The following is a 94,187-nucleotide window of genomic DNA, read 5'->3' on the forward strand; positions in this document are numbered from 1 at the left end:
CCCTCGGTGAGGTGTCGATGGCATCCAAGCGATCGGCTACCCGATGAGGCATCGCCCCGAGGTATCGCAAAGGGTGTTCGGTCGGACGCCCTGCGTGCTCGATGTCCTCTGTGTCGCTCAGAGTGACTCGTCGTCGGGGACGACGTGCATCGCCGCTTCCTCAGCAGACGCGGCGGCGCCGTCGATGCCCACGTCCCATGCCAGGAGATCCTTCTCCGCGTCCTCGTGTGCGCCCTCGTCGGGGGCCACGAGACGGCCGGCGCGCACGTCCCCCACCTCGTTGTCGAGGGCCTCGCCGTCGGTGTCGGACGTGTCCCCGATCCCGTCGCCCTCCCACGCGTTGGGGCCGGCTTCCGGCACCTCCTCCGCGAGCCTCTGGTCCAGCGTCTCGCCCTCGTGCTGCTCACGGGCGGTGGTGCCGCTGCGCTCGACGCCGAGCGGGCGTTCGGGCGGGGACCAGCCCTCGTCGTACGGGTCCACACCACGGTCGAGCAGGGTGTCCTCGGGGTCGAGCAGGCCCTCGTCCTCGGGCACCTCGTTGTCGTCGGGCGACCCGGGCTGATAGACCTCGTCGCCCATGGCGTCCTCGGACATGTCCTTGCCGACCATGGTTGCGCCTTCCTTCAGCAGTGCCCCGGCGGGGCGGGGGCAGGTGGGACGGGCCTCTGCTCCCATCGTCCACTGGATGGAGGCGGAGCGCACCCGACACTTCCGCCCCGGTTCTTCTGCATGGCCCGCGGTACGGGGGGTGTGGGGCGCTCATCCGTGCCGCGGGCCGTTTCGGCTGACTTATCCGGCCAGCTGCGCGCTGATGTCCTCGTGGAGCGGCAGCGGCAGTGCGATGTTCCATCGTTGCACCGCCTCGCCGGCGAGATCCCGCGTCCACTGCCAACTGCGTCGGGCGGCGGCACGTACGGCCGGGTCCAGTGCGTTGGAGGTGGTCGCCGTGTAGCGCTCGCGGTCGTGGGCGGGGAGATCCTTCTCCAGGGCCCGGCTCGGGGTGAGCCAATGGGTGGTGGAACCCCGCAGCAGCCGGCACAGTTGGAGTTGCTGCGGGGCGATGACGGTGTGGAGGAGGGCGTGCGCCCGGGCCGTCTCACCGCGGGCCAGTACATGGGCCAGCATCAGGGTCCAGTTGGCCAGTTCGTTCGTCAACTGCTGCGCTGTGGAGATCGGTTCGGGTGGCTCGCAATCGGCGAGCACCCGAGCCGCCGCCGTGAGCCGTCCGGTGCGATCGAGGAGCACCGCGCCGCCGGGGTCGGGGAGGTGCACGGACCCGCGCCAGGACGCCATCTCGGCGATGCCCTCTCCCGCCGCTTCGACGTGGAACTCCCCGCGCATCAGATCGTCGAACACGACGGCCAGGATGCCGTACATGTTGGTGTAGGCCATTTTGAGCGGGGCGAGTTGTTCGACGAAGGCACGTCCGTCGAAGGCTTCGATGTCGGCATCGTTCACGAACAGATAGGCGTCGAGGTCCGAGTGGGCGTCCGCCTCGCCCAAGGTCCACGAGCCGTACAGCAACACCCCCTCCAGCCGTCGGTCGGCATGAGCCGTCGCGCGGAGCAGCCGGATGCGTTTGTCCAAGGCGGGTGCAGTTGAGGGATCGGGCATGAAGACGCTCTTTCCTGAGGTCGTACGAGGGCAAGGTGACAAACCCGGCGACCGGCCGGGCATCGATCTCGGACCGAAGTCATCTGCTCAGGAAGCGCCCATGCTCAGCATCATAGGGGAGGTGTGTGGGAGCGCGGAGTCGCTGAGGGAGGGGTGTCGGATCAGGGTTTGCGGGCGCTACAGGCCGGGGCCGTTGTGCTCCTGTTTCCCGGCCGGCCTTACGAGTCACGGGTGGTGGCCGTGACCGCGCGGGTGAACGGGTCGGGCGCCTGACCGGTCCAGCGGTACAGCTCCGCCCGTCCGGTTTGGCGGCTCTCCGTGCCCGTACCGACCGTGCCGGCCCGCGCCACGTAGAAGCGGCCGTCGTCCAGCGAGACCAACCCGTACTGCCCGCGGGCACGAAATCCGTACTGGCCAGTCCCCTCGTCGTGGATGCCCTGGGGGAGGAGCGAGAGGAGGCGACCCACCTCGGAGCGGGGCTGGCCCTGCACCGTTGACCAGGACGGCGCCTTCGAGCCGTCGATGACGAAGAGGGAGTGATTGGGGAACGCCGGCTTCTTGCCCCGGTACACCGCCATGATCCAGTTGCCGCTGTGAGCGTCGTATTCGAGGTTCTGCACGCCGTAGGTGGTGTTGCCGGTGTGGACGAAGAACTTGCCCTCCGGCGCGACGGGCCCACTGGTGTGCGGCGCGCTCTCCAACAGGGGCTTCTCATACTTCCGCCATGCCCGGACGTCGTACTGCAAGAGCACCTGGTGGTCGTTGTCGATGCGTCCGGTGTGGGAGTAGATCCCGTACGCGACGGTGAGCTTCACCCGGTCCTTGCGCTCCATGGACGGACCGAACGCCACGCCGTCGATGCCGCTGCAACCGTATCGGTGGTCCGCGGTGTCAGCGGTGTCGCCGGCGAACACGCCGTCGTGGTCGAGGTCGGCCGTGTAGTCCTCGGTCACTTCCCTGAGGTGGACGGTGGAGACGACGCCGGTGGACTGGGCGTCCATGTTCATCCGGGTGATGCGGCTGCCGTCGAAGATCGCGATGTAGAAGGCGGGTGCGTCCTTGTACTCCAGCGAGCCGTAGACGCGGCCGTCGTCCGGATTGAAGTCCAGATCTCCGAGGTGTCCGGTGAATCCGGTCACCGAACCGACGGGACGTCCGTTCAGATCGGTCCGCACCAGGAGGTTGGTGAACGAGAAGTACAAGAACCCCCCGGAGCGGTCGATGGCCATGCCCTGGAGATGGCCCGACTGCCAGGTACCGCCGTCGATGCCCAGGGGCAGGGCGGGCGCCCGCTGCTCCGCCCGGACCGTACCGTCCGCGGTGGGTGTGCTCCCCTGGGCTGGCCCTGCGCCGATCAGGGTGAACGATGTGAGGAGGACCGTGGTGAGCAGGGTGCCGATGCGCGCGCGAACGTGTCTTCGCATGTGTCCTCCGGGATGCCGACGCCGGGGTTCCGTGGATTCCCGACCCGCGCCGGCCACTCCCCTTCGTACCGGTTCTCGTGTACTACAGGCCCTCACATCGTGCCTGTTACGCGGGTGCGGCGCCTGTGGGGAACGGGCCGTCGAGGCAACCGCGAGCGGTTCCTCGTGCCGGGCGTACGGACGCGGTCCCAGGGGGCATATCCGCAGGTCTTCGACGGTTTACGGGAAGCGGAGGACAGCCGTGTGCGGTCCGGGTGGAAAACCGGAGACCGACTCCTCCGTTCGGGGCGCCTCGCCGGTCCGAGGCACCCCGAACGGTCGGGAAACCCTCAGGGCCCTTCTTTCGGATCTCGCTGGGCTCGCGTGCCCTGGTGCCGCGCTCCCCCTGTGCCTAGCGGCACGGGAGGTACCCCCACGCCGCGTTGTCGTCAATCACCAATGGCCCCCTGTGCCTGGCGGCACGGGAGGTGCCCCCACCGCAGTGATTCATTCCTCCGCCTTGCGATCCACGGCACCAGACCCCGCTCCCTGATCCAGCCTGATCCAAAAGAAAGACCCTAGTCGGGCAGCAGTGCGGTCAGCGCCTTCTTGTCCATTTTCCCCAGCGGTGTGAGCGGCATCGTGTCCAGGATCGTCACCCGGTCCGGGATCTTGTACGTGGCGATCCCCCGGTCCTTGAGGAAGGTCGACAGGTCCGCGCGGGTCGGGGCCGGGCTGCCCTGCGAGACGACCACGAAGGCGACGGAGGATTCTCCGAGGTCCTCGTCGGGGCAGGCGACCAGGGCGACGGAACGGATGGCGGGATGGGCGAGGAGATGCCCCTCGACCTCGGTGGCGGCGATCTTCTCGCCGCCCCGGTTGATCTGGTCCTTGACCCGTCCGACGACACTGAGATGACCGGTGGGAGTGCGGCGCACCAGATCGCCGGTGCGGTAGAAGCCGTCACCGGTGAAGCTCTCGGTGTTGTGCTCGTCGGCGCGGTAGTAGCCGCGCAGGGTGTACGGGCCGCGGGTGAGGAGTTCGCCGGCCTCCCCCTCGGGCACCTCCTCGTCGGTGCCCGAGACGATCCGCACCTCATCGGCGGATGAGATCGGTTTGCCCTGGGTGGTGGTGAGGACGGCGGGCGGGTCGTCCAGCCGGGTGAGGCAGAGCAGCCCTTCGGCCATGCCGAACACCTGCTGGAGCGTGGCGCCGAAGCCGTCGACGACCTGGCGGGCGGTGTCGTCGGCGAGTCGGGCGCTGCCGATCTGGAGCACGCGCAGACTGGACAGGTCCACCGAGGTGGCTTCGGCCTCGTCCAGCCAGACCGGTGCGAGTTGGGGGTTGATCGCGGTGATGGTGACCCCGTGGCGCTCGACCAGGTCGAAGCAGTACGAGGGGTCCGGGTTGCTCGCCAGCACGACGGTGCCGCCGACGCCCAGCGCGCCGAGGACACCGGGGCAGTTCCAGGTGTAGTTGAAGGCGATGGGCAGCGCGGCCAGATAGACCGTGTCCGGCCCGAGGTGACAGACATCGGCCGCTGCCCGTGCGTTGTACTGGTAGTCGTCGTGTGTCCGGGGGATCAGTTTGGGGAGTCCGGTCGTGCCTCCCGACAGGAGGAGGACCGCGATGTCTCCCGCGGTCGCCGTGGACGTGACGGGCGCGTCGTCCGGCGGGGAGTCCTCCAGTTCGGCGAAGCGGACGAAGTCGGTGTGCTTTCCGGGCTCACCGACCACGATGATGTGCCGGAGCGACGGTGATTCGGCACGCACCGCGGCGGCCAGTTCCCGGTGGTCGAACTGGGCGTGTTCCTCGGGTATCACATAGGCGGTCGCCTCGGAGAGGGCGGCCAGGTGGGTCATCTCGCTCCGGCGGTGGCCCGGCTGGGTGTGCACGGGGACGGCGCCCAGGGTGATGAGCGCGAACCAGACGATCACGAACTCGGCACGGTTGGGCAGTTGGAGGAGGACCCGGTCGCCGTCGGCGATGCCGAGGCTGCGCAGTCCTCGTGCCACGGCACGGGAGCGGTCGGCGAGTTCGGCGTAGGTGAGCCGGGTGCGATCGTCGATCACGGCGGTGCGCGGGCCGAAGTCCCGCACCAGGGTCGCCAGGAGTTCCGGGTAGGAATGGCCCTGCCATAAACCTTCCTTGCGATAGGAATCCGCGGCTTCGGAAGGCCACTCGGTCAGGTCGATCGGCATCGTCAAGGCTCCTCATCTCACCGCGGTGTTGGCGCCGCGGCAGTCCGGATGGGCTCTTGAAAGGTAAGGCTAACCTAACTTACGGTGCTCTCACATGCATGTAGTCGAGGTCTTGATGGAGTGCTTGTGGACAGTTCATGCCCCAGCCTTGAAGAGATCCGAGGATTAGCCGCCCAGGCGCTGCGGCTCGATCCGCAGTCGGTGGCCTTCGATGACAACCTGGTCGAACGAGGACTCGATTCGATCCGGATGATCAAATTGGCGGCGCGCTGGCGACGCACCGGTGCCGATGTCACCTTCGCCGACCTCGCACTGAAACCCACCGTGCGGTCCTGGTACGCGCTGCTGGCCGCGGGCGGTGCCGCGCCGAGGCCGGACACGACCGCTCGACCCCGGGCGGACGAGGGAGAGCCGTTCGGCCTCGCGGTCATGCAACACGGCTACTGGATCGGACGCGGTGACGACCAGGCGCTCGGGGGTGTGGCCGCCCATCTCTACGCCGAGTTCGACGGCCATGACATCGACCCCGAGCGGATGGAGCGGGCGGTGCACCGACTCGTGCGCCGTCACGGGATGTTGCGCAGTCAGTTCCTCGGCGACGGAACCCAACGCGTACTCGGTCGACCCGGTCTGCCGGTGTGGGAGTTGACCGATCTGCGGACGGCCGACGCCGCTCTGGTGGCCGACCGGCTCGCCGAGATCCGGGAACACAAGACGCACCAGCGGATGCCGGCCGAACTCGGCAAGGTCCTCGACATCTCCCTGACCCTGCTTCCCGAGGGACGCACCCGACTCCACGTCGACGTGGACATGCTCGCGGCGGACGCCCTGAGCTACCGCATCTTCCTCGCCGACCTGGCCCGGTTCTATCAGCGCGACAGCGAGGACACCGCCCCGCTCGCCTACGCCTATCAGCACTACCTCAGCGACTACGCCGCCCTGAACGCGAGCGCAGTGGAGCGCGAACGCACCTGGTGGGAGGAGCGGGTGCCCACCCTCCCCGATGCCCCTGCGCTCCCCCTCGTACCGGAATCGGAGCGGGCGGACCCGTTGCGGACCGTCCGCTACGAGCACTGGCTGGACCCCGAGCAGAAGAAGCGGCTCATCGACCGTGCCCATGCGCACCGGGTGACCCCGGCCATGGTCCTCGCATCCGTCTTCGCCGAGATCGTCGGACACTGGTCGAGCCGGCAGCGCTTCCTGCTCAATCTGCCGCTATTCAACCGCGAACCCACCCACGGCGACGTCGAGCAGATGGTCGGGGACTTCAGCAGTTCGGTCCTCCTCGACGTCGACCTGACCGCCCCCGCCACCTTGACCGAACGTGCCCGCTCCCTCCAACAGAGCCTGCACACCAGTGCCTCGCACGCCGCCTACCCCGGTCTCGACGTCCTGCGGGACCTCGGACGCCACCGCGGGGAGCCGGTACTCGCATCGGTCGTCTACACCAGCGGCCTCAACCTCGGCGAACTCTTCGCGGACGAAGTCCTCACCACCCTGGGCGAGCCGGTGTGGATCATCTCCCAGGGCCCGCAGGTGGTCCTGGACGCCCAGGTCGTGGAGTTGCGGGGAGGTCTACTGCTCAACTGGGACGTCCGTGCGGAGGCGTTCCCGGACGGAATGATGGACGCGATGTTCGCCTGGCACCGCGACACGATCGAAGCCCTGTTGGCCGACGAGGCGAGCTGGGACCGACCGGTCATCGACGCCCTGCCGGCCGGACAGGCGGAGGCCCGCCGCAAGGCCAACGACACCGCGCGCCCGGTGTCCGGACGCACCCTGCACGAAGGGTTCTTCACCCATGCTGCAACCGCTCCCGCTGCCGTGGCGGTCCTCGGCAGCGGGGCAGAGAGCCTCACCTACGGCACATTGCGCGAGCGCGCGCTGAAGGTGGCCGGAGCACTCGCCGCCGAGGGAGTGCGCGCCGGTGACACGGTCTCGATCCAACTGCCCAAGGGACCGGACCAGATCGTCGCCGCACTGGGCGTCCTGACGGCCGGTGCGGCGTACGTCCCCATCGGCGCCGACCAGCCCGACGCGCGACGCGAGCGCATCCAGGACATCGGAGCCGTCGACTTCGCGCTCACGGCGGAGCCCGCCGCACAGACCGGGCCGCGCTCACTGTCCCTCGCCGAGGCCGAGCACCGGGGAAGCCCCCTCGACCAGCCCGTGCCGGTCGATCCGGAACGGATCGCCTATGTCCTGTTCACCTCGGGTTCCACTGGTGAGCCCAAGGGCGTGGAGGTGACCCACGCGGCAGCCATGAACACCATCGACTGCCTCAACGAACGGTTCGGCATCGGTCCGCAGGACCGTTCCCTCGGACTGTCCGCCCTGGAGTTCGACCTCTCCGTCTACGACGTCTTCGGGCTGCTCTCGGAGGGCGGCAGCGTGATCGCCGTCGACGACGCGACCCGCCGCGACGCCGATGCCACCGCGGCACTGGTGCGCAGCCACCGTCCGACGGTGCTCAACTGCGTGCCGTCACTCCTCGACATGCTCCTGGAAGCGGGCGCCACCCCCGAGGGCCTCACCGATGCGCTCAGGGTGGTGCTGGTCGGCGGTGACTGGGTCGGTGCGGACCTGCCGGGCAGGCTCAAGGCACTGGTCCCGGGAGCGCGGTTCGCGGCCCTCGGGGGCACCACCGAGACGGCCATCCACTCCACCGTCTGCGAAGTCGAGGGGCCGGCACCGACGCACTGGCGGAGCGTGCCCTACGGGGTGCCCTTGGGTAACGTCGCCTGTCGGGTGGTCAACGAACGCGGCCTCGACTGCCCGGACTGGGTGGGCGGTGAACTGTGGATCGGCGGGCGCGGCGTGGCCCGTGGATACCGCGGCGCCCCGGCGCGTACCGCTGATCGTTTCGTCGACCACCAGGACGGACGCTGGTACCGCACCGGGGACCTCGCCCGCTACTGGCCCGACGGCAGCCTGGAGTTCCTCGGCAGGCGCGACGAGCAGGTGAAGATCCGTGGCTATCGGATCGAACTCGGCGAAGTCGAATCGGCCCTTCGAGCGGTCGACGGGGTGCGCCAGGCGATCGTCGAACGCATCGACGCCACCGTACCCAGCCTCGCCGCCGTGGTGAGCCTGGAGGCACCGATCGGGTCCGCGGCGCAGGAGGACCCGCCCGAGACATCCGACGCGGCATCCGACGAGGCGTCCGGAGCACGGCAGAGCGCCATCCGCGCGGCTCTGGCCGAGCAACTGCCGCCCTACATGGTGCCGGACCGGATCGACATCGTGGACACGATCCCGTTGACGCCCAACGGCAAGATCGACCGCCGGGCCGTACGGCGGAGGCTGACGGACGGAGCCACCCGCACGAGCGCCTACCGTGCTCCGCAGACCCCGCTCGAAGGAGCCCTCGCGCATATCCTCGCCGACGTCCTGCGGGTCGACCGCCTAGGCGCCGAGGACGACTTCTTCGCCAGCGGCGGTGACTCCGTGCTCGCCACCGGGGCGATCGCCCGGGTCCGCGAGTGGTTGGACACCACCGAAGCGGCGGTATCGGACCTGATGGCCGCTCGTACCGTGGAGGCACTGGCCACGCGCCTCGCCGAGCGACAAACGACCCCTGGCCGGCTGGAACAGGTGGCCGAGGTCTATCTTGACGTCGCAGCGCTCACCGACGACGAGGTCACCGACGAGGTGGCGAACTGATGCCGGAAGTCCTGCTGAAGGACGGCCCCGTCGAGTACCTCCGGATCGAGGGCGACCCCGACCTGCCGGCCCTGGTGCTGCTCCACGAAGGGCTCGGGTGTGCCGCCCGCTGGCGCAGGTTCCCCGCACAACTCGCCCGTACCACCGGTCGAACCGTCGTCACCTTCTCCCGGCACGGCTACGGCGGGTCCTGGCCCTTCGACGGGCCGTTCCCGGTGAGCTACCTCCACGACCAGGCCCGCGGCGCGCTCCCCGAGCTGCTGGACGCGCTCGCCCTCACCTCGCCCATACTGGTTGGCCACAGCGACGGCGCATCGATCGCCCTGGTGCACGCCGCCGAACAGCCCGTCTCCGGGCTGGTCCTGATGGCGCCCCACGTCGTGGTGGAACCACGGACACGGGAAGGCATACGCGCCACCGTCGAGGAGTTCGCATCCGGCTCACTCGCGGCGCAGCTCGCCGTCTTCCACGACGATCCCACCACGGTGTTCGAGCGGTGGAGCACGGTATGGCTGTCCGAGGGGTTCCGCACCTGGTCGGTCACCGATCTGCTCCCCCTGGTGGACTGCCCGGTCCTCCTGGTGCAGGGCGAAGATGACCCGTACGGCACCGGGCTGCAACTCGACGCGGTGGTCGAGGGGGTGAGCGGTCCGGTGCGTCGACTGGATCTGGCCGGCTGCGGTCACGAGCCGCACCGGGAGCGGACGGACGAGGTCCTGGCGGCGATCGTCGAGACGCTGCCGTCGTTCGCCGTCGCAGCCCACGGGGGAGTGGACCGGTGACGGGAGGCTCCTGGCTGCAAGCGCTGCGGCCGGCGGGTGGCGAGACGGCCGAACCCCGCGCGCGGCTCGTGTGCTGGCCGCACGCCGGCGGCTCGGCCACGGCCTTCCACCCCCTGGCCACCGCCCTCACACAAGTGGACGTGCAGGCCGTGCAACCACCGGGCCGGGGGACCCGGCTGTCCGATGCGCCCGTCCTCGAACCCGCGCGGGCGCTCGCCGAAGTGCTTCGAGCGCTCGCCGGGCTGCCGCCCGTCGACGGACCGTTGGTGCTGCTGGGCCACAGCATGGGCGCGGCACTGGCCCATGCGCTGGCCGCGCGCACCGACCCCGACCTGTTGGTGCTCTCCGCGTGGCCCGCCACCGACGGCGGAGCGCCTCGCCCCGGCCGAACCCCGTCGGAGCTCGTGGACTTCGTCCGTCTTCTCGACAGTCCCGGGACCGACGACCTGGAGGAGTCCGACGTGATCGACCATCTGCTCCCACCGCTACGGGCGGACCTGCGCCTGGGCGACGCACTGGAGCCGCCGCGCACGGTTCCCCCGGTGAAGGCACCGACCCTGCTGGTGTACGCCGACGACGACCCGGCGGTCCCCCCGTCCGAAGTCCTCGCCTGGTCCGACGTCGTGGACGTCCACGGGCGGTTGCGCCTCACCGGAGGCCACTTCGCCTTCTTCCAGCAGACGCACACCGTCGCCGCGGCGATCGACGGTCTGCTGAGCGAGGCACGGTCGTCCCGGGCGGGTGGCCGGTGAGCACCTCACGGCAGGACACGGCCCGGCAGGAGATCCTGCGCCGGCGGCTGCAAGCCCTCAAGCTCGCCGACGACACCGCGTCGAGCAGGACGATCCGCCCGCGTGACGATCCGCACCGGGCGCCCCTGTCCTTCGCCCAGCGGCGCATGTGGCTGCACCAGCAGATCAATCCCCACAGCAGCGCCTACAACGTCAGCATCCTGCTCACCCTGGAGGGCGCACTAGACCGCCGCGCGCTCAAGGCCGCGCTCGCAGGTGTCGTACAGCGCCAGGAACTGTTGCGCACCACTTACCACATCGACGAGGAAGGCCGTCCCCACCAGCGCATCCACGCCTCGCTCCCACCGCCCGTACGGTGGGCGGAGGCCACGAGCGAGGAAGCCGACGAACTCGCCACCGCGGAAGCCGCCGCCCCCTTCGACCTCGCACAGGGCGGCCCCATCAGATTCTTGCTGATCCGGGCCGCGGACGAGCTCTTCCACCTCGTCGTGACGGTGCATCACATCATCTGGGACGGACTGTCCTTCTCGGCCCTGAGTTCCGACCTCACCGCCCTGTACGAGCAGGCCCTCAACGGCAGCCAACCGAACCTGCACCCACTGCCCGTGCAGTACGCCGACTTCGCCGTCTGGGAACAGCGCAACTGGTCACAGGACGCACACCGGGAGACGTTGACCCACTGGCGCCGCCGCTTCACTCCGCTCCCGGCCAGACCACCCCTGCTGGCGGGACGGCCGGGAGGTGACGGGGAGCGGGCCGGGCGGGTGGACCGCCGGATGCCCGCCGGTGCCGCCCACGGTCTGCGCGGACTCGCCACCGAGCACGCCACCACCGTCTTCACGGTCTATGTCGCCTGCCAACTACTGGTCCTGCACCGCTACACCGGGGCCACCGACCTCACCTTGGGCACCACGGCGATGAACCGGGACACCTCGGGCGTGGAGGGTCTCGTCGGGAACTTCGGCAACACCCTGGCACTGCGCTTCGACCTCTCGGGAGACCCCGACTTCGGTGCGCTGCTCGGTCGGGTGCGACACACCTGCGAAACCGCCTACCAGCACCAGGGCTACCCGTACGACCTCCTGGTCGAACGGCTGCGTCCACCGGGCGAGCCGGATCGGCCCGTACTCTTCGACGCCCTCGCCCTCTTCCTCTCCCAAGAGGTGAGCGGCCCCCGGCTGCCCGGTACCAAGGCCCGCTGGCGGACCGTCTTCACCGGCGCGACCGCCTTTCCCCTGGCGATCCAGGGTTTCCTGACCGACGAGGGCCTGGACGTCGAGGCGACCTACGCCGAAGCCCTGTTCGACCACGGGACCGTCTCCGCCATGGTCGACCTCCTGGGCGAGACGATCACCAGGGCCGCCGCGCACCCCGGCGCACGGCTGAGCACGCTCATCGACCCGACCGATGCCGAGCGTGCCCTCCTGCTGGCCCGCGGCACCGGCGAACGGACGGAACCACCCCCGGCCCTGCTGGAGGACTTCGTTCGGTGCACCGATCGGAGCCCCGATGCCATCGCCCTGATCTGCGGTGACCGACGGTACGACCACCGCTGGCTCAGGGACCGGGCCCGTACGCTGACCGCGCGTCTCAGGGCCCTGGGTACGGGCCCGGAGAGCACGGTCGCCCTCCTGCTGCCGCGCTCCCCGGACATGGTCGCGGCCGTGCTCGCGGTGCTGGGCGCAGGCGCCACATTCGTCCCCGTCGATCCCGCCTACCCGGCCGACCGGGTCCGGTTCATGCTCAGCGACAGCGCCCCCACTGCGGTTCTCACCACGGCCCGGCTCGCCGCCGATCTCCCGGACGGCACCGCACCCCTGCTGCTCCTCGACGAAGCCGTAGAGCGCGAAGCAGACACGACCGCACCGGAGGAGACCTGGCCCCTTCCGAGCCCGCCGCAGGCCGGCGCCTGGGTCGGATACACCTCCGGCTCGACCGGACGCCCCAAGGCGGTCGTGGTGTCCCGCGAGGCGTTGGCCAGCAGAATCCAGTGGGCCGGCCACCTCTGGCCGCTCGACGAAGGAGAGGCACGGCTCGCCAAGAGCTCGCTGACCTTCATCGACGGCACCACGGAGATCCTGGAGACCCTGTCCGCGGGCGGCACCCTGGTGCTGGCCGACGACGGGGAGAGCCGGGACGGACAGTCCCTCACCCGGCTGATCGCCGCCCACGGAGTACGCCACATGATGGCCGTCCCCAGCCTGTTGCGGGCCATCGCCGGCACCCCCGGGGCCTTCAACGGGATGACCCGGCTCATCTCCACGGGGGAACCGCTGTCCAGCAAGCTCGCCGCAGAACTGAGTGCGGAGGTTGCGTCCGGGGCACTCGCCAACTCCTACGGCTGCTCGGAACTCGCCGGCGATGTGATCGCGGGCCCGGTATCCGGCGCGCCGGACACGGCCGTGCCCATCGGTGCACCGGCCCCGAACACCACCGCCTTCGTCCTCGACGATCGCTTGCGACTCGCCCCCGACGGGGTCGTCGGAGAGCTCTACATCGGCGGTGCCCAACTCGCCCGCGGATATCGCGGCCAACCCGTCCTGACCGCCGAACGCTTCGTCGCCCACCCCTTCGCCGCGGGCGAGCGCCTCTACCGAACCGGCGACCTCGCCCGATGGCGCGGCACCGAGTTGGAACTACTCGGCCGCCGGGACGACCAGGTCAAGATCCGTGGGCAGCGGGTGGAACTCGGTGAACTGGCCGCGGTGGCGCGTGCCGCGCCCGGAGTGGGCGACGCCTTCGCCGTCACCCGACCGGGCCCGGGTGACTCGCTCCAACTCCTCCTCTACATCACCCCTCAGCCGTCCGAGGCCCCGCCCCCGGACGGCGAGTCCTCGCTACCGGCCCTGCGCACCCATCTGGAGCGTGCCCTACCCGCAGCCCTGGTGCCGTCGACGATCGTCCCGCTCACCGACTTCCCCCTCCTGCCCAACGGCAAGGTCAACCGGCTGGCACTCCCCGCTCCGGCCTCTCCGGCCCCCACCGCCCAACGGGCCCCCAGCACCCTGGCGGAGCGCGCCCTGTGCGCCGTCGTCGCCGAAGTGCTCGAACGGGACGGCGATGCCTACGGACCGGACGACGACTTCTTCGCCCAGGGCGGCGACAGCATCACCGCCATCTCCCTCGTCGCCAAGGCCACTCGCGCCGGCTTCCCCTTCTCCGTACCGGACGTCTTCGAGCACCGGACGGTCGCCGGGCTCCTCGCCGTCGCCCACTCCGGCACCGCGGCCACCGCCACACCGGTTCCGCTGCCGATCGCCGCACATCGGTTGCGACGCTCCGGAACGACCGCGAAGGAGTACGTCACGTCCTGCTGGTGGCGGCCGGAATCCGATGTCGCCCTGCCCGACCTCGAACGCGCACTGCGCACCGCGACCACCCGACACGAAGCGCTCCGGCTGGTCGTCGACACCCGACGCAAAACCCTGTGGCGGGCGTCGGTCCAGCCGTCGCCGAACGAAGGACCGCTGGCCAGCGTGGTGCCGGGCGCCCTCGACGAAGCGGTGGCCACAGCACGCGCCCATGTGGACGTGACCCGCGGGCAGGTACTGCACGCGGTCCTTGCCCCCGGTCCGACGATCGTCCTCGCGGCCCATGCACTGGCCGTCGACGACACCTCACTCGATCTGCTGCGGTGGGAGATCACCGCCCTCCTGGCGGGGGAAGCACCGAAAGGAGAGGGCACGCACTGGCCCCAACCGCCCGAGGCGACACCCGGACCCTGGGCCGAGCCCCTGCGCCAGGCCGCCGCATTGTGGCCCCCACCGGGGGAACCGGGCACCGAACGCACCCGTCGATGGGTGCGAACACGGTCGTCGTCCGACGAGCACGAGACCGTGGGTGCCTGGCTCTACGCCCTGCGCCGCTGGCAGGACACGGAGATCGCCGTGACCGATCGACTGCTGCGCGCGGGGCCGGCCGAAGCGATCGGGCCCTGCTCCCGGCGCCATCCCGTACACGCCACAGCGGGAGACTCCGTGACGGCCCTCGCCGACCGGGACCGCGCTCTGGCGGCGACCGGCGGGGGATACGAGCCCTACCGCTACGCCACCACCGCGGGCCGGCGCGCCTTCACCGGGCTGCCGGAGGCGAACACGCTGATCAGACCCGGCAGCGCACCCGCCGAAGGCGAACGGTTCACCGACACCGTGCGCGGCCTGGAGCGCTTCTACTCGTTCGTCGCGACCTTCGACGGTCTCGGCGGGGTGGGGCTTGCGGCGGACCCCTCGGCCTCCGCGGCGGCAGACGCGCTCCTCCAGGACTGGGTGGCCGCCCTGGGAGGTTGAGGGCTTCCCAACGGGTCGGGCCCAGGCGCCAGCAGTTCCGGTGCGCCGGCTCGGGTCCGGACGATGTGTCCGGGCCCGAGCCGGGGCAGGAGGCGCAGGGGGCGCCCCGACGCATGACGACCGCGGTCGGTACCAACCGACCGCGGTCGCGTGCTGTGCCGGACCCGTCAGAGACTGCTCGCCCCGCTGGTCAACCGCCAGCCAGCGGCCTCCTCATGGCTGCGCCACAGGTCCTGGTACTTCGTGCACCTCCCCAGCAGCTCCGGATGGGTGCCGCGGTCGAGGATCCGACCCGAGTCCATGACCACGATCTGGTCCGCCCCGACGACGGTGTGCAGCCGGTGGGCGACCATCAGCAGGGTGCGCCGACCGGCGAGTGCGCGCATCCAACGGCGCACCACCAACTCGTTCATGGGGTCCAGGGCGGCCGTGGCCTCGTCGAGCAGGACCACCGGGGCGTCCTGGAGGGCCACCCGGGCCAGGGAGACCCGCTGGCGCTCGCCACCGGAGAGCCCGGAGCTGCCCGCACCGACCGGGGTCTCCCACCCCCAGGGCAGCCGGTCGACGATCTCGTCCACGCCGGCGACACGAGCCGCTGCCAACAACTCCTCCTCGCTGGCCCCTGGGCGTCCGAGCAACACGTTCTCGCGGATCGTGCCCTCCAACAGCACCACGTCCTGGAGGACGACCCCCAGATTGCGGTAGAGGTCGTCGGCGGAGAGTTCGCGCACGTCGACCCCTCCGAGCAGCACCCGACCGTCATCCGGGTCGACGAAGCGGGCAGCCAGCCGCAGCAGCGAACTCTTGCCCGCACCGGACGCACCCACCAGGGCCGTCGTACTGCCCGGGGGCAGCTGCAACTCGATGTCGTGCAGGGCCCAGTCGGAGTCCGGATACGACAGCCGTACCCGCTGGAGGGACAGTTCGAGTCCTCCGTCGGCGTGCGGCTGCGGTACCGGTGTGGGGTTGGACGACATCGTCAGGGGTTCGGCGGCGAGGATGTCGGCGGCGCGGCGTATCGATGCGGCGCACAACCGCATCCCGCGGGCGAGTTCGGCGACCGCACCGATTGGTTCGGTGAACCGGAGGACCAGGATCAGCAGGGCGATCAGCAGGGCGACGTGTGCGTCGTCGTGGAGCAGCAGCCAACCGACGACCGCGGCCAGGGCCGCCACCGCGAGATGGATCGAGGTGCCGAAGCCGGCACGGGCCAACAGCTCCCGTCCCACTCCGGTCCGCATCACCTGTTCCCGCTCGTCGAGCGCGTCCGCGAGCAGCCGATGCCCCAACCCCAGCTGACCGCTGGCCCGCAGCGTCGCCTGGGCCTCGGCGAACTCGACGATCCGGGCCGTCGCCTCGGACTGTGCCCGGTGGGTGCGCTCCTCGCTGCGGTCGATCACGGCGCTGCTGCGCCGGTGCACCAGCCACAACAGCGGGCCGGCCGCCAGCATGACCAGGGCGGGTCGCCAATCCACGGTCGCCGTGACCACGACGATGACCGCCGGTGTGATCACGCCCCGCAGCATCGGGGCCATGGCCAGCAGTACGGTCTTCGTCACGTCCACGGCACCCGGCCAGATCGCCCGGATCAGGCTGCCGGTGTGGGCGGGGGAGAACCAGCCGACGGGCAGGGTGGCCAAGTGGTGGGCGATGCGCCGGTGGAGTGCGTTGATGGCGGCGATGGTCGTTTGCAGGGCGATGTCGGTCTGCCAGGCGCGCATGGCCAACGTGGCGGCGACCGCGACGGCGAGTGCCGTGAACCAGGCCCAGGTGTGGGGACCGTCGTCGAGCACGGAGGTGAGCGTCGGCAGGGTCAGACCGAACGCGACACCCTCCAGGAGGGCGTAGCAGGCCGCGAGCCACAGTTGACGTCGGTAGGCACGGGCGGTCACGGGGTCGAACAGGCCCAGAAGTGTGCGCAACATCAGGCGACCTGCTCCTTGCTCCGGTAGGCGTTCCACAGTTGCCGGTACACGCCCGCCACTTGGATGAGTTCCTCGTGCCGTCCGACCTGTGCGACACGGCCGTGGTCGAGCACCACGATCTGGTCCACCCCGGTGACCGTGGTGGGGCGGTGGGCGATGACCAACACGGTCCGGCCCTCGGCCAGGACGGCGAGAGCCGATTGCACCTCAGCCTCGGTCTCCGGGTCGATGCCGGCCGTCGCCTCGTCGAGGACGAGCACGTCCGGGTCGGCGAGGAGCACACGGGCGATGGCGATGCGCTGCCGCTCCCCTCCGGAGAGCGCGATGTCCTGCACGGCGATCGTGTCGTACCCCTGGGGCAGCGCTTCGATCCGGTCGTGGATGCGGGCGGCCTTGGCCGCCGCGATGACCTCGGTGTCGGCTGCGTCGGGGCGTGCTAGACGGATGTTGTCACGGAGTGAGGTGCGGATCAGCTGGGCCTCCTGGAGGACGAAGCCCACATGCCGGTAGAGGGTGCTGGTCGTCATCTCCCGCACGTCCACGCCGCCGATCAGCACCTGACCCTCGTCGGTGTCGTAGAAGCGGGCGAGCAGTGCGGCGACGGTGGACTTGCCCGAGCCGGAAGGGCCCACGAGCGCGGTGATCGTGCCGGGTCGCAGTTCCAGGTTCACCTGGTGGAGTACGGGCTCGTCGGGCTGGTAGCCGAAGGTGACGTCCCGGAGCACCACGTCCCGGCCGGCCGGGTGCCGGTCGATTTCGGGTTCGGGCAGCGCGGGGGTGGCCAGCAGTCGACCGATGCGTTCGGCGGCGAGATGGGCGGTGCGCATCCCGGCCAGGGCCGTGGCGATGTCCTGGAGCGGGCTGGACACGGCCACGGCGACCAGGGCGAACGGCAGCAGGTCCGGTGCCGGGAGCCAACCCGCAGCGACCATGGCACCGCCGGCGCCGATCACAAGCGCCATGGTCGTCACGGGGTCGACCAGGGCTCCGTTGCGTACGGTGCGTCGGTTCTCGCGTACGTACGCCGAGGTCTGGGCGGCCCGGAAGCGGTCGCTCGCGGCGACCATGGTGCCGGCGCCGTCACCCCGGCGCACCACGCGCAGGGTGGGCAGGTCGCGGACGAGTTGGGTGATCGAGTCCACCAGCGAGGACAGGGCGACCATCACCCCGCGCTGTCGCTCGCCGGCACCGGCCAGGAGGCGGCGCTGTTGGATATGGACCACGGTGCTGGGGAGCACCACGAGCAGGGTCAGGCGCCAGTCGACGGTGATGAGCCAGCCCACGGCGACGGTCGGGGTCACCACGGCGGCGACCACTTCCATTCGACCGTGTGCCACCGCCGCATGGAGTTCCTCCACATCGCCTTGGAGGGTTTCCAGTGTGCGTCCGCTCGATCCGGCAGTGAACCATCCGAGCGGCAGCCGGGACAGGTGCGCCGCCACTCGATTGCGGACCGAACGCTGCACTCGCAGATCGGCCCGATGGCTCAGCGCGTAGGCGCTGAGCCGGAGCAGGAGAGCCGCAACGGCGGAGCCCGCGATGAGCACGACGCCCCACACGACGGGCTCGGTGCGCCCCGATCCCAGTGCTTCGTCCGCGATCAGCCACAGCCCGACGTAGGGCAGCAGAGAGAGGAGGGCGGAGAGCGCCTGGAGGGACAGCGCACCGCGAAGTAACCCGCGGGAATCCGCGGTGAGTTCATGAAAGACACGTGAATCGACCCGTGGTGGCTTCGAACGGTTTCGGCGGTCGGTCACGCGAAATGCTCCTTGGCGAGGAAAAGCGATGGTCGGGTGGCGAATACCCCCCCGACCCTATCCAGTCATTAGGCAAGCCAAACCTAAGTATGAACACCCTTGGGGGGTTGACGGTTCATTCGCTCACTCCTTTGAATAGGTAAGCCTTACCTAACTTTTTAGGGAGTTGCGGCTGTGGGGAACGAGCGTCTTCTGCGCCAGTCAGAGATCCACGCGATGGTCGCCCGGCAATTGGGCGTGCCCAGCGGTGAAGTGGACATCGATGACAACCTGGTTGAACTGGGCATGCATTCGCTGGGCATGATCAAGTTGGCGGCTGCCTGGCGGCGCGCCGGTCACGACGTCAACTTCGGCGATCTGGCGCTCAACCCGACCCTCAGGCACTGGGGAGAGCTCCTCGCCGAACGCTCCACCGAGAGCCCACCCCCCACGGAAACCGGGCCCCCGCGCCCCACCGGGACCTCGTCGCCACCCTCGGTGGACGACACCTTCGGACTCGCCACCATGCAACACGCCTACTGGGTCGGCCGGTCGGACGAACAGGCTCTCGGAGGCGTCGCCGCACACCTCTACGCCGAGTTCGACGGACGGGACGTCGACCCGAAGCGCCTCTCCCGCGCGGTGGACGCCCTGGTGCGCCGGCATCCCATGTTGCGTTGCCAGTTCCTCGACCACGGCCGCCAACAGGTCCTCGACCAGACCAAGTTATCCGTCTTCCGACACGTCGACCTACGGGCACTGTCCGACGACGAGGTGTCCGAGCAGCTCGCCCAGACGCGTCACGCCCTGACCCACCAGCGGATGCCCGCAGCGGACGGCAAGGTCTTCGACGTCGTCCTCACCGAACTCCCCGACGGTCGCACCCGGCTCCACGTCGACGTCGACATGCTCGCGGCCGACGCGCTCAGCTATCGACTGCTCATGGCGGACCTGGCCGAGCTCTACACCCACGGCGACGGCTCGATCGACCCCATCGACTACACCTACCGCGACTACCTCGCCGAACCCTCCCGGGCCCGTCCGGCCGAACGCGAACGCGCCTGGTGGCACGAGCAACTGCCCGAGCTGCCCGATCCGCCACGACTTCCGCTGGTCCCCGAAGCCGACCGTCCCGATCCGCACCTGACCGTCCGCTACGACCACTGGATCGACGCCGCGAGCAAGGAACGGCTGATCGACCGCTCGCGCCGAGCCGGCATCACCCCCGCGACCGTACTCGCCGCGGTCTTCGCCGAAGTGGTGGGGCGATGGTCCAGCGAACAGCGCTTCCTGCTCAACCTCCCGCTGTTCAACCGGGAGCCCACCCATCCGGACGTCGAACGGGTCGTCGGCGACTTCAGCAACTCCGTCATGCTCGCCATGGAGTGCTCCGACAGCGCCAGCATCCTGGACCGCACCCGCGACCTGCAACGTCGGCTCCACGACGGGGTCTCCCACGCCGCGTACCCCGGCCTCGACGTCCTGCGCGACCTCGGACGGTACCGAGGGGAGCCACTGCTCGCGCCCGTGGTGTACACCAGCGGACTGAACCTGGGCGAACTCTTCCGCGACGAGGTGCGCGACACCTTCGGCGAGCCCGTGTGGATCGTCTCGCAGGGTCCACAGGTCGTACTGGACGCCCAGGTCGTCGAGTTGCGAGGCGGTCTCCTGCTCAACTGGGACGTGCGCGAACACGCCTTCCCGCCCGGTTTGATGGCCCAGATGTTCGGACGCCATCGCGAGATCATCGAAGAACTGCTCGCCGACGACGCGGACTGGACCCGGCCGCTCGGCTCCCACCTACCCCCCGCACAACAGGACGTCCGGCGCCGACTGAACGCCGGCACCGCCCCCCGTTCCGGCCGGTGCCTCCACGACGGGTTCTTCGCCGCGGCACTCGACACCCCGGAGCGCACCGCACTGGTGTGGGGAGAGGGCAGGTCGCTCGACTTCGCGGCCCTGCGGGACAGGACACTGCGCGTCGCCGCCGCCCTGCGGGACCGCGGCATCGGCCCGGGGCAGGCCGTCTCCATCCAACTGCCCAAGGGTGTCGACCAGGTCATCGCGGCGATCGGCGTGTTGGCCGCCGGCGCCACCTACGTCCCCATCGGCAACGACCAGCCCCCGGCGCGCCGCGACCGCATCCAGCAGATCGGCGAGGTCGTCCTCGGGATCGTTCCGCCCTCGGCGACCGGAGAGCAAACCGACCACTCCGTACCGGTGTTGACCGTGGACGAGGCGGCTGCGTTCCCCGAACCGCTCTCCACTCCCGTACCCGTGGACGACGACACCATCGCGTACGTCCTGTTCACCTCGGGCTCCACCGGTGAACCCAAGGGCGTGGAAGTGCCGCACTCCGCCGCCGTGAACACCATCGAACGCTGCATCGAGATCTTCGACATCACCCGTGACGACCGCAGCCTCGCCCTGTCACCGCTGGAGTTCGACCTCTCCGTACAGGACGTCTTCGGGCTCCTCTCCGTCGGCGGCAGCGTGGTGGTGGCCGACGAGGCGACCCGCCGCGACGGACACCGCGCCGCCGAACTCGTCCGGCACCACCGCGTCACCCAGCTCTACTGTGTGCCCGCGCTCCTCGACATGATCCTCAGCGCCGCCGCTGCCGACGGACTCGGCGACCGACTGCGCACGGTGCTCGTCGGCGGTGACTGGGTCGGGGTCGACCTACCGCGCCGACTGCATGAACTGCTCCCCGACTGCCGGTTCGCCGGACTGGGCGGTGCCACCGAGACCGCGATCCACCACACGGTGTGCGAGGTCACAGGGCCCCTGCCCGACGACTGCACCGCCGTCCCGTTCGGAGTGCCCCTGGACAACGTCCGCTGTCGCGTGGTCAACGAACGCGGCCTGGACTGCCCGGACTGGGTGGCCGGAGAGCTCTGGGTCGGCGGCAGCGGCCTCGCCCGCGGATATCGCGGCGACCCCGCCCGCACCGCCGAACGGTTCGTCGACCACGCCGGCGAGCGCTGGTACCGGACGGGCGACACCGCCCGCTACCGACCCGAGGGCACCATCGAGTTCCTCGGGCGCCGAGACCTCCAGGTGAAGATCCGCGGATACCGGATCGAGCTGGGGGAGGTCGAAGCCGCACTGCGGTCCCTGCCCGGAGTCCAACGCGCCGTGGTCGAAGCCGTCGGCACCCACACCCGTGCACTCGCGGCGGCCGTGGTAGGCGCTGCCACCCTCGACCCCGACCAGTTGCGTGAGGACGTCGGCACCCTGCTGGCGCCCTACATGGTGCCCGAACGGATCGAGTTGCTCGAAGCCCTGCCGCTGACCGGCAGCGGCAAGATCGACCGCAGGGCCCTGCGCTCCCGGCTCGCCGCGGGCGGCGAGGAACGGCGGTACACCCCACCCGGGAACGACCTCGAAGACGCCCTCGCACGCATCATCGCCGACGTCCTCTCCGCCGAACGGATCGGTGCCGAATCCGACTTCTTCACCCTCGGCGGCGACTCGGTCCTCGCGACCGTCGCCGTCGCCAGGATCAGGGAGTGGCTCGACACGTCCGACGTCTCCGTCGCCGACCTCTACGCAGGCCGTAACGTGCGCGGACTCGCGGTGCGACTCGCCGACCGGCAGCGCACACCGGGCCGTCTGGAAAAGGTGGCCGCCCTCTATCTGGAACTGCTGGCCGACGACGGCACCGGTGCCGGACGGGACGACGGATGACCTCCCCCGCACCCCGCGAGACCAGCGCGCAGCGCCGCAGGGAACTGGTCGCCCGCAGGCTGAAGGCAGCCGGCATCAACGATGCCCTGAGCAAGCCGGACGCCGCGATACCCCGGCGCAGCGATCCCCGAAGGGCCCCGCTCTCCTTCGCCCAACACCACGCTTGGCGCTACCAACAGGCCCGTCCCGACAGTGTCGCCAACAACCTCTGCCTGGTCCTGACCGCCACCGGTACTTTGGACCTCGAAGCCCTCGGCACCGCGTTCGCGACCGTGGTGGAACGCCACGAGGTGTTGCGCACGACCTACCACGCCGACCTCGGCGGGGAACCGTACCAGTACGTCCACCCGACGATGCCACCCCCGATCGTTCGGATCGACCTCGGCGCCCTCTCCGCACGGGAGCGGCAGCAGCGGGTCGACGCCCTCGTCGCGGAGGCCGTGGCGGAGCCGTTCGACCTGGCCAAGGAAGGCCCGCTACGGCTGCGGTTCCTACGGCACTCCCGGGACTCCCACACCATCGTGCTGCTCATCCAACACATCGTGTGGGACGGGATGACCCTGGCCGCCATCTCCCAGGACCTGCGCAACGCCTACGAACTCCTCCTCCAGGGCGAGACTCCCGACGGCACCCCCGTGCACCCCCAGTACGCCGACTACGCCGAGTGGGAGCAACGCACCTGGCGGACGCGACCGTCCACCGCCGACGACCACGCCTACTGGCGCCGACGACTGACACCGCCCGCCGCGCCACTGGCCCTGCCGTACCGCGCAGGAGCACCGACCGCCCCGGGCGACCAGGGCGCCCGCGAGGACCGCAGACTCACCGGGACCACCCCGTCCCAACTGCGCGAACTGGCCCGCGCTTGGGCGACGACCCCCTTCGTCGTCTTCCTCGCCTGCTACGCGGACGTGCTCCGCAGCCGGTCGAACGCCACGGACATCGCCCTGGGCACCCTCGCCGTGGACCGGGACCACCCGGGCACCGATCGGCTCGTCGGGAACTTCAGCAACCCGGTGGTCCTCCGCTTCGACCTCGCCGGGGCCACGGACTTCGCAGATCTGGTGCGCCGCGTCCAAGACGGCTACGAGCCGGGCTTCGCCCACCGCGGCTATCCGTTCCTGCCCCTCGCGACCGAACTCACCGGCCACGACGGCACCGGCCTGGTGCCGTTCTTCGACTCCCTGGTCGTCTTCGTCGCCCAGGACATCGAAGGCCCGGACCTGCCCGGCGTACGGATGACGTGGGAGCGCGCCGACAGCGGTGCGGCGCAGTTCCCCCTGGTCCCGCTCGGCCTGGAGGTCTTCGTCCGCGAGGCGGGCATCGACGTCCAGTTCACCTACAGCACGGACATGTTCGACCGAGACACGGTACGCACGCTCCTGGACGACCTCGAAAGCGCACTGCGCCGCGCGAGCAGTGCACCGCGATAGCTCCCGGGCCACGGCATGTCGCTCACTGAACAGGAGGAAGACGATCATGCGATCTGGAGCTGTCCACGGTCCGTGGACGACGGGCCGCGCACGACCTCGTGGCGCTCCCCCCGCGATGGTCCTCGCACGGTCGGGCACGCCCCACCGCACCCGAGCGCCCCGACCCGCACGGACGGCACCGCAGTGGGACGCCCGGCCACTCACCCAGGGGCCCCGGTGCTCCGTCGACGCAGGAGACCCGTCCCCGTACACAAGGGCGTCCCCGTACACAAGGGCGAAGCAGCCCCTCGCCCCGTATCACCGGGACGGGGCGATCACCCCGATGGCGCAGGAGCAGGAGACCTCGTGACCGCTCGTGAACAGCAGCGACGCTTGCAGCAGATGCTTTCCCGGGCCGGCTTGCTCGACTCGCCCGAATCACTCGCCCTCGGTCGGGTCAGGGCGGGCACCGACAACGGCCCGGCTCCCCTGTCGCCCTCGCAAGCACGCATGTGGTACCACCAGCAACTCGACGAGACCAGCGCGGCGTACAACATCTGCCTGAAACTCCACCCCGAGGGGACCCTTTCGGTGGAGGAGCTCACCAAGGCGCTCGCCCACGCGGTGGACCGACACGCGATCCTGCGCACCACCTACCACCTGGGTGAGGACGGCGAGCCCTACCAGGTGATCCATGACGAGCACCCCGCGCGGATCATCTCGGCCGAACTCGACCCGTCGTCAGCAGACCGCGCCGCCGACATCGACGTACTGGCCCGCAGGGTCCAGGCCGAACCCTTCGACCTGGCCGTCGACAGCCCCTTGCGGGTGCTCCTCGTGCAGCAGACCGGGGAACTGGTGGCCGTGGTGCTGACCCTGCCGCACATCGCGGGCGACGGAGGCTCCCTGCCCACCGTCCTCACCGAGATCGAGCGGAGCTTCAGGGGCGACACGGCGGAACCCGAGGCAGCATCCGCCATCCGTTACATCGACTACGTGCGCTGGCAGACCGGACACCTCGGCGGCCCCGACGATCCCGAGAGCCTGCACAGCACCCAACTCGACTACTGGGAAAGGGAATTATCCGGACTGGACGCCGAGATTCCCCTTCCCCTGGACCGTCCGCGCGGCAGGAAGGCCACCTTCGCGGGAGCACAACACCGGAGGTGGCTGGCCCCCGAACTCTCCGACGCCCTGGTGGCACTGGCCCGCCGCCACCAGATCAGCCCCCTGGTCCTCCTCCAAGCAGCGGTGGCGGCGGCCCTGAGCCAGAGCGGATGCGGTTCCGACGTCCCCCTGGGCACTCCCGTGGACCTCCGCGCGGACTCCGCCCTCACAGACGTGGTCGGCTTCTTCAGCAACACCGTCGTCCTGCGCACCGACCTGACCGACGACCCGAGTTTCAACGAACTCCTCCAACGCGCACAACGCTCCATGGTCGGCGCACTGGAACACCGAGACATCCCCTTCGAACGGGTCGTCGAACGGCTCAATCCGCCGCGCTCGCCCGCGCGCAACCCACTGTTCCAGGTGATGATCGCCGCCACCCGTCCCTGGCCGCGCCTCCACCTGGGCGAAGTCGGCGTCGACGTGGTCGAACCCACGCACACACAGGCCAAACTCGATCTGACCTTCGCCATCCACGAGCGGCCCGAGGGCCCCCTGGGCGTCTCCGTCCTCTACTCCCTCGACCTGTTCGACGGCGACACGGCCCGCGGACTGCTGGAGACGGTCATCGGCGTCCTCGGCCAGGCCGCCTTCCACCCCGGGCTCCGCCTCTCCCAACTGGCGCGCTTCACCCACCGGGAGCTCACCCCCCGCGCATCCGAGATCGCCACCGCGCTGGCCCACTCCGACGACGGGCCGACCCGTCATCCGGCGGACACCACGTCGCGCACCGTACGCCTGCGGCCTGGCACGCCCCCCGAATTGGTCGCCGCGGCGGTGTATGCCCTGCTCGCCGGACACGACGCCCTGTGCCTCAGCGACGAGGCCGGACCGTGGCGGATCCGGGACGCGGCAGAGGTGCTGGACCGGCCCGCACTGACCGAGACCGCCGACGACCGGCGGTTCAGCGCCCGGCTCCGGGGAGCGGGCGGCCCCGCGCCCACCGTCACCCTCACGGCCCCCACGACCTGGGTGGACGAGGAATCGTGGCGGGTGCTCCTCGCCGCGTTCGACACCGTCCGGGAACCACGGCCCGCCCAGGACACCGAGGGCCCCGATACCCCGGAGACTTCCGCGGCCCATCCGCTCGCGACGGCTGCGGGGAGTTATCTCGACTACCTCGACCGCACCGCGGAACTCGCCGATGACTTGGATCTTGCCGACCGCGCCGAAGCATGGCTCGACCTCCTCGAAGAAGCCGCCGCCCACCCGCAGCCCCTCGTGCCACCCGGCACCACACCGCTGGCGCGCACCGTCGAACTACCCCCCTCGGCCGCCGTGCTCGGCGGCAGCGCACTCCGTGACGCGGCCCTCGCCGCCCTGCGCCACGCCCTGCGCCCGCCAGCCACTGCACTCATCGAGGTCGACGAGCCGGACCGGGACGGGTATCCCACCGTCGGTGCCGGACGGTGCCGACGGACCTTCCCCGTACTCCTGCCGGGATACGACGAGGGCGAGCGGACACCGGACGGCGAACGCCTCCTCGCGGCCATCACACCCGTCGATCCCGTCAACGCCACCAGCTACCGGTTGATCCGCGACATCAGCCCGCACACCGCCGGAGCCCTCGACGAAGCACCGGAGCCGGACCTCCGCCTCACCGTCACCCTCACCGATCCGGGCGACGAAGCCGACACCCCCACCGGGCACCCGCTGCCGTCGAACGGCCCCGACCCGTCCGTGCGCTGGGAGTTCGGTGGGGGAGCGCGCCGTGCGGTGCTCACCGTCACCGCGGAGGCCGAAGAGTCCGGCAGCGCGTTCCTCGACCGTTGGGCCGACGCACTCCTCGCGTGCGTGCTCGCCACCCCCACCCCGTCCGACCACCAGTCCCCCCTGGTGCCCCTCACCACGGTCGAACGCCGCACGCTGGAAGACACATTCGGCCCGCTCCGCGACGTCCTCCCCCTGTCGCCCCTCCAAGAGGGGCTGCTGTTCCATCTGCTGAGCGCGCAGGACAAGGCGGATGACGTCTACACCTCCCAGACCACCCTGGAGCTGACCGGTCCGCTCGATGCGGACCGATTGCACCGGGCCGTCGTCGAGGCACTCGAACGCTGCCCGACCATCGGCGCCGGCTACGCCGATCTGGGCGGGCGACTCGTCCAGGTCGTCCCGGAACGGATCGACCTCCCCTGGCGCCACCTCGACCTCCGCGACGCGGACGACCCCACCACCGAGCGCGCGGCCCGGCGCTTCGCCGACGAGGAGTACCACGCCGACTTCGACCCGGCCCGCCCGCCCATGGCCCGGTTCGGCCTGGTGTCCTTCGCGCCCGACCGGCACCGACTGCTGTTCACGGCCCACCACGTCCTTGTCGACGGCTGGTCCATTCGGCTCCTGCTCAACCTGGTGCTCAGGCTCTACACCGACCCCGCCGAAGCCACCCGCCCACGGCCCTTCCGCGACTTCCTCAGCTGGCTCGGCCAGCAGGACGTCGACACGGCCGAGGAAGCCTGGCGCGGACTGCTCGCGGATGCGCAACCGACCCTGCTGGCCAGGGACGCCCCGGGAGTCGACGCCACCGCCGACCACACCGGCGAACAGAGCCGTCAGCTCCCCCCACAGCTCATCGAACAGGTGGCCGCACTCGCCCGGACCACGGGAACCACCGTCAGCACGGTCCTGGAACTGGCCTGGGCCGGCTTGCTGATGCGGATGAGCGGCTCGTCCGACGTGGTGTTCGGCAGTGTTGTCTCCGGACGCCCGCCCGAGCTCGACGGCATCGAAACCATGGTGGGCCTCCTGTTCAACACGGTGCCCACCCGGGTCGCCGCCAGGCCGGGCACCTCCGTCCGCGACGCGCTGGCCGGACTGCACCGCCAGAAGTCCCTCCAACTGCGCCACTCGCACCCCAGTCTGTCCCGGCTCCAACAACTCGCCGGCCACAACCCGTTGTTCGACACCCTCTTCGTGGTGCAGAACCTGCCGAAGCAGTCACCCGACGAACGCTTCGGGCCGGACGCAGACCTGCGGCGCACCGGCGCCTCGGTGCGCGATGCCACGCACTATCCCCTCAGCATGGCCGTCACCCCCGAGTCCGACGCGATCGCCCTGCGCCTGATGTACCGCACCGACGCGTACGACGACACCGCGGCAGCCACCCTGTTCGACCGGTACGTCCACTGTCTGGAACTGCTCACCGCCGCACCCGACCTACCGCTCCACTCGCTCGATCTGCTCTCCGCAGCCGATCGCCGACAACTGCTCGAAACCAACAACGCCACCCGGGCCGAGATCTCCGACCTGTCGGTGAGCGACCTGCTGACCCAACAGGCCGAACGCACACCACGGGCCCGCGCCCTCGTCGCCGGTGACACCACCCTGTCCTTCGCCGAACTCGCCGCCGCGGCCCATCGCATCGGGCGCCTCCTCCTCTCGTACGGCATCGGCCCCGAGCACCGGGTGGCGCTGCTGCTGCCCCGCGCCGAGTCGATGGTCGAAGCCCTGTTCGGCGTCTTCGCGGCCCACGCCGCCTACGTCCCCATCGACCAGGAGACCCCGACCGGGCGGATGCGTTCCATGCTGGAGCAGGCGCAGCCCTCCGCGGTCCTCACCACCCGGGCCCTCGCCGATTCGCTGCCCAAGGAATGCGCGGTGGACTTCCGGACGATCGTCCTGGACGACCCCGAGGTCCGCGCCGAACTGGCCGCGCAAGCGGCGACCGCACCACTGCCGGCCCGGCCCTACGGCCTCGACCACCTGGCGTACGTCATCTTCACCTCGGGTTCGACCGGAGCGCCCAAGGGCGTTGCGGTGCCCTACCGAGGGCTGACCAACATGTTCCACAACCACCAGGACAAGATCTTCCGCCCGGTGCTGGAGACGCAAGGAGGACGCCGGCTGCGCATCGCCCACACCACGTCCTTCTCCTTCGACGCCTCCTGGGAACAACTCCTGTGGCTGCTGGCCGGGCACGAGGTGCACGTCCTCGACGACGATCTGCGGCGCGACCCCGACGGTCTCATCGACTACTTCGACCGCCATCTCATCGACGCCTTCGACGTCACCCCCACCTACGGCCAGTACCTCGTGGACCACGGTCTGTTGGAGCGCCCCCGACCGCGCGGTGAGGGGGAGGGGGCCGGCGTGGTGTTCGTCTCGCTGGGCGGCGAAGCGGTCGGCGACGCGCTGTGGACCAGTCTGCGCGAGGCCCCGGGGGTCGGTGGCTACAACCTGTACGGTCCGACCGAGTACACCATCAACGCCCTGGGCGCCGACGTCACCGACAGCACCACACCGAGCGTCGGCCGTCCCATCTCCAACACCCGGGCGTACATCCTCGGCGACGGCCTGCTGCCCACTCCCGTCGGAGTCGTCGGTGAGCTGTACCTCGCCGGAGTGGGCCTGGCCCGCGGTTACGTCGGGCGGTCCGCCCTCACCGCCGAACGGTTCGTCGCCGACCCGTTCGGCGGCCCGGGGGAACGGATGTACCGCACCGGGGACCTGGCTCGATGGCGACCCGACGGAGGCATCGACTTCCTGGGCCGCTCGGACACCCAGTTGAAGATCCGCGGCTATCGGGTGGAGCTCTCGGAGATCGAGAACGCGCTGGTCGCCCACCCCTCCGTCGCCCAGGCCGCGGTCGTCCCCACCCGCGGGGACGACGGCCGGACGACCGAGCGCCTCGCCGGGTACCTCGTACCCACCGCGGCCGGAGCGCCGGATGCGCTGGACGCCGCAGCACTGCGCGAGCACCTCGCGGACCTGCTCCCCCCGTACATGGTCCCCGCCACCCTCACACCGGTGGCGCGGTTGCCCCTGACGACCAACGGCAAGCTCGACGTGGCAGCGCTGCCCGAACCGGCCGCCACCGCCCCGGTCGAACGCAGCCTCCCGCGAACCCCCGCCGAAACGGCCGTGGCCGGGGTCTTCGCGGACCTGCTGGCCGGCGGCCCGGTCGGTCGTGACGACGACTTCTTCGCACTCGGCGGCCACTCCCTGCTGGTGGTCCGCCTGGTCGGCCGGTTGCGCGAGGCCCTGGGGACGGCGGTGTCGGTGCGCCAGGTCTATGACGGGCCGACGCCCGCACTCCTCGCGGCACTCCTCGGCGGCGAGGGTTCCGCCACGCCGAACGAACGAACGCCCCGGCCCGACCACACCGCATCCGTCCTCGTCGCCGACGCCGTGCTGGACGAGTCGATCACTGGCGTCGGTCTCCCCGCCGCGGCCAAGGGTTGGGGCACCGTACTGCTGACCGGTGCGTCCGGATTCCTCGGCTCCTTCCTCATCGCCGAACTCCTCCAACAGACCTCCGCACACCTCCTGTGCCTGGTGCGGGCCGAGAACGAGGAGGCGGCTGCCCGACGCATCCGCAGCGCGATGGAGAGCTACGACATCTGGGAGGACCACTACGCCGAACGGATCGAGGCGATACCCGGAGACATAGCGCAACCCCGACTCGGCGTCACACCCCAGTGGTACGAACGCATCTGCGCCGAGACCCGGACGATCCTGCACAACGGCGCGGCGGTCAACGACGTCGAACCGTACGACACGGTCAAGCAGACCAATGTGCACGGCGCCCGGGAGGTCCTGCGGATCGCCTCGACCGGCACGGTGAAACACGTGCACTTCGTCTCCACCGTTTCGGTCGCGGTCCGTGCCGGCGCCAATCCGCCCGTCATCGCCGAAGACACCAGGCTCCGCGCCGACGAGGTGCTGACCAACGGTTACGTGAGCAGCAAATGGGTGGCCGAGGAGTTCATGCGGGCCGCCGCCGAACGATCCATCCCGACCACCATCCACCGACCCGGCCGGATCAGCGGCCACAGCGCCACGGGAACGTGCAGCGCCGGCAACGGCTTCTGGTACTTCATCCGGGCCATGGTGCTACTCCGTCAGGCGCCCCGGCTGGAACGCGATCGCATCACCATGGCGCCCGTGGACTACGTGGCAGGCGCCCTCGTGCGGCTCGCCACCGTCGAAGACGCCCCCGGCAGCACCTACCACCTGGTCAACGACCAGCCGATCGCCATAGCCGACATCCTCGACGCACTGCGCGCGGCAGGATACGAACTGCCCGTCGTGCCCTTCCCCCAATGGCGGGACCGGCTCGACCGCGAGGCCATCGAACGGGCCGAGCAGGGCGACGACTCGCTCGCCCAGGCCGTGCTGCTGGCCGAGCACCACGCCAAGTACGACGGCGACCACACCGAATCCCGCGTCGGCCAGGAACGGGCCCTGGCCCACCTCGCGCCTTCGGGGTTCAACTGCCCGCCGGTGACCACCGAGGTGCTCGCGCGCTACGTACGGCACTTCATGGCCGCGGGCTTCTTCCCCCCGCCCACCGCCGTACCACCGCTGGACACCATCGATGACGAGGCCGTTCGCGACAGCGGCGACCCGAGCGAAGGACGGCGCTCGTGACGACCGCGTTCATCAACGGGCGGCGACTGCACTACACCGAGCACGGCTCGGGTCGCCCCGCCCTGCTCGTCATGGGCACCGGCAGCCCCGGGCGCGTCTGGCAACTGCACCAGGTCCCGGCACTCGTCGGGGCCGGCTACCGCGCGATCACCCTGGACAACCGCGGCATCGATCCCGACGGAGGACCGCCGCCCGCCACCGACAGCCACGACTTCACCCTCACCGACATGGTCCAGGACGTGGTGGGCCTCATCGCCCACCTCGGCGACGGTCCCGCCGTCATCATCGGCACCTCCCTGGGCGCCCGGATCGCGCAGGAAGTCGCACTCGCCCGACCCGACCTGGTCTCCCACCTGGTCGCGATGGGCGCCTACGCCAGGCCGGAGCCCGTCCAGGACCTGCTGACCGCGGGACAGTGCGCCCTCCACGACCAGAAGGTGATCCTCCCGCCCGCCTTCCACGCGGCCATCACCGCACTCCAGAACCTCTCACCCACGACACTGCGCGACGCCCTGGCCGTACGCGACTGGCTCGATGTCTTCGAGGCGTCCGGCTCCGCGATCACCGATGGGGTCCGCGCCCAACACGCCGTCCAACTCGCCGACTCCCACGACCGACGCAGTGCGTACGGCCGGATCGAGGTCCCGACCCTGGTGATCGGCTTCGCGGACGATCTGATGGTTCCGCCCTGGCTGAGCCGTGAGGTCGCCGACGTCGTACCCGGCGCGCAGTACGCGGAGATCGCCGACTGCGGGCACTTCGGGTATCTGGAGCGCCCCGACGCGGTCAACGCGACCATCCTGCGGTTCCTCGCCGAACGACAGCAGACAGCAGGACCGGAAGCCACCGAAGGAGGACGGGTGGGAACGCGGTGAACCGCAACCGACGGCACGACGGCACCCCGCACCGATCCGCCACACCCACCACACCGCCGGTACCGACCCGCCTCGACGGGTTGCTCGCCGCAAGCGCCCGACGCACCCCCGACGCCCAGGCACTCGGTGACATCGACGGGACGCTCAGCTACGGCGGGCTCGAAGCCGCGGTCACCACCCTGGCCGCCCGATTACACGACCTCGGGGTACGCCCGGGACACCGGGTCGGTGTCCTCGTGCCCAAGGGAAACAGTGCCGTCACCGCCCTCTACGCCGTGCTGCGCGCCCGGGCGGTGGCCGCGCCGCTGGACTGCTCCGACCCTGCGGAGCGCGTCACACGAGCAGCCCACAACGCCGGACTGGACTTTCTGATCGCCGCACCGGGGCCGGGCGCGCGGGCCTGTGAACAACTCGTCAACAGACCCGGGACCCCGCACCACGAACTGCCCCACGGGCTCACCCTCCACCCCCTCGCCCCACAGGACCGTACGGCGACGGACGACGCCTACATCCTGTTCACCTCCGGCAGCACGGGCTGGCCCAAGGGCGTCCTGCTGACCCACGACAACGTGCTCCACTTCGTCCGTTGGGCCGTCCGGACCCTCGGAATCGAACCTGGGGACCGGATCGGCTCCCAAGCCTCGCTCACCTTCGACCTCTCCACCTTCGACCTGTTCGGTGCCGCACTGGTCGGCGCGTGCGCGGTGATCCTCCCCGAAGAACACAAGGCATTCCCCCGGGACGTACTGAACTGGCTGATCGACCAGCGCATCACCGTGCTCTACGCCGTGCCCACCCTCTACCGCGCCCTCTGGGAACGAGCGGGCATCAACGCCGCCGAAGTCCCCGGGCTCAGGGTGCTCGCCTTCGCCGGCGAACCCTTCCCACCGAAGACCCTGAGCCACTACACGGCCGAATTTACCGCCTCCACCTGGTGGAACCTCTACGGCCCCACCGAAACCAACGTCTGTACCTACACGGCCATACCACCGGATTGGAGCGTCGAAGACGGAGTCTCCATCGGCCGGGCCATCGACGGCGTCCATGTGGACCTCGCGACCGACGACGGCACACCCGGACAGGAGGGCGAGATCGTGGTGGCCGGCCCCACCGTGTTCCGCGGGTACCTCATCGACGGCGAACTGCACGACGCCACCGAGCCGTTCGCCTTCGCCGACGGTGTCACCCGCCGCGCCTACCGCACGGGCGACCTCGCCCACCGCGACGACCAGGGCCGACTCTGGCTGCACGGCCGGCGCGACCACCAGGTGAAGGTGCGCGGCAACCGGATCGACCTGGGCGACGTCGAGAGCGCAGCGGTGGCCGTGCCCGCCGTCCGGGCCTGCGCCGCCGTCCTCGGCCCGGAAGGCCCGGACGGTGCGCGGCTCCTGCTGTACGCCGTGACCGACGACCTCGACGACCAACGGCTCAGATCCGCACTGGCCTCGGCACTACCACGCCGCATGATGCCGCACGAGGTGCGCGTCGTGTCCGAACTACCGCTCAACAACCGCGGAAAGGTGGACCGACCGGCACTCGCCGCCCGGCCCTGAACGAACCACGAGCGAGGAGAAACCCATGAACGACGCCACCGCCGAAGAAGCGTACGCCGCCAGCGTCGAAGGCGTATGCGCACTGGTTGACCACGTCCTGCGGGAGGCGACCGGCGAGACCCCGCCCGACACCGCACCCGACACGGAACTCCTGCTGTCCGGCCTGCTCGACTCCCTCACCATCATGAAGATCGTCGCCGTCGTCGAGAGCGCCTACGGCGTAGCACTCGCCGAGCGGGCCATCGTCGCGGCTAACTTCCGGACCCCGCAGGCACTGTGGCGGGCGATCCACACCGCGGCGGGCAGTGCGGGCAGTGCGGACGGCCCCGTCGGCTTCGTCGGGGGGCGCGGATGAGCACCCTGGGACTCGACGGGCCCCGCGCCGAGCGGGTGCGAGCCACACAACGCAGGGTCGAAGGGATCACCGACGCCCTGACCGGTGCCGACTTCCGCACCCAGTGGAAGACACTCGCCGACCTGGGACTGCTCGCCACCCCCATGGATACCACCGCCACGGACCCCATGGTGTCCACCGTCGCCGACATCGAAGGGCTCGGTAGGGCCGGTGTGGCCCCGGGCATCTGTTACGCGGTCACCTCGCAGATCTTCGGTATCCAACTCCCCCTGCGCGCCGTGCTCGACGACGTGGCCTGGAAGCGCCTCGGCGGGGCACTCACCGGCGATGTGGTGTTGTGCCACGCACTCACCGAGGACGGCGGCGGCAGCGACCCCCTGTCGATGACGACGCGTGCCGTGCGCGGAGCCGACGGCAACTACCGCATCACCGGACGCAAGGCGTTCATCACCGCCGCACCCGTCGCCGACCGCGCCCTGGTCTTCGCCCGCACCGACGAGGGCCGCCACCCCTTCGCCCTGACCCCCTTCCTGGTGGACCTCCACGCCGAGGGCATCACGCGCAGCACCCCGTTCGCCAAGCTGCCCCTCCCCGACGTACCCATGGGCGCGATCGACTTCGACGACGTCCTCGTACCCGGCGACCAGCGCGTCGGTGAGGAGGGATCCGGCCTTGCCCTGCTCTCCACCACCACCGCATGGGAGCGCGCGCTCCTGCTGGCGTACGCACTCGGCCCCATGCAACGCGTCCTCGACCGTACGGTGGAGTGGGCCCGCGGGCGGGTGCACTTCGGCCGGCCCATGGGGGCGAGCCATCTGGTCGCCGCACGGATCTCGGACATGGCCCTGGCCCTCTTCCGGTCCCGTCAGCTGCTCTACGGGATGGCCCGACGGCTGGACGCGGGGGAACGGCCCCGGCGGCTGGCCACCGATGCCGCGCTCACCAAGATCTCTGTGTCCCAGGACTACGCCGAATTCACCACGCACGCGACGGCGTTGGGCGGCGTCCGGTCCTTCGTCGAGGAGACCGGTCTGACCGCCGACCTCTTCGGTCCGCTGGCGAGCGCCACCTACGCCGGCCCCAACGACCTGCTGCGCATCGGTGTCGCCCGGGACCTGGGTCTGCCCGTGCTGAACTGACCGACCCCTTCGAACAGGGAGAGCCATGAACACCAGCACGACGTCCGAGCCCGCGGTCCTGGACCTCGCACGGCGCACGGCCGAACGGTTGGCCGAACACGCCGCCGCGGTGGACAGCGGCGCCGACCCCCGCCCCAGCTACCAGATCATCAAGGAGTCCGGGCTGCTGAGCGTGCTGCTGCCCCGGGCGGCGGGGGGCCGCGCACTCTCCTTCACCGAGTACACCAAGGTGCTGGAGGAGTTGGCTCTCGGCGACGGTGCGGCGGCGCTCGGCTTCAACATGCACAACGTGGCCATCGGCTCGTTGTGCGAGGCGGCGCACGCAGATCTACCGAAACCTGCCCGACGCTTTCGCGACTGGACCTTCGAGCAGGTCGCCGACCACGGGAAGATGTTCGCATCGGCCACATCGGAGCCGGGTTCGGGCGCCAAACTGCGCGGACTGAGCACAACCTACGAGCGGGTCGGCGACGGATACGTCCTCCATGGACGGAAGTCCTTCGTCTCGCTCGCCGGGGTGGCCGACTACTACGTGGTCGCCGCGGTGCCGGAGGGAGCGGACGGACACGACGAGGTGTCCCACTTCGTGGTCGCCAAGGACGATCCCGGTGTCACCTTCGGGGACGTCTGGGACGGCATAGCCCTGCGCGGCACGGAAACCGCCTCCATGAACCTGAACAAGGTCGCCCTCGGTGAGGAACGGCTGTTCCTCGGGGTGGACGGCGTGTCCCTGTTCAAACTCGTTCGCGAGCCGCACTGGATGGTCGCCGGATACCTCGGCGCCTATCTCGGGATCGCGGGCGCCATCGTCCGCTACGCCACCGAGTTCGTCGCCGCGACACCGGGGCGGCGCGATTCGCCGGTCGTGCGCGCCGAATTGGCGGAGTTGGTGATCCAGCTGGCAGCCGTGCGTTCCCTGACGTACACGGCCGCAGGGCTCGTCGACGAGCAGCGCGGCAGCCTGGCGGCCAACACCGCCGTGCACGCGGCCAAGTATCTGATCGGTGAGGTCGCACCTCGGCTCGCGGTGTCCGCCGCGAGGATCTGCGGATCGGCGGGTGTGCGGCAGGGTGCGCCGTTGGGGCGGCTGCTGCGTGAGTCCGCCTTCTGCGCGGTGATGCCGGCGAAGCCGCACGAGTGTCTCGAATACATCGGCAAGGCGACCCTCGGATTCAACATGTTCCATGCGCACACCGTCGAGTGGTGATCGAGTCGCCCCCGGTCGTGGGCGGGAACACCCGCGGCGACGGGCGATGGGTCACCACTCGACGGGATGCAGGCGCCGGTGGAGCGTGGGCTCAGGACCGTGCAAGCAGTGCCGAGGGGGTCCCACCGGACTGTCGTACCGCCAGACCGTCGAGAACGATGGCGAGTTTCCGCCAGAGATGGTCGCGGGGAGCGTCTTGAATACGGCGGAACGCTGCGCTCACATCGGGGGACTCGAAGGGTTGGGCAGCCGGATCCCCATGTCCGCGGGCCCGTAGATGCGCGATCTGTGCCGCACCGTCATGGATCAGGTCGAGTACGGCGTCGACGGCCAACACCGCGTCGTCGACGCCGAACCCCAGCGGGACAAGCCCCTCGACGACCTGCTCGAACCGTCTGACTGCCGCCGTCTCCAGCCCGCCGGTGCCGTCCGTGAGCAGTCCCGCGTACCGCGTGAGCAGTTCGAAGCGGGTGGTGGCCTCGGTCTCCAGATAGGGCCGCCACCCCTGCTCGCCGCTGGGGAGCGGGGCGTGGGCGAAGGCTCTCTCCAACGCGGCGAACAGGAGGTCGTCGAGGCTGTCGATGTAGCGGTAGAGACTGGCCGGTGCCGCGCCCAGGGCACTGGCGACGGCGTTGATCGAGACCTGCTCGATGCCCAGCCCGAGGGCTGCCTCGACGATCCTCTCGCGGCTCAGTCGGGGCTTGGGGCCGGGGCGCCGGCCGGGTGGGGGAGTCGTGTCGGAAACCACGGGGACAGCGTAGTCCTCCCTGGTCCCGGGCCGATTCCGGTCGGCATTCCGGCCCCCGACGGTTAATTGCGAATCGGATTCGCAATTAAGTAGGGTGCTCACGACTTCATCGAGGAGGGGTGGGATGAGAACGCCGTTCGACGCCCGGACCGCCAACAACGACGCCAACAACGATGCCAACGACACAGCCGACAACGCCGGGAACACCACCGCACGCGGTGCCCGTACGGATGCCCATCCACCGGGCGATGTCCTGGCGACGCGTACGGCCGTGCTTCCCCGGCCGCGACGGACGGTGCAGTGACGTGGGACGCCTCGTTCTGGATGTGACACCGCTGCGCGGACGTGCGTTCCGGTACGTCTTCATCGCCCGTACCGTCGCCGTGTTCGGCCTGGGTTTCGCCATGGTCGCGGTGCCCCTCCAGGTCTACTCGCTCACCGGTTCCACCGTGGGGGTGGCATCCGTCAGTGTGGCCGTGGGCATCGCCGCTTTCGTGGGCACACTGCTGGGCGGGGTGCTGGCCGACCGGGCGGACCGTCGACGGGTCATCCTCGTGGCTCGTTCCGCCGCCGGTCTTGCCTTCGCCGTGCTCGCGGTGAACGCCGCGCTCCCCGAACAACACCTCTGGGTGATCTATCTCTGCGGCATGGTCGAGGGCATCGCCGACGGCATCTCGGGCACGGCGCTGATGGCCGCCACGCCCGGTCTGGTGGCACCGGACAAACTCCCCGCGGCCGGCGCCCTGCTCGCGCTGATGGCCGACCTCGGCTCGGCAACCGCGCCCGCCCTCGGCGGGCTGGTCGTCACTGCCACGGATTTCTGGGTGAACTACGCGGTCTGCGCGGGCGCCGCAGTGATCACCGTGAGCTGTCTCACCCGACTGCCGTCGATGCCCCCACCCGAGGTGGCCCGCAGCGAATCGGTGCTCCAGTCCCTCACCGCCGGGATCCGCTTCGTCTCCCGCGACCGCATCGTGGGACCCGCGCTGCTCGTCGGTGTGATCGCCATGGTGTTGTCGGGCTGGAGCGTGCTGCTGCCCGAGTACGGAGAGCACGTCCTCAAGGTCGGCCCCGAATCACTGGGAGTGCTCTACGCGGCCCCCGCGGCCGGCGCCCTTCTCGGCTCCCTGACCAGCGGCTGGACCGGAACGGTACGCCGCTCGGGGGCCCTGGCGATCGGCGCGGTGCTCGTATCGGCCATGGGACTCGCCACCACGGGACTCGCAGGAGGGCTGGTGTGGGCCCTCGTCGGGCTCGCGGTGTTCGGCATCGGTCGGCTCGCCGGTGACGTCCTGCGATTCACGATCGTGCAGGAGAACACACCGGACCAGTTCCGCGGCCGGGTTGCTGGCCTCTGGACCGCCCAGGTGACCACCGGAATCGCGTTGGGCGCCGCGGTCGCCGGCGGCATCTCCACGATCGCCTCACCGCGTGACACCTTCCTGCTCTACGCGTTGATAGGGGTCGTCGGTACCGTGGTGGCGGCCCTGCTGCTCCCCACCCTGCGCCGACTGGTCCGCTCGGTGTGAGGCCGACCGCCCCCACACCCGGCGCTGCACTACCAACGCACGCAGAGCCGGCGAGGGCTGCGCGAGGTCGTACCCAGTCGCCACTCCACTGAAGCGCCCGGTTCGTCGAGCCGTAGCGTCGGGAACCGGGCGGCGAGGCGATGGAGCCCGAGCCGTAGCTCCAACCTCGCCAGCCACGCCCCCAGGCAGTAGTGCGGACCGGCACCGAAGGCGAGTGTGGGCCGCTCCAGCGGGGCGAAGAGGTCGTCGAAGGGGTGGGGCGGATAGACGTCCGGATCGCGATTGGCCATGGAACAGTCGGCCAACACCACGGAACCGGCGGGAATGAGGACGCCTCCGACCTCGACGTCCTCCGTGGCGTGCCGGGCACTGCCCCGATCGTCACCGAGCGGCACCAGGTGCAGGATCCGATCCGCCAGCACCTCCGCCGCCCCCTCGTCGGACCCCAGCCGCCGCCAGACCTCCGCGCGTTCTCCCAACAGATACAGCAGGGTGTTGCTCAGCATGGTCATGGTGCTGTCATGGCCCCCCACCACCAGCCCGCACACCAACTGCACCAACTGCGCCTCGGGAATGCCGCCCTCCTGGTCGGCGGCGGTGACCAGACTGCTCACCAGATCGTCCCCCGGGGCATTTCGCCGACGGTCGAGCAACTCGGCACCGAACGTGGAGAACTCCGCCAACACGTCCGACACTTCCTTCTCATCGTGCGAGCCGTCCGAGAAGGCGTGCTCGGCCCAGTGGCGCAACTGGGGACGCACCGAGTCGTCAAGTCCCATCAATCTACTGATCACCATCACAGGGAGGGGAAGGGTGTACTCGGCCACCACGTCCACCGGTGGTCGCTTCTCGGCCAGCGCATCGAGACACTGCTCGACCATCGCCGCGATCCAGGGCTGCCAGCGGGCGACCGCCCTCGGGGTGAACGCACGGCGCAGGATGGCCCGTAGTCGCAGATGGCCCTCACCGTCCTGATTGAACATCAGATCGGGGTTGCTCACGAGATCGGGTGCGGCAGCCAGGGCCGGTGCGTCCGCCGCGTACAGGGGAGAACGGGCGAACCGGGCGTCGGACAGGACCTGACGTACGTCCGGGTACCGGCTCGCCAGCCAGGCTGGTGTGCCGTCGGGAAGCCGGGTGGGCCGGGGCGGTCCCACCTCACCGAAGTCGATGCGGTGCATCGGTGGCTTGGCGGAGCGGTGGGGACATGAGTCGGCGTTCGAAGCGGTGGACATGGTTCCTCCTGGTCCCCGTCGATGGGGCGGGGCACGGTGACGGTGGCTCGGCACGGCCCCGGCAGCGATATGTGGGCCGGCGGTTGCAGTGCATCGAGCGGGCGGGCCGGGGCGGTCCCACCTCACCGAAGTCGATGCGGTGCATCGGGACGAATGCCCTCAGAGCTCCACCAGCACCTTTCCCATGCACTTGCGCTGGTCCTGGTAGAGGCTTGCGTAGGCACTGGGGATGCTCTCGAAGCCGTGGTGGAAGGTGTGGTCGCACCGCACCTCACCCCGTCTGATCCGGCCGCCGAGATCGGTGTGGAGCGCCTGCCAGTTCGACGGGGTGAACCATTCGAGCGAGAAGATCCCGCGGATCGTCGCCCGGGGGAACATGATGTACGGCAGTAGACGAGGACCCCTGTCCTCCCCACCCACCTGGGTCGCCCACTGCCAGCAGACGGCGACCTGGCTCCCCACGTTGAGTCGGGCGAACACCGCGTCCGTGAAGGCGCCGCCCAAGTTGTCGAAGTACTTGTCCACACCGTCCGGCGCGGCGCGACGCAATGCTGTGGCCACCCGGTCGACGCTGTCACCGCTGCGGTACTCGACGACGGCGTCGAATCCCCACTCAAGGAGACGGTCGGCCTTCCAGGCTGACGCGGTGGACCCCACCACCCGGGCGCCGGCCAGTTTCGCCAACTGACCCACCAGCGTGCCGACCTGCCCCGAAGCGCCGCTGACCACCACCGTCTCACCGGGGCTGATCGTCATGAACTTGGTCAGGGTTCCCCACGCCGTCATCCCCGGCCCGCCCAGAGCGCTCAACGCCGTCGCCAGGGGCAGTGCCTCGTCGTACCACTGCGGGTCCAGCCTGCGGTACGCGGGGAACACCATGGGGAAGGTCCCTGTCTGCCAGGGGGTGGCCGACCCGGTGCTGATCAGATGCGTACGCCAGCCGCCGAAGCCCTGCACCAGATCGCCGACCCGGTGCGCCGCGTGCCGGCCGGCTTCCACCACTTCCATGATGGAGTCCGCTCCCATGTGTTCCCCGAGGGGAGTGTCCTGGGCGATGCCCTGGAGGTAGGGGTCGACCGAGACATACAGCGTTCGCAGCAGCATCTCGTCGGGGGCGAGATCCACCACCAGGTCCTCGACCACCTTCTCGTAGACGCGCTCCACATCGGGAACGCCCTCCATGTGTTCCCGGACCACCCATTTCTGGGTCTTCATTGCGGCTCCTCGATCGCACGGCTCATTCCGCACCCTCCGGCACTGCCTCCCGCGTGCGCTCCGGCCGATCCGAAGTGCTGTCCGGGCCGGCCGTGCGCCCGGTGGCGCGGAGTCCCACGGGGATGACGAGATGGGTCGGAGGGGGGCCGCTCTCGTCCACGGATGCGGTGAAGGGACGGCGGTCGTCACGACAGACGAACTGCACCACATGGCGTCCCGCCGCCGCCGCCCGGATCAGCCCACCGGTGGTGGCCCACACTCCGGACTGGTAGAAGTTCGCGAGCCCCGGCACCCCGGGCCCGTGCTTCTTGACCAACTCCTCCAGGGTCTCTCCGCTCTCCACGAACGGTTGCCAACCGAGGACCGTCCCGTCGTAGTTGCCCGTGTAGCGGACCTGCGTGAGCGGACTGGACACATCACGCACCGCGATGGCGTCCTCGATCCCCGGGTACAGCCCTTCCAGGAACCGTACGATCGCGTTGCGCGCCTGGCGCTTGGCCGCGTAGTACCCCCGTCCGTGTCGTACGGGCAGGGTGTGCAACTCCTCGCCGCCGCGCCGACGACTGACCTGCTCGGGGCCCTCGTCGAGCACTCGCCACGGCTCGATGTCACTGAAGTAGGTGGCGTAGACGACCGTGCTGTCGTGGGGCGAGAGCTCCGGATAGTGCCGACTGCGGAACTGCACATTGATGCTCGGATGGCGAATGCCCGTGAGCTGGGCAGCCAGTTCGTCGTCCAGCAGATGGGTGGTGCACGGCTCCCCCTGTGGGAACGGGCGCCGAAGACCCAGGAAGAGGGTGAAGTAGCCGGGGAACACCATGCCCGGTTCGAGGATCGTCTCCGTGTAGAGCCGACGGTAGGCGTCATTGAGGTAGCGGCCCTTGAGGAGCTTCATCATGGTGGTGTGTCCGTCGCACGCCGAGACCACGATGTCCGCCCGGTACACCCGGCCGTCGGTCAGCCGGACACCGACCGCACGATCACCCTCGACGAGCACCTCCGCCACCTTGGCGTTGTAGGTCACCTCGCCACCGAGTCGGCGAAAGCGCTGCTCGATGGAGGTCGCGAGACCCAACGACCCGCCCTCGGGAACGCCCGCGGAGAGATTGGCGTGCGATGCCAACTGGAAGTGGAACGGCAACACTGGAAAGGCCGAATGCTTTTCGTACAGGATGAAGTTGAACGCCTCGCGCAGCAGCGGGTCCTTGAACCGCGCCGAGTACTCCGACATCAGCACGGAGATCGAGGTCCGGACGGCATTGAAGTACGGTACGAACGCGGCGAGCATCCGCCAGCGCTCGACCCTCCCCATCAGACCCACGGGCTTGAGGAAGGGATAGACAGCGAGGCAGCGGCGAAAGGCCCGCAGTTGGTTGCAGAACTTCCGGATCAGGGGAGCGTCGACGGGCGAGATCTCGATGAGGTGCGCTTGGAGCCGGTCGGGGTCCGAGTAGAAGTAGACGGATCGGCCCGTTCGGTCACGGACGATGTTGAACACGTCGAAGTGCCGCACCTCCTTGCCCTGGAGTGCGCCCAACTCCAACCAGATCTGGTGCATCTCATTGCCCGGACCGCTCCCCAGTAGCCAACTGATGCAACAGTCGAGGGTGAAGTCGCCGCGTTCCCAGGAAGTGCAGCAGCCTCCCGGGATCTCGTGCATCTCCAGGATGTGGGTCCGATAGCCGTTCATCTGGGCGTAGCACCCGGTGGACAGACCGCCGAGCCCCGCCCCGATGACGATCATCGTCTCTCGATCGCGCGTCGATTGCGCCACGGATTCCCCTTCTCCCGTGCCCGACGCCCGGGACTCTTCGTCATGAATGAGTCATGAAAAACGTCATGAACCGGAATCGCCCCGACCGGGCCTTCGGTCCAACTGCGGCAGGTGCCCGAACTTGTCGCGGTGCCACGGTTCCGTCGGCGTGCTCTCCCACGCGGTGAAGGGCAACCCCCACTCCTCGCACAGGTACTGGGTCACGAAACGTCCGGTCGACGCGGCACGGATGAGCCCGCCGAGACCGACCCACTGCCCCGCCATCGAGAAGTCACGCAACCCCGGCAGCCGCATGCGGTCCTTGCCGACCAGTTTCGCCGCCACGTCGTCCGCCTCCGAGAACGCCTTCCAGGCCAGGATGCTGCCGTCGAAGTTCCCCGTGTACCGCTTGGTGGTGGCCGGTGACGCCACGTCGACCAGCTCGATCCGGTCGGCGATGCCGGGCCGGTGCCGCTCCAGGAACTCCCGGACGAACACGGCCACCCGGCGCTTCTGCGCCCAGTACTCCTTGCGGTCGCTGGTGCGCAGCTTCTTCCAGTACGCGTAGTCACTGAAGTAGGTGCAGTGGATGACCGACTTCCCCGGTGGTGCGAAACCGTCGGAGTACCGGGAGCGCAGCTGCACCACGATGCTCCGCTGCAGTGCGCCGGGCAGCCGGTCGGCGTCCTCGGGGGAGAGGAGGTAGGTGGTGCTGTGGGTCCGGTCGTCGCCGAGGTCGCCCGCCACGCCGACGAAGGCGGAGACCACGGCGGGGAAGAGCGTGCCTGGAGCGGTCAACAACTCGTCGTAGAGCTTCTCGATCCGCGGTCCCGTGTACTGGCCGCCGAGGAGTGAGTAGATGGTGGTGTGGCCATCGCAGGCGGACACGACGTGGTCGGCGTAGTACCGCTTGCCGTTGGTCAGCTGGACCCCCACCGCACGGTCGTCCTCGACCAGCACCCGGCCGACGCGGGCCCGATACTCGATCGAGCCGCCCAACGAGGTGTAGCGCTCCTCGATCGACCGGGCCAGGGCGAGCGATCCGCCCTGGGGGAAGCCGGCGTTGCGGTGATGGGCGCCCGCCATGTTGAACAGGTACGGCAGCAGGGGAAAGCCCTCGGGGTCCTGGAAGAAGATGTTGCGGAAGGCCCGTCGCAACAGCGGGTCCTGGAACCGGTCGGCGAAGGTGTGCATGGGCGTCGCCGCGGTCCGCCAGAACAGCCGGAACGCGGGGAGCACCGTCTTGAGGATCGCCGCGCGCTCCCGGACGGTCCGTAGCGCCGGTGCGGTCAAGAAGGGGTACAGCTCGATCGAACAGAACCTCCGCAGGTCCCGGCAGAACGACTCGATCAGCCTGGCGTCCTCGGGCGACAGCTCCAACAGGTGCTGCTCAAGCCGCCGCGGGTCGTTGTAGAACGTGACCGATCGGCCGTCCTCGTCGACGACCCGGTTGAACATGTCGAAGTGGGTGATCGACTTGCCGTCGAGCGCTCCGAGTTCGCGCCACACCTGGTGCGCCTCGTTGCCGGGCGCGGTGCCGATCAGCCACTCGATGCAGTAGTCGAAGACATATCCGTCGCGGGCCCAGGCCGTGCAGCAGCCGCCGGGAAGGACGTGCTTCTCCAGGATCAGGGCCTGCATCCCACTCATCTGGGCGTAGCAGCCGGTTGACATCCCGGCCACACCGGCACCGATGACGATCACCCGCGGTCGATCGCGGGGCGTGCGCTTCCGTACGGCGGTTGCGGGCGGACGGCTGGTCCAGTCGAGCGTGCCTTCATCGTGCATGGGCGGTCCCGTCCGCCGACAGGACCCGGTGTACGAGTCCGGTGTTGTGGGCGAGATGATCCGGATCGAGCATGTCTGCGTGGACGCCCGAGCCACGGAGCACGGTGTGGACGGTGGTGGAACTGCCGTCCCAGGTGCCGTACGCGCCGGCCGCGTAGAGTTCCGCCTTCTCCTCGTCCGTGATGACGCTGACAGCGGCGGCGACCTCACCGAGATTGGGCGTGCGACCGCAGAAGGCCAGGTACTCCGCGGCGTGCTCCAACGTCTCCCGGGCGACGATGTCCGACCCGGTGTGTTTGCGCAGGTGCTCGCGGAGCTCGCCTTCGAAGGCGGTGATGTGCTCGTGGCCGGCGACGTACGGCTCCTGGATGCGTTGGGAGTCGAGGATGATCACATGGGCGACTTCACGCCCCCGGCGCTCCAGTTCCTTCGCGGTTTCGAAGGCCAGATTGCCGCCGAGGGAGTAGCCGAGCAGTAGACAGCGCCCCCGGGGCTGGACGTTCTCGACCAGATCGGCGTAGCGGGCCACCTTGTCGCCGCCCGGCAGGTAGTTGAAGGCGACGAACCGGTACTGCGGCAGATGCCCGGCGAACCCCCGGTAGACGAGCCCGTGACCGCCCGCCGGAGGGAAGCAGAAGACGCGCTCGCCCGGGCCGGTGTTGAACCCGATGTAGGGCGTGTGGTCTTCGCCGCCCCGCTCGACGAGTTCCTCCACCGCCGCGGCCATCCCGTGCAGGGTGGTGACCCGGTACAACCGGCTGACGGGGATGGTGATGCCGAACTCGCCCTGGAGGTGGTGGATCAGTTCGATCAGTTTGATCGAGCTGCCGCCGCATTCGAAGAAGTCGTGCTCCAGCCCGATCGTCTCTCGTCCCAGGAGTGCCGTCCAGTGACGGGCGATGCTCTGCTCGTACCGGGTGGCAGGCGCCTCGTACGATGTCTCCTCGTCCGCGCCCCCTCCCTGCACGGCCGGTGGCGCGGGCAGCGCGGCGGTGTCCACCTTGCCGTGCGCGGTCAGCGGCAGCGCGGGCAGTTCGATGAAGTGGGAGGGGATCATGTACGTGGGGAGGAAGCCGGCGAGATGGCGGCGCAGTGCGCGCCGGTCCACTCCGGTGCCCTCATCGGGGACGCAGTAGGCGCAGAGCACGGCTTCGCCCCGGGCGTCCGGGCGGACCGCGACCACCGTGCGCGCCAGCCCCGGCCACTGGGCCAGTCGGGATTCGATCTCATCGATCTCCATGCGGTGACCGTGCAGTTTGATCTGGGTGTCGGCCCTGCCCAGCAGGTGGACGCGCCCCTGTGCGTCCCAACGGGCCAGGTCACCGCTCCGGTACAGCCGTGCGGGTGCGGCGTCGGACCGACGGCTCAGCCTTCGGGTCACGAAGCGCTCCGCCGTCTGGTCCGGATCGCCGACGTAACCGGTCGCCACGCCGGCGCCGCCGATCCACAGCTCACCGGGCACGCCGGGCGGCACCGGTTCGCCGTGGGCGTCGAGGACGTGGAGCGTGCTGTTGGCGAGCGGCTTGCCGACCGGGACCATCCGGCCCGGCTCCAGATCGTCGACCGGACCCTCGAAGTAGGCGCTGTCGATGGTGGCCTCGGTGACGCCGTAGGAGTTGACCACCCGGGTCTGCGGGCCGGCGAGCCTCCGCAGCCGCTGGTACTCCTCCACCTTCCAGGCATCGGATCCGACGATCAGCAGCCGGAGGAAGTCCAGCCCCACCGCGTTGATGTCGCAGTGGTCCATGAGGCCGCGCACCACGGCCGGGACGAACTCGGCGCAGTCGACGCCTTCCTCCCGCATCGTGCGGTACAGCCGCGCGGTGTCGAAGAGCAGGTCACGGTCGACCAGCACCAGACTCCCGCCGGAGCACAACGCCCGCACCACATCGCCCGTGAACACGTCGAACGACGGAGCCGCCATCTGGAGGTGCACCCCGAGACCGGCCAGCCCGTACTCGTCACGCCATGCGTCGTACGCCGACGCCAGATTGCGGTGGCTGACCTCGACGGCCTTGGGACGGCCGGTGGAACCGGAGGTGTGGATCAGGTACGCCGGTGAGTTCGGGTCCAACGCTGGGGCCGGTGGGCCGGAGGCGAGCGCATCAGCGGTCGGGGCGACCGGATCGGGTCGACCCGGTGCAGCCACCCCCAACTCGGCCAGTGTCAGTGTTTCGACGGGCAGGCCCGGCAGCCCGGCCCGGCCCGTGACGTCGCCGACGACCAGCAGTACGGCGTTCGCGGTGTGCACCATCTGGGCGATCCGCTCCACCGGATGATCGGGCTGGATCGGCAGATACGCACCGCCGGCCTTCAACACCCCCACCAAGGCGACGATCAGCTCGGGCGACTTGTCGAGGCAGAGGGCGACCACCGCGCCGGGGCCCACTCCGAGGTCGACCAACCGCGTGGCCAGTCGATCGGATCGGCCGTCGAGTTCGGCGTACGTCAGCTGCCGGCCCTCGCTCCCGGGAGCCGCGGGTACCCGTACGGCGATCGCGCCGGGACGCTCCGCAGCCCGCTGCCGGATGAGTTCGTGGACGGCCACCGTGGGCTCGGCTTCCACGGTGGGGCCGGCGGTGAGGGCGAGGCGTTGTGCACCGCTCCACTCATAGGACAGCCGTTCGTGTTCCGCGTTCCCCAACATGTCCAGTTCGGTGACGGACACATCGGAATCGGCGCGGGTCAACCGGTCGAGTAGATGGACGTAGTGCGATGCCAGCCGCTCCATCGTCTGGGGCAGGAAGAGATCGGTGTTGTACTTGAACACGCAGTGGAAGCGGTGCTCGGCCTCGTCCTCGTAGGCGGAGAGCGTCAGGTCGAACTGACCCTCCTCCTCCGGTAGTTCAATGTACTGGAGGCGGTAGCCGTACTTCTCCGTCGCCACCTTGTGGGTGAGGAGGATGAACATGGCCTGGAAGACCGCGGACCTGCTGGGATCGTGTTGGAGGCCCAGCTTGTCGACCAGCAGCACGAACGGGTACTCCTGGTTGTCCAGCCCGCCCAGCACGGACCGGCGGACCTGCTCCAGCAGGGCGGAGACCGACGGTTCCCCCGACAGATCCGCATGGAGGGGGAGGGGATTGACGAAGTACCCGTACACGGACGAGAACTCCTGCCGGGTGCGACCGGTCACCGGACTACCGACGATCAGGTGGTCCTGCCCCGAGTAGCGGTGCAACAGGATGTAGTAGGCGCTGAGCAGCACCACGAACGGCGTCACCTGGTGGGCACGAGCCAGTTCGTGGACGCGGGCGCTGAGCCCGGCGTCCAGGACGAAGAACTCCGAAGCGCCGTTGTGGGTCTGCACGGCAGGACGGGGCTTGTCGACGGGAAGGTCGAGGAGTGGTACCCGCTCCGGGAGGTGCGAGCGCCAGTAGTCGAGCATCCGCTCGGCGTCCGGGCCGGCCAGGAAGCGGTTCTGATCGTTGAGGAAGTCGAGGTACCGGGCTGACACCGCAGGCAGCTGCGGTTCCACATCGCGCCGCAGGCCCTCGTAGACGGCCAGCAGTTCCTCGATGAAGGTGAAGGTCGAGATGGCGTCCGAGACGATGTGGTGGACCGCCTTCATCATCACCCAGCGGTCGGGCGCCCGCTTGAACAGCCGGAACCGGAACAGCGGGTCATGAGCGAGGTCGTACGGTTTGCGGTACTCGCTGACGATCGTGCGGTGGATGTCCTCCCACGCCTGCCCCTGCACGTCGAACAACAGCACGTCCGCGGTGACGTCCTCGTGGACGCGCTGGACGGCGTGCCCGTCGGCCAGGTGGAAGTTCGTCCGTAGCGCGGGGTGGCGCGCGACCGTCCGCCGCACCGCATCGAACATCAGCTCGGGATCGAGTTCGACGGCGATCTCCACCGCCCCGCCGATGTTGTAGGCGTAGCCGTCGGGATTGAGCTGTTTGAGGAACCACAAAGCCTGTTGGTTCTGCGTCAGCGGGTACTCGTGCTCGTCTTCGAATACCTGCCACGCGGCCGGAGCGTCGCTCGCGGTCTCACTCGCCACCACGGCCACCAGGGCGACGTACACCTGCTCGACAAGATCGACCACCGGCGTGCCACTCAGCAGCGCCACCACCGGGAGCGCGATCCCGAAGTCCGCTTGGATGCGCCCGCGCAACTCCATCGCCAGCAGGGAGTCCAGGCCCAGCACCCCGAGGCCCGCAGCGGAGTCGATCCGCTCCGGCCCGGTTCGCAGCACGGAGGCCGCCAGTGCAGTGAAGCGCTCGGACACCAGGGAGCGACGCTCCTCCTCCGTCTCGGCGGCCCGGAACGCATCGACGAGATCGTGTCCGGTGCCCAACCGGCTCGGCGGGGCCGCAGCGGCGAGCTCGCTCACCAGATCGGGCGCCGTGCCGTACCAGGAGGTGAAGACCGGCCAGTCGACCACGGTGGCCACGAGCAGTTGCGCCCGGTCCTGACCGATGACGCGTTCCAGCACCGCCATCCCCACGTCCGGTGCGAGGGAACTCATCCCGCGGTTGTTGAGGTAGTGGTCGACCAGTCCCAGTTCCTCGATCATGCCGGTCGCCCACGGACCCCAGTTGATGCTGAGGGCAGGCAGACCCTGCGCCCTGCGGTGCTGTGCGAGGGCGTCCACGAACGCATTGGCCGAGGCGTAGTTCGTCTGGCCCGCCGTTGTCAACAGGGACGCGATCGACGAGAAGAGCACGAAGTGCTCCAGTGGCTCGTCCTGCAGATACCGATGGAGCAGGTGTGCACCGATGGCCTTCGGGCCGTGCACCCGGTCGAAGGTCTCCCGGTCCATCTCCGGTACGAGTGCGTCCCGCACCTGGGCCGCAAGATGGAACACCCCACGGATCGGCGGCGGATCGCCGCGCCGGTACTCGTCGAGCCAGTTGACCAGGGCCTGTTCGTCGGTGATGTCGACCCTGGCCGTGATCGGCTGTGCCCCCAGCGACTCCAACTCCTTCAGAAAGGCGATCGCACGACCTTCGGCGGTGTCCGGATCGATGAGACGCCACCGGTCGCGGTCGGGCAGCCGGGTGCGCCCCAGCAGGATCAGCCGACGGGCCCCGCGCTGGACGAGGGTCCGGCACAACAGGCGTCCCAGCGCGCCGAACGCCCCGGTCACCAGATAGCTGCCGTCCGGCCGCAACCGCAGTGGAAGCGGCTGGGTCAGCCCGTCCGCCTGCCGAATCCGGCTGGTGAGGCGGTGTTCACGGCGGAGCGCGATCTCCTGTTCGTCCGCGGTGATGATCTCCCGCAGCAGGGCGTGTGCCCGACGCACGGCGGGCCGTTCCCCGTCGGCGGGGTCGTGGAAATCCACAGGATCGAGGTCGATCAGCTTGCCGCGGTGTCCGGTGAGCTCCTGTTGCCACAACACCCGCCCGACTCCCCACGCCGGAGCACCCAACGGTTCGACCCGGTCCTGTGGCAGGACGGCCTGCGCGCCCTCGGTGACGATGTGGAGCCGACCGCCGACACCGGCCGACAGCAGGACGCGCGCCAGTGCCACGAGCGAATAGCTGCCGGTGTTGCCGTGCGTCACCAGGTCCGCGGCCGAAGCCGACGCGAGGCCCGGAAGGTCCAGGTTCCAGAGGTGGACCACTGCGCCGAAGGCACTTCCACCCTCCATCCGGAGTGCCGAGAACACCTGCTCCAGCTGCCCGGTCGACCCGGGAACGACGGTGAACTCCCGTCCCGCGGTGCGGCGGCACCTCACGGGCTCGTCGTCGGCCCGGTAGGACTCGCCGGGGTGCACGAGATGGCACCGGACGCCCCGTTCGGCTGCCAGGCCGGCCAGTGCTGCGCCGACGCCCCGGGAGTCGGCGAACACGAGCCAGTCGCCCTGGTCCGCCTCCGTTCCGGGAGCCAACGCCTCGACCGCGAAGGCCCGCGCGAGGTCGCTCGTCGCCTCTTCTGACGGCAGGGCGGGGCGCTCGATCCACACGGTTTCGGTGAGCCAGGAGTCGATCGTCCCCCGGCTGACGGTGGTGGAAGCCGTCTCCACGTCCGCCACGCGGAACTCCGAGACGAGACCGAGCGCCGTGCCATCGTCCGCGTAGAGGGCGATGTCGCCCACGAGTTCGTTCCCGTCCGTGCGCGTCACCGTGGCGTGCACCCACAGGGGTCGGTCCCCGACCGGCGCGAGGCTCACCTCCCCGATGGAGAGCGGCAGTCGGATCCCACTGCCGGGCGGTCGGGCCCGTGAGGGCAGGAGTTGGGGGGTGAGCAGTGTCTGGAAGCAGGCGTCGAGCAGGACGGGATGGATGTGGTGTTCGGCTGCGTCCCCGTCGATCGCGGCCGGCGGTCGCAGCCGCGCCAGGGCCTCGTCGGGGCCGATCCACACCTCGTCGACGGCCCGGAACGCCGGACCGTAGTGGTAGCCGAGTGCGGCGAGTGCCGTGTAGCAGTCGTCACCGTCGAGCCTGCGCTGGCTGCGTGCCGCGACGGCTGTCCACTCCAGGCCCGGGCCGAAGGACCGACGCTGTCCCGTACGGACCACACCGGTGGTGTGCACGGTCAGATCGTCGATGGCGTGTCCTTGGCCGCCAGGTGTCGAGGCGACGGTGAACGCCGCACTCTCCGCCGACAGACAGAGCGTCACGGTCTTGCGTTCTCTCTCCGGCAGGAAAAGCGCCCGGCGCAGTTCGATGTCCCCGAGGACCACGTGCCGACCGCCCGTGAGGGTACGGACCGCTTCCGCCGCCATCGCCAGATAGCCCGCCGCGGGGAAGACGACGGCGTCCTGCATCCGGTGGTCGGCGAGATAGGGCAGCACCTCGGCGTCGATCTCGGCGTGCCAGGTCGGGTCGGGGTGGTCGGCGCGGCGGCCGAGGAGCGGATGGTCGTGTTCCCCGAGGCGTACCCGTGCGACCGGCGCCGGCTCCGTCCAGTGACGGTCGCGCTTCCAGGGGTACCGGGGCAGGGGGACGGGCGAGCCCGCGGGGTGGAGGACATCCCAGGAGATGGGGACGCCGACGTTGTGGAGCGTCGCCAGGGACGCGGCGAAGCGATCGGCTTCCCTCTCCTGTCGACGGATCGACGGGATGACCTGGCAGGTCAGCTCGCGCTGGTCGAGGGACTCGCGGATGGAGTGCCCCAGGACCGGATGGGGCCCGATCTCCAGGAACAGGCGGTGTCCGTCGTCGGCGATGCGGTCCACCGCGGCACGGAAGCGCACCCGGTCCCGGACATTGCGCCACCAGTACTGTCCGTCCAGTTCCGGACCGTCTGCGACGCCTTCGTACGCCGTGGTATAGAGCGGCACGCGGGCGGGTCGGGGCTCCAGCCCGGCGAGTGAGCTCAGCAGCTCGTCCTTGATCAACTCCATGCCGGCGCTGTGGTAGGGCACCCGCACGGCCAGGAACTTGGTGAAGACCTGCTCGGCGCGGAGTTCGTCCGCGAGTGCCGCGAGTGCCTCCTCCTCGCCCGCGAGGGTGACGGCGGTGGGGCTGTTGACCGCTGCGATGGACACCCGGCCCCCGTAGGGCAGGACTCGACGGTCGGCCTCCTCCTCGGTGAGGCTGACGGCGAGCATGGTGCCCGTGCCCGAGAGCTTCTGCTGGAGGCGGCTGCGGTGCACGGCGATGCGCACCGCGTCCCGGAGGTCGTACACCCCGGCTTCGTAGAAGGCGGCGATCTCGCCGGTGCTGTGGCCAACGATGGCATCCGGCCGTACCCCGTGGGCACGCCAGAGCGCCGCGAGCCCGATCTGGAGGGCGAAGTTCGCGGGTTGTGCGAGCCAGGTCTCGCCCATGTGCGAGGTGGACTCGTCCGCGGTCATCTCCTTGATCAGGGACCAGTCGGTGAGCGTGCGGATCTCACGGTCACAGCGCAGGACCGCGTCGCGGAACACCGGCTCCGTCGCCAGGAGTTCACGGCCCATGCCCCACCACTGGGGTCCCATTCCGGTGAAGACCCACACCAGCCGTCGATCCGCCTCGTCGAGCAGGCGTCCCTGCACCGCGCCCGGGTGGGGTTCGCCCCGTAGGTAGGCCGCGAGGGTCTCGTCCAGCGACGCACGGGAGGAGTAGACGAACGAGAGGCGCGACTCCAGGTGCTGCCGCCGGTGGGCCAGCGTATGGCCGATGTCGGTCAAGGACGCGACGGGGCCGTGGACGCCGGCGAGTTCACGGTGCAGGCCCTCGGCGACCTGGGGCAGGGCATCGGCGGTGCGGGCGGTCAGCGGGAGGATGTTCCAGGCGCGGGGCGAGGGCGCGGCGGGTGTCGCGGCCTCCTGCCGCGGCGGTGGCTCCTCCAGTACGACATGGGCGTTGGTGCCGCCGAAGCCGAAGGAGTTCACCCCCGCGCGGGCGGGACCGTGGTGCTCGGGCCAGTCGACGGCGGCCGTGGGGATCGCGTACGGGAGCGATGCCGGGTCGATCGCCGGATTGAGCCGATCCAGATTGATGTGCGGGGGGATGCGCCGATGGCGCAGGCACAGGGCTGTCTTGATGAGTCCGGCGATTCCAGCGGCCGACTCGGTGTGGCCGATGTTGGTCTTGACCGACCCGACGTAGCACTTCGCGCCCGGTGCCCGTCCGATGGACAGTGCCCGGCCCAATGCATTGGCCTCGATCGGGTCGCCGAGCGGGGTGGAGGTGCCGTGTGCCTCCATGTACTGCAGGTCACCCGGCGTGATGCCGGCTTCGGCGCAGACGCGTTCGATGAGGGCGACCTGTGCGTCGGGGTTGGGGACGGTGATGCCGTTGGTACGGCCGTCCTGGTTGACCCCGCTGCCGAGGACGACGGCGTGGATCGGGTCTGCGTCGCGCAGGGCGTCTTCCAGTCGCTTCAGCGCGACCACGCCCACGCCTTCGGCCCGTACGTAGCCGTTGGCCGCCGCGTCGAAGGTGCGGGAGCGGCCGTCGGGGGAGAGGAACCCGCCCTTGGTCTCGGCGATCGTGTACTGCGGAGCCATGTGCAGCAGCACTCCGCCGGCGAGGGCGAGCGTCGTCTCCCCACGGAGCAGGCTCTCGCAGGCGAGGTGCACGGCGACCAGGGAAGAACTGCACGCCGTGTCGATGGACAGGCTCGGGCCGCGGAAGTCGAAGCAGTACGAGATGCGGTTCGACACCATCGTCATCATCGTGCCGGTGGCGGTGTGCGCGGCGAGCGAGCCGAAGTCGAGGTCGGAGAACTGGAGGATCTTGTAGTCGAGGGTGAAGGCGCCCATGAAGACGGCGACGTCGCTCCCGGCGAGTTCCGACGGCCGCTGACCACCGTCCTCCAACGCCTCCCAGGCCACTTCCAGGAGCTTGCGCTGTTGCGGATCCATATGGTCCGCCTCGCGCGGGCTGATACCGAAGAACGCGGGGTCGAACTCGTCGAAGCCCTCGATGTAGCCGCCCCGGCCGCCGACCAGTCGTCCCGGCTTGTCCTTGTACCGGCTGGCCAGTGTGGAGACGTCGTACCGATCGGCCGGCGTCGGGGTGATGCAGTCCTTTCCGTCTATCAGATTCCGCCAGAACCCCCGGTGGTCCGACGCGCCACCGGGCAGCCGACAACCCATGCCGATGATCGCCACTCGGCCGCGCAGGGGGTTGCGGGTCGCGTCAGCCATGGTCGAACTCCTCAATGTCGTGGCGCTGTGGCACGGAGGGACACGGTGGGGAAGTGCGGGGTGGGTGGGTCCCGCAGGGGTGCGGAGGGCAGGGGCCCGGCCGTCAGTTCCCAGGGGTGTCACCGCCGTCCCGTGGTGGGCGGCGGGCGGGATGGAGGAGGCTGGCGACGATCTGGCCGGTGTCGGGGAAGGACGCCGGATTGCTGAGGCCGACCGCGACGGGTGCGCGACCGGGCCGCCAGGTGTAGCTGCCGAAGAGGTGGTCCCAGACGGAGAGGTCGGACCCGTAGTGACCGGCTTCGGACAGGGCGGTGCTGTGGTGCAGGCGGTGCTGTTCGGGGCTGGCGAGTAAATGGTTCAGACGGCCGATGTGCACGTCGATGTTGGCATGGACGAAATAGCCCTGAGCGGTCACGAAGAGGCCCACGACGAAGACTGATTCCCGAGAGAATCCCGCAAGGGCAAGGGCCAACTGCACAAACCCTTGGGCCAGGACGATATCGAGAACATGATTGACCCCATTGTTGGCGACATTCACCTTCTGTGGAACGTGGTGCACACCGTGGAGGCGCCACAAAAGGGGTTGGGTGTGCCCCAGTCGGTGTACGAGATAGCTGGCCAGCGAGCCCAACAGGAGGGCGCTGGGAATCTCCACACCCAGGGGGAGCGCGGGCACCGTGGGCGACAGCGCGGCGACGGCCGTGCTCACCAGCGCCTGGGCCAGAGCACTCCCCACCATGGTGAACAGGAAGTAGATGCCGTACCAGCGCCATTCGCTGCGGCTGGGATGCCAAGCGCGGTCGTACGGAATCAGCCTTTCGAGGGCGGTGAGGTAGAGCAGGACACCCATGAGGAAGAGGGGACTGATCCGGGTGGGATCCCATTCCCTGCTCAGTGCCACCCCTCCGGTCACCAGGGTGCCGACCAGGAGGGCGGGATAGGCCGCGCGTCGCAACACCGAGCTCATCGACGGGCTGCGGACGGACCCCTCCCCGGCTGCTTCCCGCGCGGGGGTCGTCTCTCCGTCGGCTGCTCTGTTGAACTCTTCCATCCATGGCTCCTCTGGGAGGGACACGGCATAGCGAAATCGATGAAGAACGGAGTGGGGAAAGCACAGTGAATCGCCCAGGAGTGCAGCCCGTGAAACGCGGCCGTTGGGCATTGGTATGTGGTGAAAATCTATTGCGTGATCGTGAGGTGCTCGAAAGCCAAGGGTGTCGGTGCGCGGGAAACGAAATGCGATTCCTGAAATTCTTTCGACAGAATGGCCCGCTACGCTACCGCCCTTATTCAATATTTATTGAACAGGGTTCCCGACAGTTAGGGAATGAAGCCGATGATTTTTAATCAATGTGAGTTACATAGTGCTACTAGTCACTTGATAGGAGCTTCCCGGTGTGGGTCCGGGCGTCGGTCCGACTGTGGTGGCGCCCGGTGCTCGCCGGGTTCGGGATCGTGCGAGGTCCCCTCGCGTGTCGCGCTGCCGGGCGGCCCCCTCGGGCGCACGGGGTTCGTCGTCGTTCCTGAGCCCGGTCGATCGGAGTCCGTGGGGAAGTGCTGGTGCGGGTGCGTGGCGAGGCCTCACGCCGGACGGTTGCCCGGGACGGTTGACGGTGACAGCGCGCCCGCCTAAATTTGCTGCACTTTAGATCGTTCGATGAACCAATGTTCATGATGTGGTGATGGGAGGTTCATCAGTGGCTCGGCAGGCAGTGGTCGGCATCGACGCCGGCACGACCGCGGTCAAAGCGGTGGTCCTCGCTCCGGACGGCGAGCAACTCGGTTGGTCGCGGGTGCCTTTGGCCGTCGTGCACCAGGGCGACCGGGTGGAGCAGGACATGGAAGCCGCATGGTCCGCGGTCTGCAGCACCGTGCGTGCGGCTCTTCGGCAGGCAGGCGGAGACATCGATGTCACGGCCGTCGGGGTGACCGGCCAGGGGGACGGGGCTTGGCTGGTGGACGCCACCGGACGACCCTGCGGCCCCGCCGCCATCTGGATGGACGGCACCGCTGCGGCCCGGGTCGAGGAGTGGGAGTCGGACGGCCGTGGCGCCCTGGTGCGGGACGTCACAGGCTCCTCTCTGTTCCCCGGGGCCCTGCCGGTCCTGCTGGAGCAACTGGAACAGGACCACCCGGCCCGACTGGAGCAGGCCGCCCACCACCTCAACTGCAAGGACTGGATCCGCTTCCGGCTGACCGGTGAGATCGCCACCGATGCCTCCGAAGCGTCCCGGACTTACCTCGACGTGGCCACCGGAACGTACTCGGACGCACTGATCGAAGGACTGGGACACCAACGCTTTAGGCACCTCCTCGCGCCGGTGCGAGCGCCCTGGTCCACCGCCGGCACGATCCGTGCGGAGGCCGCAACGGCCACCGGCCTGCCGGTGGGGGTGCCCGTCGCCACCGGCCTGGTGGACGCCGCGGCCGGCGGCATCGGGCTGGGCGCACTACGCCCGGGCGATGCCTATCTCATCGTGGGGACGACCGCCTTCACCGCGACCGTCCGTGATCGCAAGGGGCCCTCACGGGCGGAAGCCGCGATCACATTGGCAACGGGCCTCGGCCGACAGGTGCTGGAATGCCTCGCCCCGATGGCGGGTGCGCCCAACCTCGACTGGGTCACCCGGGTGACCGGGCTGGACGGCAGAGGTTGGGCGGAGGTCGAAGAACTCGCCGCGGCAGCAGGCGCGGGCGCCGGCGGTGTCGTCTACCTCCCCTACGGCTCGCCCCACGGCGAGCGCGCACCCTTCGTCGACCGGGCGGCATCCGCCGCCTGGGTGGGGATGAGCATTCGGACGACGGCGGGGCAACTGGTGCGCGCCGTCTACGAGGGGATCGCGTTCACCGTGCGCGAGTGTCTGGGGGCGCCGGTCGACGGCGGGGTGCTGCGGATCGCCGGTGGATCGGCCTCGTCCGATCTGCTCTGCCAGATTCTCGCGGATGTCGTCGGCAGGCCGGTCGAGCGCTCCACCGCACCCGAGTTGGGGGCCCGTGGCGTCGCCGCGCTGGCCATGGTCAGCGGTGGTACGGCCACCGACCTCGATGCGGCACTCGCTGCGCTGGCCCGTCCCGTCGATGTGTTCCTGCCCGATCCTGCGTCGCGTGACCTCGCGGACCGACAGGCGCTGGCCTTCGCCGCGGCCAGGGACGCACTGCGTTCCGTGTGGCCGTCCCTGCGTGAACTGAGGGCCTCGACCGAAGCCCTCCCGTCCCCCTTCCCGGAGTCGGCGCCCGACGTCGACGGAACGGAGTCCTCGTGACCAGTGCCCGTACCTCCCCGCGCCCGCGACTGCTCATCACCGCCCCCTTCGACCCCGCGGCTGTCACCCGGCTCGCCGAGCTGTTCGATGTCGATGTGGTCGAGCCGTCCATGGCCGGTGCCTCACTCGCCAGGCCCGAACTCCTCGACCGTCTCGCGGTGGCGGACGCCGTGGTGTGCGAAGTGGACGAGGTCGACCAGAAGGCGCTGGACGCGGCCCCGGCACTGAAGTTCGTGGTCTCCTGCCGGGCCAGTCCGGTCAATGTGGATCTGCCCGCGTGCACTCGACGGGGCATACCGGTGGCCACCACTCCGGCACGCAATGCGGAGATCACCGCCGATCTCGCCTTCGCGTTGATCCTCTCCACGGTCCGCCACACCAGCGCCGCCGAACGGTGGATGCGGGCGGGCCACTGGACCTCCGACGACGTCTTCGAGCCCTATGCTCGGTTCCGCGGAATCGGTTTGGGCGGTCGCACCCTGGGGATCCTGGGCGGCGGCGCCATCGGGCGTCGAGTGATGCGCCGGGCCCTGGCGTTCGGGATGGACGTGCTGGTGTACGACCCCTTCCTCGCGGCTGACGCATTCGGAGACCAGGCCGAGGTGGTGGGCTTGGACGTACTGATGAGCCGTTCCGACGTCGTCACCGTGCACGTTCCCCTCCATGAGTCCACCGTCGGGTTGGTCGGCGCCGAGGAGATCGCCCTGATGCGCCCGGATGCGTACTTGATCAATGCGGGTCGGGCGGCCGTGGTGGAGGAAGCGGCGCTGCTCTCGGCCCTGCGGGAGAAGCGGATCGCCGGCGCCGGACTCGATGTGTTCTGGAGCGAGCCGCCCACGACCGACGACGAGTTGTTCCGGCTCGACAACGTCACCCTCACCCCCCACATCGGGGGTGCGTCGGACGATGTCATCACCGAACACTCGCGGATTGCGGAACGGGCCCTGCGCGTCTGGGCCGAGGGCGGACGGCCCGCAGCCGTGGCCAACGCCGCCGACCTCCCGGTCGGCGCACGCCAGGCTTGACGGCGAGAGGTACGGGCGCGGCAGGCACACCCGAGGTCATGCCCGCCGCGCCCCGTACCGGGGACGGTGACGCCCTCTTCGGCCCCGAGCGCATAGGCGTCCACGACGGCGCAGGCCGCCGGGGGCGGAGTGCCCTCGCATGTGCCCTCGTATGCGGGCCTACCGCAGGCAGTAGCTCAGCAGCACGGTGAAATCGGTGGCCGACCGGCCCCTTGGGCGTCCGGTCGGCCATCGGCTTGCCCCCTCGCCGGGGCTCCCTCGGGCCCGTGGACCCGGAGGCGGGCACCCCACCATCCACGGGCGGGCACCCCGTGCATGGTGGGGTGCCCGCCCGGGGCCGGGGAGGACGTCAGGGCCTACGCATGGTGGAGGGCGGCCAGTTCCGACGCCGGGAAGGAGGCGGTGGTGTTGCCCAGGGTCAGGGCCCGATAGGTCGCCACGGCGGCCTCCTCCAAGTTCATCGCACGGCGGAACGCCATCCCTATGTCCGCGCCCAGCGAGGAGCAACCGTGGTGCGAGAGCACCATGCAGTCGTGCTTGCGCGCCTGCTCGGCCGAAGCGTCGGCGAGCTCGTCCGACCCGTTGGGATGGTACGCAACCGTGCCCACGGAGCGGACGTAGTACGCGTGGTCCAGGGTGATCAGACGGATCTCCTCACCCACCGCGTCCAGCAGGACCGCGTGTTGGGGATGGAGGTGCACGACGCAGTTCACATCCGGACGCACCTCGTAGGTCCGTTGGTGCAGCTTCCACTCGCTCGACGGCTTGGCCGCGCCCCCGGTTCGCTCGCCCGCCACCGTCATCACGGTGAAGTCCGTGGGCTCCAGCCGGTCCAGCCAGGTCCCCGCGCCGGTGACGACGAACTCATCGCCGCCCGGCAGCCGTGCGGAGAGATTGCCGCCGCTGGCGAGGACCAGCCCGCGCTCCACGGCGAGCCGCCCGACCTCCGCCAACTGTTCGCATAGGCCGTCAAGGGTGTGTACCGGCTTCACTTCAGGTCCTCTCGTCGGATCGCCGGCCCGTTCACGCCGGCCGTTCTGTCCGGGCATCGGCGCTCGCCAACAGCCCTTCGGCGGTGCTGACATCGGTCACCAGCACATTGATCAGTCCCTCGCGCACCGCGACGTCCAGTGCCGGACGCTTGTCGGCGCCGCGTGCCACTCCGATGCGGACGGGCACCGCCCGCAGCTGGTCGAGGTCCAGACCGATCAGCCGTTCGTCGACCTCGCCGGCCACCGCGGCGCCGTCCGCGTCGAAGAAGCGCCCCGCGATGTCGCCCACCGCGCCCCGCTCGCGGATGCCGGCCAGTTCTGCCGGGCTCAGGCCCTGGACGAGGACGCCGGCGTCCGAGTTCGTACCGCCGATCCCGGCGATCAGGACGTCCGCCGAAGCGGCGCGCTCCAACGTCTCCTGCACGGCCGGGTCCTCCCGCCACACCTGCGCGGCCTCGACGTTGCGGGCGAGCAGGGGTGCGGGGAGGTGGTAGGCGTGCCCACCGACGGCAGCGGCGAAGGCCAGGGCGAGTTCATGGGAACTCGCCGCTCGCGAAATCCCACCCCTACTGCCGGTGAGGGGCACGATGCCCAGATTCAGGGCCGTGGCGGAGCGCAGGTGCCCGGGGATCGCGGCCACCGACCCGGACAACCCCACGGCGACGGTCGTCCCCTCGTCCAGGAAGGTGCCGACGCAGTCGGCGGCCACCGCTCCCAGTGAGTGGAGCGCTCGCGTCTCGTCCGCGAAGGTGGGACCGACCCATGCCTGGCGCAGCGGGTACGCCTGCCCGAGGGCCGATTCCAACCCGACGAACAGATGGTCGTCGCTGTGCACGGTGATCTCGACGATGCCGACCCGGCGGGCTTCGGCGAGCAGCCGGGTCACCTTGATCCGGGAGAGCCCGCAGAGGTCGGCGATCTCCTGATGGGTGAGGCCGTGCTCGTAGTACAGGCGTGCGATCTTGCCCAAGGGCGGCTGCTTATGACCATTTGTTCTGTCCATTGATCCTCCGTTCGGATCTTGCCCCGCCGCTCAGTTGCCGGTCAAGGGTCCGCAAGCCTGGTGGACGGGTGCCTTCCGGTTGGCGCTGAAAGGTGGCGGGGAAGGCTTGACACCCACAGGGGCGCCACTCATATTACATGCACTTTGGTTCGAATATTGATCAGATGTTCACGCATCTGTGGTGCATGCCGGAGGGCCCATGACCACCTCGCCCCATCCCGCGGCCGAAGCCGCCGCGCCCCGTCCGGGGTTCCTGGAACGCCAGGGCATCGTCCGTCCGCTGGCGTTCGGCTTCCTCGCCGTCATGCTCTTCATGGTCGGCGACGGCATCGAAGTCGGCTTCCTGTCCCCGTACCTTGAATCCCGGGGGCTCTCCGGCAGCGAGGTCACCCTGTTGTGGACGGTGTACGGATTCGTCGTCGCCGTTGCGGCCTGGCTCTCCGGGGCCCTCGCCGAAGCCTGGGGACCGCGCCGCGTCATGCTGTTGGGCCTCGGCATCTGGGCGGTCTTCGAAGTCCTCTTCCTGACCGTCGGTGTTGCCGCGGGGAACTACCCGGTCATGCTCCTCACCTTCGGCATCCGTGGCCTGGGCTACCCCTTCTTCGCCTACGGCTTCCTGGTGTGGATCGCGATGGAGACGCCCGGCGACAAGCTCAGCCGCGCCGTGAGTTGGTACTGGTTCGCCTCCACGATGGGCCTCGGCGTCATCAGTTCCTACTTCGCCGGTGCGGTCATCCCCGTCATCGGCGAGATGGCGACGCTCTGGCTCTCGCTCGCGTTCGTCGCCGCCGGCGGCTGTCTGATCGTCTTCCTGGTCCGGGCCCGAGTCGTCACCAAGCCCCCGGAGACGACGAAGGAATCCGTCGCCAAGATGTTCAACGCGCTCACCATCGTCAAGACGCATCCCCGCGTGGGGATCGGTGGTGTGGTCCGTCTGATCAACACCCTCTCCTTCTATGCGTTCGTGGTCTTCCTGACGACCCACATGGTCAATGAGGTCGGCTTCTCCACGGCACAGTGGCAGACCATCTGGGGCACCATGCTGTTGGCCAACGTCGTGGCCAACCTGCTCTCCGGCTATGTGGCCGACTGGATCGGCAGCGTCAACACGGTCGCCTGGGTCGGCGGACTCGGCTGTTGTGTGACGGTGCTCGCACTCTTCTACGTGCCCGAGGCCGTGGGCCCCAACTTCGGTCTCACCCTGACCGTGGCCATCTTCTACGGGCTGGCCCTCGGGGCGTTCGTCCCCCTGTCCGCGATCATGCCGCTCCTCGCTCCCCGTCACATAGCCAGCGCGGTCGCCATCCTCAACCTGGGCGCGGGGCTGAGCCAGTTCGCCGGGTCCGCCATGGCGGGTCTGGTGGGACCGCTCGGCATCGAGGCCACGGTCTGGGTGATCGCCTCGATCTATCTGCTGGGCCTCGGCCTCACGTTCTGCCTGCGGCAGCCGGCACCGGAGCCCGGTGCGGAGGCGGAGTCGTCCGTCGTACCACGCCCCGGGGCCGCGGGTGCGAACCCGGCCACGGAGCCGGTCGGTGCCGCACCGGCGGGACGGTCGGTGCGATAGACGGTCGGTGCGATAGGAAGGAAGCCCCGACGCATGACGGCGGTGGTGCCCCGGACGGACGCGGGCGCCACCGCCGCTCGCGTTCCGCGGCCCGTGTGCGTCGTACCCCGCTCGAAGGCGTCGCCCCCGCGCCGGGGCCGGTGAGTGCCGGGCGCGGTGGTGTTCCTGCCCCGGCACTGGCGGACCCACGGGAGCTGAGCGACATTGGAAGGGGTGTCCGCCTGCGGACACCGATGGACCCGAGGGTGTCGTAACCCCGCGCCAAGGGACGCCGTGAAGTGAGAGGTTCCCTCACGCTTCTGGGAGGTCACCATGTCGGCCAGACCGTTGACGGACCGCGAACAGCAAGCCTGGGCAGAGCTGGAGAGCGCCTTGCGGCGCGACCGCCGGTTTGAGCGCCGCGTCGCCGCAGCCCCGGTGCGCCCACGATGGCGAAGGGCGCTGCTGCCGCTGATGGCGGTGTTGTCGATGACCTTGCTCGTCGTCGGAGTGACGAGCTCGCACCCCTTGGTGATCGCCGCCTTCGGCGTGGTGTGGACGGCGACCGTCCTCGGTGTGTTCCGGTTGCTGTTTCGCGCCTTCTCGTGACGGGCGTGCCGCCGGTGGTGCTTCTCCGTAGCACCCGAACCGCTTCCCGCCTCTAAGGCGGACGCCGGCCAGGATGCTCAGTTGATTGGACCGCCGTAGGGGCCCGCGTTCTCCGGTGTGAGCCGCCCGCGTACACGATCTGCGAAAATGTTGTGTACGCATGCAACGAGGAGGCGGCAATGTCCCAGGCAGTACCCCGGTCCACGTCCCAGTCCACCCCCACCGCGACGTCCCGATCCTTCAGGGTCGGTGTGTGGCGGTCCTTCATGGAGATCCACCACGCGGTGCTCCGCGAGATCGAGCGCGAGCTGGCCGAGCGGCACCGGCTTTCGGTGAGCGAATTCGACGCCCTGGTGAACATCCCCCTGGGCGGTGCGCGACTCAAGGACCTCAAGGAGCGGATCGTGCTGACGCAGAGCGCGGTGAGCCGGCTGTGCGATCGACTCGCGCAGCGCGGGCTGGTCACCCGCACGCCGATCGAGGAGGACGGTCGTGGCGCACTGATCGAGCTCACCGAGGAGGGGCGGGGGTTGCTGCGGGCGGCCGTCCTGACCAACGCCGAGGTGGTCGAGAGGTCCTTTGCGAGCCGGCTCTCGGCGGATCAGCTGCTCTCCCTGCGCGGCATCCTCGATGGGCTCCAGACCGCTGAGGGCGCCCGGGAGTGCGATACGGCTGTGTGACCCAGATCACCACCAAGAGGTGGATGGTCACGGAAATACCTACGGAAGGCTGCCGGTTAAGATGAATGCGCAAGCAACAAAAAGCTTGTGGTTGGCACCTGAACCGCGGCCCCAGGGTCGCTTCACCCCAAGGAATCAGCGACATGAGCAGCAACAGCTACCTGACCAACCGGTTGACCCCCGAGAACACGGGCATCCTGCTGGTCGACCACCAGACCGGTCTGATCCTCGGCGTGCAGGACCACGACCAGAACGAAGTCCGTCGCAACGCCCAGGCCCTGGCCCGTACCGCGAAGGTCTTCGGTCTTCCCATCGTGGCCACCACGTCGGCGCCCCAGGGACCCAACGGGCCGCTCCTGCCCGAACTGGTCGCCGAGCTTCCCGACGGTGCGCCGATCATCCACCGCACGGGCGAAGTGGACGCCTTCGACGACCCGAACTTCGATGACGCGGTCCGTGCCATGAACCGTCCCAACCTCATCATCGCGGGTGTCATCACCGACGTTTGCTTGATGTTCGCGTCCCTCTCCGCACTCGGCCGCGGCTACGAAGTCCACGCCGTCTTCGATGCGTCGGGCACCACCAACAAGCTCGCCCGTGAGACGTCCCTGCTGCGCCTCCAGAACGCCGGCGCCACCCTCAACAGCACCGTGGGTGTCGTCTCCGAGCTCCTGCGTGACTGGAAGACCCCCGGTGGTGCTGGCACCGCCGACATCTTCAGCAACCTGGCGATGCCCTTCTACGGGGCCGTTTCCGCCAGCCACCAGGCCGCGAGCGGCAACCAGGGCTGACGTTCCCCGTACGCCCGGCGCCGCCGCCAAGGGATGGAACGGAGGCACCGGGCAGGTGACACCACCCTCCGGATGGACAAGGGGCCCGTCCGGCGGGTGGTGTCACCCCCTGCTGCGCCCCCTGGAGCTTCGTGCTCCAGGGGGCACAGACATGTCCGGGCTCGGAGCATGGCGGGCGCGGCTGAAAATGGTGCTCTCGTGCGATCGGTATGTGCTGTGTGCTACGCCGGTCACTGGCCGTCCGAGTGCGCGCCTGCGACGAGAATGACGCGGAGCGAGCGACCGAACTCACCGTCTTCCAACGCACGCCTACCTATGCCCTGCCGGCCCTGAACCGTCCGTTGCCGTAAGCGGCCAACGAGACCGTGGCGGAGTCCGTACGGTCCAAGATCCGGTCGACCGTGGTCGACGCGGAAACCGCTGAGGCGCTCTCCCCGCGCACCTTTCCCTTCCGCACCAAGCGCCCCTGTCTCGACACCGACTACTACGCCACCTACAAGAAGTCCCATGTGGCCCTGGTCGACCTCCGCAAGACGCCGAACCGAAGTCAACGCGCGGTGCCCGGTACCCCGAAAGAGGTTGAGATCGGGCACGGGCGAGGGGCCGCCGACCGTCATCGGGACCCGCCGACCGTCATCGCTGGTCCGGTGCCGGGGGAGTGCCTGAGCGATCATCCGGGCAGGTCGATCGTCGTATCCGCGCGGCATCCCGGACACGCCGTGACCCCCTCGGCCATGGCGCTGCGGGCCTGGGCGCGCGTGAGCGGTTGGCTGTCTGCGGCGGGTATCCAGCACTCGGCGGTGTGGACGGCGACCGGCCCTGCGATGCTCCGCTCCAGGACCCAGCGTGCGTGGGGAGTCGAGCGCGGCGACCGTTGCGGCGGGGAGGGGACCGGACCGTTCGGACGTTTGCGTGCCAGACGCTGCTCGGCCCTCCCGATCCACCGTTCCGTCTGCTCCAATTGCTGGAGCTGCACCCGCCGCAGGAACCGCAGCATCTCCAGTTCGCCCCGGAGTCGGGCCCGCTCGGAATCGTTCATCGTGAGGTGATTCAGGCTGCGGCGAGGAAGGTTCGGTCGCGACTCTCGGGCGCCCCGCCCCGGTGCCCGGCCAGGAGAGGGAGATCGCGGCCGTGGGTGGGAGTGAACTCCGCCGGCTCCTTGACCTCGCGGCACAGCGCGCTGCGTACGGGGTGCACGGGCTGTGTCTGGTGCGGTCGTAGCTGTGCATCGAGGAGGTCGCGCGGGAACGAGGAAAGAGCCATGACCAAAATGGTACGCCTGTTCGAATCTCGATGGCGCGGACGCCTGCCCTGCACGCCCACACCTCGATGGGGACATGCCCCAGTGCCACCACTGACGCCGGGGACAGCCGCATCGCGGACCTACGAACGGGCGGCGACCCCCACCGGAATCCGTCCGTCAACCGCCGCGATCACGGCTGCCACATCGGGCGCGGTGAAACCTCCGTACAACTCGATCAGCTGGACCCGATCAGCGAAGTCGGCCGCCACCGCCGCCCCCAGATCCGGGTGCGAGACCGCGACAAAGACCGAGCGCGAGTCGCCCTCGTGGTGGACGAAGTGCTCCCTCGCCGGTCCGACCCCCTCCTGCACGAAGACGAAGAGTGCCGTCAGGGCGGCACCCGCAGTCGCCCGCTCCTTGTAGTCGGCAACGCTGGTCAGCGACTCAAAACCGAAGAGGACCGTGCTCACCCGGGCCCGCCCCGCTACCGCTGCTTCGACCGCGGCGGTCCAGGTGTATCCGGTCGCACCGCACAGATCGATGTCCTCGACCCCACGGTCGACCAACTCGACCGCGAGGGCGACCGCGGCCTCGACGGAGGAAGCGGCCACGATATGGGTGCCCGACTTCTCGTCCCCGATGCGCACGGCGCCCCCGGCCCCAGCGGCCACATGGATGATCGCTCGATCGCCGGCCACGACTGCCTCCTTCATGGTGTGCACCAGTCGCACTTCCCTCCGGGTAACGCCAAGGATCGACTTCGCTATTTCCCTGCGGTGCCCAACTGCGACCGCCACCGCGGACCTTGCCGGTGATCCACGCCGCCCGGCGCGCCCGACGCCGGTGGTTGACCTTGCCGCAAGGTCATGGTTTCCACTGGTGCCATGAGAATCGGAGAGATCGCGGCGCTCGCCGGAGTCACCCCGCGTACCGTCCGCCACTACCACCACCTCGGGCTGGTCCCGGAGCCCGGCAGACTGTCCAACGGATACCGGGACTACCGCCTGGCGCACGCCATCGCGTTGGTACGCGTGCGGCGCATGACCGAGTTGGGGCTGGGGCTCGCCGAAGTGCGCGACGTACTCGCCGATGACGAGGGGCGCGAGTTGGTCGAAGTGCTGGAGGAACTCGATGCCGACCTCGCACGCCAGCAGAAGGTCCTGGAAGAACAGCGGGCCCGACTCCGTGAACTCGTCGACCGGGCGGCCCAGGGACTGCTTCCTGCCGAAGGGCCCGTCTCCCCGGAACTCGGACGAATCCTGACGGCGTTGGGCACCACCGAATCGCCCATGGCCAGCAAGGACCGGACCCACATGGCCCTCATCGACGGCATGTTGGCACCCGCGGATCGAGAGCGGATCTTCGCCGCCCCGCGGCCGTGGACCGAGGACACGGAGCTACAGGAACGCATCGCGGCGCTCTACGAACGTCTCGACGCACTCGCCGACGCTGACGTCGATGACCCGCGCATCGGCCCGCTCGGCCTGGAACTCGCCGCCTGCGTACCCGATGAACTGCTGTCCTCGATGAATCCGGAAGGCGCCGACCTCGCCCAGATGGACGACACCTTCGGTCATGCGTTCCTCGCGGACTTCGCTCCCGCCCAGGCCGCCGCGGTGCGGGCGATGCTGGCCCAGCTGACCGGACGGGGCACTGCACGGTGAACGCGGCCGGAATCGTCCTGCGAACGGCGCTGGCGGCGGAGCTCACCCTTGCCCTCGCCCTCCTGACCGGTGTCGAAATGCCCTGGACTCCCATCGGCTGGGGAGCGTCCTTGGCCGCCGTGGTGATCCTCGCGGAGACGGCCCTCGTCCGACGGGCGTACCGGGTGAACCGCCGGTCGGGCGAACGGCGACGGACCGCACTGGTCTCAGCGGTACGCACCCTGGTCCCGCTCGTCGTGCGCCGGCTCCTGGCACACGAAGCGAGGAGCCTGTGGAGCCTCGGCACATGGGTACTGCGTCGACGCAACGGGACGGTCCCCGGCGGGTGCACCGCTGCGTACACCGGACCGCAAACCGCCCTGATGTGGGGATTGATCGGCGTATCGACAGTGGAGACGGTGGCGTTCGCCGTACTGCTCGCACCCTGGCCGCTGCTCCACACCGCCACCCTGGCCATCCATGTGTACGGACTGGTGCTGATGGTCGCTTTGCACGCGGCCTGTGTCACCCGACCTCATGTGGTCACGCCGGACGGCTCTCTGCGTCTTCGCTACGGCGCGCTGTTCGATCTGCGGATACCCGCGGAACACATCGTCCGCGCCCGTGTCGAACGACGCTATCCGATGGGGAGTCTGGTGCAACCGCGCGATGACGGGTCGTTGGATCTCATCGTGGGCGGACAGACCACCGTGACGGTGGAACTGGCCGCGCCGCTCCCCTTCGTACGGCCCCTCGGAAAACGGGGCACGGCGCACACGATCCGATTCCACGCCGACGACCCGCAGTCATTGGTCTCGGTGTGGGGAGCCGTTCGGGTCGAAGAGTCGTAGCACAGCCCCGTGGGCGCAGGAGTGCGGAGAATTTGGGCGGACGACGACTGAGGAGGGACCGTGCGGGAACACGCGTGCACAGAAAGGTACGAACCCCGACCTCATGTCCAACGGGAGAAGCCATGCACAGCTTCAGCAGTACCTCCGCCGCTCGCGGCCGTTCCTACGCCCAGGGGCTGGCGATCGTCAGCCTGGTGTGCGGAGTCCTCGCACTCTTCCTCTTCAGCCTCATCCTCGGTCCGCTGGCCATACTGGCCGGATATCTGGCACTGCGCGAGGCACCGCGATCCAGTGTGGGCATCGCGAAGGCGGGCATCGGCCTGGGCATCGCGGCTCTGGCCGTGTACGCGGTCCTGATGGTCGCCCTCTCGTGACCCTCGCGCGCCACTGTCGTCATCGGCGTTGCCACGCACGGGCGCCGCACTGAACCACCATCGGTACATGCGTCATCACACGATCACCAGGTGCGCTTCAGATGTTCCGACCGCCGGCACGAGGGGTCGGGCCATCGATCACACCAGTGGGCCTTTCTGGCTGACAGTGCCGAAACCGCCGCCTCGGCAGCGAGAACCGGCCCGCCCGATGAGTCGGGGGACCGGTCGTCACCATCAGGCGTCACACGGCCGTAGACGCATCCTGGGCGGCGGTGCGCAGCGGCTTCAGTGCGTTGCTCCACGCGATCAACTGGTCCAGCATCGGACCCACCGCATCGACCTGTACCGCCTGCGGTGTGAAGGTGGTGAAGTTCTCGAAGTCCGTGAACAGCGACAGCATCACCTGATTGCGCACGGTGGCCACCTGCACCTCGGCCATGATGCCGCGCAGGTGCTCGATGGCCCGCGCGCCGCCCGCGCTGCCGTAGCCGACGAACCCTGCGGCCTTGTTGTTCCACTCGCCGTAGAGGAAGTCGATGGCGTTCTTGAGCGCTCCCGAGGTGGAGTGGTTGTACTCGGGGGTGACGAAGACAAATCCGTCGTACGAGTCCACCAGCGCCGACCACTGGCGGGTGTGGTCATTGGCGTACTGCCCGAACGACGGCGGGGCGACCTCGTCCAGCAGGGGCAGTTGGACGTCACGGAGATCGACGATGTCGAACTGGGCGTCATCCCGCTGGCTGGCGATGTCGTGGACCCACTGGGCGACGGTGTCGCCCACGCGTCCCGGGCGGGTGCTGCCGACGACGATGGCGATCTTGGTCATATCGTTTCCTTGTTCCTGTTGCGGGGTTGTCCGGTGGATGCGCGGTGGCTCCCAACCGGGGGATGGGGCCCGTCAGAGAGCGGGTTCGCTGAAGGGGCGGGTCTCGTTGTCTACCGCGCCGGTCGCGCGGACATCGGTGGGCGCGGCGGTGCTCACCGGATTCCTTCCGGGGTGGCGGTGCGGACATGGGGGGCGACGTGCTCGACGAAGCGGGCGGTCTGGTCCTCGCTGTCCGCGTTGACGGGCCAGAGGAGGAAGGAGTCGCAACCGAGGTCGTTGCGATAGCGCACCAGGGTGTCGATCCAGAAGCGGGGCGGCTATCAAGGTCCAGGCATCCAGGAACTCCGAGTGATGTAGATGGTCCTGCACTCCGGCGAAGTCCCATCCGCCTTCATCGGCCAGTCGGGCGAGCCTGTGTGCGGATGCCGCCCCTGAAGCGTTGGGATCGATGGTGAGGCCGACGGAACCGGTGGGGATGGCCATGGTCCTGCTCCTGTACGTCGTGGTGCGGGCCGGTCGGACTGCTGGATGACGCGGGGCGGTCAACCGACCGGTTGGCGCGGACCCTGTGCGGGAAGCCGCACATCACGCCCGGTCAGCTGTTCTCGGAGTACCTCACTGATGAGCCGCAACTGCTGGAGCTGTTCTTCGGTGAGGTGGTCCAGCAACCGCGACTGCGCACACTCGGCGTGCCAGGGAGCGGCCTCCTCCAGAGCATCGTGACCCGCCCCGGTGAGCCGGGCCAGATGGACTCGACCGTCTGTCACGCTGTTGAGCCGCTCTATCCAGCCCCGCTGTTCGAGCCGGTCGGCCAGATGGGAGAGGCGGCTCGTCGACACCCCGGTACGCCGGGCGAGCTCGGTCATGCGCAGCCGCTGGTCGGGGGAGTCGGAGAGCCAGGCCAGGATCTCGTAGTGGATCTGCGACATCCCGCTTTCGCGACGCAGCCCCTGCCCCAGTTGTTCGGACAGCAAGCGCGCAGCCGTCAGGAAGGCCCGCATGGTCTGCTGCGCATCGGGGGCGAGCTGGCCGGTGACCATGGTGTCCTCCTGGGGCTGTCGTCGGCGGGGTTGTGGACGGTTGGCGGTCGGGGTCAGTTGGAGCGGGGGGCGGGGTGGACGATGTGTTTGATCTCTTGGAATTCTTCGAGGGCGCGTTCGCCGTTGAGTCGTCCGATGCCGCTCTGTTTGAAGCCGCCCTCTTCGATTTGGTCGACGATGACGGCCCAGGTGTTGGTCCAGACGGTGCCGGCGTCGAGTTCGCGGGCGATGCGGAGGGGGCGGTCGACGTCGCGGGTCCAGATGCTTGCGGCGAGGCCGTATTCAGTGGCGTTGGCGCGGTGGATGGCGTCGTTTTCGTCGTCGAAGACTTCGAAGGTGGCGACGGGTCCGAAGATTTCCTGTTGAACGATGGGGCGGTCGAGGTCTTGGACTTCGATGAGGCTGGGCCGGACGAAGGCGCCGCTGGCGAGCGGGCCGTCGGTGATGCGTCCGCCGCGGACCAGGAGGGTGGCGTATTCGGCTGCGTCGGTGATTTCGCGCTCGACTCGTTCGGCGTTCGCCCGGTCGATGAGGGGGCCCATATCGCTGGTCGGGTCGCTGGAGGGGCCGACGCGTACGGCTTGGAGGGCGGTGGAGAGCCGGGAGCGCACCTGGTCGGCGATGTCGCGTTGGACGAGGATGCGGCTACCGGTCATGCAGAACTGTCCGGTGAAGGTGGTGATGGCTTTGGTGAGGACGGGGATGGCTGCGTCGAGGTCGGCGTCATTGAAGACGATCATGGGCGTCTTGCCGCCGAGTTCGAGTGACATGCCCTTCAGGGTGGGGGCTGCGTCGGCCATGATGCTGCGGCCGACGTGGGTGCTGCCCGTGTAGCTGATGACGTCGATGTCAGGGCTGGCGACGATGAGTCGCGCTCCGGCGCTGCTGGACTCGCTGAAGGCGTTGAAGACGCCCGGCGGGAGGCTGGGGGCGTTGCCGATGATGTCGAAGAGGAGGGCGTTGGTGAGGGCGGTGTGTCCGGGGAGTTTGAGGACGACGGTGGCGCCGGCGGCGAGGGCCGGGGCGAAGGAGCGGACGGAGAGGATGACGGGGGAGTTCCAGGGGGCGATGACGCCGGCGACTCCGACGGCTTGGCGCAGGGTCATCGAGTAGAGGCCGGGTTTGACTTCCAGGGCGCGTCCGGACTCGGTGAGGGCGAGCGCTGCGTAGTAGCGGATCTTGGAGATGGTCAGTCCCACTTCGAGGGCGGCTTCCGAAGTGATCTTCCCGTTTTCGCGGGAGAGGAGGGCGATGAGTTCGTCCTGTCGGGCAGCCATGCGGTCGGCCATCTCGAAGAGGGCGGTGGCCCGTAGATCGCGGTCACGCGACCAGTCACCGGTGGCGAACGCACGACGGGCCGCGTCGATCGCCGCCCGCGCTGCGTCCGCGCCGCCATCCGCATAGGTACCGATCACCTCACCGGTCGCGGGATCCAACGACTCGGCAACCTGTGACGAACCGACCCACTCGCCGCCGATGAAGTTGCGGGCATGGGTGGGACTCTCGATGTTGGGCATTCTGACATCTCCGTGAGTGCTGGTCGCTCCGCCCGGGATGCGTGCCCGGAGGTTCGGAGAGACGCTGATCTGGTGGCGTGGGCCGAATCCCGGGGCGAGGAGTTGTCACGGGACCAAGGGCCACCCCCTGCACTGCCCTGAAGGTTTGACTCTCCTGTTCAGGGCGGGGTACCACGTCAATTTAGTTCGTTTCTCAACGAAATATAGCACCCATAGCGTCGGAGTGCGGGGAGCTATTCCCACCCTCGGTGAGTGGACTCCCGGGCTTCTTGACCCTTGACTCAAAGCATGTCTATGCTTCGTTGTGCAACGAACTAAATTGCGTAGTTGATCCAGAGCTGCGCAAGGAAACGAGAGAGCTGGGGGAGGGCCTCAGAGGCCGCCGCCACAGCTGTTCGTCTGCGTTCCGTTCCAGGCCGCCGCGGCGGCAGATGGGTCACCGCCCCCGCCAGTGGCACCCGCCCTGTCCCCGGGGAGCGCATCCGGTTGGGAGAATCGATCATGGCGGTAGCAGGGGAATCCCCCTCCCCGCAGACATCCGAAGGCTCCGGCCCCGCGTCCCTTGCGGTGAAAGCCGCAGTGGTCCATGACAAGGGCGGGCCGTTCGTCTTCGAAGACCTGGAGCTGGACACCCGACTCCGCCCCGATGAGGTGCTGGTCAAGGTGGTGGCGACCGGGGTGTGCCAGACCGACATCCATGTGCGCGACCAGGCGCTGCCCGTACCGCTGCCCGCCGTCCTCGGCCATGAAGGCGCAGGCATCGTCGAACGGGTCGGTGACGCAGTGACGTCGGTCGCGCCGGGCGACCACGTGGTCATGTCCTACCAGTCGTGCGGCCACTGTCGGCCGTGCCTGAGCGGCAGCCCCGCGTACTGTGCGGTCTCGTTCCCCGCCAACTTCGGCGGCTCCCGCCTGGACGGGACCAACGCACTGCACCGGGGTGAGGCCACCGGTGGTGAGCAGATCCACGGCCACTTCTTCGGGCAGTCCTCCTTCGCCACCCACTCCCTCGCCACCGAACGCAATGTCGTCAAGGTCGACCCCGACGTGCCGTTGGAGCTGTTGGCTCCCCTCGGTTGCGGCCTCCAGACCGGAGCCGGTGCCGTCCTCAACTCGCTGAGGGTTCCCGCCGGTGCGTCCGTCGTGGTGATGGGCACCGGCACCGTCGGGCTCGCCGCCGTGATGGCCGCCAAGGTCGCGGGTGCGGCCCCGATCATCGCGATCGACATCGTTCCCGAACGGCTCGCGCTCGCCGCGGAACTCGGCGCCACCCACACCGTGAACGTCAAGGAAGAGGACGTCGCCGCGCGCATCGCCGAGATCACCGGCTCCGGCGCCGACTTCGTCCTGGAGATCACCGCACGCCCCGAGATGCTGACCCTCGCGGTGGACGCGCTCGCACCCCTCGGCACCGCCGCCCTGATCGGTGGCGCACCCGCTGGAGCCCGGGCGGAAGTGGACATGAACGCCCTCCTCGGCGGGCGTCGCGTCCGGGGGATCGCCCAGGGCGACTCCATCCCCCAACTGTTCATCCCCCAACTCATCGACCTCTATCGGGCCGGTCGTTTCCCCTTCGACCGGCTGGTCACTCCGTACGCCTTCGACCAGATCAACGAGGCGGTCACGGACACGCGGACGGGAGCTGTGATCAAACCCGTTCTGCGCGTCAGTGCGTAGTGGCCCACGTCCCGAAACGGGAGCGTCCGTGTGCTTGCCGGGTGTTCCGGCCTCACCCCTCAAGAGGAAGTGCGTCATCTCCGATTGCCCTCATCCCCCAGCCCGGTGAGTGAGTGATCACGTTCAGTGTGCGGCGGGCCCGGCAGACACCGTTCTGCCGGGTCCGCCGTCGTTCATGGGGGTGGCCGGCCCGATATCATTCGTTGTGAAACAAACCGTGGAGGGGCCATGAGCCTGAACACCGAGAATGATGTGCATGAGGCTGCCGGCAGTTCCGAGCCGGGCGGTGCCTCGCCCTCGCGTGCGTTGAACCGTACGGAGCGGGCGGTCTGGCTCGGCTTCCTGTCCACCCATCTGAAGCTGCTGCGCACGCTGGACGCGGAGCTGGTCGCCGCCGAGCGCATTCCGATGTCGTCCTTCGAGGTGCTGCTGACCCTCGCGGAGGCCCCCGAGGGGCGGTTGCGGATGAAGGACATCGCCGCGTCCCTGCTCATCAGCCGGAGCGGACTCACCCGCATCGTCGACGACCTCGAACGGCAGGGCTTCGTCGAACGGCACAAGTGCCCCACCGACGCCCGCGGTTTCGACGCCGTACTGACGGACGCGGGCAAGAAGGCGTACCGCCGGGCCCGCAAGGTGCATCTGACCAATCTGCGGCGGGAGTTCCTCGACAAGCTCACCCCGGAGCAGCTCACCGCGCTGGCCGGAATCTGGGCGGCGGTCGGCTACGACGAGACCGCCAACGCCTGCTGAACCGGGTCATGCGGCCCCGTTGGGCAGCCGGAGGAGGGCGTCACACGTGGAGGGGGCCGTCAGGCTGCGTTTCGTCGTTGTCGGGCGCGCTCCACGAGCAGGAGGCCCGTGACGCCCGCCGCGGTCCACAGCACCAGGATCGCCACACCGGACGCCACTCCGTCCCCGTGGAAGTAGGCGAGGCCGTTGACGGCCCGTACGCCCACTCCCACGGGTAGTGCGACGGAGAAGGGGTGCAGCCACTCCGGGAGGAACTCGGCCGGCAGACTGCCACCGCTGGTCGCGTTGCCGATGGTCATGAAGAGGATGGCGGCGAGGCTCGACCCCACCACCCCCCAGCCGCGGACCAGCACCATGGTGGAGGCTCCGACCGCCAGTGCGACCAGTGCGACCAATCCCGCCACTCCGATGAAGGGTGCCGGTAGTGCGCCGAAGGCGGCGACGATGGAGGCCACCGCCACCCCGCCGACCCCGCCGAACGCGGCGAGACCGGCCAGCCGTCGGGCCGGCGATATGCCGGGCGCGAGCTGGAAGGTCATGATTCCGAAGAGGTATCCGGCGAGCACCAGGCCGAAGGTCGTGTAGAAGACGGAGAGCCCGCGGGTGTCATCGGCGGACGCCGGTACGAGATCGGCCGGCTCCAGTTCTCGCCCGTCGTCCTCGGCCAACTGCCCGAAGGCGTCGAGCAGGATCGAACTCACCGCGGGCCCGTGTGCGCCGGCGTGGAGGAGGTGCGGTCCGCTGCTGCCGGGGCCGTCGGGTACGTAGGCGGCGAAGGCGTCGCCGTGTTCCACGGCTTCTCGCGCGGTGGCGGCGTCCGACATCGGCTCGACACGAAATCCTCCGGGGCTCCGGACGTCGAGGCGATCCTGCACCGTCTGTGCCGTTGTCGCCGTGCCGACCACGGTGACCGGCAGATCGCGGGGGACAGGGGCGTGGAAGGCGGAGAGGTACACACCGATGAAGACCGATCCGATCGCCACGGCCAGGACGACCGGTAGCAGGATCGTTGCGAGCGCCGACCGGTTCCGCGGCGGTGGAGTCGAGCCGCTCGCGGTGCGCAGGGTGCGGTGCGCTGTTTCGGTCATGTCTGCATTCCTTGGTGGTGCGGACTCGACGGTCCGAGAGCTCGGGGCGACGGCGCATGGGGAGCGCGGCGTCCGGTGCCCCGGGTCGGTGTGCGACAGGCCGGGGAAGCCGTGAGGAGGGCACGGAGTCGACCGGAGTCCGAACGGCGACGACCCTCAATATAATTAGTTCAGCAACTAACTATATTGAGGGTGGGCGCACCCCGTCAAACGAGGTGCGCGGGATCAGTCGACGCTAGTGGCCCTGATGGCGGTCAGCGCCTTCGCGACGGGCACCACATCGGCCACGGCCATCTCGACGCGCTCGTAGACCTCGGGGTTCAAGATGGTGGTGCCGTCGAAGTCCCCGGAGCTGAGGTAGACGCCCGCGGGCGCGGTCCACGCCTGGAGGAACCCGAACAGGGGTCGCATGGCGTGCTCGATGACCAGGGCGTGCCGGTCGCTGCCTCCGGTCGCGGCCAACAGCACGGGCTTGGCCGCCAGTGCGTACTGGTCGACCAGATCGAAGAAGTGCTTGAACAGGCCGGTGTACGAACCCCGGAAGACCGGGGTCGCCGCAATGACCAGGTCCGCTTCCTCCACCGCCCGGAGCGCCTTCTCCACGTCACCACCGGCGTCGTCCCGTTCGGCGGCGTCCGTGAATCCGGGCCCGAGCGCGTGCAGCTCGATCAGCTGCGACTCGATCTCGGTACGTGCCGCCAGCGTCTGGAGCATCAGCTCCACCAGTGCGGTGGTCTTCGACGGGGAACGTACGCTTCCGACCACCGCCACCACCCGCAGCGTCTCGGTCATCGACCCACCGCCTCGACCGTCGTGGTGGGCGCGGACGACCGGAGCGCTGCGATCTCCCGACGGACCACCGGTGCCACCTCGCTGCCCAGCAACTCGATGGCCTGCATCATCTCCTTCTGCGGCACATCGCCGAAGCCCAGCTGGATCATCATGCGGTCGTGCTGGAACAGCTCGTACTGCGCCATGATCTTGTCAATGATCTCCTGGGGGCTGCCGAGGAAGAACGCGCCTGCGGGCGACGACTGCGCCTCGTAGGCCATCTTCGGCATGGGGACGCCCTGCCCCCGCTGGTGGTGGTTGGCCATCCAGCCCGCCTGGAAGTACGGGTGTGAGACCTCGATGGCCTCCCGGTGGGTGGGGGCCACGAAGCCCGGTGAGTTGATGGAGACCTTCAACTGTGCGGGGTCGTGCCCCGCCTCGGCCGCGGTGGCCCGGTACAACTCGACGAACGGGGCGAACTGGCGGTAGCTGCCCCCGATGATCGCCAGCGAGAGGGGCAGCCCGAGCCGGCCGGCGCGCACCACCGATGCGGGGGTGCCGCCCACGGCGACCCAGACCGGGAGTTCACGCTCCGGCCGCGGGGTGATGTCGCCCTCCATCAGGGAGGGCCGCAAGGAGCCTTGCCAGGTGATCGGGTTCTCCTCGCGCAACCGCAGCAGGAGGTCCAGCTTCTCCGCGAAGAGGTGCGCGTAGTCGTTGAGGTCGTATCCGAACAGCGGGAAGGACTCGATGTAGGACCCGCGGCCGGCGATGATCTCCGCCCGCCCTCCCGAGAGCAGGTCGAGGGTGGCGAACTGCTGGAAGACCCGTACGGGATCGTCCGAACTCAACACCGTCACGGCGCTCGACAGTCGGATCGTGCGCGTGTGCTCGGCCATGGCCGCCAGAACCACGGCAGGGCTGGAGACGGCGAAGTCCGTACGGTGGTGCTCGCCGACCGCAAACACATCGAGCCCCGCCTCGTCCGCGGCCCGTGCCTGCTCCACCAGCTCACGCAGGCGAACGCCCGGGGTCGGGGGCTGCTGGGTCGAAGGGTTCGGCGTGAGCTCGCCGAAGTGGTAAATGCCGAGTTCAAAGGCCATGGGAACGCTCTCCGGAGGGTTGTTAGTTAGTTGCGCAACGAACAACCTATATCGGGTGTGCGCTATTCCCCATGGCTGGCCCCTGCACCGCGCCCCCTGCTGCCACCGGACGGATGCACGCTGACCGCGCACGGCCGCTCCGCCGCCCAGGAGGTGACGGCACTGGGCCAGCAGGGGAGACCTCGGGCCCGGTCGACGGATCGTCGGCGCGCCGACAACGGCAAGCGGTGTGCCTCCTTATAGCTATATTGCGTGCCTTCTGTCCTCATCGTGGTGACCGTCAGCGGCAGCGGGCCGGGCTCCGGAGCCGTATGGCAGCGTTGATCCTCGTCCACTTCCTCGTCGCCCTCTGCGCGGGCCCGCTCGTGGCGCGGCTGGGAACCCGGGCGTTCTCTGTACTGGCGGTGCCACCGGTCGCCGCTCTGGCCTGGGCCATCGCCCACTGCCCCGATGCGGCAGCCGGCGGGTCCGGAACCGCCTCACTGCCGTGGCTACCCGCGTACGACGTGTCCCTGGCGTTTCGCTGGGACGCGCTCGGGCTGCTCATGGTGGTGCTCGCCGCCGGGGTCGGCGCGCTGGTGCTCCTCTACTGCGCTCGGTACTTCGCCGATGACACCCCGCTCCTGGGGCGCTTCGCGGGCAATCTCCTGGCGTTCGCCGGAGCCATGCTCGGGCTCGTCCTCGCCGACGACCTGGTGGTCCTCTACGTCTTCTGGGAGTTGACCACTGTCTTCTCCTATCTGCTGATCGGCCACGGCAGCGAGCGCAAGCAGAACCGTCGATCGGCGCTCCAGGCGCTCACGGTCACCACCTTCGGCGGGCTGGCCATGCTCGTCGGCTTCCTGATGTTGGGACGGGCCGCCGGCACCTACCGGATCTCGGACCTCGTCGCCCACCCCCCGGAGCCGTCCGGGACCGTGTCGGCCGCGATCGTGCTCGTCCTCCTGGGCGCCCTGTCCAAATCCGCGATCTGGCCCTTCAGCGTGTGGCTGCCCAACGCGATGGCCGCACCCACACCCGTGAGCGCCTATCTGCACGCCGCCGCGATGGTGAAGGCGGGCATCTATCTGATCGCGCGCCTGGCACCCGCGTTCGCGGACACCCCGCCCTGGCGGCCCGTGCTGCTCGTACTGGGCTCCGCGACGATGCTCCTCGGCGGCTGGCGGGCTCTGAGACTCAACGACCTCAAACTCGTCCTCGCCTACGGCACCGTCAGTCAACTGGGCTTCCTCACCGTCCTGGCCGGCGCCGGATACCGTGACGCCGCACTCGCGGCGGCGACCATGATCGTGGCGCACGCCCTGTTCAAAGCACCGCTGTTCCTGGTCACCGGCATCGTCGAACATGCGTCGGGCACCCGTGACCTGCGGCAGTTGTCGGGGGTGGGGCGGGCGCTACCGGCCGTGGCCGCCGTCGCCGTCATCGCAGGGGCATCCATGGCCGGATTGCCACCCCTGTTGGGATTCGCAGCGAAGGAAGCGGCGTTCACCGCGCTGGAAAGCGGCAGCGCCGCCGACCGCTGGGCGCTCGCCGCCGTGGTCCTCGGCTCGGCGCTCACCTTCGGCTATACGCTCCGCTTCCTCTGGGGCGCCTTCGCCCGTAAACCCGGGCTTGCGGACACCCCCGTACGACCGATCGGCCCGGCCTTCCTCGGACCGCCCGCCCTGCTCGCCGCGGCCTGTGCGGTCCTCGGGCCGGGTGTCGTCTGGCTCGACCCGCTGACCAGCGCGTACGCCGCGGCCTTCCCGGCGCCCGCGCACCCCTACCACCTCTCGATCTGGCACGGACTCGGGCTGGCCCTGCTGCTGTCGGGGGCCGCTTGGGCAGGTGGTTCGGCGCTCTTCGTGCTACGGACGCCCGTGGCGCGACTGGCCCGCAGGGTCGCCTGGCCGACCGCCGACCGGGCCTACGGACTGGTCCTGTTGGGACTGGAACGCCTCTCCTTGCAGGTCACCGGCTTCTTCCAACGCGGATCGCTTTCGGTCTACCTCGCCACCGTGCTGCTCGTCATGCTCGTGGGCCAACTCGCCGTTCTCGTCGTGGACCAGCCGTGGACCGGCGCCGCGCCCCCACGGCTGTGGGACGACCCCGTACAGGCCGTGATCGCCCTGCTCACCTGCGCGGCGGCGCTGTTGTGCCTGACCGTGCACCGACGGATGAAGGCCGTGGTTCTGGCCGGGATGACCGGATACGGCACCGCACTGCTCTTCGTCGTCCACGGCGCCCCCGACCTCGCGCTCACCCAGTTCTGCGTGGAGACGGTCTCGCTGTTGGTGTTCGTTCTCGTACTGCGCCGGATGCCCGTGTACTTCCAGGAGAACATTCCCCGCCGCCGACTGTTGGTGCGCGTGCCGCTCTCCCTCGCCTCCGCGGCCACCATCTCGGTCGTCCTCTGGGTGGTGGCCACCGCTCGCCGTGCCGACCCCGCAGGCGGAGCACTCGTCCAGGCGACCGCCGAACACGGGGTGAAGGACGTCGTGGCGACGATCCTCGTCGAGTACAGGGCTTGGGACACGCTCGGCGAATCGGCCGTCCTCGCCGTCGCCGCGGTGGGCGTCACCAGCCTGGTCTACCTTCATCGACGGACCGAATCGCCCGACGACTTCGCCTACGAGGCGCGCACCGTGCCCGGGACGGTGGACGCTCCCACCGCCTGGACGATCGGCTCCCGGATCATCACCCCCGTACCCGACCCCGCCGACACCGCACCCGAGCGCACCTGGCTCGCCGCAGGACGCACGCTCTCGCCGGAGTACCGGTCCGTCGTCTTCGAGGTCGTCGCCCGACTGGTGTTCCACCCGATCCTCGTCCTCTCCCTCTACCTGCTGTTCTGTGCCGAGAACCTCCCCGGCGGCGGCTTCGTCGCCGGGCTCGTCGCGGGGGTGGCGATGATGGCCCGCTATCTCGCCGGAGGACGCCACGAACTGGCCGAAGCAGCCCCCGGCCACCCCGGACTCCTCGCCGGGATCGGGCTCCTGCTCTCCTCCGGAGTGGCCTTCCTCGGACTCGTCGACGGCACCGCACTGCACCCCTTCTCCTATGAAGGACACCTTCCGGTGTTCGGCGACTTCCACATCGGCACCCCCCTCTTCTTCGACGCCGGTGTCTACCTCCTGGTCCTCGGTGTGGTGTTGGACGTCGTCAAGGCGCTGGGCGGCCGGGTGGACCGACAGATCGAGCGGGAGGTCGCCTTGCGCGAAGCCGCCGAACGGGAGGCCCGATGACCGTCAGCCTCACCCTCCTGATCACCGCGGGCGTGTTGTGTGCCGCGGGCGGTGTGCTGCTGTTGATGCGCGCCCTCAGCCGCATCCTCATCGGCGCGGTGATCCTCAGCAACGGCATCAACATCCTGATGCTGGCCTCCAGTGGTGCCGCCGGCCAGGCCCCCCTGCTCTATCGGCAGGTACCCCTGGCAGACGTCAGCGATCCACTGCCCCAGGCCATCGCCCTCACTGCCATCGTGATCACCCTCGCCACCACGGCGTTCTTGTTGTCCATGGCCTACCGTAGCCAGCGCGTGAGCGGCACGGACGAGGTCCAGGACGACATCGAGGACCGCCGCGTCGCACTCCGCGCCGAAGTGCAGGAGGAGCGTGCGGCACTGAGGGAGCGCCATGGGCCGAGGGGCCGGGGGCCCGAAGGCGACCGGGCCGAGTACCGCACCGAACGCCGCAGACTGCGCGGAGTGCTCAGGGAGGACCGAGCCTTCCAAGCCAGGGCCAGGGACGCATCGGGCGACCTCTGGAACGACATCCTCGGCGAGGACCCAGCCGACCCAGGCCCTCCCCGACCCGCCGATACAGCCGCGGAGGGCCGTCGATGAACGCGCTCGTGCCCCTGCCCGTACTCCTGCCCCTGCTGGCGTCCGGCGGTGAACTGGCTCTCGGGATGCGCTTCCCCCGCGGTCAGCGCATCGTCAGCGTCGTCGTTCTCGCCGCCGTCCTCGGACTCTCCGTGACGCTGCTGATCGCGGCCGAGACCCACGGTCCGATCGTGGTGCACCTCGGTGACTTCGCACCTCCCATTGGGATCACCCTCGTCGCCGACCGGCTCTCCGGACTGATGCTCACGGTGTCGTCGGCCGTCACCCTCTGCGTCCTGCTGTACTCCCTGGGCCAGGGCATGGCCGACCGGGACGACCGCACCCCCCTCGCCGTCTTCCACCCCGCCTATCTGTTGTTGGTGGCAGGGGTCTCCTGCACCTTCCTCGCCGGTGACCTGGTCAACCTCTACGTCGGCTTCGAGATCATGCTGGTCTCCAGCTTCGTCCTCCTCACCCTCGGTGGAACGGCCTCCCGGGTCAGGGCCGGCTCCACCTACGTCGTGGTGTCGTTGATCTCCTCGATGATCTTCTTCACCGCGATCGCCCTGACCTACGCGGCGGCGGGCACGGTGAATCTCGCTCAACTCGCCGTACGGCTCGCGGACCTCTCCATCGGGGTGCGGACCCTGCTCGAAGCGATGCTGCTGACCGTGTTCGCCGTGAAGGCGGCGGTGTTCCCGCTCGGTGCCTGGCTGCCCGACTCCTACCCGACCGCCCCGGCCCCGGTGACCGCTGTCTTCGCGGGTCTGCTCACCAAGGTCGGCGTGTACTGCATGCTCCGCACGGAGACCCTGCTGTTCCCCGGCAACCGGCTGGGCCATCTCCTGCTCGCCGTCGCACTGGCCTCGCTGGTGATCGGCGTCCTCGGCGCGGTCGCCCAGACCGACCTCAAACGGGTGCTGTCCTTCGTCCTGATCAGCCACATCGGCTATATGGTCTTCGGCATCGGGATCGGCTCACGGGCCGGCATCGGCGGCGCGATCGTCTACGTCGTCCACCACATCACCGTGCAGACGGCGTTGTTCCTGGTCGCCGGACTCATCGAACGACGTAGCGGAACCACCGAACTCACCCGGATCGGCGGACTGGCCAAGGGCGCGCCCGCGCTCGCCGCGCTCTTCTTCCTGCCCGCGCTCAACCTCGCCGGAATCCCACCGATGTCCGGTTTCATCGGCAAGCTCCAACTCCTGCGGGCGGGTGTCGCAGTCGCCGATGCCTGGGCATACACCCTGGTCGCCGCGGCGTCCCTGACGAGCCTGCTCACCCTCTATGTGATGGCCAAAGTATGGAACCTCGCGTTCTGGCGGGCTGAACCTCCCGATCGACCGGTGCGGGGCACGGTCCTCGAAGAACAGGACGTCGCCGACGACCTGGGTGACGACGACACCGACGCGGGACCCGGCGGAAGCGGCGGTGCCACCTCGTCGGGGCCGGCCGGGCAGGCGGTGACCGCAACCCTCTCCGGTCGCGCCATCACCACCACCACCGACCGGTTGCCCCGCACCATGACCTGGGCGACGGCTGCCCTGGTGCTGCTGTCCCTCGCGTACACCCTGCTCGGCGATCCGTTCACCTCGCTCGCCGAACGCACGGCAGGTGAACTCCTCCAACGCTCCCCCTACATCGAGGCGGTCCTCGGCCGATGACGCCCGCATGATCTCCCTGTCCTTCCGCGACCCCGAACTACCGCGGTTCAGCTGTGCGGTGGTGGGGCGCCGGCGCCGTGTGCTGGACCTACCGCTGATCGCCTGGCTCACCGTCGTCTGGACCCTGCTGTGGGGCACGCTGACCTGGGCGAACCTCATCACGGGCGCGGTGGTGGCGGTGGTGGTGTGCCTGGTCTTCCCGCTCCCGGTGGTCAACATCGGTCTACGGCTGCATCCGCTGGGCATCGTGCGGCTCGTCGTGCACCTGCTGTGGGACATGTACACGTCCGGGCTGCGGGTCGCCCGCCCGATGCTCGACAGCCGGCCCTATCGCGCGGCCGTGCTGGCGATCCCCCTGCGGTGTCGCACCGATCTGATGCTGACCGCCACGGCGATCGCGGTCTCCAACGTCCCCGACGGCTCCGTCGTCGAAGTGCGCCGTTCCAACGCCACCCTGTTCGTCCACATCATGGAGGCGGACCACGCGGACGCAGCCGACCGCGCCCGACGCTCGGTGTGGCGCATGGAGGAGTTGATGGTTCGAGCGTTCGGTGACCGGGACGAGATCGCCCGGGTCCGCCTGGCGCCGCCCGGACGGGAGGGCGGACGGTGAGCGCGCCACGCACCCTCGACCAGGTGCTCCTCGTCGCCGCCGCGGTGATGATCCTCCTCGCCGGTGCCCTGGTGCTCTTCCGGGTCTGGCGGGGTCCCTCCATGCTGGACCGGGCGATGGCCCTCGACGTCTGTGCGGCGCTGATGATCGCAGGAATCGGCGTCCGGGCCGCGCTCACCAGGGACTCCTACTACTTCCCCAGCATGTTGGTCCTGGCGTTCCTCGGATTCACCGGCTCGGTCGGCATCGCGCGCTTCATCGCCGTCCGTGACCGGGCACCGGACCGGCCCCGGTCGGGGGAGGAGAACCGGTGAGCGGCTGGGCACAGACGGCGGACACCGCGGGAGCGGTGCTGCTCTTCATCGGCGCCGCCTTCAACCTGGTGGGGGCCATCGGCATGTTGCGGCTGCCGGACGTGCTCTCGCGCAGCCATGCGGCCACCTATCCACAGGCGTTGGGAATGCTGTTGGTGCTGGTGGGGGTCGCACTGAGGCTCCGCAGCGGCATCGACCTCGGTACGTTGGGACTCATCGGCTTCTTCCAACTGCTGACCGGGCCCGTTGCCTCCCATCTGGTGGCACGGGTCGCCTACCGCACCGGCCATGTCGGCCGTGAGGGGCTGCTCTACGACGAGTTGGACGAACAACTGAGCCGGCGGCCCCCGGGCGGCGAGACGTTGAGCTAGCCCCCAGGGCCGCGCGGTTGCCGATTGGAGAAGTCGCGGGCGCTGGGTACGAGGGCGGCCAGGGCGGGCGCGGTGAAGCAGATCAGCGCGCAGACCGCCAGGACCGCTTGCGTACCCCAGGCATCGATGGCGGGGGCGATCAGGGCGAGACCGATCGGCGCCAGCCCGTACGACAGCATGAAGTCCAGTGAGGAGACCCGGGCCAGCTTGTCGGGTGCCACTTCCCGTTGGGTCGCCGTGAACCAGGGCACGTTGAACAGTTCGATGCCGAGGCCGGCGACCGCGTAGGCGGCGACCACCACGGTCGGATGCACGGGGAAGACCAGACTCAAGGGAGCGAACCCGTAGGCGGCGAGGGCAGCCAGAGCCGTCCACCCCTGGGCGCGGGGGCGCCAGCGGGCGATGAGGAGGGCCCCGCCGAGTGCACCCGCCGTATACGCGGTGGTCGCCGCGGCGAGCAGCACACCGGTGTCATAGCGGTCCCTACTGATCAAGGGGAGTGCGACGCCCGTCGCCGAGTAGCCGGTGGCGATGACCGCCGTCAGCGCGCCGAGGGTGGCCAGGAACCACGGATGGGCACGTGCCTCCCGGATCCCCTCGGCGAACTCCTTCAGGAAGGGGGTCCGACGTGCAGGGGTACGGGGAGTCGGTGAGCCCGGCCCCGGGGTCAGTGCGGCGATCAGCCAGAGCAGTCCGATGCCCAGGAGCAGGGCCCGACTGCCGAGGACCACGGCGAACAGGGCCGTCAGCGTGGGGCCGGCGAGGGTGGTGACGCGTACGGCCAGGGTCATGGCCGCGTTGGCCTGTTGTCTGCGATCGAGGTCCACGACCTCTGCGGTGAGCGCCTGGAACGCCGGTCGGCAGGCTCCCTGGCCGGCTCCGGCCAGCGCCGCGGCGACGGCCATGAGCGGCAGGGAGCGGCCCAGGCCGGCGGCGAGCAGGGGGGACGAGGCGGCAGCGGCCAGCCCGGACCAGAGGACCACACCCCGGCGGGAGTGCCGATCGGCCAACACCCCGCCGACGGGCACCGCCGCCAGGAAGCCGACCGTCCGGACGGCGAGGAGCAGCCCCAACTCGGTGGCGGGCACCGCGCGGTCGAGGACCGCGAGTCCGAGGACGAAGGGCAGCGCCCAGGTGGCGAGCCCCGAGGCCGTGGCTGCGAACCAGAGACGCAGGAAGGCGCCGTCACGCAGGACGGAACGGGTCGGTGGGTCGGCTTCGGCGGTGGGGAGCGCCGGAGGTGTGGCGGTCATCGCGTGCCGCTCCTGTCGTCGAGCGATCGGTGGCGGTGGGCCGGTGTTACGGGGCGGGTCGCCCGCTGGAACCCGGAGTCAGGGGGCTGGGACGGTGTGAGGGGCACTGCCGTGCGGTTGAACGGGGCTTCGGCCGGATTCCTGCGCCCGGTGGGACTCGCTCCACCGTGACCGGCACGCGGCCGAACCGCGGTCAGCAGGTGTCTCGATACGGGAGGTCCGGCACGTGGGCCCTCCAGTCCTTCCGGGACAGGCCGCCGTGCGCCCGTTCACAGACGTGCGCGGCCACCAGCCTCGGGGCGATCGGGTGGGTGCTGGGCTGGCTGTGACTCCCGTCGACGGTCAGGGTCTCGCCCCGGGGGCCGAAGACCAGGGAGCGGACCGTGTCTCCCGCCGTGAGCAGCGGTATCCCCAACGGCTCCCCGGAGGCCGTGTCCCAGAGTCGGACGGAACCGTTGTCACCGCCCGATGCCAGGACCTGACCATCGGGTGAGTACGCGAGTGCCGTCACCGCTTCGGCGTGCTCGGGGGTGGGGCCCTTGGAGGTCGCCTGGAGCGTGGCGAACCGCTGCTCGTACTTCCGGTCCCAGATGGTCACCCACCCGGTGGCGCTGCCGAGGGCCATGCGATCTGCCTTGCCCGGGGCGAAGGCCATGGCGGTGGGGCTCCCGCTGGACGGGGAGGCCGACCGGACCGGCTCCGTCGGGGCCCTGACCGTCGGGTCCAGGGAGTGTCCGAGCACCAGGGTGCGGATGGCCGGTTCGGACTCCTCCTCGATGAATCGGATCACCCTGTTCGAGGGGTCGAAACCCAGCGACTGCACCCGGTGCCTCAATGCGTACTGGTAGATGGGTGCCGAGGTGTCCACGAGGCGCCAGACGAGGATCTCCTGGTCATCGGCGGTGACGAGGAAAGCCCCGTCCTCGCTCACCTGCGCCTCGCGTAGCCCGGGCAGCTTCATCGACCCCATCGCCTTGCCCCGGGCCAGGTCCCAGATCTGCACCCGGGTGTCGGTGACCATGACCAGACGGTTGGTGGGGGACGGGACGAGGACGCCCAACGCTCCCTTGGCGCAGGCGCTGCGGGAGACGACTTCCTGGCGGGGCAGGGCGATGCGGCGCAGCGGGCGCAGGCCCCAGACCTCCAACGTGCCGGACGGAGTGCAGAACAGGATGCTCTGACCGTCCACACTCAGCGTCGACCTCGGGATCTTCCCGCTGCGGTGGAACAAACGGCGTTGGCGGGGGACGTTCCACACACTGAGCGACGTGTTCGATCGGGTGGCGATCGTGTGGCGGTAGGGGCCGGTGACGGAGACGACGTCCTCCGTGGAGAAGGGCAGCCCCACCACGGTTCCCAGCGTGTTGTCCCGGTGTTTGACCCGCCCGTTCGCCGTGGAGAGGAGCAGTTGGCTGCCGTCGTCGGAGTAGCCCATGACCTCCTCGGTCGCATGGAGTTGGAAGTGGTGGGTGGTGGTGCGACCGGCCGTGTCCCAGACCTGGACCCGGTCGTTCTTGGCCGTCAACACGAAGCGGCTGTTGGGGCCGATCGGGGCGATCACTTCATGACCCTTCGGTATCTCGAAGATGTCCTGCTCGCGTTGGGTGGCCGCACCGAAGAGGGCGCTCTTCGCCTCCGCGGTGGGACTGATGTGCCAGGCCGCGACGCTGAGCCGCATCGCCGTCCGAGGGTCGCCGTACCGTAGGTTCTGCGCCAGCGAGGCGAGGCGTCGCGAGGTGGACTCGGCGTGGCGCTCCGCGCCCGCGCGGTCCCGTTGCCAGGCGGTCATCATGGCCACCAGGGTCAGCACCACCAGGACGGACACCGAACCGATCAGGGCACTCCTGCCCCTGCGTTGTCGCATCACGGCGGATGTGCTCGCTCGGAGGAAGTCGCGTTCCAAGGCGGTGAGTTCCGTGAACCGTGCACCGCTGCGGAAGGACTCTTCTGCTTCGGCGAGCCGCAACCCCCGGTAGAGAGCGCCCTCGTCGCGGTGCAACTCGTTCCAGGCCGCTGCCGCCTCGGTCAGTCGGCGATGCACCCGCAGCACGTGCCGCGCCTCGCCGATCCAACCGTTGAGCCGGGGCCAGGCGGTGATCAGGGCCTCGTGCGCGAGATCGACCGTCTGCCCGTCCAGGGTGATCAGACGGGCCGAGGCCAACCGTTCGAGGACGACGTCCGTGTCATGGGAGAACGTGCTGCCCCGAGTGCTGCCCCGCGGGGCGGGGCGCCCGGTCTCCAGTTCGCTCCGCTGCACGGGATGACGAGTGTCCGGCGTGCCGTCGCCGGGGGTGATCAGCCGCAACAGGATGCGCCGGGCGACGGCGGCCTGTGCGGGGGAGAGCCGGGAGTAGGCGTTCTCGGCGGTGGTGGCGATCGCGGACCGCACTCCGCCCACGGCCTCGTACGCGGAGACGGTGAGCGTGCGTCCCTTGCGTCCACGCCAGGTCTCCAAAAGGGCATGGGACATCAGGGGCAGCCCACCCGGCTCGCCGGCGATCTCGTCGATGATCCGTGCGGTGAGTTCGCGCTCCACGGTCAGTCCGGCCGCCAGAGCGGGTTTGGTCACCGCCTCGCGCAGTTCGTCGGGGGTCATGGGGCCGATGAGCAGACTCGCCACCCGCAGGGCGTCGGCGAGGGAACGGTCGTCGGCGCAGCGCCCGTAGAAGTCGGCGCGGACGGCGATGACGATCCGGAGCCGGCTCGCGGGGGCGAGCGCGGTCAACAGCCGTTCGATGAAACGATTCCGTTCGTCGGCGTCGACGCAGAGGGTGAAGATCTCCTCGAACTGATCGACGATGACGACCGTGTCCCCTTCGCCTTCTGCGGGGGTGAGCACCTGGGCATGGGTGCGGGTCGGCCGGCTGCCGGGTGTGAGGATCCTGATCGCCGAAGGGCGGGGGCCGTCACGATCCGCCGCCCGCAGTCTCGGTACGAGCCCCGCTCGGAGCAGCGAGGACTTGCCGCTGCCCGAGCTGCCGACGACGGCCACGATCCGATGGGTGGCGACGAGCGCGGTGAGATCACGGGTCTGCGCGACGCGCCCGAAGAACCGGCTCGCGTCGTCGGGCTCGAACCTGGCCAGACCGCGGTACGGCGGCTCAGCATGGGCGCACTGCCGGGTACGGCGGGCGGCCTCCTCCTCCGCCGCGTCTCGCCAGCGGGCTTCCCACTCCGTCGGATCCCCACCGCAGGCGCGCGCATAGGCGAGGGCCACAGGCAGTGACGGTAGTTGCTCCCCGGACGCTGCCCGGGAGAGCGTCGTGACCGAGTAGCCCGCGCTCTTCGCCATCACCCGGTAGGTCAGGCCGCCTGCTTCGCGCCGGAGCGCTCGCAGGTGGGACGCGAACTCCTGGACGGGTCCCGAGCCGGGGTCGATGGGTGCTTCCCGACGCCCTGCCATCTTCGCCCCCGTATCCCGCGTCCCGCACTGGTCCGTGGTCACGCTAAGCGGAGGGCGACGGGCGGTGGAAGATCACCTCAGGCCATTGTTTCGCTGCTGGAAGGGGGGTGCCTAACAATGCGGAAACCGGTGGAATCACTGGTGAGAGGCACACCCCGGCCTCCCCGCACCGTTCGCGTCGCATCGGCGCACGGGTGCGGCGGCGGCTTTGTTCCACCTCTGAAGGAGATCGCATGAACCCTCTGCAGCACCGGCCGCGTGCTGCCGGGGGCGCGTGCGGAGCCACGGCCCGCGCCGTCGAATCGTCGACACGGCAGGGATCGGGGCGAAGGGACAGACACCGTTTCGGAGCGGGCGCGCCTCACCGCCACTGCACCAACGTGACTCAGGGAGACACGGATATGGACCACCGTCAGTCGTACACCCGGTCGAACAGCCAGCCGCGAGACCTTGCGCAGGGTCATCGCCCGCTTATCAACACCGCCGCCGCTTCCGACGACGAGTGGGACCCCGGATTCTCGGGTTCCAGCGGACAGCTCCGCTCGGCAGTGGTCAGCGTCTTCGTCTGAACGATCGTGTGACCGTTCCGTTCCGGGCGGGTCGGGTACCCGGAACAGAACGATCCGTTCGGTGCGAGCGAGTCGGTCGCACCGAACGGATCAGCGCGTTCGGAGCGCTTCCAAGATCCCCCTCAGCGCTGCCCCGGTGTCCGCCAGATCTCCGGGACGGCCCGATGAGGCGAGCCAGAGGGCCGCTTCGTTCATCGCTCCGGAGAGCAGATGGGCGAGGGGGGCGACCGGCTGGCGCGTGAGGATTCCGCGTTCGATCAGATCGGTCAGCGCCTCGGCCAGATGGCGCGCCGACGACCGTTCGTCGAGCGCCCGCCATGCGTTCCACCCCAGCACGGCAGGGCCGTCGATGAGCATGATCCGTTGCCGATCGGGGTCGGTGGCCGCGTTGATGAATTCCTGGCAGCCGGCGAGGAGCGCGGTCCAGGGGTCGTCCTCGGCATCCGCCGCCCGCGCCACCTGGTCCGCCACTTCCTCCTGGACCTCTTCCAGCACGGCCCGGAACAGCTCCGCCTTGCTGGAGAAGTGGTGGTAGAGCGCGCCCTTGGTGACCCCCGCCGACTGAACGATCTCCGTGAGCCCCACCGCCGCGTAACCCACCGTCGCGAACAGCCGGCGGCTCTCCTTGAGGAGGGTCGCGCGGGTCTGCTCCCGCTGCTGGGCCCTGGTCATGTGCCCCATGGTGCTCCCATCGTTTGACATACCGAAGGTACGTCAATACTGTATCTCGCATACCGATGGAATGTGAATGGAGGTACTCGCCATGCTGAGCAGCTTCTATCCGGTGATCGCCACGGACCGCCTCCGAGAGACGGTGGACTTCTACACCGGGCTGATGGGCTTCGAGGTCACCTTCGAAGCGGACTGGTACGTCAGCCTGCGCCGTCAGGACGACCTCCGCTACGAACTGGCGGTCCTCGACCACACCCACCCCACCATCCCGGAGGGCCACCGCAACAAGGTCCAGGGCCTTCTGCTGAACTTCGAGGTCGACGACGTCGACGCCGAATGGGAACGGCTCGTGGTCCGTGAGGGGCTCGCCCCCCGGCTGGCCATCCGCAGCGAAGAGTTCGGTCAGCGCCACTTCATCGTCTGCGACCCCAGCGGCGTACTGATCGACGTGATCACCGAGATCCCGCCGGCCGAGAACTATGCGCAGGGCTTTCTGCCCGCCACGTAAGCGCGACCCGAAAGCGCTTCGACCCGACCGCCCACACGGAACGCACACCCGAACGGGGCAGCACGACGCGCGCTCCCCGCCGCCCGGGGCTGCAATGGACGGGTGACCGCGCCCCCCGACGACTGTCTCGCGCGCAACGACTGGATCTGCGGCGAGTACCTCTCGACGCGCAGTCAGATCCTGTGGGACTCGGTGCAACAGCACCTCCAGCTCACGGCGGTCTCCGTACTGATCGCCCTCGCCCTCGCGGTCCCCCTGGCCCTCGCCGCCCGGCGCTGGAACTGGGCCGCCGGCCCGGTACTCGGCGTGACGACGATCCTCTACACGATCCCGTCACTCGCCATGTTCTCCCTGCTCCTGCCCGTCTACGGACTGTCCGCCTCCCTGGTCATCGCAGGGCTCGTGCTGTACTCGCTCACCCTGCTGGTGCGCAACATCCTCGCCGGGCTGCGCGCCGTCCCCGATGAAACGAGGCAAGCCGCACGCGGCATGGGCTATGGACCCGTACGACTGCTCCTCGCCGTCGAACTCCCCCTGGCACTGCCCGCCGCCATGGCCGGACTGCGCATCGCCACGGTCTCCGCGGTCTCCCTCGTCACGATCGGGGCCATCGTGGGACACGGCGGCCTCGGCAACCTCATCTACTCCGGAATGAACACCTACTTCAAAGCACAGGTCCTCACCGCATCCGTCCTCTGTGTGGTGATCGCCATCGTCGCGGATCTCCTGTTGCTGCTCATCCAGCGCTTCGCGACCCCCTGGACCCGGGCGGTGCAACCGTGAACACCATCGCCGACACCTGGGACTGGCTCACCACCGCCTCTCACTGGGCCGGGGACAACGGCATCGGGAACCGACTCCTCGAACACCTCTTCCTGACCGCCGTCTGCCTCGGACTGAGCTGTCTGATCGCCCTCCCCGTGGCCCTGGTCCTCGGCCATCTCGGCAAGGGCGGTGCCCTCGCTGTCAACATCTCCAACATCGGCCGTGCCGTCCCGACCTTCGCGGTCCTTGTCCTCCTGCTCCTGAGCCCGATCGGAAGCTACGGTTCCTGGCCGACGATCATCGCTCTGGTCCTCTTCGCCGTACCGCCCCTGCTCACCAACGCCTATGTGGGGATGCGCGGCGTCGACCAGGACGTCGTACGGGCCGCACGCGGGATGGGCATGACCGGCCGCCAGGTGCTGTGGGGAGTGGAAGTCCCGCTGGCCCTGCCGCTGGTGCTCACGGGCGTACGGATCGCGGCCGTGCAACTGGTTGCCACGGCGACCATCGCGGCACTCGCGGGCGGAGGGGGACTCGGACGGATCATCACCGCCGGGTTCAACCTCGCCTCCACCCCCATGGTGGTCGCAGGGGCGGTTCTGGTCGCACTCTTCGCCCTCGTCGTCGAGGGCGTCTGCGAGCTCGGCCAGCGGCTCTCGCCCTCCTGGGCCCGGGGCGGCACATGAAGCCCACCGGAGTGGCCGTCGTCCCCGTGCTGCTGGCCGTCCTCGTCGCGCTCGCCTCCTGCACGTCCGGCCCCTCTCTGGAACACCAGGGCGAAGTCACCGGATCACCCGGCGACAGCAAACAGTTGACGATCGGCTCGGCCGGCTTCACCGAGAGCGATCTGCTGGCCCAGATGTACGGGCTCCTGCTCCGACAAGCCGGCTACCGCACCGACATCCTCTCCGTCACCAACCGGGAGATCTACGAGCCCGCGCTGGAGAACGGCCAGATCGACGTCGTACCCGAGTACGCCGCGACCTTCGCGGACTGGCTGAACGCCAAGGTCAACGGGGAGAAGGCACCCCCGGTCGGCTCACCCGACCTCACCACCACCATGACCGCCCTGCGGCGGCTCGCCACCCCCCGGGGCCTTGAGGTCCTCGCCCCGGGCAGGGCCGTCGACCAGAACGCCTTCGCCGTGTCCAAGGCGTACGCCAAGAAGCACGGACTGAAGACGCTCAGCGATCTGGGCCGATCTAAACTGCCCGTACGCCTCGCAGCAGGCGACGAATGCGTCCAACGCCCCTACTGCGAACCGGGGCTCAGGAAGACGTACGGGATCGACATCACGGCCGTCGACCCCAAGGGCGTCGGAACCACCCAGGCCAAGCAGGCGGTCCAGAGCGGTCAGGACCAGATGGTGCTGACCACCACCACCGACGCGACCCTCAACGAGTTCGGCCTGGTGATCCTGGCCGACGACAAACACCTCCAGAACGCCGACTACATCGTGCCCGTGGTGAACCGGGCCCGAGCCGGCAGTACGGGGGTGACCGATGCGCTCGGCGCCGTGAACACCGTGCTGACCACCGCCGACCTCGCCTCCCTCAACGAACAGGTCGACAGTTGGCGTCGACTGCCCGAAGACGTGGCACGCACCTATCTGGAGTCCAAGGGGCTCCTACGCGGCAACGGGACCTGACGCACGGCGCCCGGACGGCACACCGAAGGACCGAGCCGGCGCACCGGCCACGCGGGGTCCCAGAGCACGAGAGCCCAGCACGATCCGAAGGACAGGCCCTACGCGGTCGACCCTGATTGCAGCTTCTCCAAACGCCGCTGGAGCACCCGCAGCGCACCTCGCTGACGCCCCGGCACCGCGCGGCGCAGGGCGACCAGCCGCGGAGCGAGCTCCCGAGCCCTCGCCGGATCCTCGATCTGCTCCCACTGGTGGTGGGCGCGGTCCACGGCACCTTCGACATCCGACTCGTCCGCCGCCTGCTGCCGCGCCAGCCGGGCGTCCGCCACCGTCATCCACAACTCGCAGCTGAGTCCGGGCCGCTGCGCCAGCCGGGCCAGATCCGCGCGGACCTCCAGCCAGTGGATGGCCTGGAGGGAGTGCGGTCCGTGCGTCCTGAGTTCCTGCTGCTCCCAGGCTGCTGCCGCAGCGGCAGCCTCACCGTGGCGCCCGGCCCGTGCGGCGGCGAGGATCGCCGGGTGGGGGTCGTGCGGCACCGAAGCCGCCGCTGTTCTCGGCAGTGGCGGCACACCACCGGCGCGCGGCGCTGCGGAGACCGTGCCGAAGGCCGTCGCGCCGGCGGGGGCAGCAGGGGCACCCGAGCCGTTCGCCGTGCCCTGAGCCCTCGTGCCCTGAGCCTTCGGGGCCGGCACCGCAGCGATCGGCAGGGCGACCGTGGGGATGTCGCGCCGTGCCGGCGGAGCCCCTGCCCCTTCCCGTGTCGCGGCGGGCGCCGACGCCACCTGACCGGGTGCCGACCCGACAGGGCGCGGGCCGTCGCCGGCCGGCTCGGCGCCGTCGGCCGAAGGAACGTGCGCCAACAGCAACGCGCCCTCCATCCCGGCCTGGATCGCCGCCTGTTCGTGCAAGGTGGCCAGATCCGGACGTGATCCGCCACGCCAGACCGATGCGTACGCCCCGAGATAGGTGGGCACTGCCTGCTCCCTGCGTGCGGACGGCGCGACCCTCCCGTACAGCCGAACGCCCGGACCCAGATCCACACCGGTGTCGGCGAGTCGCGCCCAGGCGTCGGTATCAGCGACCAGATCGACGATGACCGTGGTGGTGCCCCGGGGCCTTCCCGTCAGTTCGGCCGCGAGCCAGTGCCAGGGCAGCCCCGTGTACCGCAAGGTCGAAGGAGCGCTACGGGCGAGCGCGAGATGCGGCAGCCGTTGCTTGCGGTCGAGTTGCAACTGTCCGGCGATGTAGAGGAAGAGGGGTCCGTCGGTGGCGGCAACCGCGCGGACGCGGGTCAACACGGTCTGTGGATCGAGCGGATCCGCCAGCTCGATCACCGTGGCGACCCGCGTACCCGTCAGAGCGCTCGGAGGAACGGCGGCCAACGCGGGCAGTACCGAACTCGCGTCCACCAGACGCCCCTTGCCCACCGGCGCGGCAGCGATCAGCAGCGCTGTTCCCAGCGTCCCCGTGTTTCCTCCCGTGATCAGCACACCTGCACCGTATCCGACCCGCAGCGCCCCGACGGCCCCGTACCAGGTCCCGGCAGCCTTTCGTGCGACTTCTCCCAACTGCCCCTGGAGAACGGCGCCTTTACCCCGCGCCATGCCCAGGACCCGACCGGACCACCGCGCTCTGTGGCACCCGGCACCGGGCGTGGCCTCATCGACCGCGCGAATCCGCCCCAGGCTGCGCAAGCCCGCCGTGGTGCATCGGTAGCGGCGCGCCGCCGTTCCGTTTCCCGCCGCTCGGGCCGAGCGGATTTCCGGGGCCGCGCCCAGGGCGGACACCCCCTCTAGTGTGATGCGCCTGAAATCCCCAGTGTTAGTCGGTACCTTGATGATATGGCGCATCCGGGTCCTTCTGCAGTGGAGATCGTGCTGTTTGATG

At 69.5% G+C, this 94,187-nt stretch carries 65 protein-coding genes; 36 read left to right on the forward strand and 29 right to left on the reverse strand.

Annotation, left to right across the window (positions count from 1 at the left end; genetic code table 11):
* Positions 1-117 precede the first annotated feature (117 nt).
* The 4 genes from ABZ348_RS24115 to ABZ348_RS24130 form a co-directional block, all read right to left on the reverse strand.
* Complete coding sequence (locus ABZ348_RS24115; RefSeq protein ID WP_358936425.1) at positions 118-594, reverse strand: DUF5709 domain-containing protein; 477 nt, start codon at positions 592-594, stop codon at positions 118-120.
* A 195-nt stretch (positions 595-789) separates the two neighbouring features.
* Positions 790-1,614, reverse strand: a complete 825-nt coding sequence (locus ABZ348_RS24120; RefSeq protein WP_358936297.1) for a nucleotidyltransferase domain-containing protein — start codon at positions 1,612-1,614, stop codon at positions 790-792.
* Positions 1,615-1,832: 218 nt separating this feature from the next.
* The gene (locus ABZ348_RS24125; protein WP_358936299.1) at positions 1,833-3,038 is read right to left on the reverse strand and encodes a hypothetical protein; all 1,206 of its coding nucleotides are present in this window, start codon (positions 3,036-3,038) and stop codon (positions 1,833-1,835) included.
* A 557-nt stretch (positions 3,039-3,595) separates the two neighbouring features.
* Positions 3,596-5,218 carry an AMP-binding protein gene (locus ABZ348_RS24130; protein ID WP_358936301.1) on the reverse strand — a complete coding sequence of 541 codons (1,623 nt, stop codon included), beginning with the start codon at positions 5,216-5,218 and terminating at the stop codon, positions 3,596-3,598.
* Positions 5,219-5,344: 126 nt separating this feature from the next.
* Here ABZ348_RS24130 and ABZ348_RS24135 point away from each other — a divergent pair, with 126 nt between their 5' ends.
* Genes ABZ348_RS24135 through ABZ348_RS24150 form a run of 4 tightly spaced genes read left to right on the forward strand, consistent with a single transcriptional unit; the run spans position 5,345 to position 14,701 of the window.
* The gene (locus ABZ348_RS24135) at positions 5,345-8,881 is read left to right on the forward strand and encodes an amino acid adenylation domain-containing protein (protein WP_358936303.1); all 3,537 of its coding nucleotides are present in this window, start codon (positions 5,345-5,347) and stop codon (positions 8,879-8,881) included.
* Positions 8,881-9,663: an alpha/beta hydrolase gene (locus tag ABZ348_RS24140; RefSeq protein WP_358936304.1), complete on the forward strand. Its 783-nt coding sequence runs from the start codon at positions 8,881-8,883 to the stop codon at positions 9,661-9,663. Before ABZ348_RS24135 ends, ABZ348_RS24140 begins: the two co-directional genes overlap by 1 nt.
* Positions 9,660-10,415: an alpha/beta fold hydrolase gene (locus ABZ348_RS24145; protein ID WP_358936306.1), complete on the forward strand. Its 756-nt coding sequence runs from the start codon at positions 9,660-9,662 to the stop codon at positions 10,413-10,415. Before ABZ348_RS24140 ends, ABZ348_RS24145 begins: the two co-directional genes overlap by 4 nt.
* Complete coding sequence (locus ABZ348_RS24150) at positions 10,412-14,701, forward strand: amino acid adenylation domain-containing protein (RefSeq protein ID WP_358936308.1); 4,290 nt, start codon at positions 10,412-10,414, stop codon at positions 14,699-14,701. Before ABZ348_RS24145 ends, ABZ348_RS24150 begins: the two co-directional genes overlap by 4 nt.
* 167 nt (positions 14,702-14,868) lie before the next feature.
* Here the strand turns inward: ABZ348_RS24150 and ABZ348_RS24155 are convergent, their stop codons facing one another.
* Positions 14,869-16,626 (reverse strand): ABC transporter ATP-binding protein, encoded by a 1,758-nt coding sequence (locus tag ABZ348_RS24155; RefSeq protein WP_358936310.1) that lies wholly within the window; start codon positions 16,624-16,626, stop codon positions 14,869-14,871.
* Complete coding sequence (locus ABZ348_RS24160) at positions 16,626-18,383, reverse strand: ABC transporter ATP-binding protein (protein WP_358936312.1); 1,758 nt, start codon at positions 18,381-18,383, stop codon at positions 16,626-16,628. The genes ABZ348_RS24155 and ABZ348_RS24160 overlap by 1 nt, the downstream gene beginning before the upstream one ends.
* Before the next feature lie 174 nt (positions 18,384-18,557).
* Here ABZ348_RS24160 and ABZ348_RS24165 point away from each other — a divergent pair, with 174 nt between their 5' ends.
* From ABZ348_RS24165 to ABZ348_RS24200, 8 genes are all read left to right on the forward strand, one after another.
* Positions 18,558-22,052 carry an amino acid adenylation domain-containing protein gene (locus tag ABZ348_RS24165; protein ID WP_358936314.1) on the forward strand — a complete coding sequence of 1,165 codons (3,495 nt, stop codon included), beginning with the start codon at positions 18,558-18,560 and terminating at the stop codon, positions 22,050-22,052.
* Complete coding sequence (locus ABZ348_RS24170) at positions 22,049-23,485, forward strand: condensation domain-containing protein (protein ID WP_358936316.1); 1,437 nt, start codon at positions 22,049-22,051, stop codon at positions 23,483-23,485. The genes ABZ348_RS24165 and ABZ348_RS24170 overlap by 4 nt, the downstream gene beginning before the upstream one ends.
* Positions 23,486-23,830: 345 nt before the next feature.
* Positions 23,831-30,997 (forward strand): amino acid adenylation domain-containing protein, encoded by a 7,167-nt coding sequence (locus ABZ348_RS24175; RefSeq protein WP_358936318.1) that lies wholly within the window; start codon positions 23,831-23,833, stop codon positions 30,995-30,997.
* On the forward strand, positions 30,994-31,872 hold the full coding sequence (locus ABZ348_RS24180; RefSeq protein ID WP_358936320.1) for an alpha/beta fold hydrolase: 879 nt from the start codon (positions 30,994-30,996) through the stop codon (positions 31,870-31,872). Before ABZ348_RS24175 ends, ABZ348_RS24180 begins: the two co-directional genes overlap by 4 nt.
* A complete protein-coding gene (locus ABZ348_RS24185; protein ID WP_358936322.1) occupies positions 31,869-33,425 on the forward strand; it encodes an AMP-binding protein in 1,557 nt (518 codons plus the stop codon). Before ABZ348_RS24180 ends, ABZ348_RS24185 begins: the two co-directional genes overlap by 4 nt.
* Before the next feature lie 25 nt (positions 33,426-33,450).
* The gene (locus ABZ348_RS24190) at positions 33,451-33,780 is read left to right on the forward strand and encodes a phosphopantetheine-binding protein (protein WP_358936324.1); all 330 of its coding nucleotides are present in this window, start codon (positions 33,451-33,453) and stop codon (positions 33,778-33,780) included.
* Complete coding sequence (locus ABZ348_RS24195; protein WP_358936325.1) at positions 33,777-34,919, forward strand: acyl-CoA dehydrogenase; 1,143 nt, start codon at positions 33,777-33,779, stop codon at positions 34,917-34,919. The genes ABZ348_RS24190 and ABZ348_RS24195 overlap by 4 nt, the downstream gene beginning before the upstream one ends.
* 25 nt (positions 34,920-34,944) lie before the next feature.
* Positions 34,945-36,126, forward strand: coding sequence for an acyl-CoA dehydrogenase family protein (locus tag ABZ348_RS24200; RefSeq protein WP_358936327.1), 1,182 nt, complete (start codon positions 34,945-34,947; stop codon positions 36,124-36,126).
* Positions 36,127-36,217: 91 nt separating this feature from the next.
* Here the strand turns inward: ABZ348_RS24200 and ABZ348_RS24205 are convergent, their stop codons facing one another.
* Positions 36,218-36,874: a hypothetical protein gene (locus tag ABZ348_RS24205; protein WP_358936329.1), complete on the reverse strand. Its 657-nt coding sequence runs from the start codon at positions 36,872-36,874 to the stop codon at positions 36,218-36,220.
* Positions 36,875-36,998: 124 nt separating this feature from the next.
* Between ABZ348_RS24205 and ABZ348_RS24210 the strand changes: the two genes are divergently transcribed.
* On the forward strand, positions 36,999-37,178 hold the full coding sequence (locus ABZ348_RS24210) for a hypothetical protein (RefSeq protein ID WP_358936331.1): 180 nt from the start codon (positions 36,999-37,001) through the stop codon (positions 37,176-37,178).
* 1 nt (position 37,179) lies between these two features.
* On the forward strand, positions 37,180-38,403 hold the full coding sequence (entS, locus tag ABZ348_RS24215; RefSeq protein ID WP_358936333.1) for an enterobactin transporter EntS: 1,224 nt from the start codon (positions 37,180-37,182) through the stop codon (positions 38,401-38,403).
* A gap of 29 nt (positions 38,404-38,432) precedes the next feature.
* Here entS and ABZ348_RS24220 read toward each other — a convergent pair whose 3' ends face one another.
* From ABZ348_RS24220 to ABZ348_RS24245, 6 genes are all read right to left on the reverse strand, one after another.
* On the reverse strand, positions 38,433-39,638 hold the full coding sequence (locus ABZ348_RS24220; RefSeq protein WP_358936335.1) for a cytochrome P450: 1,206 nt from the start codon (positions 39,636-39,638) through the stop codon (positions 38,433-38,435).
* A gap of 159 nt (positions 39,639-39,797) precedes the next feature.
* A complete protein-coding gene (locus ABZ348_RS24225) occupies positions 39,798-40,853 on the reverse strand; it encodes an NADP-dependent oxidoreductase (protein WP_358936336.1) in 1,056 nt (351 codons plus the stop codon).
* Between the two features lie 22 nt (positions 40,854-40,875).
* Positions 40,876-42,597 (reverse strand): NAD(P)/FAD-dependent oxidoreductase, encoded by a 1,722-nt coding sequence (locus tag ABZ348_RS24230; protein WP_358936427.1) that lies wholly within the window; start codon positions 42,595-42,597, stop codon positions 40,876-40,878.
* 93 nt (positions 42,598-42,690) lie between these two features.
* On the reverse strand, positions 42,691-44,394 hold the full coding sequence (locus tag ABZ348_RS24235) for an NAD(P)/FAD-dependent oxidoreductase (RefSeq protein WP_358936338.1): 1,704 nt from the start codon (positions 44,392-44,394) through the stop codon (positions 42,691-42,693).
* Entirely contained in the window at positions 44,384-53,923 is a 9,540-nt protein-coding gene (locus tag ABZ348_RS24240) for an amino acid adenylation domain-containing protein (protein ID WP_358936339.1), read from the reverse strand. Before ABZ348_RS24240 ends, ABZ348_RS24235 begins: the two co-directional genes overlap by 11 nt.
* 103 nt (positions 53,924-54,026) lie before the next feature.
* Complete coding sequence (locus tag ABZ348_RS24245) at positions 54,027-54,974, reverse strand: sterol desaturase family protein (RefSeq protein WP_358936341.1); 948 nt, start codon at positions 54,972-54,974, stop codon at positions 54,027-54,029.
* A gap of 631 nt (positions 54,975-55,605) precedes the next feature.
* Here ABZ348_RS24245 and ABZ348_RS24250 point away from each other — a divergent pair.
* Positions 55,606-57,186 carry an FGGY family carbohydrate kinase gene (locus tag ABZ348_RS24250; RefSeq protein ID WP_358936343.1) on the forward strand — a complete coding sequence of 527 codons (1,581 nt, stop codon included), beginning with the start codon at positions 55,606-55,608 and terminating at the stop codon, positions 57,184-57,186.
* On the forward strand, positions 57,183-58,211 hold the full coding sequence (locus ABZ348_RS24255; RefSeq protein WP_358936345.1) for an NAD(P)-dependent oxidoreductase: 1,029 nt from the start codon (positions 57,183-57,185) through the stop codon (positions 58,209-58,211). The genes ABZ348_RS24250 and ABZ348_RS24255 overlap by 4 nt, the downstream gene beginning before the upstream one ends.
* A 356-nt stretch (positions 58,212-58,567) precedes the next feature.
* Here ABZ348_RS24255 and ABZ348_RS24260 read toward each other — a convergent pair whose 3' ends face one another.
* Together ABZ348_RS24260 and ABZ348_RS24265 are read right to left on the reverse strand one after the other, a co-directional pair.
* Positions 58,568-59,203, reverse strand: coding sequence for a class II aldolase/adducin family protein (locus ABZ348_RS24260; protein WP_358936347.1), 636 nt, complete (start codon positions 59,201-59,203; stop codon positions 58,568-58,570).
* Between the two features lie 31 nt (positions 59,204-59,234).
* A complete protein-coding gene (locus ABZ348_RS24265; protein WP_358936349.1) occupies positions 59,235-60,206 on the reverse strand; it encodes a sugar-binding transcriptional regulator in 972 nt (323 codons plus the stop codon).
* Positions 60,207-60,405: 199 nt separating this feature from the next.
* On the opposite strand from ABZ348_RS24265, the gene ABZ348_RS24270 reads away from it, so the two are divergent.
* The 4 genes from ABZ348_RS24270 to ABZ348_RS24285 all read left to right on the forward strand — a co-directional run bounded on the left by ABZ348_RS24270 (position 60,406) and on the right by ABZ348_RS24285 (position 63,832).
* A complete protein-coding gene (locus ABZ348_RS24270) occupies positions 60,406-61,773 on the forward strand; it encodes an MFS transporter (RefSeq protein ID WP_358936351.1) in 1,368 nt (455 codons plus the stop codon).
* Positions 61,774-62,085: 312 nt separating this feature from the next.
* Positions 62,086-62,361, forward strand: coding sequence for a DUF3040 domain-containing protein (locus tag ABZ348_RS24275; protein WP_358936353.1), 276 nt, complete (start codon positions 62,086-62,088; stop codon positions 62,359-62,361).
* 179 nt (positions 62,362-62,540) lie between these two features.
* Positions 62,541-63,041 carry a MarR family transcriptional regulator gene (locus tag ABZ348_RS24280; RefSeq protein ID WP_358936355.1) on the forward strand — a complete coding sequence of 167 codons (501 nt, stop codon included), beginning with the start codon at positions 62,541-62,543 and terminating at the stop codon, positions 63,039-63,041.
* A gap of 143 nt (positions 63,042-63,184) precedes the next feature.
* On the forward strand, positions 63,185-63,832 hold the full coding sequence (locus ABZ348_RS24285) for an isochorismatase family protein (RefSeq protein WP_358936357.1): 648 nt from the start codon (positions 63,185-63,187) through the stop codon (positions 63,830-63,832).
* A 670-nt stretch (positions 63,833-64,502) separates the two neighbouring features.
* Here the strand turns inward: ABZ348_RS24285 and ABZ348_RS24290 are convergent.
* The 3 genes from ABZ348_RS24290 to ABZ348_RS24300 form a co-directional block, all read right to left on the reverse strand.
* A complete protein-coding gene (locus ABZ348_RS24290; protein WP_358936359.1) occupies positions 64,503-64,871 on the reverse strand; it encodes a DUF6233 domain-containing protein in 369 nt (122 codons plus the stop codon).
* Between the two features lie 11 nt (positions 64,872-64,882).
* Positions 64,883-65,095 carry a hypothetical protein gene (locus tag ABZ348_RS24295; protein ID WP_358936361.1) on the reverse strand — a complete coding sequence of 71 codons (213 nt, stop codon included), beginning with the start codon at positions 65,093-65,095 and terminating at the stop codon, positions 64,883-64,885.
* A 120-nt stretch (positions 65,096-65,215) separates the two neighbouring features.
* Entirely contained in the window at positions 65,216-65,773 is a 558-nt protein-coding gene (locus tag ABZ348_RS24300; RefSeq protein WP_358936362.1) for a DUF6506 family protein, read from the reverse strand.
* 186 nt (positions 65,774-65,959) lie between these two features.
* On the opposite strand from ABZ348_RS24300, the gene ABZ348_RS24305 reads away from it, so the two are divergent.
* The 3 genes from ABZ348_RS24305 (at position 65,960) to ABZ348_RS24315 (ending at position 67,943) form a co-directional block, all read left to right on the forward strand.
* Positions 65,960-66,739, forward strand: a complete 780-nt coding sequence (locus ABZ348_RS24305) for a MerR family transcriptional regulator (RefSeq protein ID WP_358936364.1) — start codon at positions 65,960-65,962, stop codon at positions 66,737-66,739.
* The gene (locus ABZ348_RS24310; RefSeq protein ID WP_358936366.1) at positions 66,736-67,569 is read left to right on the forward strand and encodes a hypothetical protein; all 834 of its coding nucleotides are present in this window, start codon (positions 66,736-66,738) and stop codon (positions 67,567-67,569) included. The genes ABZ348_RS24305 and ABZ348_RS24310 overlap by 4 nt, the downstream gene beginning before the upstream one ends.
* A 122-nt stretch (positions 67,570-67,691) precedes the next feature.
* Complete coding sequence (locus tag ABZ348_RS24315; protein WP_358936368.1) at positions 67,692-67,943, forward strand: DUF4190 domain-containing protein; 252 nt, start codon at positions 67,692-67,694, stop codon at positions 67,941-67,943.
* Between the two features lie 241 nt (positions 67,944-68,184).
* Here the strand turns inward: ABZ348_RS24315 and ABZ348_RS24320 are convergent, their stop codons facing one another.
* The 4 genes from ABZ348_RS24320 to ABZ348_RS24335 form a co-directional block, all read right to left on the reverse strand.
* A complete protein-coding gene (locus ABZ348_RS24320) occupies positions 68,185-68,769 on the reverse strand; it encodes an NAD(P)H-dependent oxidoreductase (protein WP_358936370.1) in 585 nt (194 codons plus the stop codon).
* A 152-nt stretch (positions 68,770-68,921) separates the two neighbouring features.
* Positions 68,922-69,059, reverse strand: coding sequence for a hypothetical protein (locus tag ABZ348_RS24325; protein WP_358936372.1), 138 nt, complete (start codon positions 69,057-69,059; stop codon positions 68,922-68,924).
* Positions 69,060-69,311: 252 nt separating this feature from the next.
* Positions 69,312-69,809: a MarR family transcriptional regulator gene (locus ABZ348_RS24330; RefSeq protein WP_358936374.1), complete on the reverse strand. Its 498-nt coding sequence runs from the start codon at positions 69,807-69,809 to the stop codon at positions 69,312-69,314.
* Positions 69,810-69,862: 53 nt separating this feature from the next.
* On the reverse strand, positions 69,863-71,326 hold the full coding sequence (locus ABZ348_RS24335; protein WP_358936376.1) for an aldehyde dehydrogenase family protein: 1,464 nt from the start codon (positions 71,324-71,326) through the stop codon (positions 69,863-69,865).
* Positions 71,327-71,827: 501 nt separating this feature from the next.
* Between ABZ348_RS24335 and ABZ348_RS24340 the strand changes: the two genes are divergently transcribed.
* Together ABZ348_RS24340 and ABZ348_RS24345 are read left to right on the forward strand one after the other, a co-directional pair.
* A complete protein-coding gene (locus ABZ348_RS24340) occupies positions 71,828-73,003 on the forward strand; it encodes an NAD(P)-dependent alcohol dehydrogenase (RefSeq protein ID WP_358936378.1) in 1,176 nt (391 codons plus the stop codon).
* A 228-nt stretch (positions 73,004-73,231) separates the two neighbouring features.
* A complete protein-coding gene (locus ABZ348_RS24345) occupies positions 73,232-73,756 on the forward strand; it encodes a MarR family transcriptional regulator (protein ID WP_358936380.1) in 525 nt (174 codons plus the stop codon).
* A 59-nt stretch (positions 73,757-73,815) separates the two neighbouring features.
* Here ABZ348_RS24345 and ABZ348_RS24350 read toward each other — a convergent pair whose 3' ends face one another.
* The 3 genes from ABZ348_RS24350 to ABZ348_RS24360 all read right to left on the reverse strand — a co-directional run bounded on the left by ABZ348_RS24350 (position 73,816) and on the right by ABZ348_RS24360 (position 76,718).
* On the reverse strand, positions 73,816-74,844 hold the full coding sequence (locus ABZ348_RS24350; RefSeq protein WP_358936382.1) for an ABC transporter permease: 1,029 nt from the start codon (positions 74,842-74,844) through the stop codon (positions 73,816-73,818).
* 225 nt (positions 74,845-75,069) lie between these two features.
* Positions 75,070-75,636, reverse strand: a complete 567-nt coding sequence (gene msuE / locus ABZ348_RS24355; RefSeq protein ID WP_358936384.1) for an FMN reductase — start codon at positions 75,634-75,636, stop codon at positions 75,070-75,072.
* Positions 75,633-76,718 carry an LLM class flavin-dependent oxidoreductase gene (locus tag ABZ348_RS24360; RefSeq protein WP_358936385.1) on the reverse strand — a complete coding sequence of 362 codons (1,086 nt, stop codon included), beginning with the start codon at positions 76,716-76,718 and terminating at the stop codon, positions 75,633-75,635. Before ABZ348_RS24360 ends, msuE begins: the two co-directional genes overlap by 4 nt.
* Positions 76,719-77,029: 311 nt before the next feature.
* Between ABZ348_RS24360 and ABZ348_RS24365 the strand changes: the two genes are divergently transcribed.
* Genes ABZ348_RS24365 through mnhG form a run of 6 tightly spaced genes read left to right on the forward strand, consistent with a single transcriptional unit; the run spans position 77,030 to position 83,485 of the window.
* Positions 77,030-79,942 carry a Na+/H+ antiporter subunit A gene (locus ABZ348_RS24365; RefSeq protein WP_358936387.1) on the forward strand — a complete coding sequence of 971 codons (2,913 nt, stop codon included), beginning with the start codon at positions 77,030-77,032 and terminating at the stop codon, positions 79,940-79,942.
* Complete coding sequence (locus ABZ348_RS24370; protein WP_358936389.1) at positions 79,939-80,541, forward strand: Na(+)/H(+) antiporter subunit C; 603 nt, start codon at positions 79,939-79,941, stop codon at positions 80,539-80,541. Before ABZ348_RS24365 ends, ABZ348_RS24370 begins: the two co-directional genes overlap by 4 nt.
* On the forward strand, positions 80,538-82,187 hold the full coding sequence (locus ABZ348_RS24375) for a Na+/H+ antiporter subunit D (RefSeq protein WP_358936391.1): 1,650 nt from the start codon (positions 80,538-80,540) through the stop codon (positions 82,185-82,187). The genes ABZ348_RS24370 and ABZ348_RS24375 overlap by 4 nt, the downstream gene beginning before the upstream one ends.
* 7 nt (positions 82,188-82,194) lie before the next feature.
* On the forward strand, positions 82,195-82,800 hold the full coding sequence (locus ABZ348_RS24380; protein WP_358936393.1) for a Na+/H+ antiporter subunit E: 606 nt from the start codon (positions 82,195-82,197) through the stop codon (positions 82,798-82,800).
* A complete protein-coding gene (locus ABZ348_RS24385; RefSeq protein WP_358936395.1) occupies positions 82,797-83,114 on the forward strand; it encodes a monovalent cation/H+ antiporter complex subunit F in 318 nt (105 codons plus the stop codon). The genes ABZ348_RS24380 and ABZ348_RS24385 overlap by 4 nt, the downstream gene beginning before the upstream one ends.
* Positions 83,111-83,485, forward strand: coding sequence for a monovalent cation/H(+) antiporter subunit G (gene mnhG, locus ABZ348_RS24390; RefSeq protein WP_358936397.1), 375 nt, complete (start codon positions 83,111-83,113; stop codon positions 83,483-83,485). The genes ABZ348_RS24385 and mnhG overlap by 4 nt, the downstream gene beginning before the upstream one ends.
* Here mnhG and ABZ348_RS24395 read toward each other — a convergent pair.
* Positions 83,482-84,738 carry an MFS transporter gene (locus ABZ348_RS24395; RefSeq protein WP_358936399.1) on the reverse strand — a complete coding sequence of 419 codons (1,257 nt, stop codon included), beginning with the start codon at positions 84,736-84,738 and terminating at the stop codon, positions 83,482-83,484. The genes mnhG and ABZ348_RS24395 overlap by 4 nt on opposite strands.
* Positions 84,739-84,931: 193 nt before the next feature.
* The gene (locus ABZ348_RS24400; protein ID WP_358936401.1) at positions 84,932-88,141 is read right to left on the reverse strand and encodes a helix-turn-helix domain-containing protein; all 3,210 of its coding nucleotides are present in this window, start codon (positions 88,139-88,141) and stop codon (positions 84,932-84,934) included.
* Positions 88,142-88,542: 401 nt separating this feature from the next.
* Between ABZ348_RS24400 and ABZ348_RS24405 the strand changes: the two genes are divergently transcribed.
* Complete coding sequence (locus tag ABZ348_RS24405; protein WP_358936403.1) at positions 88,543-88,710, forward strand: hypothetical protein; 168 nt, start codon at positions 88,543-88,545, stop codon at positions 88,708-88,710.
* Positions 88,711-88,800: 90 nt separating this feature from the next.
* Here ABZ348_RS24405 and ABZ348_RS24410 read toward each other — a convergent pair whose 3' ends face one another.
* Positions 88,801-89,382, reverse strand: coding sequence for a TetR/AcrR family transcriptional regulator (locus ABZ348_RS24410; protein WP_358936405.1), 582 nt, complete (start codon positions 89,380-89,382; stop codon positions 88,801-88,803).
* Positions 89,383-89,458: 76 nt separating this feature from the next.
* Here ABZ348_RS24410 and ABZ348_RS24415 point away from each other — a divergent pair, with 76 nt between their 5' ends.
* The 4 genes from ABZ348_RS24415 (at position 89,459) to ABZ348_RS24430 (ending at position 92,303) form a co-directional block, all read left to right on the forward strand.
* Positions 89,459-89,890, forward strand: a complete 432-nt coding sequence (locus ABZ348_RS24415; RefSeq protein WP_358936407.1) for a VOC family protein — start codon at positions 89,459-89,461, stop codon at positions 89,888-89,890.
* A 102-nt stretch (positions 89,891-89,992) separates the two neighbouring features.
* On the forward strand, positions 89,993-90,673 hold the full coding sequence (locus ABZ348_RS24420; RefSeq protein WP_358936409.1) for an ABC transporter permease: 681 nt from the start codon (positions 89,993-89,995) through the stop codon (positions 90,671-90,673).
* Positions 90,670-91,341 carry an ABC transporter permease gene (locus tag ABZ348_RS24425; RefSeq protein ID WP_358936411.1) on the forward strand — a complete coding sequence of 224 codons (672 nt, stop codon included), beginning with the start codon at positions 90,670-90,672 and terminating at the stop codon, positions 91,339-91,341. Before ABZ348_RS24420 ends, ABZ348_RS24425 begins: the two co-directional genes overlap by 4 nt.
* Complete coding sequence (locus tag ABZ348_RS24430; protein WP_358936413.1) at positions 91,338-92,303, forward strand: ABC transporter substrate-binding protein; 966 nt, start codon at positions 91,338-91,340, stop codon at positions 92,301-92,303. The genes ABZ348_RS24425 and ABZ348_RS24430 overlap by 4 nt, the downstream gene beginning before the upstream one ends.
* Positions 92,304-92,401: 98 nt before the next feature.
* On the opposite strand, the gene ABZ348_RS24435 is transcribed toward ABZ348_RS24430, so the two are convergent.
* Entirely contained in the window at positions 92,402-93,790 is a 1,389-nt protein-coding gene (locus ABZ348_RS24435) for a hypothetical protein (protein WP_358936415.1), read from the reverse strand.
* Positions 93,791-94,187: the final 397 nt, after the last annotated feature.

It is taken from the genome of Streptomyces sp. NPDC005963 (assembly GCF_040638655.1).
Lineage (GTDB): Bacteria > Actinomycetota > Actinomycetes > Streptomycetales > Streptomycetaceae > Streptomyces.

Coding starts and splice junctions, on each gene's coding strand:
- ABZ348_RS24375 (WP_358936391.1), top strand. CDS start 80,538: ATGAACGCGCTCGTGCCCCTGCCCGTACTCCTGCCCCTGCTGGCGTCC.
- ABZ348_RS24265 (WP_358936349.1), bottom strand. CDS start 60,206: ATGGACAGAACAAATGGTCATAAGCAGCCGCCCTTGGGCAAGATCGCA.
- ABZ348_RS24285 (WP_358936357.1), top strand. CDS start 63,185: ATGAGCAGCAACAGCTACCTGACCAACCGGTTGACCCCCGAGAACACG.
- ABZ348_RS24115 (WP_358936425.1), bottom strand. CDS start 594: ATGTCCGAGGACGCCATGGGCGACGAGGTCTATCAGCCCGGGTCGCCC.
- ABZ348_RS24320 (WP_358936370.1), bottom strand. CDS start 68,769: ATGACCAAGATCGCCATCGTCGTCGGCAGCACCCGCCCGGGACGCGTG.
- ABZ348_RS24315 (WP_358936368.1), top strand. CDS start 67,692: ATGCACAGCTTCAGCAGTACCTCCGCCGCTCGCGGCCGTTCCTACGCC.
- ABZ348_RS24395 (WP_358936399.1), bottom strand. CDS start 84,738: ATGACCGCCACACCTCCGGCGCTCCCCACCGCCGAAGCCGACCCACCG.
- ABZ348_RS24235 (WP_358936338.1), bottom strand. CDS start 44,394: ATGCACGATGAAGGCACGCTCGACTGGACCAGCCGTCCGCCCGCAACC.
- ABZ348_RS24295 (WP_358936361.1), bottom strand. CDS start 65,095: ATGGCTCTTTCCTCGTTCCCGCGCGACCTCCTCGATGCACAGCTACGA.
- ABZ348_RS24250 (WP_358936343.1), top strand. CDS start 55,606: ATGGGAGGTTCATCAGTGGCTCGGCAGGCAGTGGTCGGCATCGACGCC.
- ABZ348_RS24335 (WP_358936376.1), bottom strand. CDS start 71,326: ATGCCCAACATCGAGAGTCCCACCCATGCCCGCAACTTCATCGGCGGC.
- ABZ348_RS24240 (WP_358936339.1), bottom strand. CDS start 53,923: ATGGCTGACGCGACCCGCAACCCCCTGCGCGGCCGAGTGGCGATCATC.
- ABZ348_RS24225 (WP_358936336.1), bottom strand. CDS start 40,853: ATGAAGACCCAGAAATGGGTGGTCCGGGAACACATGGAGGGCGTTCCC.
- ABZ348_RS24120 (WP_358936297.1), bottom strand. CDS start 1,614: ATGCCCGATCCCTCAACTGCACCCGCCTTGGACAAACGCATCCGGCTG.
- ABZ348_RS24210 (WP_358936331.1), top strand. CDS start 36,999: ATGAGAACGCCGTTCGACGCCCGGACCGCCAACAACGACGCCAACAAC.
- ABZ348_RS24275 (WP_358936353.1), top strand. CDS start 62,086: ATGTCGGCCAGACCGTTGACGGACCGCGAACAGCAAGCCTGGGCAGAG.
- ABZ348_RS24270 (WP_358936351.1), top strand. CDS start 60,406: ATGACCACCTCGCCCCATCCCGCGGCCGAAGCCGCCGCGCCCCGTCCG.
- ABZ348_RS24290 (WP_358936359.1), bottom strand. CDS start 64,871: ATGAACGATTCCGAGCGGGCCCGACTCCGGGGCGAACTGGAGATGCTG.
- ABZ348_RS24155 (WP_358936310.1), bottom strand. CDS start 16,626: ATGTTGCGCACACTTCTGGGCCTGTTCGACCCCGTGACCGCCCGTGCC.
- ABZ348_RS24400 (WP_358936401.1), bottom strand. CDS start 88,141: ATGGCAGGGCGTCGGGAAGCACCCATCGACCCCGGCTCGGGACCCGTC.
- ABZ348_RS24280 (WP_358936355.1), top strand. CDS start 62,541: ATGTCCCAGGCAGTACCCCGGTCCACGTCCCAGTCCACCCCCACCGCG.
- ABZ348_RS24410 (WP_358936405.1), bottom strand. CDS start 89,382: ATGACCAGGGCCCAGCAGCGGGAGCAGACCCGCGCGACCCTCCTCAAG.
- ABZ348_RS24200 (WP_358936327.1), top strand. CDS start 34,945: ATGAACACCAGCACGACGTCCGAGCCCGCGGTCCTGGACCTCGCACGG.
- ABZ348_RS24370 (WP_358936389.1), top strand. CDS start 79,939: ATGACCGTCAGCCTCACCCTCCTGATCACCGCGGGCGTGTTGTGTGCC.
- ABZ348_RS24170 (WP_358936316.1), top strand. CDS start 22,049: ATGACCTCCCCCGCACCCCGCGAGACCAGCGCGCAGCGCCGCAGGGAA.
- ABZ348_RS24340 (WP_358936378.1), top strand. CDS start 71,828: ATGGCGGTAGCAGGGGAATCCCCCTCCCCGCAGACATCCGAAGGCTCC.
- ABZ348_RS24230 (WP_358936427.1), bottom strand. CDS start 42,597: ATGATCGTCATCGGGGCGGGGCTCGGCGGTCTGTCCACCGGGTGCTAC.
- ABZ348_RS24125 (WP_358936299.1), bottom strand. CDS start 3,038: ATGCGAAGACACGTTCGCGCGCGCATCGGCACCCTGCTCACCACGGTC.
- ABZ348_RS24220 (WP_358936335.1), bottom strand. CDS start 39,638: ATGTCCACCGCTTCGAACGCCGACTCATGTCCCCACCGCTCCGCCAAG.
- msuE (WP_358936384.1), bottom strand. CDS start 75,636: ATGACCGAGACGCTGCGGGTGGTGGCGGTGGTCGGAAGCGTACGTTCC.
- ABZ348_RS24245 (WP_358936341.1), bottom strand. CDS start 54,974: ATGGAAGAGTTCAACAGAGCAGCCGACGGAGAGACGACCCCCGCGCGG.
- ABZ348_RS24350 (WP_358936382.1), bottom strand. CDS start 74,844: ATGACCGAAACAGCGCACCGCACCCTGCGCACCGCGAGCGGCTCGACT.
- ABZ348_RS24305 (WP_358936364.1), top strand. CDS start 65,960: ATGAGAATCGGAGAGATCGCGGCGCTCGCCGGAGTCACCCCGCGTACC.
- ABZ348_RS24140 (WP_358936304.1), top strand. CDS start 8,881: ATGCCGGAAGTCCTGCTGAAGGACGGCCCCGTCGAGTACCTCCGGATC.
- ABZ348_RS24430 (WP_358936413.1), top strand. CDS start 91,338: ATGAAGCCCACCGGAGTGGCCGTCGTCCCCGTGCTGCTGGCCGTCCTC.
- ABZ348_RS24330 (WP_358936374.1), bottom strand. CDS start 69,809: ATGGTCACCGGCCAGCTCGCCCCCGATGCGCAGCAGACCATGCGGGCC.
- ABZ348_RS24405 (WP_358936403.1), top strand. CDS start 88,543: ATGGACCACCGTCAGTCGTACACCCGGTCGAACAGCCAGCCGCGAGAC.
- ABZ348_RS24345 (WP_358936380.1), top strand. CDS start 73,232: ATGAGCCTGAACACCGAGAATGATGTGCATGAGGCTGCCGGCAGTTCC.
- ABZ348_RS24365 (WP_358936387.1), top strand. CDS start 77,030: ATGGCAGCGTTGATCCTCGTCCACTTCCTCGTCGCCCTCTGCGCGGGC.
- ABZ348_RS24130 (WP_358936301.1), bottom strand. CDS start 5,218: ATGCCGATCGACCTGACCGAGTGGCCTTCCGAAGCCGCGGATTCCTAT.
- ABZ348_RS24360 (WP_358936385.1), bottom strand. CDS start 76,718: ATGGCCTTTGAACTCGGCATTTACCACTTCGGCGAGCTCACGCCGAAC.
- ABZ348_RS24190 (WP_358936324.1), top strand. CDS start 33,451: ATGAACGACGCCACCGCCGAAGAAGCGTACGCCGCCAGCGTCGAAGGC.
- ABZ348_RS24415 (WP_358936407.1), top strand. CDS start 89,459: ATGGAGGTACTCGCCATGCTGAGCAGCTTCTATCCGGTGATCGCCACG.
- ABZ348_RS24195 (WP_358936325.1), top strand. CDS start 33,777: ATGAGCACCCTGGGACTCGACGGGCCCCGCGCCGAGCGGGTGCGAGCC.
- ABZ348_RS24380 (WP_358936393.1), top strand. CDS start 82,195: ATGATCTCCCTGTCCTTCCGCGACCCCGAACTACCGCGGTTCAGCTGT.